The following is a 115343-nucleotide window of genomic DNA, read 5'->3' on the forward strand; positions in this document are numbered from 1 at the left end:
TGCCGTTTGGGGAGGACGGCAACCACCCCATCTCCTTGGTCAGTCCAAGGTGTCCGGTCGAAATGGGGGCCAGTTCACGCGGGCCATAGATCGGCGCTTCAAGGCCGCGTTTCAAACGTTTGCGCACTGTTTTGCGGTCACAGCCAACCTTCCACGCGATCGCAGAAATGCTGAGACCCTGTTTCTTCATCCCACATTTCCAAAGTAAGGCGCTGATTTCGCTGTCCTGACCATTATATTTCCTATATAAAACATGGTGTTGAAGGCTGCGAGGGGCGCGTTTCATGGATCACCCAGAGGGTGCGGGCTTGCAACGGGCAGATCGGGTGGATTTCGACCCTCGCGTGCGGCTGGAATTTCGCGGCACGCAGCTCAGTTCCGACGGCGGCCTTCTGGTGATGCGCGAGCTTGATGACGCGCTCGGGTTGTCCGATTTGGCGTCAGCGGCGCTGCGCGATACTCGCTCTGGCAAGAACACGGTCCATCGGCTCGACGGCCTGTCCCGGCAATCAGTCTTTGGGCGGCTGGCCGGATACGAGGATGTCAACGACGCCAACCGTCTCGCCTGCGATCCGGTCATGCGCCAAGTTGTCGGCGGCAGAGCGGTCGATGCACAAGCGGCCTCGGCATCGCAGATGGGACGGTTCGAGACCGAGACGCTGGCTCTGGCCGGGAACCGTGCCGCGCTGGCCGACCTGAACGGGCAATGGATCGACCGGTTCCATGACCGTAACGGGCTGAAGTACATCGTTCTGGACATGGACAGCTCGGTCAGCCCGACCCATGGCGACCAGGAAGGGTCCGCCTGGAATGGCCATTTCGACTGTAGCTGCTATCACCCCAACTTTCTGTTCAACCAGTTCGGGATGCTGGAACGCTGCGCCCTGCGCCATGGCAACGTCCACAGCGCCGATGGCTGGCGTGATGTTCTCGACCCCGTCATTGCGCGCTACGCGGAGCGCGACCTTGGTGACAGGTTCTTCCGGGCCGATGCTGCCTACGCGATCCCGGCGATCTATGAGCGATTGGAAGAAGCGCGGTTCTTCTACGCCATCCGGCTGCCCGCAAACGCGGTCCTCAAGGACAAGATCGCGCATCGGCTAACGCGCCCTGTCGGGCGGCCGTCACTGACCAAGGTCAAGCGGTTCTTCGAGGAATTCGAGTATCAGGCGGCGTCCTGGGACAAGGAACGCCGGGTGATCGCCAAGATCGAATGGCATCCGGGCGAACTGTTCCCGCGTGTCGGCTTCATCGTCACCAACCTGCCGATGGAGCCGGACTGGGTGGTGCGGTTCTACAACCAGCGCGGCACCGCCGAGCAGCACATCAAAGAGGGCAAATACGCCTTTCGCTGGACGCGGCTGTCGTGCCGGAAGTTCCGCGACAATGAGGTGCGGCTGCAACTGCACGCCCTGGCGTACAACCTGGCCACCTTCTTGCGCTGCATCGAGCTGCCCGAGGCCATGGCCGACTGGTCGTTGACCAGCCTGCAACTGAAGCTGATCAAGATCGGGGCACGTGTGGTCCGTCACGCCCGCACCATCACCTTCCAGCTGGCCGAGGTCGCTGTCACCGGCACGATGGTACGCGCCATCCTCGCCGCTATCCGCCGATTGCGAGCGCCACCGCTATGCGCATGATCGCGATCCACGCTCAAACTGAACGAAAGCGGCTGGACAGATCTGTCCGCTGCGCTGAAAAACGCCGCCCCTGGGCAAGGAAACAGCGGCTTCGCGGTCTGATCCGTCCAGATCCAGCAGTCTGCGCGACCGCAGGTGCCGCTTGCGGCAGAAAATCCTTGTCTAGCGCTCGGATACAGGCGATCTTCACCTCAAACGACACGCCACTTGGGGAATGCAGGAAGAAACGTGGTGACATGACCTTTCCGAGACGCTGGACCGCAGCGATGCTGTTCCTCGTGGCGCTTGCTTGCAGCGCCATCCTTCCACACCCGATGCTGGCACAGGAGGCCACGGCCTCCGAGCCCGCCCCAAGCAATCTCGACCTGCTCCTCGACGTCATCGAGAACGACGACAGCCGGGCGGCCCTCATCGACGAACTCCGCGCCGCGCAGAGCGAGGCCGACGCACCGGTCGACGACCAGATCGTCGAGACCCTCGCCGCCGATGGGGCCACCCCGCCCGAGGCGCTTTCGTTCAGCCGGCGCATCGCGCTGATCACTCAGGAGGCCGCGCAGGACATCGCCTCGGGCCTCGAAACCGCCTGGACCCAGATCATTCGCGCCCCGATGGTCTTCGAGGGCCTGAGCGGCGGCGAGGCCGGCGTGCTGCTCGAAGCCGCAAAGCAACTGGCCCTGATCATCGTCGTGACGGTGGCGGTGTTCCTCGCGCTGCGCTGGATGGGCAAATCGCTCTATGCCCGGATGGACGCCAAGGCCGAGGCCAGCGGCGCCCTGCGCACGACGCTGCTGTTCATCGCCTCCGCCCTGATCGACGCGCTGATCGTGATCGTCGCCTGGGCTGCCGGCTATCTCATCGCGACGCTGTTCCTTGGCAATTTCGGCGAGATCGGAATTCGCCAGACGCTCTATCTCAACGCCTTCCTGCTGGTCGAGCTGGCCAAGGTGGGCGTGCGCCTGATCGTGTCGCCGGCCTCGAGCAGCCTGCGTCCGCTGCCGATCTCCGACGGCTCCGCGAAATACCTCGGGTCGCGGCTCAATTTCATGGTCGGGATCGTGGGCTACGGCCAGTTGCTGATCGTGCCGATCCTCAACGCCAGCATCTCGGCCTCCGCGGGCCGCGCCGTCTCGGCGCTGATCGCGGTGATCGTGGTGGGGCTTGCGATCTGGATGGTGCTGCGCAACCGCCGACCGGTGGCCGACTGGCTCGAGCGCGGTGGCCGCAGCAAAGCCGACATGGTGCGCGAATCCCATCTCGAGGAACAGGGCGAACCGGTCGAGACCCCGGCCAGCGAAGAGTTCCCGATGGGCACGCCCGAAACGCCCAAGAAGAAGCGTGGCGGGCTTCAGGTGCTGGCGCGCAACTGGCACATCCCGGCCCTGATCTACCTGCTGGTGATGCTGGTGCTGGTGCTGGTCCAGCCCGGCGACGCCGCCTTCCTGTCGCTGATCAACTCCGGTCAGGTGCTTCTGTTGGCGATCCTCGGTGTGGCGGTCGCGGGGGTGATGACCCGGACCATGGTCAACGGCGTGCAGCTTCCCGACACCGTCAACGCCCGCCTGCCGGCGCTGCAGCGGCGGCTGAACACCTTCGTGCCGAAGGCGCTCTTCGTGCTGCGGCTGGTGATCTTCGCCCTCGTGGTGATCTTCGCCCTCAACGCCATCAGCGTGATCGACCTGAGGGCGTGGATGGCCGGCCAGTTCGGGCGCGAGTTCACCGCGACGGTGTTTTCGGTCGTGGCGGTCCTGCTCGTGTCCTTCGCGATCTGGGTCGGCATGACCTCGTGGGTCGATTATCGCCTGAACCCGGAATACGGCACCGTGGCGACCTCGCGCGAGCAGACGCTGCTGACGCTGCTGCGCAATGCCGCAACCATCGCGCTGGTCGTCATCACGCTGATGTTCGTGCTCTCCGAGATCGGTCTCGACATCGCGCCGTTGCTCGCCTCGGCCGGGGTGCTGGGCCTTGCCATCGGCTTCGGTGCGCAAAAACTGGTGCAGGACATCATCACCGGCATCTTCATCCAGTTCGAGAACGCGATGAACGTGGGCGACGTGGTCACCGCCGGCAGCACCACCGGCGTAGTCGAGAAGCTGACCATCCGCTCGGTGAGCCTGCGCGACGTCAGCGGCGCCTACCACCTGATCCCGTTCTCGTCGGTGGACATGGTCACGAACTTCATGCGCGAGTTCGGCTACTTCGTCTGCGACATGGGCGTGGCCTACCGCGAGAACATCGACGAGGTGAAGCAGGCCATGCTCGACGCCTTCGAGCAGCTGCGCGCCGATCCCGAGCAGGCGGCCAACATCATGGGCGATCTGGAGTGGTTCGGCATCAATGCCTTCGGCGACAGCGCCGTGGTGGTGCGGGCGCGGATCAAGTGCGTGCCGGGCACCCAGTGGGGGGTTGGACGGGCCTATAACGGTGTGCTGAAAGAGGTGTTCGACGCCCGCAACATCGAGATCCCCTTCCCGCACCAGACGATCTATCTGGGCGAGTCGAAATCGGGCGCGACCCAGTCCTTCCATGTCGTCGCGGAGGGCAGCGAGACCCCCGGCGACAACTGAGGACCTTCACAGGACAAGAAAAGGGGCCGCGCGGCGATGCTGCGCGGCCCTTTCTCATTGATCACGACCGACGCCCCGCCGCATGGCAGCGCGGCAGCCGCGCTTACTGGATCGAGATCTCGACCCGCTGGCTTTCGCCGGTGCTGCCGGGGATCCGCAGGAAGTAGCGCCCGGGCTTGATGGCCAGGAAGTCGATCTCCATCGTGCCGGCCTCGTCGAACTCGACGCTCTCGAGCCCGAAGGGCCGGATCTCGAGCCCGTTCACCACGACCTCGTTGACCCAGATCGCCCGGAAGAAGCCCGTAAAGGTGTTTGGTTAATGTCGGTTCATATCATGGATCAAAACGATCTCCCTCAGTCTCTTCACCTGTCTGTCCCCCTGTCGGTCTCCATTGGGAGCATCAGGCCTGTGTCCCGCGACAGCGCCAATTCCGAATATTTAAGGTTCGGAATTAGCCCTCCCGCTTATGGCTGGGGATTTTTCAAACGGCGGTTTAGGGTAGATTACGTCCGGCGGTTGCATCCCGAAGTCAGCGCTGGAGGGAAGTCGCCTCACGACATTCGGATTACCTTACTGTGATACCAATCGAACCCGTTCGATTTGAGGCCAAGGGGAGAGCCCGCGTACAGGCACCAGCGATCTACACCTACCTTGCCGTACTTCTTTAGATAGGTAGCGTAGGCGTATGCCATGTCGAGATCCACGTTGTCTACCAGCCAAGTTTTCAACTTCCGATTCCCACGTTTCGTTAAGTACGCGCGTCTTCCATCAAAAGCGGCGGATGGGCTATGTTTTATAACTATGAGACCACGCTTTTTCGCAATGGTTCCCTGCTCTCTCGAAAGCCAGCCGTACCAAATAAGCAAAAACGGCAAAACAAGGTCATTGCTTAAACCGCGTGCGGTAAGTTCTCCGTTCAGAGGGGGCATGAATTACTCCTATTTTGGGAGCGTCCTGCTAACCGATGTAGAGCAGCTTGTCGAGCATGATCGGAGCAAAACATTGGCAGGCGCTGCGCATACGGAAACATACTTGCTTTTTCGCAGGAATTTGGTTGAGGTTCGGAAGGCTGCGGCTCTGTCGCAGGCAGGACTTGCGAAAATGCTAGGAAAGCCGCCCTCCTACGTAGCGAAATATGAGCTAGGAGAACGTCGCTTAGATGTGGTTGAAATGTGTGTCATACTTAAGTGTATCGGCATGGAGCCGCATCAGTTTCTACAGCCGATTTTTGAAGACGCCCCTACAACCTTACGCTGAAGCAATTTTAAGTTCGTCCAAAGCGTGCAAATTTGTGTTTCGCCACGGCGTGAGCTTGTGCCGACCTCTGCAAGACGTCTTCCCGGCCTAGATTTGAACATTCAATTGCAAAGTTTTCCAAGGACGAACCTTGCAATTGGCGCCACTTCACATTGTTCTTGACGGTGAAAGTATATGCTATTGTAGCGACCCTGCACCCAGTAGTAGTATGCGGATGCGATCTTTCTATCTTTCCACCCCTTTCAGTCGAATGGCCACTAGAGCAACCCCTTCTTTTGCATAAGGGCTACGAACTTACGAGAGTTAGTAGGTCTGTTGCCTTTCACGATCTCGCCGTCTTCCAAGTTGAATCCGTAATCGACCAGGACTTCGAAGAACTCGCGAACTATCTCTATTTCTTCATTAGAATTGTGTCCTATCGTGACGATAGCATTTCCTTCGCTCCCGTCGATAGCACCGTTAGTTTTCTTCATTTTAGTTACGAAGCTATCCAGCAAACGCATCTGCGTAAGCGCTTTGCTACGATCTGCCACAATGTCCCGGAACATGCTTTTGAGGCGCGGGGTAAGCAAGGCCGCCATTATTTCTTCCTCATCAGAGGAAAATGAAGCGTTAGCGCTCCGTGTAACCTCTTTTGGGGCCGCTTCCTCGGCGAATGCCCTGATGAGCGCTTTCAGGTCATCGGTGTTGTAGATAGATTGGGCCTTCGGTCCGCCCTGCAATCCGAGGAGCTCGATCCTTTCTGCAACCGAAGCGAAAGTTACAGAACCATTTTCTTCGATGATCTTCTTACAGGCGGCCACGATATTCTTAACGGCTCTGACCCGACGGGGCGATTTTCCGTTGCTGATCTCTGAAGCAATGGCGTGCGCTTTGACGAAATCACCCATGTGCAATAATCCCAGACTGTCGTTGGTTGGCGGCAGTTTCTGAGCGAACAGCTTGCTCGTAGGCGTCGTAGTCACCGACAATAACTACCTGTCTCGCCGCACGGGTGATGGCCGTGTAGATCAAGCTGCGCTCGACGAAGGAAGTCCGTGTCGAGCTGAAAAGCGGAACAATCACTCGATCCCATTGACTGCCCTGGCTTTTGTGAACCGTCAGACAATAGGCTAAGTCGATATTCTCGATATCATCAGCACCCAAAGAGACAATATTACCTTCAAAGTTAGCCAAGTCTGGCTTCAAAAGACGTCCCAGGGAGCCGTTCCTAAGATCTCTACCCTGATCAGTGCTCAAGTAAACGATGGGGTCTCCGACCCTGATGGTTACGCTCCCGGTCATTAATTCTCTGGCAGATCGTAGCGATGACATGAACCTGTTGATGTTGTTGACGCCTCCCTCGCCGCCTTTGACCGGTGCGATGATCTGCATATCGTCTTTGCTGCAGCCAGCCTTGACGAAATCCTTACCAATCTCCAAGATAGCTTCCGGTGCTTGGTTCTGGTTTACTTGCAAATGCTGAACACCGTCCTTCACGCCAGTGTAGCGCTCCAGATCATCCAAGACGCCATATCGAATGTTCTTCGCAATCGCTGGGATGCCGGTCATTTCGTCCTGACGATGGACCTTATCGAGTACTACTTTTTGAATCCCGGGATATTCAAACAGATCGCAAAAAGGGGCTCCGAAGCCGATTGGGGGCAGTTGAGCGGGATCACCAATGAGGCAAACTCGCGCCTTTGCTCCAATTCTCAATATTCTATAGAGGTCCGGCAAATCGACCATGCTGGCTTCGTCGATTAGGATAAGGTTGGCCTCCTCAAGTTCCCTACCCGCGTGATTTCTTGTGAAGCTTGCAATAGTGCTCGATGGGTAGCCGGTGGCTTCGGTAATGCGTTTCGCAGCGCGACCGGAGAGAGCCATCAAATGGATCTTCAAGCCACACGCCTCGGCAAGCTCACAGACGGCTCTTAGGACACTGGTTTTGCCACTGCCAGCATATCCTGCGAAAACGTTGAATCGATGCTTCAGTGCGCTTCTGACGGCCTTGAGTTGCATTTGTGTGAACCCGAAGCCCTGCTGGCACTCGATCTTTCGAATATGCCGGCTAAAATATTCTTTCGGCATTATAACGCTGTCAAAGAGATTTTCCTGGGCGACCTGCAAGGTGCGGGCTTGGCAAAGGATATACTGTTCCATGACCGCAGCACCGAAGGGTTGCAGCCCATCATCGTTGTAAATGGCACCGTGATTATCGACACAAGCAGTTATTGCTTCAGCACCGAGCTGTTGCCCCAGAAACGCTACTAAGCGTTCTCCTGCATATTCCACAGATGTCCATGTATGACCTTGGTTCAGCCGACCATACAAAAAGTACTCGCAGGCAGCGCAAAGGCGTTTCGGATCGCTTGGGCTAATACCCATGCTCTGGCCAATGGCATCGACCTTTTTCCAGTCCAGCCAGCTAATCAGAAGATAGGGGTTCGCCTGTAGGCTCTTGGCTCCCAGCTGGCCCCAGGCTTTGACGACTTTACTGCCAAGCCATTTATCCACACCGAGGGCATCGAGATACATCGCGAGCTCGGCACCTGCCGCTGCATCACTGAAACTTTCGAAAAGGGCAATTGCGGTATCCGCCGGTATCAGATCGAGTATACCAGCATCACGATTTACAATCGCATCACGAAGTCCAACTCCAAACCTTTCAACCAGTTTGGAAGCGCGAACGTATCCGATGCCGTGGAACATCTGCTCCTCTGCAAGGAAGCGAATAATGTTGGCCTTGGAGCTTTGCTCAAACAAATGTTCACCAAACACAAATTCGTTTTGCGCGTTGGTCCGCCTCCCTGCTTCTGAACCTAGCTGGGACAGCGCGGGCCAATTATCAATGGGACTGTTTTCTCGCTTCGTTACGAGCCGATCCCCCTCCATCGAATGACCCCCCCCACCATTTCCATCAACTGATGCGAAGGCAACGTCGCTCCGGACACAAAACTTCGTGCCCACTCGGATCATAGCTTCACCCTACGACCAGTCGGGACAACTACATCCAAGATTGTATTACTCGCCAGCAACTTCCGTTTAAGCTCTTCATTCTCAGCGGTCTTGTTCGCAAGGCGCTCCCGAAGTGCATTTATTTCTCGGTCTTTTCTTGCCAATTTGGATTCGAGCGCAGTGGGATCACCCTGGCTTTCGTCGCTGTCAGAATGTTGGTAGATATTCCTTGATTTCAATAGCACATTCTCGATCAGCGCTAGCTCAGCCTTTAATTGATTGTTGCTACTGAATAATGACCGAGAAAATCCACACTCCAGTGCGATCTCACTTCTATTCAACATCCCTCGTCGCACGTAGCGGTCAAGGGTTCCTTCTCTAACCTTTTCCTCTACCCACGACTGGAAGTTTCGGACTGCCTCAATCGATATCTGTGCAGTACTTTTTCTTTTAGCGGCCATAGTCAATTCCGATAGAATCACTTTGGTCTGAAACAGCATCGATATCGTCTCCAACGAGTTGGATAGCTCGGCCTACCAGGGTTTCAAATGAACTTAGGCCACCGATCTCTTCGAGCATCAGCCTGCCGGACATAAGGTCATCCGTTTCTTTTGCCCCATATAATTCGGTCATCATGATCGTTAGCCGGTTGCCGGCCCTGAGCAACTCATCGTCTGACAGCTTAAGGAGCAATCGTTTCAGGCCATTTTTCTCCGCCATCCGCTCAAGCAATATGCCCTTCCGAAATCTCGCGTTGGAATCAGGAAGTTGCGGGAAAAATTCAAGAGCTTGCGATGCCCACTCAACGCTCTCGAAAATCGATGATTCAGACACGCGCGCCTCAAGCTCACGAGGATCCAGCTTAGTGACGAGCGCTGTTTTTTCAAAGCCTCTTTCATCTTGTTCGTTCATCAAATCAAGACTCGAATAGATGTTTGCAATGCGTGTCCCCAAAGAAGCTATGCGTTCTTCGAGTTCGATAGTAACTTTATCGAGAAAGTCCTGCTCTTTGCGAGCCGCTCTATTATTTCCCCGCGCACGTGCATCTTTCACACGCCGGTAGATTTCTTCTTGCTGCTCACTTCGCTGCCGGATCGAATAGAGTAGTGTGTTCGCGAGGGTCACTTGTCCTGCGAGGAATGCGGGTCCCGTAATATAAAATCGGCAAAGTGCGCAGTTAAACCCGTCAGGGCGAATCCTCTCATAAGAGACGACCCCGGTTTCGAGGTCCTTACGCTCAAACCCCTGTTCGCACAAAGTTTTTCCGGAGGTGCAGATGCCGTCAATGTCGATATGCCATAGGCCTGGATCACCGCTCGGGAACTTGTCGTGTCCGTCGCCCATTCCTACGAGGTTCTCGCTGAGCAGCTCATCCGAAGTTTCGCAAAGCCTGTCGAAGAACTCGTCCTCATCAGATTCGGCGAGATTCTTAGAAGCTTCCGCGATTACCTCATGAATCTTTCTCGGACCAAGCTTAGTATAGTAAAGGGTCATTACCAGAGTTTGGTGGCCGGAAAGAAACTCAGCCAGTACATGAAGTGGCACACCAGCCTCAATGAAATGCGTGATATTGCTTACGCGGAGGGAATGAAGCGTGAACTCCGTCCTGAGGTTCTCTTTGCCGTCAATCCAGACAAGCTGAACAGGTGTTCCTTCACACTCGAGGCGCGACTGAACTTCCTGTAACAATCTAAGCCAAAGACGGTTAATTTCGGGCCTCGTAGGAAGGTCCCATCGGCGCGACCCCTTCCGGATATCACGAAACATGAACGTGTAGGATTCGAGCTGATCAACTTGCGAACCCTGGTACTTCCAGTCCTTCCCGGACAATTGACTTCTGTTGATTAATACATCAACTGGATTATACTTTTCCTGAAAAAGCCGCTGAGCAGCAAGAATTTCCATCAGTTTAGAATCGTGGAAAGGTATCTCATACCCTTTTTGTGCATGAATTTGTTCTTTGTTCGTGTTCACGAACACGCCGCAGAACTCTGTGCCAGGCGTCGCTCCCACGAACCGTCGAGCGTATCCCAACTTTCTTCCCTTCTGAGCGAGGGGATGCTTGTTCTTTGAAAGTTTCCCTTCCAGCGAAACGACACAATCATCGGCTTCTCCGCTGTCCAGCATGACTGCTTGTGCAGTTCGAATGGGCAGAGACAAGATCAGAAACAGAAGATTACTGATTGTGGGGACGAATAAGTTCTCTTCGGCTCCACGGTATCCGATTTTTACGTATTGATCCTCAAGCTTCCTAGCGAAGGAGTAATCATCTTCGACAATGATTTTTTTGGCCATTTCAATTATACGGCGAGGTAAAACTGGCTTATTCGACTTTCCTCGCTCCCGGGCATACTTATCAGGAAACCTTTTTTTATCGCTTTCGTTCAGGGGGGAAATCAAAGTTTGCCCAGTTTCATCGAGCCATGCATCACTACAATGCGCAAAAAAATCAACCAGATTTCGGACAATCCTTGATTTCGCATGCGGCATACATCCATGCCCCTTTAGGTACCCAAAGAAGGCGTCAGGAACGCCTCTCTGCTTCGGTTGCACAAAGTGCCGGCGATTGAGCTCCTGAGGCTTATTATCGGCTAAACCATTCGATGCCATCCATTCGCATAGGAATACGATATCATTATAAAGCGTCGAAATTTTTGCCGCGGTGCTTGAAGTGATCCAATCTTCAATGGCTCCTACCCATTCGCTTCTTACCGAATCCTGAAGCACCGCTAGCTTCACATTAAGGTGGGACTTCATTGTTTGAATAGGGTCAACGAGTTGTGTCACTTCGACACTAGCGTTAAATACGCCAGTCCTTGGAGCGCTACGGATGTTACTGCTAACGCTCAGATGGTTTGCAAAAGGCTCATTCCCGTCTTCAGCCGGGCATTTTGACGCAAGCAACTGTAGAAAACGCGCGGTGTCATAAAACGCATCTCTATAGAGACCGGCGTCCAAGATACCCTTTGATATGTACTTATCGACAGCTTTTGTATAGGATGCGCAATCAGGGACACGCACGCTTGAAAAGATAAACCTATATCTAGCGCCAGCCCCCTTCATTCGATTTCTTACAGCGCTACAATCCTCACGATACCATCGATAAAACTTTTCGTAGGGTTGGCCATAGATGTTAGCCTTTTCTTGCGCGTGCCAACTAGGAGTTTCTTTCGATCTCGGTGCCACCATAGGCAGGAGAACGCAATCAGCGTTCAGGTAATGCTCGATGACCTCCAACAGCGTCTTTCGAATGACTGCCTTGACCTCAGTATGGACGTCGAGTTCATCTCTATTCGATACCTCTTCCAGAACCTCCTCCCAAAATCCAAGAGTCTTAACCTTACTCGAATTTTTAAAATATCTATTCCATAGGAAGGTTCTGGAACTAACTTTGTAGAACGACTTATCGCCATCCTTCGCGAGTTCCTGTCTCACCAGTTCGTTTGCGCGCGCCCAGCCTTTAGCGCTCTCGTCTACAAAAAGCCGACTTTTGCTGAGGTTTATTTTTGCTATGCCAATAACTTTAACAGACGCAGTTACATGCCTATATTCGGTCACGATTCGCCCCCAAGACTTGCGGCGTAAATATGCCGGCCGGATCACTTTTATATCTTCCACCAATCAAGTCAGGGATCTCGAGAGCTGGGAGGTCTGAATATTTACCGTCTTTCTGAATGCGCATACGCTTCGCAGCGTCTTGCAGTTCTGCGTTTACCACATCGTCACTTGGCCGAGTATATACCTTCTGGCTTTCAATGCTTAAATGATGCATTGCCTCCTGTATATGGAGCGGTGATAACTTCATCGATACAAGCGTTTGGCCGTAGCTGTGCCTAAAAGCATGCAGGTTGGTATCATTGGACTTGGACTGTTCGATACCCGCCTTCTTCATTGCGACTTTGAAGGAATCCTTTAGACCCTGTATTGTCCAGGGCTCCCCGTAATAGCGGGCATCAGTGGATACGAACAAATACGGATGTGCTGGGTTCGAAGGGTAAATATGGCGTCTATATTCCCAGAATGCCTTGTAGAACAGTTCATGAAAGTAGGGTAGGAGGAACAGCGGTGACCGATTTCTTGCAGCATCTGTAATTAGGAACGTCTTCCAACCTGCGCGCTGAGTTCCCGTAATCATATTCCTGGGAAGAAGAGCGTATTGGTCCCTAAGAATATCAACCCTCCTAGCCCCCTTTCGATCTAAGCCGTGCTCAGGATGGTACATCCAAATTCTATCGGGATGGATGTCTTCAAAGAATATATGAAAAAGCTCTGATTGCCTTAGCCCACCTCCAGCCATTAAGATAATCGCCATCAACAAATTTAAATTGAATTCGCTTGCCAGTGTAGGGTTCCCGAGTTTGTCGTAAAAATCTGGTATTGACCTGCTTCGGCGACATCCGACCTGCAGAAGGTTCAACAAAGCCTGAGGGTCAAATCCTGCACATTTACGGATGACACCGATGGATCGGCCACCATAGCTGCGCTCGCCGGACCTTTGCCTAGGCGTTCCAACATGAAATAGAATCGACCTTATTTTTCTATTCTCGAGGGCCCGCGAATCGATAGAGGCTTGAATAAAACGGGTTGGAATAATGGTTTCTTCGGCGGTCAGGTCTGTGAGGGCGTTAAGAAACACCCGCAGGTGGGCTTTCCGGACGGCATACACCTCGGGACTGCAAGGCTGCCAACGTAGCCCTGTAAGGTCAGAGCCGTCCTGAAGCACTGTTCCCCTTAGGAGGGCAAGAAGAAAGTTTCGGACAAGCTTGTGCTTACTTATACCTTCTTTGAAATCGTCGACTTCCGAGGCTTTGAAAAAATCGTAAAAAAGACCGATCGTTTTCGCGACCGCCATTCGCCAACTGTGACTTAGTGAGCTATAGCGATCATCATGAAAGAACTCGTAGGCTTCTCTTAGAAAAAAGCCTTCTTCTTCTGATACGATGATAACAGGGACATGCTCCGAAGCCAAACGTGGCGAAGGCAATGATCGTATGAGGTGGTAGGTGACTGAACGCGGCATTTCATCCCACCTTCCCCTCGTGTTCGAGTAAGAAAGTAGGCTACCCCATACATGTTGTCCATCAATATCTTTGCTTTGTTCTCAAGTCGGTGAAGGGCAGTTAGCATTGCGGTATAAAAAAAGCTCAGAGAATGGCCAGTCGCAGCAAAAGCGGTTCGTGCCGCGATTACCGACTCGAACCTAAAAAAGTGCCTAAAATCTAAGTTTTGGTGGGGGCAGAGAGACTCGAACTCTCACTGGTGTTATCCAACTGGAACCTAAATCCAGCGCGTCTACCAATTCCGCCATGCCCCCAAACTGATGTGGTATAAAAAGTAGCTACCTATAGCCCCCTATATGAACCCCCACGCCATAGGCGCCAGAACCTAAATCTGGTGCGTCTACCAATTCCGCCACACCCGCACTGCACCAACTGGTGCCCGCGCTGATTAGCAAACCCGCGCGGCAGATGCGAGAGCAAAAAAGCACAAGACATTAACCGGATGTTTGCATATGGTTGGTGATACCTGAGGCAGGTACAATAGAAAGAGACGCCCATGAAACCGAATACGGTCGGGTGCGTAGGCGGCAATGATCGCCATGGGGGGCAGTTTTCCCCATTCGCTGCGCTGGACACCGGTCTTGTGCAGGGCGCCCTTATTTTGACGCTGGATGGTGAAATCCCGGTCGAGTATCTCTCGGTCGGGGATCGGGTCATCACGCGCGACAGTGGCTTTGCGAAAATCCTTCATATTCAACGCACAACCCGCAGCGTGCGGCGCATCGCGCTGGCGGCGGGTTCACTGGGCCACACGCGGCCCGAGCGCGACGTTGCGCTCGCCGGGGATCAGATGGTGCTGGTGCGCGATTGGCGCGCGCGGGCGCTTTTCAATTCCGAACGCGCCTTGGTCGCGGCGCGGGCCTTGGTCGACGATGAATTCATCACCGATCTGGGAGAGGAAGAGACAACCCTGATCCAGATATTCTGCGACGGCCCGCATGTGATCTATGCCGATGGGCTGGAGCTTGGCACCGCCGATGCCGCCCGCGCCCGCGGCGCGGTGTTGCACGCGGCCTAAACCCCCAAGTCCCGCAGCACCTGTGGCATCAGGTCGGGCAGGTCTTCGGCAATCAGCCCCGGCCCATGCAGGAGCGCTGCCTCGGCATGTATCCATGCCGCGGTGGCGGCCGCTTCGACAGGCGCGATCCCCCGCGCGAGAAGCCCGGTGATAAGCCCTGCCAAGACATCGCCCGCCCCAGCGGTGGCCAGCCAAGGGGTCGCGCGGTCTTGGGTCGCGCTATGGCGCCGCAGCTCCCCCTCGGGCGTGGCGATGATCGTTTTCGGGCCTTTCAACAGGATCACGCAGCCGAACCGTGCGGCGGCCTCTCGCGCGGCCTGCGCCTTGGCCCCCTCCTCATCGGCCTTTGCCGCCTCGGCCAAATCCGGGGCCAGCCGCGCGAACTCCCCCATATGGGGTGTCAAAACGCAGTTGTCGTGCAGAGCGTCGCGTAGATCGGCATCTTGCGACAGCAGGGTGATCGCATCGGCGTCCAAGACGACAGGCGACGCGGCGAGGGCGGCTTTGACAAGCCCTGCCGCGCGCGCGCCAAGGCCCAAAGCGGGCCCGAGGCAGAGCGCCTTGATCCGGCGGTCTTCAAGCGCTTCGGACAAGGCCGCGCCATCCGCTATCCGTTGCAGCATGACCGCCGTGAGCTGCGTCGCCGCTTCAAGCTGCGCGGCGGGTGGCACGCCCAAGGTCACGGCCCCTGCCCCGATCCGCAGCGCCCCGCGCGCCGCCATACGCGCGGCACCGGTCTGACCCGGCCCGCCGGATAGGACGAGCGCATGGCCGTGGTCATACTTATGCCCCGGCTCTTTGCGCAGCACATCGAGGTTCAGGTTCTCGCGGGTGATCTCGGAAATACGCATGCAAAGGGATTTAGCAACTGCCGCCCAAAGGTACAGCCCGGAGGCGATTCACGAATGCTTATTTATTAGGCGCATTGCGCAAATTTTCAGCGCCTCTTGGCAAATGCATCCGCCGCGCCATGTTACCCCCTGCCCGGCGCTGGACGTTACGCGGGCGGGATGCTCTGTCGAAACCAGAGCATAAATGCGCGGGAATTGTCAGGGGATTACCATGAAAAAGATCGAAGCCATCATCAAGCCGTTCAAACTCGACGAAGTCAAAGAAGCCCTCCAAGATGTGGGCGTTCAAGGCCTCAGCGTGATTGAAGTGAAAGGCTTCGGCCGCCAGAAAGGCCATACCGAGCTCTATCGCGGTGCGGAATATGTGGTAGATTTCCTTCCCAAAGTGAAGGTTGAAGTGGTATTGGATGACGATCAGGTCGATGCCGCTATCGAGGCCATCGTCGACGCCGCCAAGACGGAGAAAATCGGTGACGGCAAAATCTTCGTTTCCCCTGTTGAACAAACAATTCGCATCCGTACCGGTGAATCCGGTTCAGACGCGCTTTGACAACGGCCCTCGGGCCTAGACTACGAATAGACCATAAAGGACCTACACGATGGATACCCAGGAATTCCTGAGCAAAATCAAAGATGAAGGCATCGAATATGTCGACATCCGCTTTACCGACACCCGCGGCGCCTTGCAGCACGTTACCATCGTGAGCGATCTGGTCGACGAAGACTTCCTTGAAGAAGGCTTCATGTTCGACGGCTCCTCCATCGCAGGTTGGAAAAGCATCGAAGCCTCCGACATGAAGCTGATGCCCGATGTCAGCACCGCCTATGTCGACCCCTTCTATGCCGAAACCACGATCTGCCTCCATTGCTCCATCGTTGAGCCCGACACCGGCGAAAGCTATGAGCGTGACCCCCGCGGCACCGCTGAGAAGGCCGAGGCCTATCTGCGGTCTTCGGGCATCGGCGACAACGCCTACTTTGGCCCCGAGGCCGAGTTCTTCCTCTTCGACAACGTCAAGTTCTCGAACGAAGTCAACAAGGTATCCTACGAAGTTGACGCATCCGACGGTTCGTGGAACACCGACACCGACTATGAAATGGGCAACATGGGCCACCGCCCGGGCCTCAAAGGCGGCTACTTCCCGGTGAACCCCGTGGACGAAGCGCAAGACCTGCGCGCCGAGATGCTTTCGACCATGAAGCGCCTTGGCATGAAGGTCGACAAGCACCACCATGAGGTTGCCTCCTGCCAGCACGAGCTGGGCCTGATCTTCGGTGAGCTGACCAAACAGGCGGATGAAATCCAGAAATACAAATACGTGATCCACAACGTGGCCCACGCCTATGGCAAATCGGCGACCTTCATGCCCAAGCCGATCTTTGGCGACAACGGCTCTGGCATGCACGTCAACATGTCAATCTGGAAAGACGGCAAGCCGTTGTTTGCGGGCGACAAATACGCCGACCTCAGCCAAGAAGCGCTGTGGTTCATCGGCGGCATTCTGGCCCACGCCAAATCGCTCAACGCATTCACCAACCCGACGACCAACAGCTACAAGCGTCTGATCCCGGGTTTCGAAGCGCCGGTCCTGCGCGCCTACTCTGCGCGTAACCGTTCGGGCTGCGTGCGTATCCCATGGACCGAAAGCCCCAAGGCCAAGCGCGTCGAGGCCCGTTTCCCCGATCCGGCGGCGAACCCCTATCTGGCGTTCTCGGCGCTCTTGATGGCTGGCCTTGACGGCATCAAGAACAAGATCGACCCGGGCGAGGCGATGGACAAGAACCTTTATGACCTGCCCGCGGAAGAGCTGGCGGACATCCCGACAGTGGCCGGTTCGCTGCGCGAAGCGCTCGACGAGCTGTCCAAGGACATGGACTACCTGCTGGCCGGTGACGTGTTCACCCGTGACCAGATCGAAGGCTACATCGGGCTGAAGATGGAAGAGGTTCTGAAATTCGAACAGACCCCGCATCCGATCGAATTCGGCATGTACTACAGCTGCTGATCGGCCATCCGCCCCCCGGGGCGTGAGAGGAAATCGAAAGGGCGCGGCGCATTCCGCGCCCTTTTGCATGGCACCCCCCGGAACGGAGCCAGACTTGCCGCGTTTGCTTGGCAGAGCGGTAAGTAAGGGGTGCGCATCATGGCCAATGATTCAACGGCGCTGACAGATGTTGTTGATGAATTGAAAGACGCCTCCGAAGGGAAAGACACCGTCGACGTTGGCCAGTTGATCGACGCGCTTGACCAGCGCGGCTATGGCCCCGCCCTTGCCGTTTTGCCGTTGATAGAGCTTACCCCCCTTGGCGGCATTCCTGGCTTTCCAACCGCGCTGGCCCTTTTGGTGGGGACCATCGCGCTGCGGATGCTGCTGGGGTATGAGCATTTCTGGGCGCCGAGCTGGCTGCGCAAACGCAGCATGGATTCCGACAAGGTACTGAAGTCTGTCGAATGGCTGCGGCCCGTCTCGCAATGGATCGACGACAAACTCCAAGCTCGGCTCTCGCGTATCGCAGGCCCCGCCGGTCAGAAGGTCGCCTGCGTCGTCATCCTTGCCCTGTGCTTTGCCGTTCCCCCGCTTGAAGTGGTGCCCTTCGCCACCTCCGCGCCGATGATCGTGATATCCATCTTCGGGCTGGCGCTGCTCTATCGTGACGGGCTGCTGATGCTGCTGGGCTTCATCGGCGCCGGTATCGCGGCTTTTGCCGGGGTGTCTTATTTTCTGGGCGGCTGACCGCCCCGCGCCGCACCATCGCCATAAAAGAGCCACAGCGCTTAAGCAATCTTTACCATGACCCTGCGAAGGAAGCGGATAGATGGCGATGTCCACGACGACCTTTAACGAGCGGCTGCACCGCATCGAACAGCGCGCCAAACAGGCGCGCGGCAAGCAGCGCCGTGCCAAGCGCAGCCGGAAAGGGCTGATGTTTCTGGTAACCGTCGGCCTGCTGTTCGGCGGGGCAAGCTTTGCCCAAGACAGCGCCCCGCAGGTCAATCTCTGGGCCGGCACCGCCTTTGAATATCTCCGCGCCCTTCTGCCGCGCTAAGGGACAAAGTTTTTCCCTTTCCGTCGCCAAGTGAGTTGAACCGTTGCCCATATGGGCTAACCTTTGCTCGGCACACAGACGCAGAGGGTCAATCTCATGTTCAAAACACTTTTCACCACCACCGCGGCCATCTGCACCTTCATGGCCGCGCCCACTCTGGCCGCCCAATGCGGCAACACGGCCAATGGCTTTGACGCGTGGAAAGGTGCCTTCGCCCAAGAGGCCCGCGCCGCAGGCGTCGGCCAGCGCGGTTTGGATGCCTTGGCAAGCGCACGCTACGCCAATGGCACCATATCCGCCGACCGGAACCAAAAGTCCTTCAAATACTCCCTGTCTAAATTCATGCAGGTGCGCGGCGCGGATACGATTGTGGCCCAAGGCCGCAAGCGCAAAGCGCGCAATGCCGGGCTTTATAACGCGCTTGAGCAGCGCTACGGCGTGCCTGCGGGTGTTTTGCTGGCGATCCACGGGATGGAGACAGGCTTTGGCGGGTTCATGGGCAATAGCGGTGTTGTCTCGGCCATCACCACGCTGGCCTACGACTGCCGCCGCTCGGACTTTTTCGTGCCCCATGCCATCGGCGCGTTGAAACTGGTCGACCGCGGCGCCATCACCTCGAACACCCAAGGGGCCAAACATGGGGAGTTGGGCCATACGCAATTCCTGCCGGGCAATGCGCTGACATATGGCGTAGACGGCAACGGTGACGGCCGGGTGGACTTCTATAACGAAGTCGACGCGCTGGCCTCGACCGCCAATTTCCTGCGCCAGAAAGGCTGGCAGCCGGGGGCGGGCTATCAAGAGGGTCAGCCGAACTTCCGCGTCATTCAGGCGTGGAACGCGGCGGGCGTATACCAAAAGGCAATCGCCATCATGGCGAGCCGCATCGACGGCTAAGATCACACTTAAACTTTGTTAAGCGGCGGCGCGTCCCAATCGGGGCGCGCCGCTTGCTTTTGTGCAAGGGGCACGCCTTTGCGCCCCATTTTACCCCCGCAAGCCAAGGGGTTCCCAGCAATCTTTTACCCCGCCCGGGGAACCGCGCGCGGCGTCAGTCGTTGGACCGTAGATAAGCAAATTGCTGCACACGAATGGAGGGACCCATGCACGGAATTTTCTACCTCATCGGCCTGATCGTGGTCGTTCTCGCGATCCTGAATCTCGTATTTTAAAGGAGGTCACCATGCCCGACAACAACACCACACAGTCTCAAAGCGCCGCCGCCAAAGAGCAGGCTGCCGCTGCGAAAGACAAGGCAGCCGCTGCCGCAAGCAGCGCTGCTGACACCGCCAAGGCGCACGCCCGCGACGTGGCTGATACCGTCTCTGCCGAAGCGACAAACTACGCCTACCAAGCGCGCGACACTGCCGCTGACGAGGTGAAAGGCGTGGCTTCCGCACTGCGCACCGCGGCCGATGAGCTGCGCAGCGGCTCCCCGCAGGAACGCAGCTTTAGCCAGTTGGCCGACGGTCTTGCCGATGTCTCTGACACCATGCGCGACAAAGACTTGGGCGAAATGATGAGCGACCTGAACGGTTTCGCCAAGCGTAACCCGCTGGTCTTTCTCGGTGGCGCGGCCCTGTTGGGCTTCGTGGCGACCCGTTTCGCCAAAGCCTCCAGCGATCGGCCACAGGGCGGCTATGCCGGCTCCGGCGTCGAATATGACGATGACGACCGCATTGATCGCCCGATGACCGGCACGCCGCCCACAGGTGCTGCCAGCACCGTGCCGGGCCGCACCGCCGCTCAGCCGACAACACAGCCTGCCGCGCCCAACGTCGTAACAGGAGAGAAAGCATGACCACCGAAAGCAATAAATCCGCCGGGAGCCTGCTGACCGAAGCACTCTCCCACGTCAGTTCGCTGATGCGCAAAGAGGTCGATCTGGCCCGCGCCGAGGTGAACGAGAACCTGAAACATGCGGGCGTGGCCATTGGCCTGATCGTCGGCGCCGTGGTTGTGGCCCTGACCGCTCTCAATGTGCTGAGCGCCGCTCTGGTTGCTGCCCTGACCGAAGCTGGCATTGCCGCTGGTTGGTCTGCCGTGATCGTCGGCGTTCTGCTGGCCATCGTCGCCTATGTGATGGTCCAGAAAGGCACCAACGATCTGAAGCTTAACAGCCTTGCGCCGACCCGCACCGTTAAAAACGTCAAGCGTGACGCAGAGACCATGAAGGAGGTCTACGATGACAAATGACTCCAGAAACCCCGAAGAAATTGAACGCGAAATCGAACGGGAGCGCGCCGGTCTGGCCAATACGCTGGACGATTTGCAAGACCGCTTTTCGGTCGAAGGCATCGCGCGCCAGTTTTCCGACCAGTTCCGCGAACATGGCGGCGACTGGGGGCGCTCCATCTCTGACGCGGCCAAGCGCAACCCGGTTGCGCTGGCGCTGACCGGCGCGGGTCTTGCGTGGATGATGTTCGGCAGCGGCAACAGCCGTGACCGCCGGGGCTACGAAGGGCTGGACCGCGACCGCGCACATCCCGTGCCGGTGCCGGTCACCGATATTGAAAACCGCCCCGCCCTGCGCGACGCCCGCCGTTCCTCGGCCCCGGCGAGCCCCTATGCGTCCAGCTATGGCTCCGAACGTGGCGCGGGTGACAATGTGCCCGCATGGGCCCGTGACGTGCATCATGACGACGATGAGGGTCGCGGCCTTGGTGACCGTGCCCGTTCGGCCGCAAGCAGCGTGAAAGGGGCCGCAGGCTCCGCCGCAAGCGGCGTGTCCGGGGCCGCAGGCTCTGCCGCCGGGAGCGTCAAAGGCGCTGCAAGCTCGGCTGCCGGTCGTGCCCGCTCTGCCGGGTCGTCGGTCGCCAGTGGTGCCCGCTATGCCCGGGACCGCGCGTCCTATGGCACACGCTCTGCCGTCGACAGCATCCGCAGCACCGCCAGCGGCGCCGCCCATAGCGTGCGTGACAGCGCCAATGCCGCCAACGAGCGTGCCCATGCGCTGCGGGACCGCCTGTCGGAAGGCACCGAGAACATGACCGCCGAAGCGCGTGAACGTATCGTGATGGCCCGTGCCCGCGCTGTGGACGCGTGGAATGCCGGTGGCCGCTATGCCCGCCAGGGCGGTGAGCGTGCGGCGGATATGTTTGACGAGCATCCGATGGTCGCCGGTGCGCTGGCCCTCGCCGTGGGTGCCGCGATCGGTGCCGCCCTGCCCCGCAGCCGCACCGAGGACGCCTATCTGGGCGAGCATAGCGACGCGCTCTTTAACGAAGCCGAGCGTATCTACGCGGAAGAGCGTGACAAGCTCAGCAAGGTCGCCAAGGCCGCGACGGATGAAGCGAGCAAGGTCTTGAAAGAGACCAAGGCCAATGCCGATGCCGCCGCCGACGAAGAGACCGCTGCCGATGCCGCCGTCAAGAAGGCGAAGGAGAGCGGTCAGCGCGTGGCGGATGCCGCAAAAAAGGAAGCCGACAAGCAAAAGCTCGGTGACGTGAAGAACTAAGCCAAGCCTAGGCCCGCTCCCGACCTCGGGGGCGGGCATATTTTACGCCTCAAGTTAAAATTCGAAGGACCAGATATGGCGCGCGGACGGAAAGCGGAAACGCCGATGGAAATACCGGCCCCCGGATGGAAAGACATCCTATTACGGGTCAAGGATGAGATCGCCGCCGATCACGTGTCGCTTGTCGCCGCCGGTGTCGCTTTTTACGCGCTGCTGGCGATTTTCCCTGCCGTGACCGCCCTGATGGCCCTCGCCGGGCTGGTGATGGAGCCCGCGCAGGTTACCGCGCAGCTTGAATCCCTCACCAACCTCATTCCCGAAGAAGCCGCCACGATCATCCTTGACCAAGCCGTCGCCGTGACCGGGTCGGAAGAGACAGGTCTCGGCTGGGCCTTCCTGATTGGTCTGGCACTCGCGCTCTACTCCGCCTCAAAGGGTGTGGGCAGTCTGATGGAGGGGCTGAACGTCGCCTATGACGAAGATGAGACACGCGGTTTCATTTCCAAACTCATCTGGACGCTGGGCCTCACCCTTATGTTGATTGGGGTGCTGCTTTTGGGTCTTTCGGCCACACTGGCCGTGCCTGCCGTGGTCGCCTTCTTCGCCCTGCCGGATTGGTTTGAGACGCTGCTCACCTATGGCAGTTGGGTGCTGCTCGCAGCACTCACCACGCTCGCGCTGGCGGTGCTCTACCGTTATGGCCCCGCCCGTGACGATGCGGAATGGAAATGGCTCACCCCCGGTTCCATCATCGCCTGTATCCTGTGGATCGTAGCCTCCGTCGGCTTCTCGATCTACGTCAGCAATTTCGGCAGCTACAACGAGAGTTTCGGCAGCATGGCCGGGGCGATCATCTTGCTCATGTGGCTGTGGATCTCAGCTTTCATCGTGCTTTTGGGGGCTGAGTTCAACTCCGAGATGGAGGCCCAGACCCGCAAGGACAGCACCACCGGTCCGGATGAGCCGATGGGCCAACGCGACGCGGTCAAGGCCGACAGGCTGGGCCGCGCGAAGGGAAAGTAGGAGAGGTCTCATGGCACCGCGCGCACTTTGGAAAGGTCAACTTCGCCTCTCGCTGGTGTCGATTCCGGTCGAAATATTCTCGGCCACCAAGACCAATTCCAAAGTCTCCTTCCGGCAAATTCACAAACCCTCGGGCAAGCGGGTGCGCTATGAGAAATCCGTGCCCGGCATCGGCCCGGTCAAGGCTGAGGATATCGTCAAAGGCTATGAGGTCGGCAGCGACGAATATATCCTGCTCGACCCCGATGAGGTGGATGAGATCAAGCTGGAGACGAAAAAGACCTTCGAGTTGGTGCAATTTGTCGATGCCTGCGAAATCTCTCCGCTCTATTTCGACAAACCCTATTACATCACCGCCTCCGACGATCTGGCCCAAGACGCCTACCGCGTGGTGCGCGACGCGCTGCGCCAAGCGGGCAAGGTCGGTCTGGGGCAAGTGACCATGCGGGGCAAGGAATATCTGGCCTGCGTCAAACCCTGCGGCGACGGGCTGTTGATGGAGACGCTGCACTATGCCGATGAGTTGCGCGAGGCGGATGAGATTTTCACCGATATCGAGGACGACAAGACCGACAAGGAACTGCTGGAGGTTGCGACCTCGCTGATCGACAAGAAAACCGCGCCCTTCGACGCCTCCGCCTATACCGACAAATACGCCGAAGCGATGCAAAAGCTGTTGGATGCGAAGGTGAAGAACAAAAAGACCCCGCGCGTGCAGACCGGGGATGACAGCGCCGCCGAGGGCGAGAATGTGATCGACCTTATGGGCGCGCTGAAAGAGAGCCTGAAAGAAGCGGGGGGTGGGAAATCCAGCGCCAAGAAAAAGGCGCCGCGTAAGAAAGCATCGTGATGGCCAAATCCCCCGACAGGCTGGCCAGCTACAACGCCAAACGCGATTTCGACGCGACAGCCGAGCCGCGCGGCCAGATCGGCAGCGGTGCGGGGCAAAGTTTTGTCGTTCAGAAACACGATGCCACCCGCCTACACTATGATTTCCGCCTTGAATGGGAAGGGGTGCTGCTGAGTTGGGCCGTGACCAAAGGCCCCTCCCCCGACCCGTCGGAAAAGCGCCTTGCCGTGCGGACCGAGGACCACCCGCTCGACTACGGCGGGTTCGAGGGGACGATCCCCAAGGGGCAATATGGAGGCGGTACGGTGATGCTCTGGGACCGGGGTACATGGATGCCGCAGGTCGATGTGGCCAAGGGGCTGAAAGACGGCAAACTCAAGTTCACGCTGCAGGGCCAGCACATGCAGGGCGGTTGGACGCTGGTGCGGATGCGGGGCCGGGAAAAGCGAGAGAACTGGCTTCTGATCAAGGAACGTGACGACTATGCCCGCGATCTGCCCGATGGGCTGACCAAAGGCACCGCCCGGTCGATCACCACGGGCCGCACCATGGCCGAGATCGCCAAGGACGCCCCCGCCAAAAAGGTCGCCGACCCGCGCCCCAAACGCAAAGGCAAGAACCCCGCTTTCGTCAAACCCCAGCTTGCCACCCTCGTCGCCGACGCGCCCGAGGGGGACGGCTGGATGCATGAGACGAAGTTCGACGGCTACCGCTGTCTGGTGTCCCTCGGCAAGGACGGCACGCGGCTATTTACCCGCTCAGGCAAGGATTGGACCGTTAAGTTCGGCGCGCTTCGGGCCGCCTTCGATCTGCTGCCCTGCGACCGGGCGCTGTTGGACGGAGAGGTCATGGCGGCCAAGATCAACGGCTCGGCCTTCTCCTCGTTGCAAAAGGCGCTGAAAGAGGGGCATCCGCTGGTCTTTTACGCCTTCGATCTGCTGGCGCTCGACGGGGAGGATTTTCGCGCCGCGCCGCAGATGGACCGCCGCGCCCGTCTGGCGCAGTTGCTATCCGGCGTCCCCGCAGGCGGGCCGCTGCGGCTGAGCGAACATGTCGTCGGCCATGGCCCCGAAGTCTTCGACCGCGCCTGCAAAGCCGGGGCCGAGGGGATCATCTCCAAACGCATCGACGCGCCCTATGCTGGCAGGCGCAGCAAAAGCTGGCTCAAGGTCAAATGCACCCGGCGACAGGAATTCGTCATCATCGGCTATTCCCCCTCCGACAAAAAGGGCCGGGCCTTTGCCTCGCTCCTGCTGGGCAGCCATGAGGGCGGGGAATTGCGCTACAAGGGCCGCGTCGGCACGGGGTTTTCCGAGGCGGTGATGGCCGACCTCGCCCGCGCCATGACCGCCCGCAAGACCCCGCCCGCGAGCGATGTGCCAACGGAGGTGGCGCGCGATGCCAAATGGGTCCGCGCCGATCTGGTGGCCGAGGTCGATTTTGCCGAATTTACCGCCGATGGCGTGATCCGCCACGGCAGTTTTCTGGGCCTGCGCGAGGATAAGAACGCGAGCAACGTGACCATGGAGGAACCGCAGGAGGAGCCGGAAATGGGCGATGGCAGCAAGATCGGCGGCGTGCAGATCAGCAACGCCGACCGCAGAGTCTTCCCCGATGCGGGCTGCACCAAAGGCGATGTGGCGCGGCATTACCAACGCGTTGGCGAGCGAATGATCGACCTCATGGGCCACCGCCCGCTGTCGCTCTTCCGCTGCCCCTCGGGGATCGACGGGCAATGTTTCTTTCAGAAGCACGACAGCGGCGGGATGCCCGACGCGCTGTCACGAGTCTCAATCAAGGAAAGCGATGGCGAGGCGGCGGATTACCTCTATGCCACGCGCCCCGACAGCCTGATCGCGGCGGCGCAGATGGGCAGTCTGGAATATCACATCTGGGGCGCGCGAGTAGATCGGTTGGACCGCCCCGACCGGCTGGTTTTTGACCTCGACCCCGATGAAGGGCTGGATTGGGCCGATGTCCGCGCGGCGGCCTTTGAGCTGCGCGATGCGCTGGCGGGCCTCGGCCTGCGATCGGGGGTGATCGTCACCGGCGGCAAGGGCGTGCATGTCTGGCTGGCCCTGCGCCGGACGCGCGGTTGGGAAACGGTCAAACTTTTCGCCAAGACCTTTGCCCATGTCATGGCCGCGCAAGACCCCGACCGCTATATCGCGACCATGTCCAAGGCCAAGCGCAAGGGCCGGATTTTCATCGACTGGCTGCGCAATGAACGCGGCGCCACGGCCATCGCGCCCTATTCCCTGCGCGCGCGTCCCGCTGCGCCGGTCGCCGTGCCGGTGACATGGGAGGAGTTGGAAACGCTCGACAGCGCGAATGGCTTTCACATGGGCGATATGGCCGCGCGGCTAGATCAGCCCTGCCCGGCGCTGGCGGTGCAGGAGGATCTGCAATCGCTGACCGATGGGGTGATCGACAGGTTGCAGGAATGGTCTGAAAGGTGATGCAAGATTGGCCGCGAGGGTGCGCGGCCAATCCGGTTTCCCTGCACTTACTGCCCGAGCGCTTGGCCCAGATCGGCGCCAAGGTCTTCGACATCCTCGATCCCGACCGACAGGCGCAACAGCCCCTCGGGGATCCCGGTATGCGGCTCGATCGTGTGGCGATGCTCGACCAGGCTTTCCACCCCCCCGAGCGAGGTCGCACGGTGGAACAGCTGCAACCGCCCCGCCGCTTTCAACGCCGCCTCGGCCCCGCCTTTGACGACAAAGGACAACAGCCCGCCATAGCCGCCGCGCATCTGCTGCGCGGCCAGCGCATGGCCGGGATGGTCCGGCAGGCCGGGGTACATCACCTGTTCCACCTGCGGATGATCCGACAGGAACTCGGCCAAGGTCATGGCATTGCGAGACATTTCGCGCATTCTGAGCGGCAGGGTGCGCATCCCACGCGCCAGCAGCCACGCCTCCATCGGGCCAATGACCCCGCCCGCCTCGTTGCGGTCATCGCGGATCATCTGCCAGCGCGGCGTCCCGGCGTCTTTGGTGGCGAGCGATCCGGCCAGAACGTCGGAATGGCCGTTGATCCCCTTGGTCGCCGAATGCATCACGATATCCGCGCCAAGCTCCAACGGGTGGCTCAGCACCGGTGTGGCCGCGGTGCTGTCGACCACCAGCGTCGCGCCCACTTCATGGGCGGCGGCGGCGGCCCCGGCGATATCGGTGATCCGCAGCCATGGGTTCGACGGCGTCTCGATCAGGCACAGATCGGGCTTTTCGGCGCGGCACAGGGCGGCGAAGGCATCCAGATCGCTTGCGTCCACCTCATGCAGCGCGATCTGCCGCCGGGCGCAGAAATCGCGGATCCATTTCGTCGTGCCCCAGTAAATCTGGCTTTGCACCACCACGCTCGCCCCATTGGGAACGGTGCGAAAGACCGCCGCGATGGCCGCCATGCCCGAGGGGAAGATCAGCGTCTCGTCGGCCCCTTCCAGCGCGTTCAGCAGACGCTCCGCCACGCGGGTATTTTCGTTATGCGAGCGCAGATAGACGTTGTCAGGATTGACCAGATCGTAATTCTCATCCCGCAGATAGGTGGTGGCGAATTGCACCGGCGGCACCACCCCGCCCGACGCAGGATCGACGGCGCCCGCGGCTTGGGCCGCGATGGTGGCAGGGTGCAGGTTCGGTTTGGGGGGCTGGGCCAAGATATGTCTCCGACAGGGGTTTTGCACAAGTCGTATACAAAGCAACAAGCCGGGGCAAATGCGATCACGCGCAGTGCTTTCGCGTCACGCTTGGGTGAGCGCGCGGCCCCGGCCCTTGATCCGACCGCTACAGATGTCACCTTTAGCCCAAGCAAACTGGAGAGCCTCATGGCCATCGAACGCATCACCTTTCCCGGCTCGGGCGGCACGGAACTCTCCGCCCGGTTGGACATGCCGGAGGGGCCGCATCTGGCGACCGCGCTTTTCGCGCATTGTTTCACCTGCGGCAAAGACAGCCCCGCCGCGCGGCGCATTGCGGGCCGTCTGGCGGCGATGGGGATTGCGGTGCTGCGCTTTGACTTCACCGGACTGGGCCACTCGAAAGGCGCTTTCGAGGAGACGTCGTTCTCGTCCAACGTCGATGATCTGCTCGCCGCTTGCCGCTATCTGTCGGGCCGTGACATGGCCCCCGCACTTTTGATCGGCCATTCACTGGGCGGCGCGGCCGTTCTCAAAGCCGCTGCACAACTGCCTCATGTCAGCGCCGTCGCCACGCTCGGCGCGCCGTTCGATCCCGCCCATGTGACCCATAACTTCGCCGAAAGCCTGCCCGAGATTTCGGCCAATGGCAGTGCCGAGGTCAATCTTGGCGGGCGGCCCTTTACCATTAGCCAAGGGTTCATCGACGATGTGCAGGGCGCCACGCTGGCCCCCGATATCGCCGGGCTGAAAGCCGCCCTGTTGGTGATGCACGCGCCGCGCGATGAGATCGTCAGCATCGACAACGCCGGACAGATTTTCATGGCCGCGAAACACCCCAAAAGTTTTGTCACCCTTGACGATGCCGACCACCTGATCACCCGCCCGCGCGACGCGGAATATGCGGCAGAGATCATCGCCACATGGGCGGATCGCTACATGGCGCTGAAATCCCCCGCCCCGCCCCCCGGCGCGCCCGAAGGCATCGTGCGCGTGACCGAAGCGGATGCCGATGGGTTCTTACAAGACGTGACCGCAGGCCCGCATCACCACGCGCTGGCGGATGAGCCGCGGGCCTATGGCGGCACCAACCGCGGCATGTCGCCCTATGGGTTTCTCTCCGCCGGATTGGGCGCTTGCACCTCGATGACCATCCGCATGTATGCCCGGCGCAAAGGCTGGCCGCTCGACGGCGTGAGCGTGGATGTCTGCCACGACAAGGTGCACGCGCAGGACGCAGGCACCGGCGCGGCGGAGAAGATCGACACATGGCGGCGGCGTATCCGACTAGAGGGGGATTTGACCGAAGAGCAGCGCCAACGGCTCTTGCAGATTGCGGATAAATGCCCCGTGCATCGGACGTTGGAGCGGAGTTCGACGGTGGTGACAGAGCTTCTGTAACGACGGTGACCTTACCACCCCGGCCCGGAATCACGCCGCAGACGCCGGGCCATCGCCTGACCGCCCGCCGTATTAAAGGCGTGCCGGTATATCTGGCGCACCTTTGATGCGACCGGGCAGGTGCTGGCCCTCCCGCCTCAGACTTGTCCTTACCCCCAAGTCAGTCTATGCCGCCCTTGACCCATCCCCTGTCCCAAAAAGGTGCGCGCATGATCCCCCGCTATTCCCGTCCCGATATGGTTGCCGTCTGGTCGCCGGAAACGAAATTCCGCATCTGGTTCGAGATCGAGGCCCATGCCTGCGACGCCATGGCCGATCTGGGCACCATCCCGCGCGAGAATGCCGAAGCCGTCTGGAAAGCCAAGGACGTCGAATTCGACGTGGCTCGCATCGACGAGATCGAAGCCGTGACCAAACATGATGTCATCGCCTTCCTCACGCATCTGGCCGAACATGTCGGCAGCGATGAGGCGCGGTTCGTGCATCAGGGGATGACCTCCTCCGACGTGCTCGACACCTGTTTCAACGTGCAACTGACCCGTGCCGCCGACCTGCTGCTCGACGGTATGGACAAGCTGCTTGCCGCGCTGAAGAAACGCGCGCTTGAGCATAAAGACACCGTGCGCGTGGGCCGCAGCCACGGCATCCACGCCGAGCCGACCACCATGGGCCTCACCTTTGCCCGCTTCTATGCCGAGATGGACCGCAACCGCGCCCGTCTCGTCGCCGCGCGTGAGGAGATTGCCACCGGCGCGATCTCGGGCGCGGTCGGCACTTTCGCCAATATCGATCCGCGCGTCGAAGAGCATGTCTGTGAGAAATTGGGCCTCAACCCCGAGCCGATTTCGACCCAAGTCATCCCGCGCGACCGTCATGCGATGTTCTTTGCCACGCTCGGCGTCATCGCCAGCAGCATCGAAAACGTCGCCATCGAGATTCGCCACATGCAGCGGACCGAGGTGCTGGAAGGGGCGGAATTCTTCTCCATGGGGCAAAAAGGCTCCTCGGCCATGCCGCATAAGAAGAACCCGGTGCTGACCGAGAACCTGACCGGCCTGGCCCGCCTCGTGCGCATGTCGGTGATCCCGGCGATGGAGAACGTGGCGCTTTGGCATGAGCGCGACATCTCGCATTCCTCCGTCGAGCGCGGCATCGGCCCCGATGCCACCGTGACGCTGGACTTCGCCCTGCACCGTCTGGCGGGCGTCGTCGACAAGATGCTGATCTTCCCCGACAACATGCTGGAGAACATGAACAAATTCCCCGGCCTCGTGATGAGCCAGCGGGTGCTTCTGGCCCTGACCCAAGCGGGCGTCAGCCGCGAAGATGCCTATTCCATGGTGCAGCGCAACGCGCTGAAGGTCTGGGAAGAACGGCTCGATTTCCGCGAATTGCTGCTGGCCGATGAAGAGGTCGTCGCGGCGCTCGGCGAAGAGGGCATCAACGAGAAATTCGACATGGGCTACCACACCAAACATGTCGACACGATCTTCAAGCGCGTCTTCGGCGCGTAAGGCGTTCATCCTATTGCTTTGAGATTGGCGCGGGTGGGTGTACCCTGTCCGCGCCTGTCAAAGGAGCAAACGACATGAAACTCGCACTGACACTCGGCGCCCTCATGGCGCTCACGGCCCCCTCCCTCGCCCTCGCCTCGGGCTGTGTTCATGACAAACAGGTCATGACCTGCGCGGAGGGTATGAAACTCGACATCAAGAGCGGCACCTGCGTGCCGGACGCCACCGCCTGAGATTGCCACCGGCGGCCAAGTACAATGCACGCGCTGCCCGGGCCTCTGACGGCTGACCCCGGCCTATGGCGCTCGGCACGGCTTGTTGCGCGCGTCGGCGCAGGCTATGTCAGGACAAGTTTAACAGCCTGTCAGAGCCCATGTCGGACCCAGCCCCCCAAGCCAAAAAGCCCTATCCCTTCGGCCGCCGGGCCCGGCATTACCTAAGCAACCTGCTGATCGTCGGCATCATCCGCACGGCCTTGGCCCTGCCCTATAAGACGCGGGTCGGCTTTGTCGGCGGATTGGTGCAGCATGTTCTGGCCCCACTCGCAGGCTACCGCCGCCGGGCGTTGGACAATCTTGAGCATGTCTGGCCCGAGATGCCGCTTGCCCGGCGTGAGGAGATTGCCACCCGCTGCCTCAACAATCTCGGGCGGTCTTTTATCGAGAATTACTCCGCCGAGGACTTTCCCAAACGCATGGCCGAGGTGGCCCCACAGGGGCCGGGCATGGCCGCGCTGGAAGAGGCCAACCGCACGGGCCAGCCGGTGATCCTCGTGACCGGTCATTACGGCAATTACGAAGCGGCGCGGGCCTCCCTCGTGGCGCGGGGCTATGACATCGGCGGGCTCTACCGCGAGATGAAAAACCCTTATTTCAACGCGCATTACGTCAAAACGCTCGAAGCTTTCGGCGGGCCGGTGTTCCCCCAAGGGCGGCGCGGCACGGCGGGCTTCGTGCGGCATCTGAAACAAGGCGGGCGGCTGGTGCTGCTGTTCGACCAACATGTCATCCGCGCGCCGATCCTCGATTTCATCGGCAAGCCTGCCCGCACCGCCATCTCGGCGGCGGAACTGGCGCTGCGCTATGACGCGCTGCTGATCCCCTTTTATGGCATTCGACAGGACGATGGCGTCAGCTTTGACGTGGTGCTCGAAGCGCCGGTGCCGCATAGCGATCCGATGACCATGACGCAGGCGCTGAACGACAGTCTGACTGCGCAGGTCACCAAGACGCCGGAACAGTGGTTCTGGGTGCACCGCCGCTGGCGGCCCCACGAAACCTGACGGCGGGTCTTACTTGGCACGCGCGGCGGCGAGGATCGCCCCCGGCCCGCCCTGCTCATTGCGCTGAACGATGACCACGACGGGCAGATCGCCCTCAGCATCGGCACGCAGTGACAGCGGTGCCGCCCCGTCCCACTCCGTCAAGGCCTGCCAGCCCTGCACCACGTTGCTGTGCTCCATGACATGGCCCGCGTTTTCCCCCCGGGTGACCTTGGTCCGCTCCATCGGGGAATAGCGCAGCATGTGGACCTGCATCGGCCCCACGCCTTCGGCCAAAGGGTCTGCCGTGATCTCAACCGCTGCACCGGACCGCGCGACCGTCAGCGCCACCTGCGGCGCGGCCTCTGCATGACGTTCGACCGCGTCCATCAGTTTCATCGGTTTCGCGCCGACGATATCGGTCTGCCCCTGCACGATCAGCTCGGGCGTATAGACGCTGCGCCGCCCGCCGACAGCCGCATAGCCGCGCTGCCGCTCGGCATGGGCCGGATCGCCGAAAGGATCCTCCCAGCCGATGTAATCCCAGTAATCCACATGCAGCGCGAGGGCGATGATATCCTCCCGCTCGGCCAATTCGGCGAGCATCGCATCGGCATCGGGACAAGAGGAACAGCCCTGAGAGGTAAAGAGTTCGACCACCACAGGCTGCTCCTGCTGAGCCTGCAAAGGCGCGGCCAGCAGCGAAAATGCGGCAAGGATGGGAAAAATCAGGGGCTTCATAAAATTCCAGACGGATCAATATCGCGGTGATGGCTTTGGTCTAACGGCTGGGCGCGTGAAATACCAATCAACCTTTGTTGAAACGGCCGTTAGCGCCCACAGCCTGAAATGCGCATGATGCCCCCTTTAAGGTCGGTACACAATGGTATACAAAATCGCGCGAAACCGCCTGATAACAGTTGAACCGCCGCGCCCGTAGTGGCATTGAGACGGCAATCTAGCCACCCATCAGACCCCGAAGGGAGCCCGCCATGACAATCCAAGTCGGTCACGACAGTGCCAAGACACGGAAAACCCTCTCCGTTGGCAGCCAGAACGTCGCCTATTACTCCATCCCCGCCGCCGAAGCGGCTGGTCTGGGCGATTTCTCTAAACTGCCAGCGGCGCTGAAAGTCGTTCTGGAAAACATGCTGCGTTTTGAAGACGGCAAGACCGTCACCCAAGACGACATCAAGGCTTTCGCCGAATGGGCGACCAAGGGCGGCAAGAACCCGCGTGAGATCGCCTACCGCCCGGCCCGCGTGCTGATGCAGGACTTCACCGGCGTGCCGGCGGTGGTCGACCTTGCCGCGATGCGCGACGGTCTGGTGGCGCTTGGTGGCGACGCGGACAAGATCAACCCGCTGAACCCCGTCGACCTCGTCATCGACCACTCCGTCATGATCGACGAGTTTGGCAACCCGCGCGCCTTCCAGATGAACGTGGACCGCGAGTATGAGCGCAACATCGAGCGTTACACCTTCCTCAAGTGGGGTCAGAAGGCGTTCAACAACTTCCGCGTTGTGCCCCCCGGCACCGGCATCTGCCACCAGGTGAACCTTGAGTATCTGTCGCAGACCGTCTGGACCGACAAGGACCAGAACGGCGAGGAAGTGGCCTACCCCGACACGCTGGTCGGCACCGACAGCCACACAACCATGGTCAACGGCGCCGCCGTTCTGGGCTGGGGCGTCGGCGGGATCGAGGCCGAGGCCGCGATGCTGGGCCAGCCGATCTCCATGCTGATCCCCGAGGTCGTGGGCTTTGAGCTGACGGGCCGCATGATGGAAGGCACCACCGGCACCGACCTCGTGCTGAAAGTGGTCGAGATGCTGCGCGAAAAAGGCGTGGTCGGCAAATTCGTGGAATTCTACGGTGACGGCCTTGACCACCTGCCGCTGGCGGACCGTGCGACAATCGCCAACATGGCGCCTGAGTACGGCGCGACCTGTGGCTTCTTCCCGATCGACGACGAGACGCTGCGCTATCTGACCAACACCGGCCGCGACAAGGATCGCGTGGCGCTGGTCAAAGCCTATGCGCAGGAAAACGGCATGTGGCGCGATGCGGATTACGCGCCGGTCTACACCGACACGCTGAGCCTCGACATGGGCACCATCGTGCCCGCCATCTCGGGTCCGAAACGTCCGCAGGACTACATCGCACTCGACAAGGCGCACACGGCATTCGCCGAATACGTCAAGGGCATCCGCGAAGGCAAAGACACCTCCGCGAACTCTGAAATCCGTTGGGAAGGCGAAGGCGGCCAGCCCGAGCCGCAGGACATTCCCGGCGACGAGGGCCACCACAACCGCGGCTATGTGATGACCGACGACGGCCATTACCAGCTGCATGACGGCTCCATCGTGATCGCCTCGATCACCTCCTGCACCAACACCTCGAACCCCTATGTGATGATCGGCGCGGGCCTTGTGGCGCGCAAGGCGCGTGAGCTGGGTCTGACCCGCAAGCCTTGGGTCAAGACATCGCTGGCGCCGGGCTCGCAGGTCGTGTCGCATTACCTTGAGGCCGCGGGCCTGCAAGACGATCTCGACGCCATTGGCTTCAACCTCGTCGGCTACGGCTGCACTACCTGCATCGGCAACTCCGGCCCGCTGGAAGCGCCGATCAGCAAGGCGATCAACGACTATGACTTGATCGGCACCTCGGTGCTCTCGGGCAACCGTAACTTCGAGGGCCGGATCAGCCCCGACGTGCGCGCCAACTACCTCGCCTCCCCGCCGCTGGTGGTGGCCTATGCGCTGGTGGGTGACATGAACCACGACCTGACCAACAGCCCGCTGGGTCAGGACAAGAACGGCAATGACGTCTACCTGAAAGACATCTGGCCCTCGACGCAGGAAGTCGCCGAACTGGTCGAACAGACCGTGACGCGCGAAGCCTTCCAAGAGAAATACGCCGATGTCTTCAAAGGCGACGAAAAGTGGCAAGCGGTCGAGACCACCGACAGCAAGACCTACGATTGGCCGCCGCAGTCGACCTACGTGCAAAATCCGCCCTACTTCCAAGGCATGTCGCCTGAGCCGGGCACGATTTCGAACATCGAAGGCGCGAAAGTGCTGGCCGTGCTGGGTGACATGATCACCACCGACCACATCTCGCCCGCCGGGTCGTTCAAGGAAACCACGCCTGCGGGCCAGTATCTGACCGAACGTCAGGTGCCGGTGCGTGAGTTCAACTCCTATGGTTCGCGTCGCGGTAACCACGAAGTCATGATGCGCGGCACCTTCGCCAACATCCGCATCAAGAACGAGATGCTGGATGGCGTCGAAGGTGGCTACACCAAGGGCCCCGATGGCGCGCAGACCTCGATCTTCGATGCCGCCATGGCGCATCAGGAGAACGGCACCCCGCTGGTGATCTTCGGTGGCGAACAGTACGGCGCGGGCTCCTCGCGCGACTGGGCCGCGAAGGGCACCGCCCTTCTGGGTGTGAAGGCCGTGATCGCCGAAAGCTTTGAGCGTATCCACCGCTCCAACCTCGTTGGCATGGGCGTAATTCCCTTTGAGTTCACCGGCGGCGACACCCGCAAATCGCTGGGACTCACCGGGGATGAGACCGTCTCAATCGAAGGGCTGGACACAATCAAGCCGTTGCAGGAAGTGCCCTGCAAGATCACCATGGCGGATGGCAGCACCAAGGAAATCACCCTCAAGTGCCGCATCGATACCGCGATCGAGATCGAATACATTGAGCACGGCGGCGTGCTGCACTACGTGCTGCGCAATCTGGCGAAATCGGCCTAAACGCCCATCGTCACAGCCAAACAATTCCAAGGAGCGGCCCCCGTGGGCCGCTCCTTTTCTTTGCCCCAACGCCCTAGGCGGGAACCTGCCGCCTCATCACGGGTTGCCTTCGTAAGACGATTGTTTTCGAGGAAGGCACAGCAATGTTAGCAAGTTACGCACTAGGCGCTTTGGGCGCGGTGATCCTTGTTATCGTGCTGCTGGATTTTCTCTATACCGCCATTGGCGCGGCCCCTGTGGCCCCCCTGTCGGAGCGGGTGGCACGGGCGGCGTTTTTCCTTTTCACCAAACTCATGCCACAGGGAAATGCCCGGCACCGGCTTTCCGGCCCGGTGGTGATGACAGCCATCGCGGTGACTTGGATCGTGCTCGTCTCCCTCGGCTGGACTTTGGTGTTTCAGCTGAGCCGCGATGCCGTGGTCATGTCGGACAGTACAGAGCCTGCGGGTTTTGTCCGCGACTCCGCCTTTGTGGGTCATCTGCTTTCGACCCTCGGCGGCGGGCCGCTGCAGACGCAAAGCCCCTTCTGGATGGTGATGTCGGTGCTCGTCGGGGTCAATGGGATGGTGATCCTCACGCTCTCGGTCAGCTTCGTGCTGTCGACCACCACCACCGTTGCGCAAGCGCGGGGGCTTTTGAGCAAGGCGTCGATGTTCGCGGCGGACAGCGATGAGATGAACACGGTCATCATGCCCGCCCTCGCCGATCTGGTGTCGAACCTCAATGCGATGCAATTCGCGCTTTACTACAGCGCCGAACACCCCGCCCGCCGGGTGCCCGCAGGGATGGTGGAACTGGCCGAGCGGGTGGCCCCCTACCCCGAACAAATGCGCCGCCTGCGCATCGCGCTCGAGCCGCTGCCCGGTTTCACCGCGCCCGAGGGCCGCTTGGACCAACTGACCAACGCCCAATTTATCGACCGTCTGCGCGAATGGGCGCGGCCCTATTCGCTCTGACCCCGGGGAACAGAAGACCCAAGCATTCCGTTAATCCCGAAGCACCTCGTGAAAGGAGATACCATGAGCCCGAAAATCACCGTTCTGTTCTACTCCACCTATGGGACAAACCACGCCATCGCCAAAGAAGCCGCCCGCGCCGCCGAAGAGGCAGGCGCCGAGGTGCGCCTGCGTCGCTGCGCCGAGACCGCCCCGCAGGCCGTCGTCGATGGGCAAGACGCGTGGCGCGCGCAGTTGGACAAGATGCAGGACATCCCCGAGGCCAAACCCGAGGACATGGAATGGGCGGATGGCTATTTCATCTCTGCCCCCACCCGCTTTGGCGTCGCCGCCAGCCAATTCCGCGCCTTCATCGACACGTTGGGGCCGCTCTGGCAGTCGGGGGCGCTTGCCAATAAGGCGATCACGGCGACCACCTCGGCCCAGAACCCGCACGGCGGGCAGGAGACGACGCTTCAGTCGATCTATGTCACTGCGATGCACTGGGGGGCAATCATCGTGCCGCCGGGCTATGCCGATGGCATCAAATTCGAAGATGGCGGTAACCCCTACGGATACTCCTGCGAACCCGGCCCGCTGAGCGACACTGGCAAGAAATCCGTTACATATCAGGCGAAACGTCTGGTCGAATACGCCGCCAAGATCAGCGGGTGATCGCATCCCGTAGAGCCGGGAGGAACCGCTGTTCGTAATCACTGCCGACCAGCGGCCCGGCAAAGCGGAACAATACCGTGCCGTCCCCGTCGACGATGAAAGTCTCTGGCGGGGCGGTCACACCCCAATCAATCGCCACCCGGCCCTGCGGGTCGAAACCGACCCCGGCGAAAGGGCTTTCTGCATCTCTCAGATAGGCGGTGGCGTTCTTCTCGGTATCCTTGAAATTGACGCCGATGATGTTCATCCCCTCGGCCTGCATCTCAAGCAGTTTGGGGTGTTCGGCGCGGCAAGGCGGGCACCAACTGGCCCAGAAGTTCACCAAGCTCACTTGGCCCGCGCGCAGCATGTCATCCGTGGCCTGCGGATAGCCGGGCAGCGTGGCCTCGGGCATGGCAGGCGCCTGTTGCCCCACCAGCGTCGAGGGCAGCCCCTGGGGATCGTCGCGGTACATGCCAACGGCGGCCAGTGCGACGAAAGCGGCAAAGATCACCGGCGGCGCGATCATCATGGGCGAGAGTTTAGCCACGGCGTCCGGCCTCCTGCTCTGTCTCTTCCAAGGCCCTGCGCGCTGTACGGCCACGCCAGAGGGTCAAGCCGATCAGCGCTGCCAGTAGCAGCAGAGACACGGCATAGGCCGAGAGCACCTCGCCCGCGTATTTTCCAAGCTCCGGCATCACGCCCCCCTGTTCATCCGCGCCCTGAGCGCCGCCGTCCGGCGCAGGCGAATTTCGGTGCCCGTGCGATAGACCACCAACGCCAGAAACAGCAGGCCAAAGCCCAGCATCGCCAGAACCAGCGGGTAAAAGAAAACATCTGCCACACTGCGGTTGCCTGTCGCGACGGGGATCGAGGTGCCCTGGTGCAACCCTTGGTTCCAGAACTGCACGGCATAGCGTGACAGGACCGCAAAGACCGAGCCGACAAGGCAAAGAACCGAGGTCAGATCGGCGGCGGTGTCGGGGTCTTCGACCGCCTGCCACAGCGCGATGTAGCCGAGGTAGAAAAGGAACAGGATCAGGAAGGACGTGAGCCGCGGATCCCAGGCCCACCATGTGCCCCACATCGGTTGGCCCCAGATCGCCCCCGTCACCAGCGCGATCAGCGTCATCACCAGCCCCACGGGGGCCGCGGCCTTGGCCGCCAATGCGCTGACGTGATGCCGACGGATCAACCAGATGAGCGAGGCCACCAGCATCATGAACCACGCATTGATCGCCATCAGGGCGGCGGGCACATGCAGGTAGATGATCTTGACCGTGCTGCCCTGCCGCGCGTCATCAGGCGTGCCGAAAAAGCCCCAGAGCAAGCCCACGCTCACAAACGCCGCTGCCAGCACCCAAAGCGCAGGCTGCACGCGCTGCGAAAGCGCAAGGAATTTGACCGGGTTTGCGTATTGCCAAAGGGACATGCAGACTACCTATCGCGCGGTTGGGTGGTGCTCAATGCACGATTTTTCGGGGTCATCGCAACCCCATCCGTAGCACGGCGGCTGCGGCAAATGGCATCAAGGCCACCACGGCCAGCGTCAACCCCGCCAGCATCGAAAGCGGCGTCGTGACCTCCAATCCCGCCGCCCCGCGCCGGGCGACCTCGGCCCCGAAAATCAGCGTTGGAATATAGAGCGGCAGCACCAGCAGCGACAGCAGCAGCCCACCGCGTTTGATCCCCACCGTCAGCGCCGCGCCAAACATGCCAATCACCGAGAGCGCAGGCGTGCCGAGCGCCAGCGAAAGCAGCAGCCACAGATGCCCCGGCGCCGCGAGTTGCAGCATCACCCCCAAAAAGGGTGCCGCCAGCACCAGCGGCAGCCCGGTCGTCAGCCAATGTGCCAAAGCCTTGATCGCAAGCGCCCCTTCCAGCGGCAGCGGGGCGGTCAGCAGCAGCTCCAACGAGCCGTCTTCGAGGTCGAGCGCCAGCAGACGGTCGAGCGACAGAAGACAGGCCAAAAGCGCCCCGAGCCAAAGCACACCGGGCGCAATCGCGCGCAGCAGCGTGGCCTCCGGCCCGACGCTGAAGGGCACCAGCATTGTCACGATCAGGAAGAACGCCAAGCCAAGGCCAAAGCCCCCGCCTGCCCGCAGCGCCAAGCGCAGGTCTCGTAGCAACAACGCCTTCATAGAAAGGCCGCATCGCTGGCGCCGAGATCGGCATCGGGGGCCGCGCGATAGGCGCTGATGTCGAGCATGCGTGCCTCAACCCCCAGATCGATATGCGTGGCCATGAGGGCCGATCCACCGGTCGCCAAATGCCCGCGCAGGACAGAACCGAACAGCGCCACCGCATCCGCGTCAAGCGAGACGGTCGGCTCATCCAAGACCCAGATCGGCCGCCCCGTCACCAAGAGCCGCGCCAAGCCCAAACGGCGCTTTTGCCCGGCAGAGAGGGTCGCAGCCAAACGGTCCGCCAAAGGGTGCAGCGCATAGCCGTCGAGGGCGGCGGAAATGTCAGTGTTGCCAAAGACCTGCGACCAAAAGCTCAGGTTCTCGCGTACGGTCAGCATGGATTTCAGCCCATCCGCATGGGCGGCATAGGCGACCCGATCCTCCGCCCCCTCGATCTGTCCCGCGAGGGGCGCTTGCAGCCCCGCGATACAGCGCAGCAGCGTCGTCTTCCCGGCCCCGTTCGGCCCGCGCAGCACCAAGGCCTCCCCCGCCGCCAATCCGAAGGAGAGACCCGAGAGCACCGGCACCCCGCCGCGTGCGACGCTAAGGTTGCTGACTTGCACTGGCCGCGCCGCTCCGCCCTTAGACCGGCAAGAGGGCCAGCGCGATGCGCCGCCCCTCGCTCAGCAGAATGTTGTAGGTGCGGCAAGCGGCGGGAGAGGACATGACCTCGACCCCCAGCCCGGCCTCTTCCAAGGTCTCGCGCAGGTCATCGGGGATATGCGCCACCTCCGCCCCGGTGCCGAGAAAGACGACATCTACTTTGCCCGCCAGCGCCAGCACCGGCGCGGGATCGGCCAGACCGCCCCAGCCGGTGATGCCTTCGGGCCCGATCACCTGCGCGCCCTCGACGACTTCGCCGGCGATGCGAAAAAAGCCGGGGCCGTAGCCGTCGATCGGTTTGGCGTCGGTATAGGTGATCTCGTTCAATCGCATGTCGCGTCCCTCACAGGCTCAGATATTCCACAACGGCAGGCCGAGGATAGCCGATGCGGCGATGACGATATAGGCCACCGCGCGAAAAAGCCGCTCTCGCTTTGGGTCAAATAGCCGCGCCCCGATGATATTGGCGATGACATTCGGCACCCCGGCCAAGAGGCCCAGCCACAACACCGGCCAGACCACCTGCCCCGTTACGCTGAGCATGGCAAAAAGCATCAGGTCGAGCCCCAGAAGATAGAGCAGGAAATTCGCCCGGATCACCGCAGCGGGCTTCCGGCTCGCCATATAGAGCAGGATCACCGGCGGCCCGGCAATGCCCGCGAAACCGGTCATAAAGCCCCCCAGAGCGCCGATGGCCGTCACCAGCTTCGCGCCCAGCGGCCCATGATAGCGCCAGCCCGCGAGCAGCAGCACCAGAAGGCCCAGCACCACCCCCGAGACGATCCAGCCGAACCCTTCGGGTGAGACCAACGACAGCCCCCAGAGCCCAAGCGGCATCCCGATCAGCACGCCGAAGAGCAGCCGCCCCACTTCGCGGGGCGCGCCCTCGCGCAGGGCATCGGGGAGATTTGGCAGGGGGCCGATCACCTCGGCCGCGGTGAGAAAGAGTATCGCTTCGACCGGAGACAGGACAGAGGCCGCGACAGGCATGATGATCATGGCAGAGCCGAACCCGGCAAAGCCGCGCACCAGCCCCGCCACGATCACGGCCAGCGCAAGCCACGCCACCCCGGGGGTGGCCATGGCCTGCGCCAGCAGGTCAGGCATCAATATTGGCGAATTGCGTGCCCGCGCCCGCGTCGGGCTTGGACCAATCGCGCTTGACGCCAAGGTAGAGCACCATGTTCTTAGCCACATAGACCGAAGAATAGGTGCCCACGATCACGCCCCATGTGATGGCAAAGACGAAGGCCCGGATCACGTCACCGCCCAAGATCAGCAGGGCGATGAGCGCCAGCAAGGTGGTGCCTGAGGTCATCAGCGTACGGCTCAGCGTCTCGTTCACGCTGAGGTTCATCACATCGCGCAGAGGACGCTTTTTGTATTTGCGCAGGTTCTCCCGCAGACGGTCAAAGATCACAACGGTGTCATTGATCGAATAGCCAATGATGGTCAGGATCGCGGCCACGACCGGCAGGTCGAAACGGATCTGAAGGAGCGAGAACAACCCGATGGTCAGCACAACGTCGTGGAACAGCGCCACCACCGCACCGACCGAGAACTGCCATTCGAAGCGCAGCCAGATGTAGATCAGAATCGCCGCCAGCGCCCCGCCCACGGCAAGGAAAGCGGTCTGGATCAGCTCGCCCGAGACTTTGGGGCCCACGGATTCGACGGAGGTGAACTTGATATCGGGGGCGACGCCTTGCAGTGCCGCTTCGATGGTCTCGATCGTGTCGGAGGTCGCCGCCTGCTGCCCTTCTTGAGCCTGCACGCGGATCATCGCCACATGGCGGTCTGCACCGAAACCGGGGTCAAAAACCTCGGAGATGGTCACGTCGCCCAGCTCCAGCGGGGTCAGCGCATCGCGGTAGGCGCCCACATCGACGGCTTGGGTGCTTTCGGTCCGCAGGGTGGTGCCGCCGCGGAAGTCGATGCCGAAGTTCAGCCCCATCACGCCCCAGGCGATCAGGGACAGCACCATCAGCACCACCGAGGCGCCGAAGGTAATCTTGGCATAGCCGAAGAAATCGAAGTTCGTATTGTCGGGTACCAGCTTCAGTCGCATGTCAAACCTCGATTGTCTTGGGACGGCGGCGTTCAAACCAGATCACCACCAGCAAGCGGGTGACGAAATAGGCGGTGAAGACCGATGTGACGATGCCCAGCCCCAGCGTCACGGCAAAGCCGCGCACCGGGCCAGAGCCGAGAGCGAAGAGGATGACCGCCACAATGAAAGTGGTGATATTGGCATCCAGAATGGCGCTGAGCGCACGTTCATACCCCAGTGAGATCGCCCGCGCGGCCCCCTTGGCGTTGCGCTGCTCTTCGCGGATACGCTCGAAAATCAGCACGTTGGCGTCGACCGCCATGCCGACGGTCAGCACGATCCCGGCGATGCCCGGCAGCGTCAGCGTGGCTCCGATCAGGCTCAATAGGCCAAAGATCAGCCCGACGTTGATGATCAGCGCGAGATTGGCGAAGAAGCCGAAAAGCCCGTAGGACGCCCACATGAAGAACAGCACGGCGACGAAGGCGACCACGGTCGCGATCTTGCCCGCGTCGATGCTGTCTTGGCCCAGTTCCGGCCCGATGGTGCGCTCTTCGACAAAGCTAAGCCCCGCAGGCAGGGCGCCGGCGCGCAGCAGCACAGCAAGGTTGGTGCTTTCCTCGACCGAAAAGCGCCCGGTGATGATGCCCGACCCGCCGGGAATATGGCTTTGGATCGTGGGCGCGCTGATGACTTCGTTGTCAAGCACGATGGCAAAGGGCGCGCCGATGTTCTCGGCGGTGTAATCGCCGAACTTGCGCGCACCGGAAGTGTCAAAGCGGAAAGACACGGCAGGCGCGCCGTTCTGGTCAAAGCTCGGCTGTGCGTCGACCAGTTGCTCGCCGGTGACGACGGGGGCGGTCTCAATCGTGTAGAAGACGCCTTCTTCGTCGGCGGCGGGCAGGATCGCGTTGCCGATGCCGGGGTTGTCGTTCTCGCTCGAGCCGCGATTGACCACCGGGTTGAAGGTCAGCTGCGCCGTGGTGCCGATGATGGCTTTCAACTCAGCCGCCGAGCCGATGCCCGGCACCTGAATCAGGATTCGGTCCGCGCCCTGACGCTGGATCGTCGGCTCGCGGGTGCCGACCTCGTCGATGCGGCGCCGCACGATTTCGAGGCTCTGCTGCATGGTGCGTTCGTCGGTCGCCTGTTTTTCGGCATCCGACAGGGTGATGGTGATGACACCATCGGCCCCGCTTACGTTGATGTCGCTGCCGCCTGCGCCGGTCACGGTGGTGACGGGCCGGGCCAGATCACGGGTGATCTGCAACGCCTCGGCCATCTTCGATGGATCGTTCAGACGGACCCGCAACTCCCCCGCTGGCGCTTCTTGGCGGCGCACCGGGGTGAGGCTGCGCAGAGCGTCGCGTACCTCGGGCCATTGGGCTTCCATGCGCGAGGCATAGACATCGGCCAGTTGCACTTCGGCCAGCAGATGCGCACCGCCGCGCAGGTCAAGGCCAAGGTTCACCAGCCCCGAGGGCATCCATTCGGGCCAAAGCGCGCGCTGCGCTTCCAGTTCGGGCGTGCTGCCCTGAACCTCGATGGCCGCGACGGCGTCATTGTGCTTTTCGACAGGAGCGTAAAAGGCATTGGGAAGCGCCAGCCAAAGCCCTGCCAGACAGGTCAGGACAATGACAATCCGCTTCCACAGATCAATCTGTAGCATAGTTCCGCCTTTGGGTTGCGGCCTCGGGGTAGGGTTTATTTCGCCGGTTCGGTCTTGGAGACCACGGTGGCGATGGTGGCCTGCACCACGCGAATTTTCACGCCTTCGGCGATTTCCACCTCAAGCTCGCCATCGTCTTTGACCTTGGAGACCTTGCCGATGATGCCGCCTTGGGTCACGACCTGATCGCCCCGACGCAGACCGGCCACCATGGCCTGATGTTCCTTCGCCTTCTTCTGCTGCGGGCGGATGAGCAGAAAATACATGATCGCGAAGATCAGGATCAGCGGCACGAATTGCTGGATGCCTTCCATGGGGGTCGTCCTTTTCGATGGGTATTGGGCCGCAAAACGGGCCTTGAGAATTTGGCCAGAACCTATGCGCGGTGGCAGCGGGGTGCAAGGTGGAAAGCCGATGCCGCCTGCCCGCCCGCGCGGGGCCAATCGCCGCATGGTTGCGGCCCCTACCCCCGCACCGCACATTAAGGCATAAGGCAGCAAAACCGACTCACCCGATCTTGAGGACAAACCCATGCACGACATCCGCGCCATCCGCGACAATCCCGAAGGTTTCGACGCCGCTCTTGCCCGCCGGGGCGAGGCTCCGATGTCGCAGGCGGTGCTGTCCCTCGATGCCGCGCGCCGCGCCAAGATCGCCGCCGCCGAGACTGCCAAGGCCGAGCAGAACAAGGCCAGCAAGGAAGTCGGCGCCGCCAAAGGCCGTGGGGATGAGGCCGAATTCGAGCGTCTGCGCGCGCTGGTCAGCGACAAGAAGGCCGAAGTCGCCGCAATGAACGCCGAGGCGCAGGAGTTGGACGCGAAGCTGACCGACATGCTCGCCCGCATCCCCAACAACCCGGCCGATGACGTGCCGCAAGGCGATGATGAGAACGACAATGTCGAGGTCAAAAGCTGGGGCGAGAAGCCTGCCTTTGATTTCAAGCCGGTCGAGCATTACGAGATTGCGGGCGTCAAACCCGGCATGGATTTCGAGACCGCGGCCAAGACCTCGGGCGCACGTTTCGTCATGCTGAAGGGCGCCGTGGCGCGGGTGCACCGCGCGCTGGCGCAGTTCATGATCGACACCCATGTCGACGAGAACGGTCTGACGGAGGTAAACTCCCCCGTACTGGTGCGCGACGAGGCGATGTATGGCACCGACAAACTGCCGAAATTCGGCGAGGACAGCTATCAAACGACGGATGGCTGGTGGCTGGTGCCGACCTCCGAAGTGCCGCTGACCTATTCGGTGGGTGGCGACACGCTGGAGCAAAGCGCCCTGCCGATCCGTCTCACCGCCCATACGCTCTGCTTCCGGTCCGAGGCCGGCAGCGCGGGCCGCGACACCGCCGGAATGCTGCGCCAGCACCAGTTTGAAAAGGTCGAGATGGTCTCGATCACCCATCCGGATGAAAGCGACGCCGAACAGCAGCGCATGGTGGGCTGCGCCGAGGGCATCCTCGAGAAGCTGGGCGTGCCCTACCGGACGGTGATCCTCTGCACCGGCGACATGGGGTTTGGCGCGCGGCGGACCTATGACATCGAGGCTTGGGTGCCGGGGCAGGATTGCTACCGCGAGATCTCTTCGGTCTCCACCACCGGCGATTTCCAGGCGCGGCGCATGAACGCGCGGTTCAAGCCCGAAGGCGGTGGCAAGCCGCAGTTCGTGCATACGCTGAATGGCTCGGGTCTGGCCGTGGGGCGCTGCCTGATCGCAGTGCTGGAAAATGGCCAGCAGGCGGATGGATCGGTGAAACTGCCCGAGGCGCTTGCGCCCTATCTCGGCGGGAAGACCACGCTGACGGCAAAGGGTGTGCTCGCCTAAGGGTGAGCCGCCGCGTGGCCCGATCCGCGCCGCAGGCGCCGGGCCATCGCCTGCCGCCCCGTCACGCCCGGGGGGCGGGCCAGATCATCTTGGGTGCACCTTTTGTGCGACCGGGCAGGCGATTTGGTGAGCCGTTGCGCAACTCGGAGAAGTGGCACGCAAGCTGGTATATAACGTGGCATGGTTCAGTGGCTCAATCGCCACCCCACGGGCAGGCGCGGGCCCTTGGTTGCCGTGGCGCGCGGGCGCTCTAGAATTAGCTGTACCGCAACAGCTAATCCCGCGAGGCCGACCTTGCCCAAATCCTCCCGCACCCTGATCGCCGTGCTTGCCTTGCTGCTCAGCATCGCCTTCGCGATATCGCCCTTTTTAGTGCCCAGCTTCTCGGGCTTTGATCCGAACCAATTCCCCATTCCGCAGGACAACCCGCCCGCGCAGCCGGCGGGCTATGCCTTTTCCATCTGGGGGGTGATTTACCTGTGGCTGATCGCGGGGCTTGGCTATGGCCTGCTGCGCGCGCCGCGGGACGGGCAGTGGCACGATATGCGCGTGCCGCTCTGCCTGTCGCTCGCTGTGGGGACCACATGGCTTGCCGTGGCCACCATGAGCCCGGTCTGGGCCGCGATACTGATCTGGATCATGCTGGTCACCGCCCTCGTCGCCCTATTCCTCGCCCCGGTCGAAGACCCGCTCTGGGCTGCCGCCCCGGTGGGGCTCTACGCGGGCTGGCTCTCTGCCGCCTCCTGCGTGTCGCTGGCGCTGCTGGCGGCGGGATACGGCTATTTGGAAGAGCAGACGGCGGCGGTTGTTTTTGTCGGTTTGGCGATCGTGATCGGCGCCATCGTGCAGACCGCTCTGGGGCGGACACCGACCTATGGCATCGCGGTGATCTGGGGGCTGGTGGGCGTGGTGGTAGCCAATTGGGGCGAGACGCCCTTGGTGGCCTATCTGGCGCTTGGGGGCAGCATCGTCGTGGCGCTGCCCACCCTCAGGGCGTTCCGGCGCGGCTGAGCGCGCTCAGTCCTTGCGGCGACCGTCGGTGTGCTTGCGCAGCTTCGACGGCGCCGCTTTCTTGCGGTTCTTATAGGGGTTGGCGTCGGACTGGCCGCGCATCCACAGCCGGATCGGCGTGCCGGGCATGTCGAAATCCAACCGCAACCCATTGACCAGATAGCGCGTGTAGCTGTCCGGCACCTTGTCGGGGTGGCTGCACATCACCACGAAGCCCGGCGGACGGGTCTTGGCTTGGGTCATGTAGCGCAGCTTGATGCGCTTGCCCTGAGGCGCGGGGGGCGGATGCGCCTCCATCATGCCCGAGAGCCAGCGGTTGAGCTGCGCGGTGGTGACGCGGCGGTTCCAGACCTCATAGGCGCGCATGATCGCGGCCTGCAGCCGGTCGAGGCCGCGGCCGGTCTTGGCCGACACGGTAATCAACGGCGCACCGCGCAATTGCGGCAAGAGCCGCTCGAAGCTTTCCTTGAGATCGCGCAGTTTCTCCTGCCGGTTCTCTTCGATGTCCCACTTGTTAACGGCGACGACCACGGCACGGCCCTCACGCTCGGCCAGATCGGCGATGCGCAGGTCTTGCTGCTCGAAGGGGATTTCGGCGTCGAGCAAAAGCACCACAACCTCGGCGAACTTCACCGCGCGCAGACCGTCGCTGACACTGAGTTTCTCTAGCTTTTCCTGAACCTTGGCCTTCTTGCGCATCCCGGCGGTGTCGAAAATGCGCATCGGCACCGGCTCACCATCCGGCCCGGCCCATTCGGTGGTCAGGGAGATCGCATCGCGGGTGATCCCGGCCTCTGGCCCGGTCAGCAGACGGTCCTCGCCCAAAATTTGGTTGATCAGCGTCGACTTGCCCGCGTTGGGGCGGCCCACCACGGCGACCTGCAGCGGCTTGGCGCGGGTCGGCATCGGCAGGGATTCGGCTTCGAGATCGGCGTCATCCTCGGGCAGGTCCACATCCGTCTCGGGCGCGTCTTCTTGCGCGCGTTCGGCATACTCATCCGCCAGCGGCATCAGCGCGGTGTAAAGATCGGTCAGACCCTCGCCATGTTCGGCGGACATGCGAATGGGCTCACCCAGACCCAGCGAATAGGCCTCAATCATCCCGGCGTCGGCGGCTTTGCCCTCGCCCTTATTGCCTGCCAGAATCACATGGGCGGATTTCTTGCGCAGGATCTCGGCAAAGACCATGTCGGAGGGGGTCACGCCCACGCGGGCGTCGATCATGAAGAGACAGACATCAGCCATGTCTACCGCCCGTTCGGTCAGGCGGCGCATCCGGCCTTGCAGGCTGTCGTCGGTGACCTCTTCCAGCCCCGCGGTGTCGATCACGGTAAAGCGCAGGTCGGCCAGTTTGGCCGCGCCTTCGCGCAGGTCGCGGGTTACGCCGGGCTGGTCATCGACCAGCGCGAGGCGTTTGCCGACAAGGCGGTTGAACAGCGTGGATTTCCCGACATTGGGGCGGCCCACGATGGCAAGGGTAAAGGACATAATTCAGGCTCCGGGCCCCGGTTGGGCCAGTTCAGACACGCGCCTTAGCCTATTTGCGGCCTAACGGAAAGCGTGCAATTGCCCCTTGGTGGAGACGACATAAAGCGTGCCGCCCGCCACGACCGGGGCGGTGGTTGCCCCGCCGGGGATTTGCGTGGTGCCGGTCAGCCCGCCGCTCACAGGGTCAAAGCTACGCAGCACCCCGTCGTTGGAGGCCACGATCACGCGCCCCCCGGCGATGATCGGGCCGTAATGGGCTACCACTTCGGATTGCTTCTTGGGCTTGTCCTTGACGAAATTCGGCAGCGGCGTGCCCCAGATGCGGCGGCCTGTGCTGGCGTCGAGCCGGACCAGTTCGTTCAGATCCGTGACCGCAAAGACAGAATCGCCTGCAGGCCAAACCGGGCCAATGGCCCCGTCGCGCGCGACCCACTTACGGTCGCCGCTGTTGACGTCGAGTGCGGCCAGACGGCCCGAATGATTGCCCACATAGACGGTCCCATTCGAGACCACAGGCGCACTTGTCACATCGCCCACAAAGCTCAGCGCGCGGCCCGGACGTTTGCCCAGAACAGAGGTCGACCACCGCTCAAGCCCGCCTTGGCGGAACAACCCCTGGACCTCGCCTGAGCCGAAGGCGAAGATCGCCAGATCGCTGGTGACGGCAGGCGCAGGCGCGCCCAGCACGTTGCTGAGGCTGGTGACAGCGCCGGTCTGCCACTGGATGCGACCATTGGTTTTGTCGAGCGCCCAGCCGGTATCGTCGCCCGCCGTGAGATAGACCAGATCGCCCGAGACGGTCGGCGTGCCCGAACCGGTGGCGTCAAGGTCTTGGGTCCAGCGCAGGCCGCCCGTTGTCACGTCGAGCGCGGCCAGAACGCCAAAGCCCACGGAGACATAGAGCGTTTCCCCATCCACGGCGAGGCCGCCACCGGTGGCTTGGCCTTCGCGGTCGGACGCGGGAGTGAGGTCACGGGTCCAGAGCGTTTGGCCCGAGGTCGAGGTCGCGGTGACCTGCGCCCCGGCATCGAGCGTGAAGACACGCCCGCCCGCCACCACCGGATCGGCGGTAATACGTTGTTTGCGGCTGTCGCCCGCGCCGATCTTGGCGCTCCACACCGGCTGCAAAGCCGTGCGCAGCGCGGGATGGCTGATGCGGGTCGCGGCGGTGCCGATGCTATGGGTCCAGTTGGCGTTGTTCACCGTGCCGCCCAGAGCGATGGCGCGGCTGGTGTTCGCGGGCACGGGGCCGGTGGCGGCGTCAAAGGCAGGGTCTTGCACGCCGGGGTTTTGCAGCACCGCGCGCACGTCTTCGCGTTTGCCGGGCAGATAGGTCTGCTCATCCGCGCAGGCCGCGAGCAACAGCGCGGCACCGATGGCCCCCGCCACGCCCAGACCCCGCAGACCCGCTTGCCCGGGTTCGGTTTCGCGATGCTTCGTCATGGACCTGCTCACTTTCTGTCTTTCCTCAACCTTCACGCCCCCGCCGTTTTTGGCAGATGGATATGTGTCAGTCACCCGTTGCTTCGGGAATCTCCAGCGCGGCCTCTGCGGCGGCGCCCTCATCACCCGGTTCTTCACCCAAGGCCACAATCACCTGAAGGGCGCGTTGTTGCAAGTCCGGGGTGGTTTCCGCATCGGAAAGAATGGCTTGGTAACGCGCCACGGCCTTGTCGGTCTCACCCTCTTGGATGTCGATCAGGGCCAGTTGCTCTTCGGCAAGCAGGCGCAGCGGGGCACCGGGCTGAGCCAGCGCTTCGAGCGCCTGACGCCGCTCGGCCACGGGCACCGATTGGCCCTGAAGGGTCACGATCTTGAACTGCGCCAATGCCCGGTAGATCGGCGCGAGGTCACCGTCGAGCGCCACGGCATCAAGCTGCTCCACAGCGGCATCGGTCTCACCCGCTTCGGCCAGCGCATCGGCGCGCATGAAATTCAGCACGGCGCGGGCACCGGGGCCATCGGCCTCGATCGGGGCGAGCGCTTCGGCGCGGGCGTTGCTGGCATCCGCTTCGAGCGCGGCAAGCATCGCATCCCCCAGAGCTTCGGCCTCGGCCCGCTCCTGTGCTTTGCTGTATTCGTTCCACGCCGCCCCGCCGACGATGGCCACCACGGCCAGCACGGCGATCCAACCATAGCGGCGCAGGTAGCCATATAGCCGGTCGCGGCGGACCTCTTCGTTCACTTCGTCAATAAAACTGTCGGTATCGCTCATCGCGCCCTGCCCCCGGCCTGATTTTGCCCCTCTTACCGCGCGTGGCCAGCCAAGCCAAGACCCAGCGAACCGCAGCGCCTTTTCGCCGAGCGCTTGGCCCGGGGGCGCGTCACGCTAGGTCAGGGGCAGAATGCAGCGAAAGGAGACGGATGATGAAAGCGATTGCACTGGCGGCAGGTGTCGTGATGGCGGCCATGCCCGCTTTGGCGCAGGATTTGGTGGCCAAAGTCTCACCCCATGACGTGCCCACGACGATGGACCGGCTGGAAAGCGCGGTTGAGGCAGCGGGGGCCGAGGTCTTTGCCCGGGTCGATCACGCCGCCGGGGCCGAAAAGGCCGAGATGGAATTGCGCCCGACGCAGCTTTTAATCTTTGGCAACCCAAAGCTCGGCACCCCCGCGTTGCAGGATGCCCAGACCGCCGGGTTGGACCTGCCGATGCGGGTGCTGGTCTACGCCGATGGCGAGGGTGCGGTGCATGTGACCTATGCCGCGCCTGAAACGCTGGTCACCGCCCACGGCCTGCCGGAAGGGGCGGAATATATCATCAAGATGACCGAGGCGCTGGACAAGCTGACCGCCAAGGCGATCGGGGAGGAGTAACGCCCCCTCCTTGCCCGGCCTCTTAGCGTTTGGGCGGGGTGTTCTGCGCCTTGATCAGGTTTTCCAGATCGGTCAGCCGCGACATGACCTCATCGCGGTAGGTGTTGGTCTGCTCGTTGCTTTCCTCATGATGCGCGTCTTGCATCGAGTTCACGATCAGACCGACCAAAAGGTTCACCACCGCGAAGGTGGTGACCATGATGAAGGGCACGAAGAACATCCACGCATAGGGATAGACCTCCATCACCGGGCGCACGATGCCCATGGACCACGACTCGAGCGTCATGATCTGGAACAGCGAATAGCCCGAACGGCCAAGCGTGCCGAACCACTGCGGGAAATCCGCGCCAAAGAGTTTGGTGGCCATGACGGAGGCGATGTAAAAGATCACCCCCATCAGCAAGAAGACCGAGCCCATGCCGGGCAGCGCGTTGACCAGCCCCTCGACCACGCGGCGCAGCGAGGGGGCGACGGAGACCACGCGCAGCAGGCGCAGGATACGCAGGGCGCGCAGCACGCTGAGCCCTTGGGTCGCCGGAATCAGCGAGATGGCGACGATGACGAAGTCAAAGATGCTCCAGCCGCGTTTGAAGAATTCCATCCCCCGACCGTAGAGTTTTATCGCGATCTCAATGACAAAGATGCCAAGGCAGATCTTGTCGAGCAGCAGGATCAGCGGCCCCGCCTGCGCCATCACCTCATCCGAGGTTTCCAGCCCCAAGATCACGGCGTTGAACAGAATCACGCCCAGAATGAAGTTCTGAAACGATGCGCGGTCAGCCAGTCGCGCCGCGCGGGCGCGCAGCGACTGGGGCGAGGGAGGGGAGAGATCGGTCATGGCGGTAGATATCGTGTGCCGCTTGGCACAACACAAGAGCAGATCAGCACCGTTTGCACCATCGGCGGCAATGCCCCGCCTGCCGAAACAGAAGGCGGGGCCAGCTTCTCCGTCTACTCTTCTTCCGCCTGCTGGCGCTGCCAAAGCTGGGCATAGCGCCCCCCTTGGGCGAGCAGCATCTCATGGCTGCCCTGTTCGATGATCTTGCCCTTTTCCAAAACGACGATGCGGTCGGCCTCGGCGATGGTGGAAAGGCGGTGGGCGATGGTCAGCACCGTGCGCCCTTGGCCCGCGCGGCGCAGGGCGTCTTGGATCTCATGCTCCGTTTCGCTGTCGAGCGCGCTTGTCGCCTCATCCAACAGCAGGATCGGCGGGTCTTTCAGCAGGGTCCGCGCGATGCCGACGCGCTGTTTCTCGCCGCCTGAAAGCTTCAGCCCCCGCTCGCCGACCATGGTCTCATAGCCCTGCGGCAGCGCCATGATGAAATCGTGGATCTGTGCTGCGCGGGCGGCGTCCTCGACCTCTGCCTGGGTGGCCCCATCGCGGCCATAGGCGATGTTGTAGCCAATGGTGTCGTTAAACAGCACCGTGTCCTGTGGCACCACGCCGATGGCCATATGCAGCGAATGCTGGGTCACGTCGCGCAGGTCTTGCCCGTCGATTTTCAGCGCCCCGCCCGCGACATCGTAGAAGCGGAACAACAGCCGCCCGATGGTGGATTTGCCCGAGCCGGTCGAGCCGACGATCGCCACCGTCTCCCCCGGGCGGGCCTCAAGCGAGATGCCTTTGAGGATTTCGCGGTCGGTGTCATAGGCGAAACGCACGTTCTCCAGCGTCACATGGCCGCCGGTGACCTTGAGGTCCGGCGCGTTGGGCTTGTCGTCAATCTCGGCGGGTTGTTCGAGCAGGCCGAACATCTGGCCCATATCCACCAGCGCCTGACGAATCTCACGGTAAACGGTGCCAAGGAAGTTCAGCGGAACGGTCAGTTGGATCATGTAGGAGTTTACCATGACGAAGTCGCCGACGCTCAGCTCGCCGCTTTGCACGCCCATCGCCGCCATGACCATGACCCCCACGAGACCCGCGGTGATGATCAAGGCTTGGCCGAAGTTCAGGAAGGCGAGCGAATAGTTCGTCTTGATCGCCGCGTTCTCATAATCGGCCATCGCGGCGTCATAACGCGCCGCCTCGCGCCCCTCTGCGCCGAAGTATTTCACCGTTTCATAGTTCAGCAGGCTGTCGATCGCCTTTTGGTTGGCGTCGGTGTCGCTGTCGTTCATCTGCCGCCGCAGGCGCACGCGCCATTCGGTGACGGCAAAGGTGAACCAGACATAGAGCGCGATGGTCACCGCCACGACCGCGAGATACCAAATGTCGAAGAGCACGGCGAGGATCACGCCCACGAGGATCAGCTCAAGGATCAACGGCCCGATGGAGAAAAGCAGGAAGCGCAGCAGAAAGTCGACGCCCTTGACCCCCCGCTCGATGATCCGGCTAAGGCCCCCGGTCTTGCGGGTGATGTGATAGCGCATCGACAGTTTGTGAATGTGCTGGAAGGTCTCAAGCGCCAGCATCCGCAGGGCGCGCTGCCCGACGCGCGCGAAGACCGCATCGCGGACCTGTTGGAAGCCCACCCCCATCAGCCGCGCCATGCCGTAAGCCACGGTCAGGCCAATCGCGCCAAGCGCCAGCATCGGCGCCCCCTCGCCCGCCAGCGCATCCACCGCGTCGCGGTAGAAGAACGGCGTGGCGACGATGATCAGCTTCGACACCAGCAGCGCCAGCATGGCCAGAACCACCCGGCGTTTCACCCATGGCATATCCTTGGGCCAGAGGTAGGGCGCCACTTTGCGCAGCACGAGAAAGCCCGACTGCCGCTCGGCGGCGTCGATCATCTCGGCCTCTGTGGGGATGCGTTCGGGCTTGGGCGTCTTACGGTCGCGCCGCCGCGCGGCACTCGATTGGTCTGTATCGGCTGGCATGGGAATTCCTGAAGTGATTACAGGCTACATAGGCCCCATGGCCGTGGGTTGCCAGTACCGGGCGGCGCACAGCCGCTCTGCGCACGGCGAATGCCGCCCCGGTTTTGGCCGTTCAAATCACTCCGATGCCGGGTCTTCGGGCAGGTCGAAGACCTGTCCGGGGTAGATCAGATCGGGGTCGCGGATATTGGCGCTATTTGCCTCGAAAACCTTCACATAGAGCAGAGGATCGCCGTAACGCGTGCGCGAGATCGCCCAGAGCGTATCGCCTTTTTGCACCGTCACCGCGCTGAGCGGTCCGGTCAGCCCCTCGGTGGCGGCGGCCAGCACCTCGGGGGATTCGCGCTTGAAGGGGGTTTCTACCCGGCTGGTCACATCGCCGCCGCGGGAAAGCTCATCCACGCGCAGGGTATAGACGCCCTCGTCGATATTGGGCAGATCGCCCCGCCATCGGCCCTCTTGATCGACCGGCAGGCTGATCACGGCGTTGTTGTTCAGATAGACCCGCACCTCGCGGGTGTCCGGCTGGGCCCGGCCCGCCAGTTGCACATCGCCCTGATCGGAGTAGCCGATGGTGTCGAGCGCCACATTGGTCATCACCTGCGGCGGCGCGGTGTCGAGCCGTTCGACCCCTTCGGCGGTGGATTTCAACACCGGAGCGGGCGCGGGCGGCATTGTCGGGGCGGCTTCGGTGTCGGGCACCTCCGCAAGCGCGGGGGTGGTGGTCTCAGGCGGCGATGAGCTGCGGCCCGCGAGGTTCGGAGCCTCGGTCACGGCGGCGGGCGGTGTTTGTGCGGGGGTGGGATCGCTCTCGGCGGTGCCTGTCTCCGCCAGAGGGGTGGCTTGAGATGGTGCCTCACCGTCCGCATTTGGCGCGGCAGTGTCGCCCTCATCGGTGCCGGTTTCCGCCAACGGCGTCGCTTGGGAAGGCGTGGCGCTGATCTCTGCCCCCTGCTCGGCGGGCCCGTCTTGTTCCGACGGCGCGGCGTTCACCTCTTCAGCCGTACCCGTTCCCGCCATCGGCGTGGTTTGGGCCGGAGTTGTGCTGATCTCTTCGCTCAGCCCGGTGACCCCGTCTTGCTCCACCGTCGCGGCACTCATGTCTTCAGCGCTGCCCGTTCCGGCCATTGGCGTCGCTTGGGACGGCGCGGTGTTGCGATCCGCGCGCTGACCGGCGGCAGCGGTTTGATCCAAGGCCGCCGCGTTCTCGTCCTCCGCGGTGCCTGTTCCAGCCATTGACGTCGCTTGGGAGGGTTGCTCCGACGTTGCGCTCTGCAGGTCGGCGGTCGCGGTATCCGAAAGCGGCGTGGCCTGAGCGGGGGCGGAGGCAACCTCCTCTTCGGCGATAGCTGGGTCTTGCTCTGTCGATGCGATGCCTTCGTCCCTGTCAGCCTCGGCTTGCGTTGACTGTTCTCGGTCTGCACTGTCGGTCGCCGCGCGCGCCGTCTCGGCAGTGGCCGTTCCTGCCAGAGGGATCGCCTGCTCCGTCTGCGCAGCGGCTGGTTCTGGACCCGTTGCTGCCGCGCTCTGCTCTTCAGCGTCATTTGTTGGTGCCGGCGTCGGCTCTTCCGTGGTGGCCTCAGAGGTTTCAGGCGCCGCCGCCGCGACTGGCTGTGTGGCCCCCTCCTCAACCGACGCAACCGGGCTTTCCTCCGGCGCGATATCCGCCTCCGCCAACTGCACCGGCGCTGCGGTCGGGGTGAGGATGATCTCCTCTTCCGACGCAAGCTCCGCCGCGCCGTCCTGCCCCAAAAGCGTCAGCACATGACCCTTGCCATCGGGCGGGATCATGGCGAGGGTCGCGAATTTACCGGCCCCATCGGCGGTGGCGCGGGCCACCTCCTCGCCATCCTTCAACACGGCGACGGTGCTGCCGGGGGCCGCGCGGCCTGCGATCACCGTCATGCCGTCGCTTTCGCGGCGCACTTCGTCAAAAGCAGGGGCCTGCGGTGCCGCCTCAGGCTCTGTCGCTGCCTCTCCCTCAGGGCCGACGGAGACGCCCTTCACCGCATCTGGCACCAGCGTGGCATTCTCAGGGGTGGCATCGCGTTCGGGAAGCACGGCCACCGTCTCAGAGGCTGCCTCATCCAGCGCGCCGCGCTTGCTGCCGATCCAAGCGCCAAGCGCCAGCACCGCCGCCGCAAAGGCGCCCGCCGCCATCGCCCCCATGCCGCCAAGCCGGCCAAATCCCTTGAACATTCTCAACTTCCCCTGTGGTTGAGCCTTTTTAGCAAGCAGGCTAACAGGGGTCAAAAGCGCAGACGATCCGCGCCGAATTTTCCTAATCATCAGGACGCTTTACCATGCAACATTCTGTCTGTGTCTATTGCGGCTCCCGCCCCGGCGACGACGAAGCCTTCACCCAAGACGCCGAAACATTGGGCCGCGGTCTGGCCGAGGCCGGGCTGCGGCTGGTCTATGGCGCGGGGGATGTCGGGCTGATGGGCAGCGTCGCCCGCGCCGCCCAAACGGCGGACGGCGATACCTTCGGCGTGATCCCCGCGCATCTTGTCGCATGGGAAGTCGGCAAGACCGACCTGACCCGCTACATCGTGACCGAAACGATGCATGAGCGCAAAAAGGTGATGTTCATGAACTGCGATGCCGTGGCGGTTCTGCCCGGCGGCGCGGGGTCGTTGGATGAGCTTTTCGAGGTTCTGACCTGGCGCCAGCTGGGCCTGCATGAAAAGCCTATTTTCCTTGTGAACACAAACGGATACTGGGATCCCTTCATGTCACTGATGAACCATGTGGTGGCGCATGGCTTTGCCGATGCGACGCTGCTGGATTACGTCACCGTGGTGCCTGATGCCGATGCCGCCCTCAGCGCCCTGCGCCGCGCCTTGTCCTGACGGAAGGTGCTGACGGAATAGACCGCCAGCGCGCACCAGATCAGCACGAAAGCCTGCACATGCCAGCCCGTGAAGGGCTCGCGAAACAGGACCACGGCGCAGAAGAACTGCAAGGTCGGGTTGATGTAGCTTAGCAATCCGGCCGTCGCCATCGACAGCCGCCGCGCCGCATAGCTGAACAGGATCAGCGGCGTTGCGGTGATCGGTCCGGCGAGGATCAGCAGCACCGTATCGCGAGGGGAGGCCCCGAAGGCCCCCGCCCCATTGTCACCCGTTTGCCACAGCACGAGCACCGCAAGGGGCGACAAAAGCAGCACCTCAGCGGTAACGGAGACGACCGGCCCCACCGCCAGCCGCTTCTTCGTCAGCCCGTAAAGCCCGAAAGACGCCGCCAGCGCCATCGCCAGCCAAGGCGCAGTGCCCAAGCCATAGGTGAGCAGCGAGACCGCGACCGTCACCAACCCCACCGCGCAAAGCTGCACGGGGCTCAGCCGTTCGGCATAGACCAAGCGGCCCAGTAGCACGGAGACCAGCGGAAAGATGTAATAGCCCAAGGCCGCCTCCGTTGCCTGCCCACTCTGAACCGCCCAGATGAAAAGATACCAGTTCGTCGCGATCATCACTGCTGCGAAAGCGAGCAGGCAGAAGGCGCGCGGTCCTGCCATCGCGTCGAGGATGGCGCGCAGGCGGCGCTGCGCCGCCAACACGATTACGAAGAACACCAGCGACCAGAGGGTGCGATGGGCCAGCACCTCGGCGGCGGGCACATGCGACAGCAATTTGTAGAAGATAGACGACAGCCCCCATATGCAGCAGGCCGCGATCACGGCGGCGAAACCCTTGGTGGTGTCGGTCATGGAATATCCTTGGCGCGGTAGACTGCTTTCTTGTGAAGGCAATCAATTCCCGCGCCAAGGGAAAAGTCAGGCTTGGGCCAGTTCCCCGGCCACAATCTTTTCGATCTCGTCGATGGGGTGGTTGGTCAGGGTTTTGGGGATTTCCCCTATCACCTTGCTCTGCACCTCTTTGTGGAGGTCATCGCGCAGGTCGCCCAAGACAGCCGGAGGGGCCACCAAAACGAGCCGATCAAAGCGGCCTTTGTGAGCCAGTTTGTAAAGGATGTCTGACAAGTCCTTGGCAAAACGCTCTTTTTCCAGCTCGTGCCAGTCTGTGTCGTCAAAGGCAGAGCGGTGCCCGCTTGGACCATCGCTCATCCGCCCGGGGCGGTTGGCGGCTTGCTCCCGCGCCGGTGGGTTCTCCTGCTCCTCCTTACGCACGACCTGAAGATAGGGGTCTTCGCCGTCCGTGTGATTTTGCAGGAAAAGGGCCTTTTCGCCATCCGCGATCAGCACCCATGTGTCTTGGCTGAGTTTGGTCATGAAGGCTCTCCGTGGTTGCGTTTGTCTTCGCCGGTCACGCGGGTCACGCCATCTTCGCCCTTCTCGGCGCGGCGCATGGCGTCTTGGGTGCCGACGTCCTTTTGCAGATCACCCCCGGCGCGGCCGCCGTGATCGGGTGTGTCGGTGTCAGAGAGGAACTTTTCCGTCTCCTTCTCGCCGTCGTTAGATCGCTTCCGCTCGGCCATGTTGTCCTCCTTTTTTGACGTGAAGTCTCAGGAGAAAAACCTTTGCGAAGGGTCTTGGGTTCCAACGAAAAAACCCCGCAGCAGGCTGCGGGGTTTCTGTCTTGTGCGGGCTGCCCGCACCTTCACATGCGCGAGGCGACGTTGTCCCAGTTCACCCAGCCTGCGGCGCAGCCGCGGGCGTCGGTGACTGGGAGTGCGACGAACGCTTCAAAAGCAATCCTTGCGCGAACACGTCGCCGCTTGATTACAGGCGCGAGGCAACGTTGTCCCAGTTCACAAGGTTGTCGAGGAAGTTCGACAGGTAGTCGGGGCGCGCGTTGCGGAAGTCGATGTAGTAGGAGTGCTCCCACACGTCACAGCCAAGCAGCGCGGTTTGGTCAAAGCAAAGCGGGTTCACGCCGTTCTCGGTCTTGGTGACCTTCAGGCTGCCGTCCTTGTCTTTCACTAGCCACGCCCAGCCGGAACCGAACTGGCCTGCGCCTGCGGCCTTGAACTCGTCCTTGAACTTGTCGACGGAGCCAAAGCTCTCGGTGATGGCCTTTTCCAGCTCACCGGGCATCTTGTTGTCTTCGGGGCTCATCATTTCCCAGAACTGGTTGTGGTTCCACAGCTGGGAGATGTTGTTGAAGATGCCGGACTGGGCCACGGCGTTCGGGTCGTAGGTGCCCTTGATGATCTCTTCGAGGGTCTTGCCCTCCCACTCGGTGCCCTCAATCGCCTTGTTGCCGTTGGTGACATAGGCGTTGTGGTGCTTGTCGTGGTGGTATTCCAGCGTTTCCTTGGACATGCCTTTGGATGCAAGCGCGTCGTGGGCATAGGGGAGATCGGGAAGTTCAAAAGCCATTTCTGGGCCTCCTCGTTTGGAAATTTCGCTGTGGCCACTTGATGGGGATCAAGCGGCAACGTCAAGGTCAACGTCTGCAAATCACATCCGTTCCGAGTGAAATAGTCAGTTTTTCTCCCGACTTAGGCCGTTCGGAAATGGCCGACCGCGCTGCCGGGCTGGGCGGCTACGCAAAGTTGGTCAAACATATACTGCGCGACTGAGCGAAAGCAGATCACCTCGAAGGTGCCATCGTCACGCAGCCAGAAGGCGGCGGGCACCTGCCCCATCCGCGTGCGGCGGAACATGCCGGGGGTGAATTGATCGGGGGCGAGGTCGACGGGGGCGAGCTTGGCTAACACCTCTCGCGCATGCGGGCCTTCGACATGAAACGCCGCCCGCGCGCCAGAGACATCCATGGCGGTGGTATGGGTATCCTCGAAGGCCGCGTTCAGCCGCGCCAGCACCTCGGGCACCTGCGGGTGACGGCAGAAGAGCAGCAATTCGTCGGGCGACATCCAAGCCACCCCGGCTTCCCCGGCGAAGCGGCATTGCCCGCGTTCGGGGCGCTCTACCCCGGTAAGTTTCTTGGTCACCTTGCGCAGATAGGGCGCATCAAGGTCGCCGCGAATTGCAATCATGCCCGAGGGTGACACTTCGGAAATCATAGCGATACCAGCGTCATAGCGGGCGTTCTTCAATGCGCTTACGGGTTCAGACATTCTGTTTCTCCCCCTTGGGATCATAAAACACCGGATCGACGATCCGCGCCTCATAGGTCTTGCCATCGGTGCCGGGAAAGGTCAGCACCTCGCCCATCCGGTCCGGTCCGTGCAGCACCAGCCCCATGGCGATGCCCCGGTCCAGCGTCGGCGAGTGATAGGAGGAGGTCACCCGCCCCTGCACTACCTTCTGGCCGTTCTCATTCTCCCCTTCGCCAAGCGCATAGGCCCCATCCGGCAGGGTACTGCCATCTGTCGTCTCAAGGCCCACGAGTTTCCAGCGGCTGGGATCCTGCATATGGCTACGCTGTTGCGCGCGTTTGCCGAGGTAGTCGTCCTTCTTTTTCGAGATCGCCCAGTTCAGGCCAAGGTCTTGCGGGATCACCGTACCGTCGGTCTCATCCCCGATCATGATGAAGCCCTTTTCGGCGCGCAGGATGTGCAGACATTCCGTGCCATAGGGCATCACACCCAGATCATGCCCGGCGATCAGCAGCGCGTCCCAGAAGGCCTGCCCCTGCCCGGCTTCGACCGCGATCTCATAGCTCAGCTCACCCGAGAAAGAGATGCGGAAGACCCGGACCTTGAAGCCGCCCAATGTGCCCTCGGTCCACTCCATGAAGCCAAGCGCCTCGCGGCTGAGGTCCATCCCGCCGAGTTTCTCCAGACATTTGCGCGCATTGGGGCCGACCACGGCCACTTGCGCGTAATGTTCGGTGGCGTTGACCACATGCACTTTCCAGTCCCACCACTCGGTCTGGAGCCATTCCTCCATATGGGCATGGATGCTGTCCGCGCCGCCGGTGGTCGTGTGGCAGAGGAAGGTCTGGTCATCCAGACGCGCCACCACACCATCGTCGATCAGGAAACCGTTTTCGTTGCACATCAGCCCATAGCGGCATTTGGCGGGTTTCAGCGTCGACATCATATTGGTGTACATCATGTCGAGGAACCGCGCCGCATCCGGGCCGCGCACGATCAGCTTGCCCAGGGTCGAGGCATCCAGCAGGCCGAGGTTCTGGCGTGTGTTCGTCACCTCGCGCATCACGGCGTCATGGGTGCTTTCGCCGTCTCGCTCATAGGCATAGGGCCGCCGCCATTGGCCGACCGGTTCCCAGATCGCGCCGTTGGCCGCGTGCCAGTCATGCAGCGGAGTGCGGCGGATCGGCTGGAAGGTATCGCCCCGCGCCGCCCCCGCAATCGCGCCCATCGAAATTGGGTGGTACGGCGGGCGGAAAGTGGTGGTGCCGACGCTGGGGATCTCCGCATCCAGCGCCCCGGCGAGCGTGGCCAGCCCGTTGATATTGCTCAGCTTCCCCTGATCCGTCGCCATGCCGAGCGTGGTATAGCGTTTGGCGTGTTCGACAGAAACAAAGCCCTCTTGCGCCGCCAGCCGCACGTCCGAAACCTTCACGTCGTTCTGGTAGTCGAGAAACGTCTTTTCGCGCAGTTTGACGCTGGCGCCCTGCGGCATCTGCCAGACCGGCATCATCGGCGCTTCCTCGCGCCGGGCCGCCGTTGGTGCGGTCAGGTCGCGCGGCAATTTGAAGCCGAGCGATGTCGCCACCCCATCGGCAGCAGCATGGGCGTCATGCAACACGTCGTCGAGGGCAAAGACCCCGGCCGCAGCCCCCGCGGGCGTCACGAAACCATGGCCGTCTGCCCCGGTGGGCGGGTGGTCCTGATCGGGGCGGAAACAGGCTTTCGCCCCGTCCCACGTCAGTTTGCCGCCGCAATGGGACCACAGATGCACCACGGGCGACCATCCGCCCGACATCGCCACCGCATCGCAGTCGATCTCTTCCAAGACGGCCCCTTCGCCCGCCTGCGAACAGACGGCCACACCGGTCACCCGCTTGCCCCCCTGAACCGAGGAGACCGCATGGCCCATCACCACCCGAATGCCAAGCGCGCGGGCCAGAGCGACCAATTCACTGTCTTGCGGCAAGACGCGGGCATCCAGCACGGCGGGCACCTCTAGCCCCGCCTGTTTCAACGCAATCGCCGTGAGATAGGCGTTGTCGTTATTTGTCACCACCACGGTACGATCGCCCGGTGAGACCCCGTAATTCGCCACATAGTCGCGCATGGCCGAGGCGAGCATCACGCCCGGCACGTCATTGCCCGCAAAGCTAAGCGGCCGCTCGATCGCGCCGGTCGCGGTGATCACATGGGCCGCCCGCACGCGCCAAAGCCGATGGCGCGGACCTGCGCTCTCGGGGGCATGATCCCGCAGCCGTTCATAGCCCAGCACGTAGCCGTGATCGTAAACCCCTGCCCCCATGGTTCGGTCGCGCAGCTCCACATTCTCCAGCCCGCGCAGCCGGTCGAGGGTTTGCGCGATCCAGTCCGCCACCGGCGCACCGTCCACTGTGCCACCGTCAACCGGCGCCCGCCCGCCCCAATGGGCCGACTGCTCCATCACGATGACACGCACGCCGCTTCGGCCCGCAGACAAAGCGGCCTGAAGCCCCGCGACACCGCCACCAACGACCAGCACGTCGCAGAAGGCGTGGAAATGTTCATAGGTGTCGGCATCCGCTGCCTTCGGCGCTTTGCCCAGACCGGCAGAATGGCGGATGATCGGCTCATAGAGATGCTTCCACAGCGGGCGCGGGTGCATGAACATTTTGTAGTAAAAACCCGCGGGCAGAAAACGGCTGAGGTGTTTGTTGATCGCGCCCACGTCGAACTCAAGGCTCGGCCAGTGGTTCTGGCTTTCCGCCGCGAGCCCTTCGTAAAGCTCGGTCGTGGTGACGCGGGCATTGGGCTCGAACCGCCCCTCTTGGCCGAGACCGACCAGACCGTTGGGCTCTTCCGGGCCGGAGGTCACGATGCCGCGCGGACGGTGGTATTTGAACGAACGCCCGACCAGCACCTGATCATTGGCCAACAGCGCCGAGGCCAGCGTGTCCCCCTCATAGCCGCGCATCTGCTTGCCGTTGAAGGTAAAGCTCAGCGGTTTGCTTTTGTTCAGCAGGCGGCCGCCTGTGGCCAGTCTTGTGCTCATCGTGGAAAACCTTGGGGGCTGAGGATGGGGGTAAATGCCGGGGCGGGACGAACAGGGGCGGGGCTAGCTGGCGCGCTGCCACTGCCACTCGGGATGGCGTTTGCGGATCGCCTCAAGGATGTGATCCGGCGGGACGAGGGTCTGCGCGGGATAGCTGCCAAAGACTTCGAGCGTGGCGGTATCGCGGGCCATATGGAACCACTTGCCGCAGCCATAGACATGCCGCCACCGTTCAAGATGCACGCCCTTGGGGTTCTCGCGCATGAAGAGATAGCGCTCGAAATCCTCTTCGGACCCGCCGGGGCCAATGCGTTTCAAATGCGCCTCCCCGCCGCTGTGAAACTCTGTCTCTTCGGCGGTGACATGGCAGCATGGACAGGTAAGGATCAACATGGGCAGGCTCCTGCGCGGGGAGAGAACGGCAAAACGCCGCCCCGGCGCAAAAGCGCGGAGCGGCGTGGATCGTGCAAGGGCAACGCAAAGCGCGTGGCCGTGGTTAGTTTACTCGGTCGGGGTTGCGGCCTCGTCCACGGCATCCGCCGTGCCTTCGATGGCATCGCCTGTGCTTTCGGCAGCGCCTTCGATGTTGACGTTGACGTCATTCGCGCCGTCGATGTCGCCGCCTGCAAAGAGGAAGTAGGCCAGCAGGGCCACGACAACCACAACCGCGCCGACGATAAAGGCAAGGCCGCTGTTGCCGCCACGATCCGTCGTGGTCGTGGTCGTGGTGGTGTTGGTGTGATCGACGTGATCGGTGCGGTTGTGATCCGGGGTTGCCATTGTTCAGCTCCGTTATTTCCAATGTCTGAACGGGCAACTCCGGCGCGGGTGAATTCGTTCCGCGCAATACAACGAGGCAGCGACTTGTGGCCGATCCGCAACATCAATGGGCCACCCCGGCGGCTACGGATTCGTCGATGAAGCGGCCTTCGGCGAACCGCTCCAGCCCGAAGGCATCGGTTAGCGGCGAATGTCCCTTGGCCATCAATTCGGCGAAGCCCCAGCCCGAGCCGGGGATCGCCTTGAAGCCGCCCGTGCCCCAGCCACCATTGATAAAGACCCCCTCCACCGGGGTTTTGCTGAGGATCGGAGAGCGGTCGCCGGTGACATCCACGATGCCGCCCCATTGCCGCAGCATCTTGAGCCGCGAGATCATCGGAAAGGTTTCGACCAGCGCGCGCACCGTCTCTTCAATATGGTGAAAGCTGCCGCGTTGGGTGTAATTGTTATGCCCGTCCGTGCCCCCGCCGATGACCATCTCGCCCTTGTCGGACTGGCTCATATAGCCGTGCACCGTATTGGCCATGACGACGACATCCATACAGGGTTTGACCGGTTCTGAGACCAGCGCCTGCAAGGCCACGCTTTCGATCGGCAGACGAAAGCCCGCCATATTCGCCAGCTGCCCCGAATGCCCCGCCACGACGATGCCCAGCTTGTCGCAGTCGATATCGCCGCGGGTGGTGCTGACGCCGGTGACCTTGCCGCCCGTCTGGCGCACGCCGGTAACCTCGCATTTCTGGATGATGTCCATGCCCATATCCGAGCAAGCCCGCGCATAGCCCCAAGCCACCGCATCGTGCCGCGCGGTGCCGCCGCGGGCTTGCCAAAGCCCCCCCAGCACCGGGTAGCGCGGCCCGTCGATGTTGATGATCGGCACCAGTTGTTTGACCCGATCCGGGCCGATAAACTCGGTCTGCACGCCTTGCAGGGCGTTGGCGTGGGCCGTGCGTTTGTAGCCGCGCACCTCATGTTCGGTCTGCGCCAGCATGATGACACCACGGGGGCTAAACATGACGTTGTAGTTCAGGTCTTGGCTCATCGTCTCGTAAAGACTGCGCGCCTTTTCGTAGATCGCAGCCGAGGGGTCTTGCAGGTAGTTCGAGCGGATGATCGTCGTGTTGCGCCCGGTGTTGCCGCCGCCGAGCCAGCCTTTCTCCAGCACCGCGACATTGGTGATGCCGAAGTTCTTGCCCAGATAATAGGCCGTCGCCAGCCCATGGCCGCCCGCGCCCACGATGATCACGTCATAGCGCTTTTTCGGCTGCGCATCGCGCCATGCGCGGGTCCATCCCGTATGATGGCGCATCGCCTCTCGGGCCACTGCGAAAACGGAGTATTTCTTCATCACGTCACTTCCCGGCAAGGATTCGGGCCGCGCGGGCGGCTGTGCTCAGTTCTGAGCCTAGGCGCAGATATGCGAAATGACCACCACGGCATTTGGACGCGGTTTTGCGACATGCGGCGCGATTGGTGAAAAATGCCGCAGGGCACGCGGCATTTGCGGGCTTTTGTCGGGGCCGGTCAAAGGTTAGGTAGAGGCCATGATATTCTGGTTTCTCTCTGGCGCGATGGCGCTTGTCGTGGGCGGTCTTTTGGCGCGGGCCGCTTGGCGCGGCGCGGATACGCCCCTGCCCGCTCAGGCGGACTATGATCTCAAGGTGTACCGCGACCAATTGGATGAGGTTGAGCGCGATGTGGCGCGCGGGATCGTCCCCGAGGCCGACGCCGCCCGCATCCGGACCGAGATTTCGCGCCGCATCCTTGCCGCCGATGCCGCCGCCCGCGACAGGGGGCCGCAAAACGCCACCCGCCCCGCGCCCGCGGTGCTGATCGCCGGGGTCGTGGCCTTGGGCGCCGGGTCTTTGGCGCTCTATTGGCATCTGGGCCAGCCCGGCTATGGCGATCTTGCCCTCGCCGACCGCATCGCCTTTGCCGAGGATATGCGCCGCAACCGTCCCAGCCAGCAAAGCGCGGTGGAGAGCCTGCCTGCCAGCCCTGCCACCGACGGGCTGAGCGCCGATTACCTCGCCCTGATGCAGCAGCTGCGTGCCACGGTCAAAGACCGGCCCGAAGACCTGCAAGGGCAAACCCTTCTGGCGCAGAACGAAGCCCGCATCGGCAATTTCGCCGCTGCCGCCGACGCGCAGGCCGATGTGTTGCGTCTCAAAGGGGCTGACCGCACGGCCAAGGACATCGCCGATTATGCCGAACTCTTGGTGCTGGCAGCGGGCGGTTATGTCTCTCCCGAGGCGGAAACCGCCCTGCGCGAAGTGTTGAACCGCGATGAGCAGGATGGCCGGGCGCGCTATTACCTCGGCCTGATGATGGTGCAGACCGGACGGCCCGATGTGGGCTTTCGCATCTGGGATGCACTGCTGCGGCGCGGGCCTGCCGATGCCCCGTGGATCGAGCCGATCCGCGCGCAAATCGCCCAAGTGGCCGCCCTAGCCGGGGTGAATTACGAGTTGCCGCAGATTGGCAGCGGCACGCCCGCGCGCGGCCCTTCGGCCGAAGACATCGAAGCCGCCTCGGAGATGAGCGCGGATGACCGGATGGAGATGATCGGCGGCATGGTTGCGGGCCTGTCGGACCGTCTGGCCAGCGAAGGCGGCCCGCCGCAGGACTGGGCGCGGCTGATCACCTCGCTGGGGGTCTTGGGCGATACCGATCAGGCCCGGGCGGTCTATGACAATGCGCTTGAGGTCTTCTCGGGCGATAATGCGGCGCTGGACATGATCCGCAGCGCCGGGGAACGTGCAGGGGTGGCAGGATGATTTACGACGAAACCGCAGATTTCATCGCCGCCCTGCCCCCGATGCAGGCGCTGATCGGGCTGGACTTGGGCGAGAAAACCATCGGCGTGGCGGTGAGCGACAGTTTCCAATCCGTCGCCACCCCGCTGGAAACCGTGCGCCGCAAGAAGTTCGGCGTCGATGCCGCCCGCCTGACCGAGATCATCGCGGAGCGTCGCATCGGCGGGCTTGTTCTGGGGCTGCCGCGCAATATGGATGGCACCGAGGGGCCGCGCTGCCAGTCGACCCGCGCCTTTGCGCGCAACTTCGACCGGCTCAGCCCGCTGCCGATCACCTATTGGGACGAACGCCTGTCGACCGTGGCCGCCGAACGCGCGCTGCTCGAGGCCGATACCACACGCAAACGCCGCGCCGAGGTGATTGACCATGTGGCGGCGGGCTATATCCTTCAGGGGCTTCTGGATCGTTTGCAGGTGATGCGCCGTGACTAAGAAAAGGGTCTGGCAACGTGATGAGGTCGAAAGCCCCTGCATCAACATCTGCGTGGTGCATCCCGAAAGCCGTCTTTGCACCGGCTGTCTGCGGTCGATCGACGAGATTGGCCGCTGGTCCGCGATGAGCGCCGAGGAACGCCGCGCCATCATGGCGGAACTGCCCGCACGCGAAAGCGCCCATGCGAAACGGCGCGGGGGCCGCGCGGCAAAGTTGGCCCGACGGCGCGACTAGCGCGGCCTCAGGCGCCGCGGCGCTGGACGATCTGGTTCAGGAAAATAAGAGCCGCTTCGCCATTGCTCGCGTCCTGATGCCCCATCGGGGCCGCGTTGTAGTTGGCGGCAGGCACAGAGGCACGGGCGAAGGTCAGGCAGGTCTCACGGGTGAACATCCCATCGAAACGAAACGCCCGGCGGCCCCGGCGCGCAGGTCTCCAATAGGCGAGGTCGCTGCCCTGCCCTTTGAGGATGATCGCTTTGGTCCCGCTTCGGCGCATCTCGTCACGTCCCTTGGTTCGGATGATTCTGCGTTTGTTATGGCATTTAGCCCGCAGTTTGTGTCGAGATTACGGCAATTTAGTGAACATTGTCCGAAATTGGGCAAAAAGAGCCGCATTCCGGCAGGAGTAAGGTCAAAAACGGGACGCCTCAGCCCCAAAGCGCCTTTCTCAGCATGTTCAGCGCCACCAGCACGAGGAAGACGGCAAAGACCCTCCGCAGCGGCTTGGGGTCCATCGCATGGGCCAGCCGCACGCCCCAGGGCGCGGTAATCACTGTCATCGCCACGACGATCCCAAAGGCCGCAAGGTTGACCGCGCCAAGGGTCAGCGGCGGGCGGTTCTGGCCGATGTCGACAAAGAGAAAGGCAATCACCGAAGGCACAGCGATCAAAAGGCCAAAGCCCGCCGCCGTGGCCACGGCCTTGTGAATCGGCCGCCCGTGCAATGTCATCAGCGGTACGCCAAAGCTGCCGCCGCCGATCCCCATGAGCACCGACAGAAAGCCCACCATCGGCGACAGGAGCGCGCGTTTAAGGCCGTGCGGCATGGTCTCCCCCAAACGCCACTCGCTGCGCCCGAAGCCATGGTAGAGGCCCACGCAAAGCGCCAGCCCGCCAAAGATCACCTGTAGTGTTTGTGTCCGCAGTTGCGACACCAGCAACACGCCCAGAATGGCCCCCAGCATGATCCCCGGCGCCCAAGTGCGCAGAATTTCCCAATCCACCGCGCCCTTTTTGTTATGGGCATGAACCGAACGCGCAGAGGTGACGATGATCGTCGCCAAAGAGGTCGCAAGGCAAATCTGCATCAACTGCGGCCCGCCATAGCCCAGCGATTGCAGCACATAAAAGAACGCCGGGACCAAGACGATCCCCCCGCCGACACCCAAAAGCCCCGCCAGAATTCCGGCAAAACCGCCGATCAGGGCGAGCAGCACCAGCATCGGCAATAGATCGTTCAATTCTGGCATGGGCCCCTCCCCGGCTGTCTTTGGCTCTATCAAGCCGTTTCGCGCAGAGGGTTCAAGGCGATAACGCCGGGGTTGCACTTTGGCCAAGGCCGGTTAGGTTGCCCGCAACCGTGGGCCCCAAGCGCACCGACCGTTTGCCGCCTGCCCCATATGGCCCCGGCCATTCCATCCGAAAGGACATCTCGTGCTACGTTCAGCGCTCATTCTCGGGTTGCTGGGGCTGGTCGGCCCCTTCGCCATCGACATGTATCTGCCTGCCATGCCCGCCATCGCCGCCAGCTATGGCGCCTCTGAGACGGCGGTTCAGGGGACAATCACCGCCTATTTCATCGCCTTCGGACTGGGGCAGCTTTTCTATGGCCCTTGGGCCGATCAGGCGGGGCGCAAGCTGCCGATCATGGTCGGGCTCGCGCTGTTTCTGATCGCCTCTTTCGGGGCGGCCTTCGCCCCGTCGATGGCGGCGCTGACCGGCTGGCGCGCGCTGCAAGGGCTGGGCGGCGCGGTGCTGATGGTGGTGCCCCGCGCGATCATCCGCGATCAATATACCGGGACACAGGCGACGCGCTTGATGGCGATGTTGATGCTGGTGATCTCGATCTCGCCGATGCTGGCCCCGCTGGCCGGCAGCGCGGTTCTGGCCTTGGCAGATTGGCGCGCGATTTTCATAGCCCTCGGCGTGCTGGCGGTTGCCGCGCTGGCCCTTACCGCATTCGTCCAGCCCGAAACGCTGCCCGTCAAACGCCGCGTTCGGATCAATCCGCGCAGCCTCTGGCGCGGGGCGAAAGTGCTGCTGAACGATCCGATCTTCATGGGGCTGACCTTTATCGGCGGCTTCGCCATGGGGTCTTTCTTTGTCTTCATCGCCTTCGCGCCCTTTGTCTATACCGGGCAATACGGGCTGGGGCCGACCGGGTTCTCGCTGGCTTTCGCGGTCAATGCGGTTGGCTTTTTCTCGGCTTCGCAACTGGCGGGATGGCTGGGGGAACGCTGGGGCATGCGCAGCCTCGTGCGGCGCGGGGTGGCGGGCTTTGTCTTCTTCTCTGCCGCAATCTTTATCATCGCGCTCACAACCGATCCGGGCCTCTATCTGGTAATGGCGGGGCTGTTCTGCGCCAATGCCTGCCTCGGCGTAGTGGTGCCGACGGTGATGGTCGTGGCGCTGGACGACCACGGCGATATCGCGGGACTGGCCTCGTCCTTGGGCGGCACCCTGCAGATGGTGGCCGGGGGCCTTTCCATCGCGCTGGCCGGGCCGTTTTTCGACGGCAGCGTCACGCCCATGCTGGGGGCCATCGCGGCCTGCGGTCTGGTGGCGGCCCTGCTCACATCGGCGCTGCTGCGGCCCCGCCCAGTGGCAGAGCCCAGCGTCTGACCCTACCCCGCCGCGGCCACATCCTGCGCCGCGGCGACTTCGGCCAAAGCAGCCTCGACCAGTTCCGGGCCCGCGCCGGGCTTATGTGCCCCTTCGGAGAGGATACGCCGCCACTGCCGCACACCGGGCCGCCCGGCGAAAAGCCCCAGCATATGCCGGGTGATCTGCCCGAGCCGCCCTCCGTCCGCCAAATGCGCCTCGATATAGGGCAACATCCCCTGCACCGCCGCCTCAGCACTGTTGTCGCTGCCCTGCCCATAGATGCGCCGGTCTGCCGTGGCGAGGATATCCGCAGGCGCGTGATAAGCGCTGCGCCCCACCATAACGCCATCGAGCCCCGCATCGAGAAAGGCTTCGGCCTGATCGAGCGAGGTGATCCCACCATTGACCGAGATATGCAGGTTCGGGAACAGCCCCTTCATCCGATGGACGAGGTCATAATCCAGCGGCGGAATATCGCGGTTTTCCTTGGGGCTTAGCCCCTGCAACCACGCCTTGCGCGCATGGATCGTCACACGGGTGCAGCCCGCCGCCACGATCCGCGACAGGAACTCGGGGAGGATCTCTTCGGGGTTCTGCTCGTCCACCCCGATGCGGCATTTCACCGTCACCTCGACATCGCAGGCCGCGCGCATCGCGTCGACGCATTCGGCCACCAGCCCCGGCTGCTGCATCAAGACGGCCCCGAACGCGCCCGACTGCACCCGGTCAGAGGGGCAGCCGCAATTGAGGTTGATCTCATCGTAGCCCGCCGCGGCCCCCAACCGCGCCGCCTGCGCCAACTCCTGCGGGTCGGACCCGCCCAATTGCAATGCAACGGGATGTTCGGCAGGGTCGTGATCCAGCAGATGCAGCGCGCCGCCGCGCACCAAGGCGGGGGCGGTGACCATCTCGGTATAAAGCAGGGTCTCGCGGCTGAGCAGCCGGTGGAGGTAGCGGCAGTGGCGGTCGGTCCAGTCCATCATGGGTGCCACCGAGAGACGCGCGGCGCGGTAAACCTCGGCGTGGGTGAGTTTTTGGTCGCGCATGCGGCAGGCTCCGTCTTTGGGTCACGGCCTTCTGCACGGCTTTACGGGGGTGGCGCAAGCTGTTCTTATGCCGCATCCGCCCCCGCGCGGGATGTCGCGGGGGCGGGCGCGCCGCGTTACATCGCTGTCGCCGTTTCCGTCTGCGCCAGAATGCCCAACCGCGTGAAGGCCCGTTCGAGGTCGCGGTCGCCGAAGGGTTTTTGAACCACGGCGCAGCGGCCCAGTGCTTCGGCGGCGGGGACTTCCGCTTGGCCAGTGGCAAAGATGATAGGCATATCGGGATGTTCAGCCCGGACCCGGATGGCGACCTCTTCGCCCGAAATATCCGGCAGGCCCACGTCGATCAGCAGCGCGTCATACGCCCCGGTTTGCAGCCTGTCCAAGGTTTCCTGCCCCGATGCGGTTTCCGTGACTTCGGTCCCAAGCCCGCTGAGGATATCCGCCAGATCAAGCCGGATCAGCGCGTCGTCTTCGCACAGCAGCACGTGACGGGGCCGCGCGGAATGCTCTTGTGGCGGGGTCTCGGTCTTGGTCGTGGCGGCAGGGGCCGAGGAGAGCGCTTCGCGCACCTTGATCGCCAAGGCGTCTTTGGTGAAGGGTTTGGCAAGGAACTGCACCCCGGCGTCGACCCGGCCATCGCGCACAATCGCATCGCGCGAATAGCCCGAGATGAAAAGGATCGGCAGATCGGGCCGCTCGGCCTGAAGGGTTTCGGCCATGTCGCGGCTGCTGAGTTCGCCAGGCATGACCACGTCCGATATCACGAGGTCGAATTCAGGCGCTTGCCGCGCCGCCTTGAGCGCTGCCGTGGGGTGTTCCGCGGTGCGCACGCTATAGCCCAAATCGGTCAGCAAAGCGGCGGTGGCATCGCGCACCTCGGCGTCGTCTTCGACCAGCAAAAGCGTCTCAGTCCCGCCCACGATCTCGGAGGGGTCATGCCACTGCAAAGGCTCCGCCTCCGTCTCGGCCCGTGGCAGCAGCAGCGTCACCGTCGTGCCTGCGCCGGGGCGGCTGGCGATGGTCACCCGCCCGCCTGATTGCCGCGCAAAGCCATAGACGGTGGAGAGGCCCAGCCCGGTGCCCTTGCCCACGGGTTTGGTGGTAAAGAAGGGGTCAAAGACCTTGGCCAGCGTCTCGGCCGGGATGCCCGGCCCGTGGTCGATGACTTTGACTTCGACGTAATCGCCCGCCACCATGTCGGGCTCACCAAGCAGTTCCTTGGGCCCGATATGCCGGTTTTCGACCGCGATCTTCAGCTTGCCGCGCCCCTCCATCGCGTCGCGCGAATTGATCACGAGGTTCAGCACCGCGTTTTGGGTGCTCGCGGCATCGGCATAGGCGGGCCATAGGGCCTCGGGCGTGTCGATCTCGACCGCCATCCCCTCGCCCAAGGCGCTGCGCATGATGTCGTCGATATCCCGCAGCAGATCGCGTAGGTCGATCGAGCGGGGCTGCAGCGGCTGGCGGCGGCTGAAGGCAAGCAGTTGCGAAGAGAGCGACGCACCGCGCTCTACCGCGCGCATCGCCGCATCGAGCCGCAGCCTTGCGGGCGAATCCGCGGCGATCTCACGCGCGGCCATGGTCAGGCTGCCCGTCATCACCTGCAACAGGTTGTTGAAGTCATGCGCGATGCCACCGGCGAGATTGCCCACCGCCTCGACCCGCTGGCTCTGCGCCAATCGGTCATGCAGCTCTTCCAACTCGCGGTTGCGTTTCTCGACACGCTCTTCCAACGTCGTGTTGAGATCGGCCAACTGGCGCGACAGTTCTTTCTGCTCGTGAATGTCGGAATTGGTGCCGACCCAACGCATCAAGGCGCCTCGGTCATCCCGGATCGGCGCGGCGCGCACCAGATGCCAGCAATAGGCTCCATCGGCCCGCCGCAGGCGAAACTCGGTCGCATAGACCGTTCCGGTCTCCACCGCATGGGCCCAAGCCGCAATCGTCTCGGCGCGGTCATCGGGGTGAATGATCGTCGGCCAAGCGTCGCCCACCAAACTGCCCGGTTCCACCCCCGCAAAGGCATAGACCTGATCGCTGATCCAATCGAGCTGCCCATCGGCGGTGGCGGTCCAGACATGGACCGGCATGGTATGAGCCATGGTGCGGAACCGCTCCTCGGCCTCGCGCAGCCGGGTTTCGGCAAGCTTATGGGCGGTCACGTCATTGCCTTGGATCACGATCCCAATCGTCTCGCCCCGCACGTTGTCGAGCGGTTGGAAAACGAAATCCACCACGACACGTTCCGCCGGACCATCGGCGCGGCGGCGCACCCAGGCCTCGGCCCCCTGTTCACTGACGGCCTCTCCGGTCCGATAGACTTCGTCCAGCATTTCGAAAAAGCCCTGGCCTGCGATCTCGGGCAGGGCTTCGCGGACGGGCTTGCCGATAAGATCCCGTTGGCCCACCAGCTGCATATAGGCGGCGTTGACCGTGCGGAAGACGTGGTTCGGCCCCATGAGGGTGACCATGAAGTTCGGCGCCTGTTCGAAGATCATTTTGAAAAGATTGATCCCGGTATCAAGCTCAAGATTCTGCTGGGTCACCTCATGGGCGCGGCGCAGCACGGCGGCTTGGGCCGGGATTGGCCCCTCGTCAACCGTCGTTTCGGCGGTGTAAATCTCGGTGATGTCCTGCGTGTGCTGCAAAACGAACTCGACCTCACCCTCGGGGTCCAAGATCGGCGTATGGGTCGCACTCCAATAGCGGTCTTCGGTTGTCCCATCGGCGGTGTCGATCGGATAGGGAATGACCGGCAGGTGATCGGTGGTGCCGTCGCGAAACACCCGCTCAAAAGACGCCCGCAACATCCGCCCCGACTCGCTTTCAGGGTCCGAGGGGAACTCTTCGAAGAGGTTTTTCCCAATAAGCCCCTCCATCTTGCGGTCCGTCACCTGCAGATAGGCGTCGTTGGCCCAGACGACCCGAAGCGCACTGTCCAACAACACGAAGGGGGACGGCGCGGCTTGGAGGATTCTTTCAAAGTCGTGATTCATCTTTGGGGGTCTTCTATTCAATGAAAAGTGCTGATCGGCAGGCCGAAGGGCGCAAGGACGGTGCCCGCGGCTGACAAGCGGTGCCCGCCACGCCGGGGCGGATTTCGAATGCGGGTCTACATGTCATCCTATCTTGGAACTGTCGGTTTTGGGCAATGGCGCCGCTGCGTTTCAAACGCGTTTCGGGCATAGTTAGCGCGCAATCTGCCGAACGCCAGAATTTCGCGCATATTTTGCATGGCCTTGCACTCCGCGCTGAGTTTGCGATGAATGGAGTGGCAGCGATGGGCTGGCCCGGCTGGCCGCGCAGCCGATTGACCATTGCCCTTTGCCCATTTCACCCCCGCCCTTACCAAAGCCATTCAGGACCCCCGCATGACATTCCGCTTCATCCACGCGTCTGACCTGCATATCGGGCGCAAATTCGCGAATATTCCGCAAGCGCCCGATGGCAACATCCGCGGGCGTCTGATGGAAGCGCGGCATGGCGCCATTGCCAAACTGGCCCAAGCCGCGCGGGATCACGGGGCGGCGCATGTTCTTTTGGCGGGCGATACATTCGACACCGCCACGCCCTCGGCCAGCGTGCTGCGGCAGGCGCTCGGCGCCATGGGCGAGGCGGCAGAGGTGACATGGTGGCTCCTGCCCGGCAATCACGACAACCTGCGCGATGCCGAACCCCTGTGGGAGACGATCGCCCGCGATGCGCCCCCCAATCTGCGCGCCCTTGCCAAGGCCGCCCCGGTCGAAATGGCCGAGGGTGTCAGCCTCTTGCCCTGCCCCGTCGCCTTTCGCGCGGGCGCCAGTGATTTAAGCGCCCCGCTGGACCGGATGCAAAGCCCCGAAGGCCATCTGCGCATCGGCCTTGCCCATGGCGGGGTGACCGATTTCACCGACAGCGGAGAGGCCATTGCGCCGGATAGGGACCAGCGCGCGCGGCTCGACTACCTCGCCCTTGGCGATTGGCACGGGCGGATGGCCGTCTCGGACCGGGTGCACTACTGCGGCACGCCCGAGCAGGACCGTTTCAAACACGGGCGCCGTGGCGTCTGCCTTGCGGTCGAACTCGCAGGCCCCGGCGCGCGGCCCAAGGTCGCAGAGGTCGAGATCGGCAGTTTCCTGTGGTCGGAGGCCGAGGTCACGCTGCACCCCCGGCAAGATGTCGCGGCGGCTTTGCAAGCGCTTTTACCCGCCACAGGGCGCCGGGACCACCTTTTGCGCGTCAAGGCGGGGGGCTGGGCGCGCCTTCCCGATCACGCAGCGCTTGACCGCGCGGCCCAGGCCTGCGCCCCCGATTTCGCCCATTTCGAACTGCTGACCGACAGCTTGGGCACGCAATATGAGACCGCGGACCTCGATGAGATCGACCGCGGCGGCGCGCTGCGCATGGCGGCGGACATCTTGGTGAGTGAAGCTCAGTCCGACAGCCTTCCTCAATCCGACCGAGACGTGGCCGCCGACGCGCTGGCCCGGTTGCACGCCTATGTGCAGGGGGCCAAAACATGAAAATCCGCGCCATCACCCTCAACAACGTGCGCCGTTTCACCGACCCCGCGCAGGTCACCGGAATTGGCGATGGGATCAACGTGCTGAGCGAGCCAAATGAACACGGCAAATCCACCCTCTTCGACGCGATACAGGCGCTGTTTTTCAAACCCTTCGGTTCGCGCGACAAAGAGGTTTCGGCCCTGCGCCCCCATGCGGGCGGCGCGCCCGAGGTCACCATCGAGGTCGAGACCGAGGCGGGCCATTTCGTTCTGCACAAACGCTGGTTTCAAAAGCCCCTCGCCACCGTGCAGCGCGACGGCAAGTTGATCGCGCAGGCGGATGAGGCCGAAGCCTGGATCGCGCAGCTATTGGGCGGCGATGCGGGTGGCCCCTCGGGGTTGATCTGGGTGCGGCAGGGGATGACCGCGCTGACCGGCGGCACGACCAAGGAAGAGAAACTGGCGCTGGAGGCGCGGCGCGATCTGATGACCTCGGTCGGGGCCGAGGTTGAGGCGATGACCGGCGGGCGGCGCATGGACAAGGCGCTGGCGCAATGCCGCGAAGAGCTGGCCCAATACGCCACCAGTACCGGACGCCCACGCACCGGCGGGCCGTGGAAAGAGGCGCAGGATCAGGTCGAGACGCTGACGGCCACGCGCGATCAACTGGCCGCCACCGCACGCGAGTTGCAGGACGCTTTGGCCGAACGCCAGCGCGCGCGGCGCGCCTTGGCCGAGCTTGAAGCGCCCGAGGTGGTCGCCGAACGCCGCGAAAAGCTTGAGGCCGCCCGCGCCGCCCATGCCGCCGCGACCCGCCACGCAGAAGAGATGGAGGCGCTGGACCGGGCCGTGGAACTGGCCCGCCTCAATGCCGAAAGCGCCACTTCGCGCCTCGACAGCTACCGCGCCGGAGAGGCCGAGCAAAAGGCCGCCCGCCGCGCCGAAGCCGCAGCCCGCCAAGCGGCGGAGGCGGCCCGCGCCGCCCTGTCAGACCGCCGCGCCACGTTGGAGGCCGCAGAGGCCGCCGCCGACGCTGCCCGAACGGCGCTGAAAAAAGCCGAGGATGACCACCGTCACGCGCTCCGCGCCCGTGCCGCGCGCGATGGTGCTGACCGACGCCATGCGCTCGAAGCGCGCATCAAAGAAGCCGAAGATGCCCGCCGCCGGATGGAGACCGCCAGTGCCGCTGCCAAATCCGGCCCGGACGCCCCGGCGCTGCAACGGTTGGAACGGCTATCCGCCGAACTCTCTGCCAGCCGCGCCGCCCGCGATGCCGCGGCCCCGCAGGTGACGGTCCGCTACGCCCCCAATCAATCGGGCGCCATCCACGGCGATGATGGCCCCTTGGCCGATGGCACCCCCCTGCCCCTGCCCCGCCGCACCATCCTGAAGATCGACGGAATTGGCGAATTGGAAGTCGAGCCCGGCGCGGGGGGCGGTGAGGATGGCTCGGTCGACGCCGCCGCGGCCCGGTTGCAGACCGCCCTTGACGAGATCGGCGCGGCGGATTTGATGCAGGCCCGTGCCGCCGGGGCGGCGCGGGTCGAGGCCGCCGCGCGGCAGGGAGAGGCGAAAGCCGTGCTCGCCAGCCTCGCCCCCGATGGGATCGACGCGCTGCACCAAGCGCTCGCCGCCATTCCTGCGCCGGAAGAGGTCTCGGGCGCGCCCGATCTGGCGCAGGCCGAAGACGCGCTGCAAACGGCGCAGGCCGCACATGAACGCTGCCGCATCGCGCGCGAGACCGCCGCCGAGGCGTTGGCCGATGCCAAGGCCGATGCCGCGGGCAAGGAGGCGCAGCTTGCCTCGCTCACCGACCGGTTGCAGCGCGCCGAGGCGCGGCAGGCGAAGCTGGGCGATGCCACCGAAGAGAACCTCGCCGCCCAAACCGTCACCACTGCCGCCGCGCTGGAGGCTGCCCGCCTCGCCTATGCCGAGAAGGCCAAGGACGCGCCGGATGCGGCCAGCCTTCAGGCCGCGCTCACCCGCGCGGAATCGGTCGAGACGCAGGCCCGAGAAGAGATCGCCCGCCTGCACCCCCTGCTCGCCCGGCTGAGCGAACGCATCACCCGCGCCTCGGGCGATGCGGTGGAGGAACGGCTGGCCGAGACCGAAGACCAGTTGCAAGCCGCCGAAGCGGCCCTTGCCCGCATCGCCCATGAGGTCGCGGTGCTGACCCGGCTGCAAGAGGCCTTGCAACAGGCCAGGAACGAGGCGCGCGAGCGCTATTTCACCCCCATCGTCAAGGAACTCAAACCGCTGCTGCAACTGCTTTGGCCCGATGCGGAACTGACATGGGGTGAGGAATCGCTTTTGCCCCATGCGCTGATCCGCGAGGGCCGGGAAGAGCCGATCGAGGTGCTTTCGGGCGGCACGCAGGAACAGGTGGCCCTGCTGGTGCGGCTGGCCTTTGCGCGGATGCTGGCCCGCGCGGGGCGTATCGCGCCGGTGATCTTGGACGACGCGCTGGTCTTTACCGATGACGACCGGATCGAGCGGATGTTCGACGCGCTGCACCGGCAGGCGGGGGATATGCAGATCATCGTCCTAACCTGCCGCCAACGCGCCTTTCGCGCCCTTGGCGGACAGGCTTTGCGGTTGCAGGCAGTGACCCCCTGACCCCATGCACCGGGGGCAGTATGCGCGAATGAACTTTTCCCCCCGTTCTGCGTTGGCCCCCTAGCATGGGCGATGCGCAGGGCATTCGGGGGGAAGACATTGAACGATATCACCGCGATTAGACGGCTGTTGGAGGTGCTGGTTCTGATCGCCCTCTTCGTGACTGCCTATTTCGCCAAGGATCTGCTGCTGCCGATCCTACTGGGGTTCCTCCTCGCGCTGACACTGAGCCCGCTGATCCGCTCTTTGGAGAAGTTCGGTATTGCCCCGCCGCTGGGTGCCGTGCTGCTGATTGGCTGTGTCGGGCTGATTATCTTTGTGCTGGCCGGCCTGTCAGCGGGCACAGTCGCCAGCTGGTCCGACGAAATCCCCACCATGGGCAACGAGATACGGCGCAAGTTGCAAGGTTGGGCGCAAACGGTGGAGAACGTCCGCTCGGCCACTGAACAGGTCGAACAGATCGGCACCGAGAATGGCAGCGGCAAGCCCGAAGAGGTGGTGGTCAAACAGCCCGGCCTGCTGGACAACGCCATGAACACCGGCGCGCGGATCGGCGGCACCGTGGCAGTTGCCTTGGTCTTGGCGCTGTTCCTGCTGGCCTCAGGCGATCTGTTCTACCTCAAGCTCGTGCAGTCATTCCAGACTTTCACCGGCAAGAAACGCGCGTTGAAGGCGGTTTATGACGTAGAGCGCCGCGTGTCGCGCTACCTGCTGACCATCACCATCATCAACGCAGGTCTGGGCATTTCGGTGGGGCTCTACCTCTTCGCGCTTGGACTGCCGGTGCCTTACGTTTGGGGCTTGGCGGCGTTCTTGCTGAACTTCCTGCCCTATATCGGTGGGGTGATCGGCGCGGTGCTCGTCGGGGCCTATGCCATCGCGACCTTCGACAGTGTCGGCTATGCCATCCTCGCTCCGGTTGGCTATCAAATCCTCACCGGGATCGAGGGGCAGTTCATCACCCCCTACCTTGTGGGGCGGCGGTTGGAGTTGAACACCGTGGCGGTGTTCCTCACCGTGGTCTTTTGGGGCTGGCTTTGGGGGATTGCGGGCGCGCTGGTGGCGGTGCCCTTCCTCGTCGTCTTCAAGGTGGTCTGCGAGAACGTGACTGCACTCAACATGATCGGGCATTTTCTGGATAAATCCGCGCCCGATGTGGCGGCAACCGCGGCGGATGAACCCGCCGCGGAAAAGCCCGGTGGCTAGGGCCGCCTATCCCGCGAGGGACGGCAGCCAAAGCACGATCTGCGGGAAGGCGACCAAGAGGCCGATGGTGACCGCGTCGGCGACGAAGAAGGGCATCACGCCGCGGAACACGTCCTGCACACTGAGGTCGGGGCGCACACCAGCGACGACAAAGCAGTTCAGGCCGATGGGCGGGGTGATCAAACAGAACTCCGCCATCTTCACCACCAGAATGCCAAACCAGATTGCGCACATCGGACCCGACATGCCAAAGGCGCTGTCGGCGGCCGAGACCATCTCGCCCCCGTTGAGCGCCATGACCGCCGGATAAACCACCGGCAGTGTCAGCAAGAGCATCCCGATGGCGTCCATGAACATGCCCAGCACCGCATAGGCCAAGAGGATGCAGATCAGGATCAGCATCGGCGAGGTTTCGAGCGAGGAGATCCAATCGGCAAAGGCACCCGGCAGATCAGCAAAGCCAAGGAAACGCACATAGATCAGCACGCCCCAGATGATGGTGAAGATCATCACCGTCAGCTTCGCGGTCTCCAAAAGCGCGTCCTTCAACTCGGCCAGCCGCATGCCGCGAAACACCGCCATGCAGAAGACGATGAAGGCGCCCACGGCCCCGCCCTCGGTCGGGGTGCCCCAAGCGTCACCGAAGGGGTTGTAGACGAAGAAGATGATGATCACGACCACGGCAACGATCGGCATCGCAGCGGGGAGTGAGGCAAAACGCTCGCCCCACGTAAAGCCGCGCACCGGCGGGCCGACGCTTTTCCAGATCATCGCGATGCCGATGATCAACACCGCATAGACCACCGCCGAGAAGGCACCGGGCACGAAGCCCGCCAGCAGCAGCTTGCCCACGTCCTGCTCAACGATGATGGCATAGATCACAAGGATCGCCGAGGGCGGGATCAATGAGGCGAGCGTGCCCCCTGCCGCCACGACACCGGCTGCGAATTGCTTGTTGTAGCCGATCTTGAGCATTTCGGGGATGGCGATACGGGCGAAAACCGCCGCCGTCGCGACCGATGCGCCCGACACCGCGGCAAAGCCTGCCGTGGCGAAAACGGTCGAGACCGCCAGACCGCCCGGCACCCAAGCGAACCAACGTTTCGCCGCCTCGAAGATCGCCTTGGTCAGACCCGCGTAATAGGCAAGAAAGCCGATCAGGATGAAGGTCGGGATGAGCGAGAGTGTCTGGCTCGACACTTTGGAATGCGGCACCTGCCCCGCCGTCTTGACCGCCACGGTCAGCGCCCAGCCGAACTGGTCCCATTCCATGCCCTTTTTGGCCCAAAAAATCCAGATCAGGCCGACAAGACCCGCCATGGCCGCGGCAAAGGCCACCCGCATGCCAAGCACTACCATAACGAGCATACCGCCCGAGACCCAAAGGCCGATTTCAATAGGCTCCATCAGTCACGTCCATCCAGTTGTTCGGCCTCGGCCATTGCTTGTTCCGCCGCCGATTGCACCAGCGGCACGGCCACAGGGCGTTCCAGCCCCAGCACCAAGGCCCGGCCATAGCCCCAAATTTGCAGGCAAAGCCGCAAAGAGATCACGACGAACGCCAGCGGCACCACGAGCTTGCTGGGCCAGATCGGCAGGCCGATGTCGATCGAACTGTCGCGGCTCCACAGCGGGGCGTTCAGGTCAAAGCTGCGGTCGAAATGTGCCCAGGCACCCCATGTGAGCGCCAGCATCAGCAAAAGGATCAACACCACCGACAGCAGTTCCGCCGCCCAAAGCGCGCGGCCCCTAAGCTGGCCAATCAGGATGTCCATGCGCACATGGCCGCCCATGCGTTGGGTATAGGCGATGCCCATGATGGCGATGAAAGGCATCGCCGCTTCGATCCAGTCGACATAGCCCGCCAGCGGCGTGGAAAAGAACTTGCGCCCCCCCACCGACCAGACGGCCAGTACCATCAGTGAGAAAACGGCAAGCCCCGAGATCAGGGCAAAGAAGGTTTCCAGCTTCAGCAAGCCCCGGTCGAGGCGGCTGAGGAGGCTGCTGTCCTCCAGCACGGCGGATGATCCGGCCATCGGCTCTCCTTTTCAGAAAGTCTGTTTGTTGCGTTTTAGAAGTCGAAAGGGCCGCGCGGTCAATCCGCACGGCCCTCACAGTCATGCCCGGCTGGGCTTAGTTCGAAGCACGCTCTTTTTCCAGCGTCTCCATCACGAGGTCATAGAGTTCCTGACCCGGGATGCCCTGCGCTTCCATGCTTTCGATCCATGCTTCGCGCGCGGGATCGGCGGCTTTCTCTTTGAACTCGGCGATCACTTCGGGAGAATACTCAACCTTTTCAACGCCCTTTTCTTCGAGGATGGCGTCCCATTTCTTGAGCAGTTCGGCGTAGTTGGCAAGGTAGTGATCCAGCGCCTCATCGACCGAACTGTCCAGCGCTTCGCGCTCTTTGTCGCTCAGCATTTCATAGGCGTCGATGTTCACCACCACGGGGCAGTTCACGGTGCCGGGGTTGAGGTTCGCGGTCCACCATTCAGCCTTGTTGATGGTGCCAAAGGACAGATGCGCGTGCTGGGCGAAGGCCACGGTATCGACGACACCCGATTCCATCGCGTTATAGGCTTCCGAAGAGGTCACCGAGGTGGGCACGGCGCCGACGGCTTCAAAGGCTTTGCCCAGACCGCCGGTGGCGCGGACGCGCATGCCGTCGAAATCTTCGAGCGTGGTGCGCGGATCGCCGGTGCCGACAAGGTTGTACTGCGGCATGGGCGAGGTCATCAGCATTTTCGCGTTCCACTGCGCCATCTCCTCGGCGACGGCGGGGTGGTCATAGACCGCTTTGGAAACGGCAACTTCCTCTTCAAGGTTGCTCACCCCCAGAAACGGCAGTTCCAGCACGGTGATCGCGCGATTCTTGTCGGCGTGGTAGCCGGCACAGAACTGCGCCATCTCGAAAGCGCCGATGGAGATACCATCGAGGTTTTCGCGGTTCTTGGACAGGCCGCCGTAGCTGACATTGATGGTGAATTCGCCGTCGGTCTTTTCAGAGACCAGTTCGGCAATTTTTTCCACATGTTCGGTGAAGGCGCGGCGCTTGCCCCAGACCGAGGCGTTCCATTCGGTCGCAGCAGCTTCGCTTACAAAAGCGACACTCAGCGCACAGGCGGCGGCACCGCTCAGCAGATTTTTCATGATGGCTCTCTCCCATAGTTGCCGCCCTTGGATGGGCGGATTGGCGCACAGGCTACCCCGCGGGGGCTGGCCTGCCAACCCCGTCATGCCGCGCAAATACGACAGCCGCAAGACAGTAGCGCCAAGTTTGACTGGCAAGGCTTTGAAAAACCGCGCCAATCACCGGGCAAGAGCGAAAAATTTACAGGAATCGCCCCGATCGGGAAAAACCTTTACAGGCAAGCCCTTGTAATCCAGTTGCTTATTCCCTTCTTTTCACGGGCCGCTATGATCCGGCTGAGGAGGACGCCACGGCCACCGGGTTAGACCCGCGCCCCGTGGTGATGCGAACATCAAGGGAGGAACCACCATGTCCGACGCCACCGCCAAGACCTATCCGCCATCCGCCGACATGGCCGCCCGGGCCCATGTGGACGCGCAGACCTATGACAAGATGTACCAAGCCTCGGTCACCGACACCGATGTGTTCTGGCGCGAACAGGCGCAGCGGATCGACTGGATCAAACCCTTCACCCAAGTGCGCGACGTGAACTTCGACCTCGGGTCGGTCAGCATCAATTGGTTCGCGGATGGAGAGCTGAACGTCAGCGCCAATTGCATTGACCGCCACCTTGAGACGCGCGGCGATCAGACCGCGATCATCTGGGAGCCCGACAGCCCCGAAGATGAGGCCAAACATATCAGCTACCGCGAGTTGCATAGCGCTACCTGCCGCATGGCCAATGTGCTGCGCGATCTCGGCGTGGGCAAAGGCGACCGCGTGATCATCTATATGCCGATGATCCCCGAAGCCGCCTATGCCATGCTGGCCTGTGCGCGGATCGGGGCAATCCACTCCATCGTCTTTGCCGGGTTCTCGCCTGATGCGCTGGCCGCCCGCGTCAACGGCTGCGAAGCCAAGGTGGTGATCACCGCGGATGAGGCCCCGCGCGGCGGCAAGGCCACACCGCTCAAGGCCAATGCAGACAAGGCGCTGGCGCAATGCGATGCTTCCGTGCAATGCCTCGTGGTGCGCCGCACGGGCGGTGACGTGGCATGGGATAATGCGCGCGACCGCGATTACAACGCACTGATCAAGGATGCCGCCGAGACCTGCGAAGCGGAGGCGATGGGCGCCGAAGACCCCCTTTTCATCCTCTACACCTCAGGCTCCACCGGTCAGCCCAAGGGTGTGGTCCATACCACCGGCGGCTATATCACCTATGCGGCGCTGACCCATGAGGTGACCTTCGATTACCACGAGGGTGACATCTACTGGTGCACGGCGGATGTCGGCTGGGTCACCGGGCACAGCTATATCGTCTATGGCCCGCTCGCCAATGGCGCCACCACGCTGATGTTCGAGGGCGTGCCGACCTACCCCGATGCCAGCCGGTTCTGGCAGGTCTGCGAAAAGCATAAAGTCACGCAGTTCTACACCGCCCCCACCGCGATCCGCGCATTGATGGGGCAAGGCAAGGACTATGTGACCAAAAGCGATCTGTCCTCACTGCGCATCCTCGGCACCGTGGGCGAGCCGATCAACCCAGAGGCGTGGAACTGGTATCACGAGGTCGTCGGCCAGAACCGCTGCCCCATCGTCGACACGTGGTGGCAGACCGAGACCGGCGGCCATCTGATGACCCCCCTGCCCGGCGCGCATGACATGAAACCGGGGGCCGCGATGAAGCCCTTCTTCGGCGTTAAACCGGTGGTGCTGGACCCGACATCGGGTCAAGAGATCGAGGGCAACCCCGCCGAGGGCGTGCTGTGCATCGCCGACAGCTGGCCGGGGCAGATGCGCACCGTCTGGGGCGATCACGAAAGGTTCGAAAAGACCTATTTTGCCGATTACCCGGGCTATTACTTCACCGGCGACGGCTGCAAACGCGATGCCGATGGCGACTATTGGATCACGGGCCGCGTCGACGATGTGATCAATGTCTCGGGCCACCGCATGGGCACCGCCGAGGTGGAAAGCGCCCTCGTCGCCCATGACAAAGTGGCCGAAGCCGCCGTCGTCGGCTACCCGCATGACGTCAAGGGCCAAGGCATCTATTGCTATGTCACCCTGATGAGCGGTGAGGCGCCTTCCGAAGAGTTGCGGGCCGAGTTGCGAAACTGGGTCCGGCAAGAGATCGGCCCCATCGCCTCGCCCGATCTGATCCAATGGGCGCCGGGCCTGCCGAAAACACGTTCGGGCAAGATCATGCGCCGCATCCTGCGCAAGATCGCCGAGGATGATTACGGCGCTTTGGGCGACACCTCGACATTGGCGGATCCCGGCGTGGTGGACGATCTGATCGACAACCGCATGAACCGCTGACACGCTGCGCGGCGCGGGTGGCTGCCTGCCCCCCGCGCCGCGTTGCATGAGAAAGAGAGACATGGACCAAACCGCCCCCCAAGTACCGCCTCCCGCTTCCGCGGCGGAATGCGACGCCGCCCTGCCGGATATCCTCGCCGCGCCCAAGGATGGCGCCGTGATCGAAGAGCTTTGCTTTCGCCCCGATTACGGGGAGCGGGATTTCCGTGATAAGCTGGAGCTGACCGTCGCCCAAGGCATCCTTGGCGAACGGTGGACCAAGAAACCTTGGCTGACCCTGCCCGATGGCAGCCCCGATCCGCGGATACAGGTTTCCATCCTGCCCAAACGCGTGATGGACCTTTGCTGGCGCGACCGCGCAAACACGCCCCACCCCGGCGATACGATGGTGGTGGACATGGACTTGGGCCAAGAGAACCTGCCCGTCGGCACGCGGCTGCAGGCTGGCTCGGCAGTGTTGGAGGTAAGCGACAAGTTCAACAACGGCTGCATCAAATGGCGCGACCGCTACGGGCAAGACAGCCTGCGGTGGATCAATGAGCAGGAAAACCGCCCGTATCGGTTGCGCGGTGTCCTTTGCAGGATCGTGCAGGACGGCACCGTTCGGCGCGGGGACCGGTTGATCAAGCTCTGAGGTCTCTCAAGTACGAAAGGGCCGCCCCCGAGGGACGGCCCAGATCATCACTAGAAATGCGCTCGCGCGGCTCAACCTTCGACGCGCTGCAGGTTGATCTCACCCACACCCACGGCAAAGTTCACGCCGGTTTGCGCATTCACACTCAGCGGCTGAAGCGCCAATGTGTTCTCGGAGCCGCCCGTCATCAGGTTGGCCCCTGCGCCAACACCGACGGTCGCCTCGGCAGACACACCTTTGTAGCTGCCGTTCAAACCACCTTCGGCATATTCCTGTTCGGTCGGGGCGAGCACCAGCCAGGACATCTGCCCGTTCTGGGTCTTGCCGATATCGACGCCCCAGCGGTTGATTTCGCCCACATAGGTCTCATCTTCGAGACCTTCCTGAACGGGGTTGAAGGTGCAGGTCAACTCGCGGGTGGAGCCGAACACGAAGCCGGTGCCATCGCCAACGTCGCAAGACAGGGAGCCGACCTCGACGTGGTCGACGGTCTCATTGTCATCGGCCATCGCGGTGGAGCCGAAAGCGGTGGCGCTCAGAAGGGCCGCGCCGAGGGTGAGTTTGCTTGCATTCATCATCTTTATCACTTTCCGGCGCGACGAGACGCGCCTTTTCTGCTGTGAACGGCATTCGGGTGCCTCGGACAGGCGGTGCAGGTCACCTGCCCCGCCCCTTTCAGACAGCCAGCATCGGCACCGCTTGGCGCCGATGATGCCTCTCATCGCAGGCACAACGCCCGGTCTTGGCAGCGGTTCCAGCCATGATTGCGGGGGCGAAATTTCGCCCAGCCGGGCCGCCGCGCAACGCCCCGGCACCGCTGGACAAATCAGCCGCCACATGGCACCGCTTGTCGCTATGAGTGATGACCTGATCCCCTTCGCGCCCGACAGCGGCGATGCCCCGGCGCTGCGCCGTGCCTTCGGGCGTTTCGGCACCGGCGTGACCGTGGTGACCGTGAAAACCGCCCATGGCCCTTTGGGGATGACTGCGAATTCCTTCGCCTCGGTTTCGCTCGACCCGCCCTTGGTGCTGTGGTCGCCTGCGATCTCTTCCAAACGGCACGACAGTTTCACCTCGGCGGCGTCCTTTTGCATTCACGTTTTGGGCGCGGATCAAGAGGATTTGGCCCAGCGTTTCGCAAGCCAAGGCCATGACTTCTCTGGTTTCGACTGGGCGGAGGATGCCGCCGGTGTGCCCACTTTCGCAGGCTGCCTCGCCCGGTTTCACTGCGCGACCTATGCCGTGCATCCGGCGGGCGATCATTCGCTGATCTTGGGCCATGTGCAACAGGTCGCTTTGCGCGAGGATGGCGCGGCGGGCTTGATGTTCGACCAAGGCCGCTATGGCCACTTCACCCCCCGCGACGAGGGCTAAGAAAAAGGGCGCCCCGGAGGGCGCCCCTTTCACTCAATAGTCCCGTTCAAAGAAGATGCCGATGCTGCTCTCGCCGTCCGAGCCCAAGGTGCCCTTGGCCGTCAGGCTTTCGGTGATATCGAGGTTGAGCGACACCTCTCCCGTGCCATCCGAGGCCGCCGTCACATCGGTATAGATATTGTCGGTCAGGTATTTCCCCAGCCGCAGCGCCGTGGCGCCGTCGTCGGTGGTGGTCACATCCAGATCGTCGAGGCCAAAGCCCTCCCGCAGGTTGCCGATCACCCCCTCACCGCCGCGCCCTGCAAGGGTTGCCACGGCACTGGCCAATTGCAACGCCTGAAAGGCCGAGATTTCCGAGATGTTGCGCCCGAAGAGGAGCTGCGACAGCACCTCGTCCTGCGGCGCGGCGGGGGTGGATTCGAACGTCACCTCTGGCTCATTCGCCGGGCCGCTCACGATGACACGTACCTCCCCCGCTTCGGTATCGGTCGAGGTGACGAAGCGGATATAGGGGATGAAATCACCCTGAAACTGGACCGACCCTTCGTCGAGCAAGAAGCGCTTGCCCAAGATATCGAGCCGCCCGCGGATCAACTCGAACCGCCCGGCCGAGATGATGCGGTTGGTGGTGCCGCTGAGGTTCAGCGCCCCGCCCAGTTCCGCATCCAGCCCGCGGCCCCGGACGTAAATCCGGTTCGGCGCGTTGAGTTGCAGGTTCAGCCCGAACCCGGGGCCGGACGCCTCCGCCGCGGGATCATCCCCGGCCTCGGCCCCCTCCAACCCGGCCTTCCGGCGGGTTGCCAGCACATCGGCGGGCGCGTTGACATGGGTGATCTGCGGGATGTCCCCGATCGAGGTCAGACCGGTGGCTGGCACTTGAATATTCGTCTCGCCCGCATTGATCACCCCGGTGATCTGCGCCCCTCCGCTCAAAGGTCCAGCAAGCCGCAGATCGCCGTTCAGTGTGGTGCTGTAAAGGCTCGGGTCCGCATAGACGAGATTGCGCAGGGTCACGCTAATATCCGCAGGCAAGGCCGGTGTCAGGGTGATCGCCCCCGCCACGCGCAGCGCTCCGCCATCGACGGCCTGACCGGTCACATTAAGCTGCGCCCGGTTGTTGCCAAGCTGGATATCCGCGTCGATCCCCCGCAGCGCCACCCGCAGGTTCGGCGCAGTGAAGGTCGCGCCGCTGGTGGTGATGCGCCCGCTGACCGAGGAGAGTTCCGCCGGGCCGTTGATCTGCAAATCAAAGCGCGCCTGCCCCTGCAAATTGCGCGGAGCCAGGAAGGGGCGCGACAGACCAAGCGGCGCATTGCCCGCGATATCGAGGTTCAGCGTGCCATCGGGGTTCACCAGCCCAGCCACCGTCGCCTGCGTGCCCGCGGGGCCGTTGGCGTTTGTGTCGATGCGCCACGCCTCCCCCTCGCGCCGGGCCGACCCTGCAACGCTGAGCGGGCCGTTCACCTGTTCCACCAAGGCGCCGATGTCGGGCATGTTCAACTGGAAATCGACCGCCGCATTGGGGCCGGTGACCAAGCCTTCGACCGTCGCCCGCGCGCCGTAAGGGCCGCTGGCGCTGGCATCGAGGACCACGCCGTTTTCGGTCTGACGCGCCACGCCATTGGCCGCGAAAGAGCCCGTGACGCTTGGCACCAGCGGGTTCACATTGGGCACCGAGACATCGAACCGAAGTGAGACCTCACCGGTCACCAGCCCTTCGACCATAGCGCGGCTGCCATAGGGGCCATCGGCGCTGACATCCACGGCGATGCCGTCATCGGTCTGGCGGATGTCGCCCGAGGCCGAAAGCGGGCCGTTCACGCCGGGGGCGATGGGGCTGAGGTCCGGCACGGACAAATCAAAGCTGAGCGCCATATTCGGGCCGGTGGCCAGCCCTTCGACCACGGCACTGCTACCGTAGGGGCCGCTCGCGGCGACATCCACGGCTATGCCACTCTCCTGCTGTCGCACGGTGCCTTGGGCCGCCAGCGGCCCGTTCACCCCAGGGGCCAGCGGGCTGACATCCGGCAAAGTCAGGTCAAAGCGCAGCGCCATGTCCGGCCCCGTCGCCAAGCCTTCGATCGCGATGCGGCTGTCATAGGGGCCATTGGCGATGGTATCGACGACAAACCCCTGTTCGGCCTGCTCCAGCGTGCCGCTGGCCGAAACCCCGCCGTTGATCTGCGGGACGAGGGGTTGGATATCAGGCAGCGACAGGTCAAAGGCCACATCGACGCGCGGCGTGACCAGCCCTTTGACCGAGGCCTGCGCTTCCAACGGGCCGCTGGCATCGGTGTCGATCTCCCACCCCTCCGGCGTCTGGCGCAGGGCGCCCTTGGCGGTGACGGGGCCGGTGATATCCGCCTCGGGCAGGAAATCCTCGATCCGGGGGATATCGGCGGTAAAGTCGATCTGCGCATCCGCGCCCGTGGCCAGGCCCGAGACGGTCAGCGCCGCGTCATAGGGGCCATCGGTGACCGCGTCGACAACCCAGCCGCGCGGCTCTTGCACCGCTGTCGCCTTGACGGCGATGGGGCCTTCGTATTGCGGCAGCACCAGCCCGACATCGGCGAGCGTGAAATCCAAGGCGGCGCGGCTGTCTTCGCTGCGTAGCGCGACATCGCCCGTGAGGTTCAGCGCATCGTTCTTCAATTCAAGATCGCGCAGGAAAGTCCCCGTTTCGTTGCGTTTCGCCACCATGCTGAGGCTGGTCCTTCCTGTCAGCACCGCATCGGCCTGTTCGATCCCGATCTCAAGGTCATCGGTGCCCCCGGCAATGGCCAGATCGAACATGCCGCCCAAGGGCGTCACCGTCCCGTTTAGCGCCAGCGCCGTGGCGCCCGCGATATCGCGGCCCGCCAGCGCGGAAAAGCGGCTGATATCCTGCGCTTCGAGCGTCATCTTCAACTGAGTGAGCAGCCCGCTATCCACCCCGTCGATCGCGGCTTCGCCGGTCAGGCCATAGTCTTCGCCCGATAGGGTCAGCCCGTTGATTTCAATCGGTTCACCTTCGACAAAACGGATCTCGGCACTGCCGGTGATCGCATCGCCGATGGCCTCGGCGCTTGCCGGGTCGGTCAGCGTCAGACCCTCGGTGGCAAAGGTCACATCGCCGAGGAATTGCCCCAGACTGCCAAGGTTGCCTTCAAGAATACCGTCGAGCGCCAGTTGCGTCCGCGCGATTTGCAGCGCGCCCGTGTCCAGCCCGGTGATGTCGAAGGCGCCGTCAAAACGGTCGCCATCGGCGGCATCGTAATCCACCCGCAGGGTCACGGCCTCGACCCGCGTGCCCTCACCCGAGACCGGCAAAAGGGTCGAGGTGCCATCGGGGTTCGCGATCCGGCCCGAGATGTCGATCAGCGTCGGCCATTTCTCTTGATTCAATGTGACCTGCCCCTGCAGATCGACGGAATTCGCGGCAAGGGCAAAGCTGCTGACTTCTACCGCACCGTTGCTTTCCAGCAGCGCATCCAGTGCCAGCCGCACGTCCTCGCCGAAAAAGTCACGGTAGCGCGGGGCGAGCAGCGCAGTAATGTCGCCGCCGATATCGGCCTGAATGCGGCGGTCCGGTGTATCGCTGGCGCGGCGCGGGGCCTGCGTGCCAAGGGTCACCTGCCCGGCCAAACGCTCTTGTCCATCGGTGGCGATGGTCACATCGGTCGCGAAATCATCCAGCGGTCCTGCGCCTTTGACGGTCATCTGCACCGAAGGCTGCCCCGGCAGGTTCAACAGTTTCGCGGCAATGCCTTCGGGGTCTTCGCTAAGGTTCAACAGTAGGTCCAGCACGCTTTCGGTACGGTCGAAATCCGCCTGAATGTCGAACTCACCCTTCTTGCCATCGGTGCGGCGGGCCTGAAAATCGACGATGCCCACCGTATCGGTCAGCCGCGCATTGGCGCTCACCGAAAGCTGCGCCGCCTCGCCCAGGATCGGCTCGCCCAGGTTGATCTCATCCACCGAGAAATCCGCGATTTCGATGGAAACGGGCAGATCGGGCAAGGCAAAGGGTTTGGCCTCTGCATCGGGCAGATCGACTTCGTTGCTGACCGGCAAGCGCTCGACATCCAGCCGCCCGGCGGTGAGTTGCTCGACCTCCAGCCGTCCGCGCAGCAGGGCCGAACGGTTCCAATCCAGCACCACCTCTTCCAGCGTCAGCCAGACGCCATCGTCATCCGCAATCGTCATCCGGTCAAAGGAGGCCGCCGAACTCAGCGCCCCTGCGAATCCGTCGATGCTGACGGTGCGGCCCGCGCCGCTTAGCGCATCCTGAATGGTCCGGGTGAGAAAGCCCTTGTCATCATCCTGTGCCATCGCCGGTGTGAGGCAGGCCAAATAGACAAAGCTGGCGGTGAAAATCTGCAAAAACTGTCGCATTAAAACGCCTGTCCAATCCCGATATAGACTTGGAAATCTTCGTCAACGTCCGGCCCCGATGTGGGCACGGCCACGTCCAGCCGGATTGGCCCGATGCCCGTGGCATAGCGCAGACCTAGACCCGCGCCTGAGTGCCAAGTGCCTGATCCGTCGTAGAGTTCTTCCGACCCGATATAGCCCGCATCGGCAAAGCCCACGACGCCGATCTTCTCGGTCAGGGCCACGCGCGCCTCTGCGGAAAGCCCGACAAAGCTGCGCCCGCCCACGGTGTCGCCGCTTGGCAGATCAACACCGAGCGACTGATAGGGCTGCCCGCGCACGGTGCCGCCCCCGCCGGAGTAAAAGAGGTAATCCGCCGGCGCTTCGGACAGATCCGGCCCCGCGACCGAGCCAAGCTGCCCCCGGAAAGCCAGCGTCACCGGGCGCTCCGTCCCGAAGCTGCGGTAGTAGCGCGCATCCAGATAAGTGCGCAGACCGCTTTCAGAGCCCGACAGAGCAACGAAAGGCGTGATGTTGGCATCGATGTAATAGCCTTCGGTCGCGTCCAACTCCTTGTCGCGATAGTCGAACTCGGCTCCCAGCGGCAGGGTCAGCAGGGTGTATTGGTTGGTGCCGAAGGCGTCTTCGGTCTCGGCCACACGCAGGCCGAGGCCCGCGGAATAGGTGCGGTTTTGATTGGCGATCCGCTCGATCCCCGCTTCTAAATCCAGCTGGCGCGAGAAATAGTTCACCTCGTCAAGCTGTTCCAATGTGGCCAGCGCGTAGAAATTGGTATCTTCATTAAAGGTCGCCGGGCGTTCGAACCGGGCGGAGAGCGTATAGTCCTCGCCCCCCGAATTGCCGCCGATCCCTTCGATCTCAGCCGAGAGGCGCAGCCGTTCGGCCCCGCCCAGCAGATTGCGGTGCAGCCAGAAGGTGCTTAGCGTCAGCCCTTCGAGCGAGGACAGTTCCGCGCCAAAGCCAAAGCGGTGCTTGGGCGCTTCGGTCACCTGCGCGGTGATGGGCAGCGTGTCGTTGGGGCCGATCCGATCCGCCTCGATCAGGGACACGGCATCGAACGCGCCGGTGCGGCGCAGCCTCTCGGTGGCCAGTTCCAACTCTTCGGGAGAGAAGACCTCCCCCTCCGGCAGGCCCGCGATCTCGATCAGCCGCGCGGTGCGCACGTCTTGGTTGCCAGTCACGGTCAGCGCGCCAAAGCGCAGCTTTGGCCCCGGTGCCAGCCGCAGGGCAGCGTCGATCTGGCGGAGGCGGTGTTTGGCGACAAGATCTTGATCCGCCAATGCCGCCTTCGCGTGGCCCACATCACGCCAGCCGCTCACCCCGGCCGAGACGGTTTCCTTCAGGACGCCAAGGCTCGCGGTCTGCCCGGTGGCGAAGCCCTCAGGCAATTCGGTGCCCGGCGCGATGGGCGCGATGCGGGCCGCGCCAAAGCGGAACTTCGGCCCCGGGTCCACCGTGATCACGGCCCGGTCGATGCGGCGCGGCGGTTGCACAGGGGGAATCGCCGCGGCATCGACGCCATCCAATGTGATCTTGAGCGTCGGCCCGAAATACCCGTTGTCGTAGAGCAGCGCCAAAAGCCGCCCATAATCGGCCTGTGCCGCGGCAACCAATTCCTGCGGCGTGGCAGGCTCGGCATCCTCGTCAGTCTGTTCGGCCAACAAGGACCCATCGCGTAGCGTGGCATAGAGGTCCGAATCCGCCGCGATGCCCGTGATGGCCAGTTCGGCGGCCTGTGCCGCCGCCCCCCCGCCAAGAAGTAGTCCAAGAGCGAGACAAAGCGCCGCCCCTTGAGTCTGCCCTTGTTGCGCCACGCGCTACCCTCCTTGCGTTTCGTCACCCCGGTTTTCGCGCCGGTTCTCCTTTGCCCGCCCAAACGGGCCTTATTCTCAGCCACCGTTAAACGGCATTGCCGCCTTGGCTGCAAACACTCTGCCGGGGGAATCGCGCGATGAGAACGGCCTGCCCCGCCCCGCGCAGGTATGACGCGCGAAATCGGCAAGATACCGCGCAGCAGGAGTGTAGGCTGACCACGGCAAGAGACGAGGGCAAAATCAATTTTTCTTTCAGGGGGTCCGACCATCGCTTTGCATGGCAAAGCATGGTGGTGCGGTCGGAGAGACTCGAACTCTCACGGGTGTTACCCCACAGCGACCTCAACGCTGCGCGTCTACCATTCCGCCACGACCGCACGCCATGGTTGGTGGGCGGGGTTTAGCCAAAGACCAAGGGCTTGTGAAGAGGCAATCTGCAAATTTTTTCAAAGCGTTTCAGAAAGCGGGTTTAGCCCCCGATTTTCCGCAAGCGCCACCCTGATCACAATCCCCTTACCGCCATGCAATCTAACGGCTCAACCGTTGAAAGCGCGCGTTCGGCAGGTCATCTGTGAGGCAAGCAACAAGGATCACGCCATGCCCGCAGACACCGCCACCCCCACAGATACCCCCACCGTACAGATCGACATCGTATCGGATGTGATGTGCCCTTGGTGTATCGTGGGCTACAAGCAACTTGAGCAAGCGCTCGGCACGGTTGGCGTTGGCGCTTTTGTGCGTTGGCACCCCTTTGAGTTGAACCCGCAGATGGCCGCCGAGGGTCAGAACATGGCCGAACATCTGGCCGAGAAATACGGCTCCACCCCTGCCCAATCGGTCGAGAATCGCAAGCGGCTGACCCAGCTGGGCCAAGACTTGGGCTTTACCTTCAACTTTTCCGACTACACGCGGATGCAAAACACCTTTGCCGCACATCAACTGCTGACATGGGCGCAGGTTCAAGGGCTGCAACACCCGCTGAAGATGGCCCTTTTTGACGCGCATTTCACCCAAGGGCGCAATGTGAACGATACCGATGTCCTTGCCGATATCGCAGCATCCGTCGGGTTGGACCGGGATGAGGCGCGCGAGGTGCTCCGCAGCGGCAGCTTTGCCGAGCAGACCCGCGAAGCGCAGCAATTCTGGACATCGCGCGGCATCTCCGGCGTGCCGTCGATGATTTTCGAGGGCAAATACCTGATCACCGGGGCGCAGGGGGCTGAAAACTACGCCCAACTCCTGCGCAAGGTCTTGGAGGAACGCAACGCCCCCGCCTAACCGGTGCCTCTGGCGGCGCGGCGCGAGTCTTGCTAAAGCATCCCCATGGTTGAATGGATCATCACCGACGGCTTGACCGATTACCGCAGCGCCGAGGCGTGGATGGAGGCACGTGCCACCGCCATCGCCGCCGGCGAGGCCGAGGAATGCATCTGGCTGGTCGAGCATCCCCCGCTCTATACCGCCGGCACCTCGGCGCGGTCCGAAGACCTGACAGAGCCCGACCGCTTTCCCGTCTACCCCACCCGGCGCGGCGGGCAGTATACCTACCACGGGCCGGGGCAACGTGTGGCCTATGTCATGCTCAACGTCGCCGCCCGGGGCCGCGACGTGCGCTGTTTTGTGCGTCAGCTCGAAAATTGGGTCATCGCCACTTTGGATCAGTTCAACCTGCGCGGCGAAATTCGCCCCGGTCGCGTGGGCGTTTGGGTGCAACGGCCCGAGAAACCCGCCCAGCCCGATGGCAGCCCCGCCGAAGACAAGATCGCCGCCATTGGAATCAGGCTGCGCAAATGGGTCAGCTTCCACGGCATCAGCATCAATGTGGAGCCGGACCTCAGCCATTTTGGCGGCATCGTTCCCTGCGGCATCACGAACCACGGGGTGACCTCACTGGTTGATCTGGGCCTGCCCGTCACGATGGACGATGTCGATCTCGCCCTGCGCGCCACCTTTGATGAGGTCTTTGCCAGCGACCCCACAGGCAGCTGCGACATCACCCCCTAACAGCGGCAAAGCACGCACCAAGCGCCCCAAAGGCCGGATTTTACGGCGACAGCCACAGCGCAAAAAATACCCACCCTGCGACCATCGCGCCCATTGCCCCCGCGAGACGGTCGCTCTAAAACGGGCGCGACACCGCATGTGCCGCCTATGGCGCCATGTGTCCAATTCATTTGCAGGAGGCACCGCATGGCAGACGCAGCCATTCACGGCCAAGATCATCACGACGACCGGGGGTTCTTTACCCGGTGGTTCATGTCCACCAACCACAAAGATATCGGTATTCTGTACCTTATCGTCTCGGCCTTGGTCGGTCTTATTTCGGTGGCATTCACCGTCTACATGCGCCTTGAGCTCATGGATCCGGGCGTTCAATACATGTGTATGGAAGGTGCGCGTTTCATCGCGGATAGCTCTGCCGCCTGTACGCCAAACGGTCACCTGTGGAACGTGCTGATCACCGGCCACGGCATCCTAATGATGTTCTTCGTCGTGATTCCCGCGCTCTTCGGCGGTTTCGGCAACTACTTCATGCCGCTGCAAATCGGCGCGCCGGACATGGCCTTCCCGCGGATGAACAACCTCAGCTTCTGGCTCTATGTCGCGGGCACCACCCTCGCGGTCTGCTCGCTGCTGACACCCGGCGGCAACGGTCAGCTCGGCTCCGGCGTGGGCTGGGTGCTCTACCCGCCGCTTTCGGTCCGCGAAGCGGGCATGTCGATGGACTTCGCGATCTTCGCGGTGCACGTCTCCGGTGCCTCCTCGATCCTCGGCGCGATCAATATGATCACCACCTTCCTGAACATGCGTGCCCCCGGCATGACCCTGTTCAAAGTGCCGCTCTTCGCATGGTCGATCTTCGTCACAAGCTGGCTGATCCTCCTGTCCCTGCCGGTTCTGGCGGGCGCGATCACCATGCTCTTGATGGACCGCAACTTCGGCTTCGCCTTCTTTGACCCCGCAGGCGGTGGTGATCCGATCCTCTACCAGCACATCCTGTGGTTCTTCGGCCACCCCGAAGTCTACATCATCATCCTGCCGGGCTTCGGCATCATCTCCCACGTCATCGCGACCTTCTCGCGCAAACCGGTCTTCGGCTACCTGCCGATGGTCTGGGCAATCATCGCGATCGGCGCTCTGGGCTTCGTCGTCTGGGCGCACCACATGTACACCGTGGGCATGACCCTGAACCAGCAGGCCTACTTCATGCTGGCCACCATGGTCATCGCGGTGCCAACGGGGGTAAAGGTCTTCAGCTGGATCGCCACCATGTGGGGCGGCTCGATCGAGTTCAAAACACCGATGCTCTGGGCCTTCGGCTTCCTGTTCCTCTTCACCGTCGGTGGCGTCACCGGCATCGTGCTGAGCCAGGCCGCCGTGGACCGCGCCTATCACGACACCTACTACGTCGTGGCACACTTCCACTACGTGATGTCGCTCGGCGCCGTCTTCGCCATCTTCGCGGGCATCTACTTCTACCTGCCCAAGATGACAGGCCGTATGTACCCCGAATGGGCAGGCAAGCTGCACTTCTGGGCAATGTTCATCGGTGCCAACCTGACCTTCTTCCCGCAGCACTTCCTGGGCCGCCAGGGCATGCCACGCCGCTACATCGACTATCCTGAGGCATTCGCCTACTGGAACCAGTGGTCCTCGATCGGCGCCTTCCTCAGCTTCGCCTCCTTCCTCTTCTTCTTCGGGGTGATGGCCTACACGCTGACCCGCGGCGCACGCTCCACCGCGAACAACCCGTGGAACGAATTCGCGGATACCCTGGAATGGACCCTGCCCAGTCCGCCGCCCGAACACACGTTCGAGCAGCTCCCGAAACAGGAAGACTGGGACAAGCAGCACAGCCACTAAGCTGACCCAACCCAACAAAGGCCCCGTTTCCGCGGGGCCTTTTCTTTTTCCGCCACAGGCCCTCCGCGATCGCCACCACCCCCTTATCTTCATCCTTTCTCAAATACCCTCGGGGGTCCGGGGGCAGAGCCCCCGCCTTGCGCAAATTTTTCTACCAAAAACCGCATTTCCCTCTTGAAGCCCCCCGCCCCAATAGGTATCTCGCCCTCACCAGACGGTAAGCGGGCGTAGCTCAGGGGTAGAGCATAACCTTGCCAAGGTTAGGGTCGGGCGTTCGAATCGCCTCGCCCGCTCCATCTGGACTTCACAGGGTCGCATCTTCGGATGCGGCCCTTTGTGTTTTCCGCCCCCAAAACCTTCCCAAAAAAACTGCCGCGCGACGCTCAGATCGCTTCATTTCCCTCTTGCAGCCCCCAGCGGGAATGGGTATTCCCCCCTCACCAACCGGATGCGGGCGTAGCTCAGGGGTAGAGCATAACCTTGCCAAGGTTAGGGTCGGGCGTTCGAATCGCCTCGCCCGCTCCAGGTTGATCCTACCACCCCGTAGGAAACGCAAAGCCGCCCTTCGTGGCGGCTTTTGTGTATCGAAAACCCGCATAAAAAAACGCCCCATGGCGAACACGGGGCGTAAGGTACGGAACGAGGGACAGTAGGTGGCCGGCAGGCGTTCCGAGCCTGCGGTCACCTTTAAATTTAGGAAGCCTTGGCTGTTTTCAAAGGGGCCGCGCCCTGCGGTGCCGCCCCCTGCCCGGTTCTAAGCCAGTTCTTGCCGATTCTCAGCCGCCCACGCGGCTTGCATAAAGTGCTATGGCCGCAGCGTTGGAGACGTTGAGCGAGCCGAATCCGCCCGCCGCATCGATCCGCACCAGCGCATCCACGGTCTCGCGCGTCTTCTCCCGCAGCCCCGGCCCCTCGGCCCCCAAAACAAGCGCCACGGGGCGGTCACGGCGGCCCTCGACGGCCTCCTCGATGGTCTGCTTGGCCTCGCCATCGAGCCCGAGCACCAGATAGCCCATCTCCTGCAAAGCACGGATCGCGTCTGCAAGGTTGCGGACCCTCAAATAGGGCTGCCGCTCCAGCGCGCCGCTGGCGGTTTTGGCCAGCGCCCCGGTCTCGGGCGCGGAATGATGTTTGGTGCCGATGACCGCCGAGGCGCCCAGAACCTCGGCAGAGCGTAGAATCGCGCCGACGTTATGCGGATCGGTCACCCGGTCGAGCAGCAAAAGCCGCGGCGCGGAATCACCGATGGCCACATCCTCCAACCGGCCCCAATTCAGCGGCTTCACCTCCAACACCGCGCCTTGGTGCACCGAATTCGGATCGAGCGGCGGGCGGAACTTGCGCGGGTCCACGATCTGCGGCGTGATTCCCGCCTCGGCAATGGCCTCTTCCAGCTTCGCCTGCGCGTTCGGCGTGACCATCAACTGCAATTTTTCACGCCGTGGGTTCATTAGCGCATCGCGCACCGCATGCAGACCGAACAGCCAGACCGTCTGCGCCGCTTCGGCCTTCTTGTCCTGCTCTTTTTGCACGACCCATTTGGGTTTTTTCATCTCTTTATCCTTTCGTGCGATTTCCCCAAGATTTCTCAGGAATTCGCCTTGACGCTTCTTTGGCTCGCTTGTAATCACGCCCCCACGTCAGGTGCAATGCACCGGGACAAAGTGGGCGACAGGCCGCAAGGTGTGGCAGGGGACTGTAACTCCCTCGCGGAGACGCACGCCTGGTTCGATTCCAGGGTCGCCCACCACTTTCTCCCCCCCCCGCGATAATTCCTGTGCGCAGCCAAGCGCGTGCCCGTGGCGACCGATCAATGGCGCGCCCGATGGCTATCAAGGGAGCAAGACTTCGCTCCGCAAAAACCCCTCAAGCGCCATCTCCAAATCGTCGTAAACGAGCTGAACCCGAACCCTTTGAACCGATCCAAGGTCGAACGTGAGGTAAGGCTGCGGATCCCCCTCCAGAATCGCATTCGGCGTCGGCAATGAATCGTGGCAGGGCGGCATCGGCAGATTCCGCATCGGTGCGTCGTTCACCGCAATTGCCATGGCGGCCAGCCCGCAGCGCCAGCTCCACAGATGGGTGACATAAAGGAAGTCTCGCCCATCATACTGCCGCAGGGCGATCCAATTGCCGCGGGTGGCGTTCAGAATCGGCCGCACCTCTGCAGCGGTGGTAAAACGGCCCGTAGGCGTCTGGTCTTCGGCAATCAATCCGGGGGGCACGGCATCCATATAGAATGCAGGTGGCGGGGCCGCCGGTGCCGGGGGCGCTGCCGGTCTCGCGGGGGCCGCGGGGCGTGGCGGCGCCTGCACCGTCATCGGCGCATCCGGTCGGCCAACCCCGTCCGATGGGCCAGAGGGGCCGCCCAGGCTGATCGCGATTACGGCAAAAACAAAATCGAACATCCTGAACCCCTTTCGCAGGCCGCAAAAATTGCTGGCTTTTGCCCACAGAGCCCTGCCCCTATACTGGCCGAAAACCAAAGGCCGCAGCTCAGTATGACACGCAATTCGCGTATCCCGCAAATTTTCAACGTCGTCATCGTGGGCCAAGAGGGGCGGCTAGCCTATGAGGCGCTGCTCTTCGCCGCCTCCCTGCGCCATTCCTGCCCGGACTTTCAAGGCCGCCTGCTGATCGCCGAACCGCAGCCCGGCCCGCTTTGGGACAGTGACCCGCGCATCACCGACAGCGCGCTGCGCGAGGCGCTAAGCGCGTTTGGGGCGGAGTTCGTCCCCTTCGAAAACCAACATTTCGGCAGCACCTATCCCAATGGCAATAAGATCGAGATGCTCAGCGCCCTGCCCGCGGGCGAACCCTTTGTTTTCTTTGACACCGATACGCTGATCACCGGCGATCTGGCGGCGGTGCCCTTCGACTTCGACCGCCCCTCGGCCTCTCTCAAATGCGAGGGCACATGGCCCGAGCCGCAGCTATACGGGCCGGGCTATAGCGCATTATGGAAGTCTCTTTACGACAAGTTCGGCCTCGACTTCGCCAGCAGTCTCGACCTGAGCCAACCGGATGAACATTGGCGGCGTTATCTCTATTTTAACGCCGGGTACTTCTACTACCGCTGCCCGAAGGAATTCGGCGATCTCTTTCTGCGCTACGCGCTGGCGGTACGCGACGACCCTCCGGTCGCGCTTTGCGCGCAGAGCTTCGACCCTTGGCTCGACCAAATCGTGCTGCCTCTGGTGATCCACGCCCTTGGCGGCGGGCGAAACGCTCTGCCCGCTGGCCTGTTGGATGGTACGGTCTCCTGCCACTATCGCTTTCTGCCCCTGCTCTACGCCCGCGAGAGCGATCAGGCGATCGAGGTGCTGGAGATGATCACGGCCCCCAACCGGATGAAAAAGCTGCTCAAGCAGCGCGATGCGATCAAGCGGATGGTCTATCAGGGACGCGGGGCCAAGGTGCGCGCGCTTTTCGATCAAGACAACCTGCCGCGCCGCGAACAGGCGATCCGCATCCGGATCAAATCAAACGGATTCTGGATGCGCTGAGCCCCGCCTGCCCCGTTGTCTGAAGAAATCTTTGCGCCTAGGCTGCGCGAGATCCATTTTCTGAGAGGACAGACCAATGGCCGACAGCCCCACCCCACGTTTCGACACGCTGCAAATTCACGCAGGCGCGAGCCCCGACCCGGCCACCGGCGCGCGGCAGACACCGATCTACCAGACCACGGCCTATGTCTTTCGCGATGCCGACCACGCGGCGGCTTTGTTTAACCTTCAGGAAGTCGGCTATATCTACTCGCGCCTGACCAACCCCACCAACGCGGTCCTACAAGAGCGGATCGCCACGCTCGAAGGCGGTGTCGGGGCGGTCTGCTGCTCATCGGGCCATGCCGCGCAGATCATGGCGCTGTTCCCGCTGATGGGGCCGGGCAAGAATATCGTCGCCTCTACCCGTCTCTATGGCGGCACGGTCACGCAGTTCAGCCATACGATCAAACGCTTTGGCTGGTCCTGCAAATTCGTCGACTTCGACGATCCGCAGGCCGTGGCCGACGCCATCGACGACGACACCCGCGCGGTCTTTGGTGAGGCCATTGCCAACCCCGGCGGCTATATCATGGATGTGCGCGCCATTGCGGATGTGGCCGATGCGGCGGGCATTCCGCTGATCATCGACAACACCAGCGCCACCCCCTACCTCTGCCGCCCGATTGAGCATGGGGCGACGCTGGTGGTGCATTCCACCACCAAATACCTCACCGGCAATGGCACCGTCATGGGCGGCTGCGTGGTGGATTCAGGCAAGTTCGACTGGTCTGCCAATGACAAATTCCCCTCCCTCAGCCAGCCCGAGGAAGCCTATCACGGCATGAAGTTCCACGAGACCTTCGGCCCGATGGCCTTTACCTTCCATGGCATCGCCATCGGGCTGCGGGATCTGGGGATGACGATGAACCCGCAGGCGGCGCATTACACGCTGATGGGGATCGAGACCCTGTCGCTGCGCATGGAGCGGCATGTGCAGAACGCGGTAAAGGTGGCCGAATGGCTCGAACAGGACGGCCGGGTCGACTATGTGACCTACGCCGGGCTGAAATCCTCGCCCTATCACGAACGCATGCAAAAGGTTTGCCCCAAGGGCGCGGGCGGGCTTTTCACCTTTGCGGTCAAGGGCGGCTATGACGCCTGCGTGAAACTGGTCAACAGCCTTGAGATCTTTAGCCATGTGGCGAACTTGGGCGATACGCGCTCGCTGATCATTCACTCCGCCTCCACCACCCACCGCCAGCTGACGGCAGAGCAGCAGGAAGCGGCGGGGGCCGGTCCGGGCGTCGTGCGCATCTCCATCGGGACCGAGGATGCCGACGATCTGATCGCCGATCTGGATCAGGCGCTGGCCAAGGCGACCAGCTAAAACATCTCCCCCGCCGATCACCCCGGCGGGGGTTTGTCCCTCTGCGGTCGCTTACTGCCCCGGGGCAATCGCAAAGGTCATGGAAACCTGCGCCTGCACCTCGACCTCACCTTCGGCCACGGCACTGTCCATCGCCATCCCCATACGGGCGGCTTCGAACATCTTGGGCTGCGCGTGCGAGTTTTCGGTCATGCGGATCAATGTGCCAAGCTTCACGCCTGCTGCCTCGGCCAATTGCCGCGCGCGTTCGGTGGCATCGGCAACGGCGGCTTTGCGCGCCTCGGCCAGCGCGTCTTTCGGGTCTTGCAGACCGAAGTCCAAGCCGTTGAAATCATTCGCACCCTCGTCAATCACCGCATCCATCATCGCGCCCAGACGGTCGAGATCGCGCACCTTGACGGTGACGGAGTTACCCGCCTGATAGCCAGTGATCCGCGGCGGCTGGCCGTCCTCATGCGCGCGGTTGTCATGCACCGGGCGCAGGTAGAACCGGCTGGTCTGACGGTCCTTCGCCGCGACGCCCTGCGCGTCGAGCTCGGTCAGGATCGCGCTTACGGCGACGTTCACCTTGTCCATCGCGGCCTTGGCGGTTTCGGCCTCTTCGGTCACGCCCAAAGTGATCGTCGCCATGTCGGGGGCCGCGGCGATGCTGCCTTGGCCGGTGACGATAATTCCCTCTTCCGGTCCCTGCTGGGCCGAGACCATTCCGGCCCCCGCCATCCACGCCAGCGCCACCCAATTCATCAGTCGCATGTTCGTTCCTTTCCGTGCATCAATGCCCCGCCATTTGCCCATCGTGAGCCGGCTCTGACAAGCACCTGCGCGGTGCGCACCCTTTCCTTGGGCGAACTCCTGCTCTATCCTTCGCGATGACTGCGGCGCGTCTGTAAGTGCGCCCGACCCCATGCTAAAGTCGACCGCGATGAAGCCGAATTTTACCCTCTCCCTGTCGTTCGACGGCATTCGTTTGCTCCACCGCACCTCGGGCGGATGGCAGCTTGTTGGTGAAGTGGCGCTCGACAGCGCCGACCTGGCAGCGGAACTGGCGGTCTTGCGCAAAACCGCCACGGCGTTGGAGCCGGGCGGGCTGCGCAGCCTGCTGTTGATCCCCGACGCGCAGATCAAATACCTCACCCTCGACACGCCGGATGTGGACCCCGCCGCCCGCCGTGCCGCAGCGGCAGAGGCGCTGGAGGGGGCCACGCCCTATCCGGTGTCCGATCTGGTGTTCGATGTGCATTCCGATGGCGGGCAAAGCCATGTTGCCGCCGTGGCGCGTGAGACGCTGGAAGAGGCCGAAGCCTTCGCCGTGGAGCACCGTTTCCACCCGGTTAGCTTTGCCGCCGCACCGGCCAGTGAGAGGTTCGGTGGCGCGCCGCATTTCGGCACAACGAAAGCCGCATCCGACCTGCTGGAACCCGGCGAAACCGTGGCGCCCGAAACGGCCCCCATCGCGGTTTCCGGCGTAATGAGCGCGCCTGAAGGCCCGGTCGTGGACACGGAAGAGACGACCCCCGTGGCCGAGCCTGAGCTTGCCCGGACCCCGGAAGAGACCCCGCCACCGGTTGAGGAAAACCTGCCGAAGTTGGGGCCGACCAAGGGTGCCTCAGAAACCTCCCCAGCGTTGGCGCCACCCCCCGAAGAGACACCACCGCCGCTGAACGAAGACCTGCCCGCCTTGGATGCGGCAGCGGAAGCGGAGGAGACGGCAGAGGCTGAACTGGTCCCCACTCCAGAGCAAACCCCACCGTCGCTGGCGGAAGACCTGCCCGCGCTGGAGACCCCCGCGCCAAGCGAGGAACCGGCAGAGACGGAGGCGGACGAGCCGCCCGCCCCCACGGGCAGCGTTGCGGCATCCGCAGCCCCCCTCGCGGCAGCAGCAGCGGCAAGCACGCAGGCTGCACCGCGGCCCGCGCCTTCGCGCAAGGTCGATTTCTCCGCGCCGCCCTCGCGCAGCGCCCCTGCCGCCGGTTTTGCAAGCCGCCGTGGCGGGTCAGACAACGCGCCCAGCCTTGGCGGCGCGAGCCGGGAAGCCCCCCCGCCTCCGCCTGCCCCTGCCGCCCAAGCGGAACCGACGCCCGCGCCCGCCCCCAGCACGCCGTCCCTGCCCATTGGCGCACCTTCGCCCGCCGCGGCCCCGCTTGCGCCGCAGATGCCCGTCGAACCGGCCACCGCCGCCGCCGCGACAGAGGCCGCAGCCCCCCAGCCCGACAGCAGTTCGCTGACGCCTGAGGCGACCACCGCGAGCGGCACCTTCCTCAGCCGCCGTAAAGCGAAAGCGCCGAAAGACCGCCGAGCCGCCCCCGCCCGCCCGGCGGCGGCCACCCCGGCATCAGAGGCCGAGCGGATGACCGTCTTTGGCGCGCGCCGCCGGAACGAAGTCGGCGGCAAGCCGCGCTTCCTCGGCCTGATCCTGACGGCGGCGCTTTTGGTCTTCTTGGCGGGGGTCGCGGCTTGGGCCTCGATCTTCCTCGACGAGGGCAGCGCGCTCTCGCGGCTCTTTGGCGACCGCAGCCCGCGCAGCACCGCCGAAGCCTTGGCCCCTGCGGAAACTCCTGAAATCGAGAATGACATCGCCGTGCTGCCCCCCGAACCGGCAGCGCCTGACGCCATCGAAACCGCCGCCTTGGACGCGGGTCTGACGGACGAAGACGGTGCCGTCCTCGACGCCCTGCGCGACCCCGAGCCGCGCCCCCTGTCTGAGATGACCGAGGCCGAGATCGACGCCAAATATGCCACCACCGGCATCTGGGCCCGCGCACCCGATGTGCCCCCCGCCCCGGCGGCGGCGATTGATATCGACGATCTCTACCTCACCAGCATCGACCCGATCAGCAGCACGACAGATGCCGTGGCCCTGCCGCCGGTCAGCGGCTTCGGCACCGACAGCGCCCCCGGCGCGGTCAGCTCTCCGGCGGCGGCGGGCACGCGCTTTGCGCTGGACGCGCGCGGCTTGGTCAAACCCACGGCTCAGGGGGCGCTCAGCCCCGATGGCCATCTGGTCTACCTCGGTCGCCCCGCCGTTCAGCCCCCCGCCACGCTGACCCGACCTGACGCCGAACCGGCTGAGCCTGAGGTCGACAGCGCTTTGGTCGAGGCCCGCCCCCGTCCGCGCCCCGACGATCTGGCAGAGACAACCGAACGCGCGCAGCTTGGCGGGCTGACACGTTCAGAATTGGCCGATCTGCGCCCGGAACTGCGGCCCAAATCCGTTCAGGAAGTTGCGGAGGAGGCGCTTGCCGCCGCCACCCCTGAGCCCGAGGTTGCCCCCATCGACACCAGTGGCGCGGTCGCCGCTGCCCTCGCCACGCCGCCAGCGATCCAGAACGCGACGAAACAGGCCACCACCCAGTCGCGCCGCCCCGATACGCGCCCGCGCAATTTCGACCGGATCGTGAAGCGCGCCGCCCGCAGCGCCGCGCCTGCGCAGGTGGCGAGTGTGGCACCCAAGGCGGTGCAGCCGCGTTTTCCATCAAAGACCTCCGTGGCGAAACAGGCCACGGTGAAGAATGCGATCAACCTGCGCGACGTCAATCTGATCGGCGTCTATGGCAAGCCCTCGAACCGCCGTGCTCTGGTTCGGCTCAGCAATGGGCGGTATCAAAAGGTTGAAGTAGGTGACCGGATCGATGGGGGCCGCGTCTCTGCGATTGGCGACAGCGAGTTGCGCTATGTCCGCCGGGGCCGCAATGTCGTGCTGAAGATGCCGAACTAGGTCTCACCACAAAAAAGGGACGCCGCAGCGCCCCTTTCCCCCTCCCCGGGATGTTATATTGATCAGCTGGTCTCAAGCTCACCATTGTCGATCTGTTCCTGCTCGATCGATTCGAAAAGCGCCTTGAAGTTACCTTCACCGAAACCGTCGTCCCCCTTGCGTTCGATGAACTCAAAGAAGATCGGCCCGATCACGGTTTTCGAGAAAATCTGCAATAGAATCCGCGTCTCGCCCCCGTCAACGACGCCTTCGCCGTCGATCAGGATGCCGTGTTTTTGCATCCGGTCAAGCGGCTCCTCGTGGCCGGTCACGCGCTCCTTCGACATCTTGTAATAGGTCTCGGGCGGCCCAGGCATGAACTTCAGCCCATTGTCGGCAATCGCATCGGTCGCGTCATAGATGTTACGCGCACCGACGGCGATATGCTGGATGCCCTCACCGTTGTATTTCTTGAGATAGGCCACGATCTGCCCCGTCTCGCCCCGGTCCTCGTTGATCGGGATACGGATGCGCCCGCAGGGCGAAGTCAGCGCGCGGCTGGTAAGGCCGGTGTATTTGCCTTCGATGTCGAAGAATCGGATCTCGCGGAAGTTGAACAGGTCGCCGTAGAACTTAAACCAGACGTCCATATTGCCCTTGTGAACATTGTGCGTCAGGTGGTCGAGGTAGTAGAACCCCACGCCCTCGGGTTTCGACTTGGCGATCCAGTCGTATTCCCAATTGTAGGGCGAGGTGTCGTAATACTGGTCGACGAAATAGATCAGCGAACCGCCGATGCCCATGATCGCGGGCACGTCGAGCACCTTGCCATCGCCCGTGTATTCCTCGGCACCATTCGCGACCGCGTGCTTTAGTGCCTTTTGCGCATCCACGACGCGCCAGCCCATCGACGGCGCGCAGGGGCCGTGCTCTTCGACGAAGCGCGCGGCAAAGCTTTCGGGGTCGTGGTTCAGGACGTAGGTGATGTCGCCCTGCTGCCAAAGCTCGATCTTCCTGGTCTTATGGTTGGCGACATGGGCATAGCCCATCTTGGTGAAAACATCGCGCAGCGCCTGCGGGTCGGGGCTGGCAAATTCGACAAACTCGAAACCATCGGTGCCGGCGGGGTTCTCTGCCGTGATCTGCGATTTCGGGGCGTCATGCGGGAAAGGGCCCATGTCAGTCTCCTCTGCTTTTGGATTTGTCGTATTTTAAGCGCCGATCCCCGCGTAAGTTGCGCATATTAAAGCATTCAACTGGTCAATATCGCGCAACTACCGCATACTACGTCCACACCATGCGGAGATCGCGCATCATGCTCGATGAGATCGACAGGCGGCTGCTGACGGCGCTGCAAAAGAACGCCCACCTCACGGCGCAGGAGTTGAGCCAAAAGCTGAACCTTTCCCCCAGCCAAGCCGGGCGCAGGCGTCAGCGGTTGGAGGCGGAGGGCTACATTCGCGGCTATCACGCGCGGCTCGATCCGGTGCGGATGGGGCTGAACGTGCAGGGCTTCGTGCAGGTCCATCTGGGCACCCACGGGCCGGAACATTCGGCAAGCTTTGCCCGGCTCATGGCCACCCGTCCCGAGATTGTGAGCGCATGGACGATGACGGGGGATGCGGACTACCTTCTGAGGGTCTATTGTGATGATCTGCCGAGCCTCAACAGGCTCATCCACGACGTTCTTCTGCCCCATCAGGCCGTAAGCCGGGTGCATAGCCAGATTGTCATGGATCAACTGAAACAGGACGGGCCGCTGCCCACCTGACGCTGAGAGAGGACCGCAATGGAAGGTTTCCTGTTCCAAGCCTCCGTCTATCTGGCCGCTGCGGTGATCGCCGTGCCAATCGCCGCGCGATTGGGGCTGGGGTCGGTGCTGGGCTATCTGGCGGCGGGTATTCTGATCGGGCCGGTGCTGGGCCTCGTCGGGTCCGAGACGAAAGACGTGCAGCATTTCGCGGAATTCGGCGTTGTTATGATGCTCTTCCTGATCGGTCTGGAGTTGGAGCCGCGCGCGCTCTGGGACATGCGCCACCGTCTGCTGGGTCTGGGCGGCTTGCAGGTGCTGCTGTCGACGGCGGCGCTCATGGCCATTGCCATGGCTTACGACCAGCCGTGGCGCGTGGCGCTGGCGATCGGGCTGACACTGGCCCTCTCTTCGACGGCCATCGTGTTGCAAACCTTATCGGAAAAGGGGCTGATGCGAACCCAAGGCGGGCGCTCCGTCTTCTCTGTTCTGCTGACCCAAGATATCGCGGTGATCCCCATCCTCGCCTTTCTGCCGCTGCTGGCCACGGGCATCCCGGGCGGGCTTTTGCCCGATGGGTCGATCTCGCTCGACCCAGAAGCGGTGGAGAATGCACATCGTGGGGCCGAGGGCAGCCACGCGGGCGACGTCGCCCATACCGCACAGACCTTCGTGCAAAGCCTGCCGGGCTGGGGCGTTACGCTGGTCACCATCGGCGCGGTCGCCGCGATCATCCTTGTGGGCGTTTACCTGACCCGCCCGGTGTTCCGCTACATCCACCTCGCCAAACTGCGCGAGATGTATACCGCGCTGGCACTGCTGATCGTGGTGGGGATCTCTTCGCTGATGACCGTGGTCGGCCTGTCGCCCGCGCTCGGCGCCTTTCTGGCGGGCGTGGTATTGGCCAGCAGCGAGTTCCGCCATGAGTTGGAAACCGACCTCGAACCCTTCAAGGGGCTGCTTTTGGGGCTGTTTTTCATCACCGTGGGCGCGGGCATCAACTTTGTCCTGCTGTTCGAAAAACCGCTGATCCTGATCTGCATGGCGCTTTTGGTCATCATCGTCAAAGCGCTGATCCTGATGGTGTTGGGGCGTCTTTTTCGCCTCAAGGGCCGCGACGGTTGGCTTTTCACGCTGGCGCTGGCGCAGGCGGGCGAATTCGGCTTCGTGCTGGTCAGCTTTTCCCTCGCCACCGGCGTCATGCCCGACCCGATTGGCGAGACGCTTTTGCTGGTCGTGGCCCTAACCATGCTGATAACGCCGCTGCTTTTCATCCTGCACGACCTGATCAGCCGACGCCTTGACGACGGCGGCCCCGTCATCGCCGATGAGATCGACAGCAGCGGCCCGGTGATTATCGCCGGTGTCGGGCGTTTTGGCCAGATGGTGAACCGGATGGTCCAAGCCAGCGGTTTTCAAACCGTCGTGCTGGACCACAACCCCGAAACCATTGCCGTCATGCGGCGCTTCGGCTTCAAAGGGTTTCTAGGCGATCCCACGCGGCCCGACATCCTGCGCAAGGCGGGGCTGCAAGAAGCCAGCGTCTTGGTGGTGGCCCTCGATGATCCGAAATCCGCAGTCTCTTTGATCTCTTACGCGCGCAAAGAGAACCCGAACCTGCATATCGTCAGCCGCGCGCGCGACCGCGAGGAAGTCTACCGCCACTATCAAGCCGGGTCGAATGACATCGTGCGCGAAATGTTCGACAGCTCCCTCCGCGCCGGGCGCTATGTCTTGGAAAACATGGGGCTTTCGGATTTCGAGGCGAATGAGGCGCAAAAGCTCTTCTACGCCCACGACCGGGTCTCGGTCCGCGAATTGGCGGCGCTTTGGCGGCCCGATGTGCCGCCTTCGCAGAACGCCGCCTATGTGGCCCGCGCCAAGGAATTGCAAAAGGAGTTGGAGACCGCCTTTCTCAACCTTGGCGAAGACAGGGGCAAGGACAGCGCCTGAACCGGGCCGCCCCCTTCTTTTTTTGGGGGCCGCCCGCAACGCCCTATGCGTCGCTGACGCCCGCTTCGGCGAAGGTGGCCATACCCGCATGACAGGCAAGCGCGGTCTTGAGGATGCCAATCGCCAAGCCCGCGCCAGAGCCTTCCCCCAGACGCAGGTTCAACTCCAGCAGCGGCTCCTTGTCCAACGCGCCCAAGAGCCGTCGGTGCCCGCTTTCCGCGCTGAGGTGCCCCGCGACACAGTGATCCAGCGCACCGGGAGCGGTCCGCGCGAGGCTGAGCGCGGCGGCACAACAGATGAAACCGTCGAGGATCACCGGGATGCGCAAGCCCCGCGCCCGCGCCAAAGCACCGGCCATCGCGGCCAGTTCCCGGCCCCCGAGGCGGCGCAGGGCTTCTAGCCCATCGCCCTTGTCCGCGTGCAGGGCGACACCCTCGGCCACGACTTCGGTTTTCAGCGACAGGCCCGCGTCATCCACCCCGGTGCCGCGCCCGGTCCAGAACTCCGCCCCGCCGCCCAGAAGCGCCGTGGCAAGTGCTGCCGCCGAGGTGGTGTTGGCGATGCCCATCTCGCCGACCACGAGCAGGTCGGCTTCGGCGTTCACCGCCTCCCAGCCCGTCCGCAGGGCGTCGACGAATTCGTCTTCCTCCATCGCGGGCGCGACGGTGAAATCCTGGGTCGGCTTGTCTAGGGACAGCGGCACCACGTCGAGGCTGGCCCCATTGACCCGCGCGATTTGGTTGATCGCCGCCCCGCCGTGCTGAAAATTCGCCACCATCTGCGCTGTCACTTCTGCCGGAAACGCCGAGACACCCCGCGCGGCGACCCCGTGGTTGCCTGCAAACACGATGATCTGGGGCGCGGCGATCTCGGCGCGCGCGCCGCCCCGCCAACCGCGATACCAGACCGCGAGGTCTTCCAACCGGCCAAGCGCGCCGGGGGGTTTGGTGAGGATGGCGTCATGGTCCCGCGCCTCTGCCATCGCCGCGTCGTCGCAGGCGGGCATCGCACGCAGCAGGCTGCGAAATTCGGTAAGACTGGCGAAAGACGTGTTCATATGCGGCCCTTTGCGGATTGATATTCAATCGTTTCTAGCCTTAGCCTGTCGGCGCTGAAAGTGCCGAAGGGGCGAAATTATGGCCATTCCCGACATCACCGCCCTGAGGCAGGCCATCCGCCCCCGCGACATCGCCGTGGCCTTTGCCCTGCTGACCCGCCTACCCCTGCCGCATTTCCATTTCCCGACTGACGCGCACCGCCCCCCGGCCCGCAGCGCTTGGGCCTATCCGCTGGTCGGGATCGTGTTGGCGCTGATTGCCGGGACCGTCGGTGTGGCGCTGACACGCATGGGGGCGACGCCCCCGCTGGTTGCCGCCTTCGTACTGCTGACGCTGGTGATGCTGAGCGGGGCGATGCATGAAGACGGCCTTGCCGATTGCGCCGATGGCTTCTGGGGCGGCTGGACCCGCGAGAAACGTCTGAAAATCATGAAAGACAGTGTGATCGGCACCTATGGCGTCGTGGCGCTGGTGCTGTCTCTTTTGCCGCGTTGGTATCTCATCAGCGAATTGATCACGGACGAGGCTCTGATCTGGGCGCTGGTCGTCGCCTCCTGCGCATCGCGGGCGGCGATGGTCTGGGTGATGGACAGCCTGCCCCCCGCGCGCCGCGACGGGCTGTCTGACCGCACGGGCCGCCCCGGCGAATCGGCGACGGCGGTGGCGGTGCTGATCGGGGTGGTGGTGATCGTTCTGGCGCCGGGTTATTCCGCATGGCGCCTGACGCTTTTGGGGCTGTTTGCGGCGCTGGTGGTCCGCCAGATCGCCAAACGCAAGATCGGTGGGCAGACCGGCGATGTCTTGGGCGCGACCCAACAGGTGACCGAAATCGCCCTGCTGACCGGCTGCCAGATGATGGCCTATGGCTGGCAGGCCATTCCATAAAAAAACCGCGCCCCCGGAAGGGGCGCGGCCTGATCCTAAATTGTGCACCGCTTAAGCGGCCACACGGCTTTCCAGCACGTCGCCGACCTGCTTTGCGGCGGCGAGTTCATCGCCGCCCGACACAGCGGCCACTTCACGGGTCAGGCGCTCAAGTGCTGCTTCGTAAAGCTGACGCTCGGAATAGCTCTGCTCGCGCTGGTCGTCGGTGCGGTGCAGGTCGCGCACGACCTCAGCAATGGCGATGAGATCGCCGGAGTTGATCTTTTGCTCATACTCCTGCGCACGGCGGGACCACATGGCGCGTTTGACCTTCGCCTTGCCCTTGAGCGTTTTCATCGCGTGGTTGATCACATCGGGCGTCGACAGGGCGCGCATGCCGATCTCGGTCGCCTTATGGGTCGGGACCCGCAGGGTCATCTTGTCTTTCTCAAAGGAAATCACGAAGAGCTCCAGCGCGATGCCGGCAACTTCCTGCTCCTCAATCGAGACGATCTGCCCGACGCCATGCGCGGGGTAGACGACGAATTCATTGGGGCGGAAATCAAGCTTTTTCGATTTGGTCATATAGATCGCTCCTTGGCGCGCGGGGGAAGCCCCGCCATTAACTCGGACACCTGAACAGCACGTAAAACGCATGCGAAGCGCAGCCTGAGCGGTCTGCGTTCGGGTGCGTTTGAGTTAGAAATGTGAGGTCAACCTTGGCAGCAGGGTCGAAACATTATCAGGCTCGTGTGTTACAGCTTGAAGAAATCATAGCACAGAATCACGCCTTTCGGAAGCGCCCCCAAGCCGCCCTCGGCGGTTTCCCGGTCAATTCAGCGGGTTAACACACATACTTGAGGTCACAAAGGCGCAACGAAAGGCGAATCGCCGTGCCTTAGCCACCCTCGCCCGGTTTTTCCGAGAAGAGTTCCATCTTACCCTCTTTGCCATCCATCTCTTCCGCTTCGGGCAGCGGGTCTTTCTTGGTGATGATGACGGGCCAAAGTTCGGAATACTTGCGGTTGAACTCCACCCATTTCTCCATATCCGGCTCGGTATCCGGGCGGATTGCATCGGCGGGGCATTCAGGTTCACAGACACCGCAGTCGATACATTCATCGGGGTGGATCACCAGCATGTTCTCGCCTTCATAGAAGCAGTCCACCGGGCACACTTCGACGCAGTCGGTGTATTTGCAAGCGATGCAGGCGTCATTCACGATATAGGTCATGCGGAAACTCTGGCTGGGTATCTGGAGGACTAGCTAAACCGGGGCGCGGGATCATTCAAGGTGGCGCGCCTTAGAAAGATCAAGCTGCCTGCGGTCACGCTTGGTCGGGCGGCCCTTTCCCTCGAAACCGGGATTTTCGGGCTGTCTGTCCTTTGATTTGGGCTGTGGCGGGGACAGATCGGTGTAGAGCGTCTGCGCCTCAGGGGCCGGGCCACGCCGCTGGCCGATCGCCTCGATGCGGATCACCCGTACATGGTCGCCTTGGGAAAAGGTCAGAACATCGCCGGGGCCGACATTGCTGGCGCGTTTCTGCGTCGGCGTGCCGTTGATCCGAACCGCGCCGCCCGCCACCTGCGCGGCAGCGAGCGAACGGGTTTTGAAAAAGCGGGCGTGCCACAGCCATTTGTCCAGCCGCAGTTTCGCGCCCGTCTCCACTTACTTGTCGTCCTTCAGCCCCATCAGCGCGGCGGCAAAGGGGTTGTCAGGGTCGATCTGCTTTTCCTTGCGCGGCGGCCGGGCAGAGAAATTCTGCGACTTGCCGCCTTTGTCACCGCCGGGCTTGCGCCCCTTGCCCTTGGCAGGTTTGCCACGCGGCTTGCCCTGCCCTTGGTTGCGATCCCCGCCACGACGGTTGCCACCGCCATTGCCGCGCGGGCTGCGCGCCCATGTGAAGATGTAATAGGTCTCCATCTCAGGCCCGGCGACATCGGCATCGGGGGCGGTGCCCTGCGGGATTTCTTCCGCCGGCACTTCGGGAATGTTGCTGTCGACCTCGGGGTCTTCGGCGGCCACATCGGCGATGGGGGCGATGCCATCGTCGGGTAGCTGCGCCACATCCGCGGGGCGGTCGTCTGGGTTCGTCTCATCCGAAGGGGTTTCGATGATACCGCCTGCAGGTTCCTCGGCGGCGACATCCATGATCGGCTTGTCGGCTGCATCGTCCCCGGGCAGATCGCTGTCGAGTTTCTCGGGCACCACGGTATCGGCAGAGGGGTCCATCGCGTCATGGCTGCCGTCTTTGGGCATCACCACATCGACGGGTTTCACCTTGGTCCGCTCATCCTTCTCGGCCTTGTAGCCCAGACCTTCCATCAGGTCGGCGAATTGCTCCAGCGTCATGCCGGTGATCGAAAGCATGTCAGGCTTGGCCTCGAACCCGCCGCGCGAATCTTCGGCACGCAGCATGTCGGCAAGACGTTCCAGCATATCGATGCGGATCGCGCGCCTGCCTGCGTTGCGGTAGCCCGACATGGTGTCGGCCCCGGCGGGCGCTTCGGCTTCGACCGGGATGGTCACCAGACCGGGAGGGGGGGATTCAGGGAATTCGTTCAACCCTTTGGACAGAGACCAGAGCACCAAACGCAAACGGGTCGGCGCGGGTTTGAGCATCAAGGGCATGAAAATGGTGAACTGGCCGAAACGAATGCCATGTTTGCGCAGCGCACCGCGGGCGTCTTGATCCAGCGCCTTCACATCCTCGGCCACTTGGGCGCGGGGCAGAATGCCGAAATTCTCAACCAGTTGGAAAGCAAAGCCGCGGGCCAGACCGGTCAGCGTGTCATCCTTGCTCAGCCCCAGCAGCGGCTCGAACAGGGCCGCGACCTTGCGGTCGATGAAGTGCTGAAGGCGGCGTTTTACCTTTTCGGCCACTTCGGGACCAGCGATATCGTCGACGAAAACCTCGACCTGCGGCTTCAGCGCGTCACTGCCAGCGGTCAGTTTGCCTACCGCGGCGCTGCCCCACATGAGGCCGCCCTGCTCGGTGAAATCAATCTCGGTGTCCGGGGCGTTGTAGAACCGGTCGGCGCGCAGATGGAACTGCGGAGCCAAGGCCTGCAATGCGGCGGTTTTCACCGTCTTGTCTTCAGCCGCACCCGCGCCCTTGTCCACCCGAAAGCGGAACCCGTCCAGCTTGCCTACAAATTCACCTTCAACGGTGACTTCACCGGTCTCGTTTACATCGGCCACCATGGCTTCCTTCTGTCCAAGCCGGCGCAGCAATACACTCGTGCGCCGATCTACAAATCTTTGCGTCAAACGCTCGTGCAGAGCGTCCGACAAGCGGTCTTCTACGACACGCGTCGTGTCGCGCCAATGGCTTTCGTCCTTTGTCCAGCCCTTGCGCTGCGCAACGTAGGTCCATGTGCGGATAAACGCGAGTCGTTTGGACAACGCATCAATGTCGCCATCGGTTCGATCAATTCGTTTGATTTGTCGTGCGAGCCAATCGTCGGGGATATATCCGCGCTGGTGCAGATCGTTGAAAATGGTTTCGAGCAGACCGGCATGTTCCGCATGGCTGATGCCGCGGAAATCAGGAATGCGGCAGACATCCCAAAGAAGCCGCACCGAGGCGCCATCCGTGGCCCGGGCGAACACCTCATCCACCTGCGCCAGTGCCTTGAGCGCGCGCAGGTCGTCGGATTCCCGCGCCCTGACCAGCCGCTCGTCTTCGGGGGGCATTTCAAGTGTCTTGATCAGACGATCGATACTCCCGAATTGCAAAGCGTGGTTGCGCCAGTTGATCTTGTTCTGCGGGGTAAAGTTGTGATCCATGATCGCGCGGGCAACGTGATCGTCGAGCGCAGGCGCGTCCCCGGTGGTGCCAAAGGTGCCGGATTTGAACCCGCGCCCTGCCCGCCCCGCGATCTGGGCCAGTTCATTCGGGGCCAAAGGCCGCATCCGCCGCCCGTCAAACTTACTGAGCGCCGAGAAGGCCACATGATCAACGTCGAGGTTCAGCCCCATGCCGATGGCATCGGTCGCAACCAGATAGTCGACCTCTCCGTTCTGATACATCGCCACCTGCGCATTGCGCGTGCGCGGAGAGAGTGCGCCCATCACCACCGCCGCCCCGCCCTTTTGGCGGCGGATCAGCTCGGCGATGGCATATACATTCTCAACCGAAAAACCGACAATTGCGCTGCGCGGCTTCATTCGGCTTATCTTTTTCTGACCAGCATAGATCAATTCGCTCATCCGGTCGCGGCGCATAAAATCGACCCCCGGCACCAGCGCCGCGATGGTGCCGCGCATGGTATCGGCCCCCATGAACAGCGTCTCATGCAGGCCGCGCGCGCGCAGCAGACGGTCGGTAAAGACATGGCCACGCTCGGGATCGGCGCAAAGCTGGATCTCATCAATGGCCACGAAGTCCGCGCCCATCTCCTGCGGCATCGCCTCGACAGTGCACACCCAATACTGCGTGCGCGGCGGCACGATCCGCTCTTCGCCCGTGACCAACGCGACCACCGAGGGGCCGCGCGCCTTGACGATCCGGTCATAGACCTCGCGCGCCAAAAGCCGCAGCGGCAGGCCGATCACCCCGGTCCGATGGGCCAGCATCCGTTCGATTGCATAGGTCGTCTTGCCGGTATTTGTCGGGCCGAGAACGGCCACGACGCGCTTGTTGCCTGCCACCTGTCTATCCTTGAATTAAAGCTCGTGCCCGATGCCATCCCGACGCAGCCCTTCAAGGGCCGCGCGGGCGTCTTCGTGATGCGGGTTGAGGGCGAGCGTCTTGCGGTAAAGTGCGGCCGCGCGGCCCAGATCTCCGAACTCCTGTATCATCACAGCAAGTCCAAAGATCGCGTTGTAATTGTCGGGGTTCAGCGCCAGCGTCCGCTCCAGATCATCCAGCGCGGGACCATAGAGATCGGCCCCGTAATAGGCCTGCGCCCGGGCATGGAACCCTTCGGCGAAACCGGGGGCGTGATCGGTCAGCGCGGTCAAATGCTCGATCGCCAAACGCGCATCGCCATCCGCCATCGCCTCCCGCCCCCGCGACAGCAGCAAATCCATCGCAGCCGAACCGGAGCGCTGCCAATGCGCTTCGATCTCATGGGCAATTCTGG

98 protein-coding genes, 5 tRNA genes and 2 pseudogenes (1 of these 105 running past the window's edge) are annotated in these 115343 nt (G+C 62.7%); 48 read left to right on the forward strand and 57 right to left on the reverse strand.

What is annotated here, in order from left to right:
• A pseudogene (locus ACGYLC_RS13615) lies at window positions 1-190 on the reverse strand (hypothetical protein); the annotation flags it as partial.
• A 94-nt stretch (window positions 191-284) separates the two neighbouring features.
• Here ACGYLC_RS13615 and ACGYLC_RS13620 point away from each other — a divergent pair.
• Both ACGYLC_RS13620 and ACGYLC_RS13625 read left to right on the forward strand, forming a co-directional pair.
• Window positions 285-1640, forward strand: coding sequence for an IS1380-like element IS1247 family transposase (locus ACGYLC_RS13620; RefSeq protein WP_394423350.1), 1356 nt, complete (start codon window positions 285-287; stop codon window positions 1638-1640).
• A gap of 236 nt (window positions 1641-1876) precedes the next feature.
• Entirely contained in the window at window positions 1877-4207 is a 2331-nt protein-coding gene (locus ACGYLC_RS13625; RefSeq protein WP_394423351.1) for a mechanosensitive ion channel domain-containing protein, read from the forward strand.
• A 103-nt stretch (window positions 4208-4310) separates the two neighbouring features.
• Here ACGYLC_RS13625 and ACGYLC_RS13630 read toward each other — a convergent pair.
• Window positions 4311-4505: pseudogene (locus tag ACGYLC_RS13630) on the reverse strand (hypothetical protein); the annotation flags it as partial.
• 630 nt (window positions 4506-5135) lie between these two features.
• Here ACGYLC_RS13630 and ACGYLC_RS13635 point away from each other — a divergent pair.
• Window positions 5136-5465: a helix-turn-helix domain-containing protein gene (locus ACGYLC_RS13635; protein ID WP_394423352.1), complete on the forward strand. Its 330-nt coding sequence runs from the start codon at window positions 5136-5138 to the stop codon at window positions 5463-5465.
• A 257-nt stretch (window positions 5466-5722) separates the two neighbouring features.
• Here ACGYLC_RS13635 and gmtX read toward each other — a convergent pair whose 3' ends face one another.
• The 6 genes from gmtX to ACGYLC_RS13665 form a co-directional block, all read right to left on the reverse strand.
• Complete coding sequence (gmtX, locus tag ACGYLC_RS13640; protein WP_394423353.1) at window positions 5723-6355, reverse strand: gamma-mobile-trio protein GmtX; 633 nt, start codon at window positions 6353-6355, stop codon at window positions 5723-5725.
• Window positions 6348-8339 carry an AAA family ATPase gene (locus ACGYLC_RS13645; RefSeq protein ID WP_394423354.1) on the reverse strand — a complete coding sequence of 664 codons (1992 nt, stop codon included), beginning with the start codon at window positions 8337-8339 and terminating at the stop codon, window positions 6348-6350. Before ACGYLC_RS13645 ends, gmtX begins: the two co-directional genes overlap by 8 nt.
• A gap of 80 nt (window positions 8340-8419) precedes the next feature.
• Window positions 8420-8863 carry a hypothetical protein gene (locus ACGYLC_RS13650; protein WP_394423355.1) on the reverse strand — a complete coding sequence of 148 codons (444 nt, stop codon included), beginning with the start codon at window positions 8861-8863 and terminating at the stop codon, window positions 8420-8422.
• The gene (locus tag ACGYLC_RS13655; protein ID WP_394423356.1) at window positions 8853-11960 is read right to left on the reverse strand and encodes a VPA1269 family protein; all 3108 of its coding nucleotides are present in this window, start codon (window positions 11958-11960) and stop codon (window positions 8853-8855) included. The genes ACGYLC_RS13650 and ACGYLC_RS13655 overlap by 11 nt, the downstream gene beginning before the upstream one ends.
• Window positions 11947-13422, reverse strand: a complete 1476-nt coding sequence (locus tag ACGYLC_RS13660; RefSeq protein WP_394423357.1) for a tyrosine-type recombinase/integrase — start codon at window positions 13420-13422, stop codon at window positions 11947-11949. Before ACGYLC_RS13660 ends, ACGYLC_RS13655 begins: the two co-directional genes overlap by 14 nt.
• Window positions 13423-13629: 207 nt before the next feature.
• A tRNA-Leu gene (locus tag ACGYLC_RS13665) sits at window positions 13630-13716 on the reverse strand.
• A 242-nt stretch (window positions 13717-13958) separates the two neighbouring features.
• On the opposite strand from ACGYLC_RS13665, the gene ACGYLC_RS13670 reads away from it, so the two are divergent.
• Complete coding sequence (locus ACGYLC_RS13670; protein WP_394400606.1) at window positions 13959-14480, forward strand: Hint domain-containing protein; 522 nt, start codon at window positions 13959-13961, stop codon at window positions 14478-14480.
• Here the strand turns inward: ACGYLC_RS13670 and ACGYLC_RS13675 are convergent.
• Window positions 14477-15331, reverse strand: coding sequence for an NAD(P)H-hydrate dehydratase (locus ACGYLC_RS13675; RefSeq protein WP_394423358.1), 855 nt, complete (start codon window positions 15329-15331; stop codon window positions 14477-14479). The two genes, ACGYLC_RS13670 and ACGYLC_RS13675, sit on opposite strands and share 4 nt — an antisense overlap.
• A gap of 211 nt (window positions 15332-15542) precedes the next feature.
• Here ACGYLC_RS13675 and ACGYLC_RS13680 point away from each other — a divergent pair, with 211 nt between their 5' ends.
• The 11 genes from ACGYLC_RS13680 (at window position 15543) to ligD (ending at window position 26168) form a co-directional block, all read left to right on the forward strand.
• Window positions 15543-15881, forward strand: coding sequence for a P-II family nitrogen regulator (locus ACGYLC_RS13680; protein ID WP_067266338.1), 339 nt, complete (start codon window positions 15543-15545; stop codon window positions 15879-15881).
• 49 nt (window positions 15882-15930) lie between these two features.
• Window positions 15931-17337, forward strand: coding sequence for a type I glutamate--ammonia ligase (gene glnA / locus ACGYLC_RS13685; protein ID WP_394400602.1), 1407 nt, complete (start codon window positions 15931-15933; stop codon window positions 17335-17337).
• A 138-nt stretch (window positions 17338-17475) separates the two neighbouring features.
• Window positions 17476-18066, forward strand: coding sequence for an exopolysaccharide biosynthesis protein (locus ACGYLC_RS13690; protein WP_394423359.1), 591 nt, complete (start codon window positions 17476-17478; stop codon window positions 18064-18066).
• Between the two features lie 82 nt (window positions 18067-18148).
• On the forward strand, window positions 18149-18379 hold the full coding sequence (locus ACGYLC_RS13695; protein WP_394423360.1) for a hypothetical protein: 231 nt from the start codon (window positions 18149-18151) through the stop codon (window positions 18377-18379).
• Between the two features lie 96 nt (window positions 18380-18475).
• Window positions 18476-19276: a lytic transglycosylase domain-containing protein gene (locus ACGYLC_RS13700; protein WP_394423361.1), complete on the forward strand. Its 801-nt coding sequence runs from the start codon at window positions 18476-18478 to the stop codon at window positions 19274-19276.
• A gap of 286 nt (window positions 19277-19562) precedes the next feature.
• Entirely contained in the window at window positions 19563-20180 is a 618-nt protein-coding gene (locus ACGYLC_RS13705; protein WP_394423362.1) for a hypothetical protein, read from the forward strand.
• A complete protein-coding gene (locus ACGYLC_RS13710) occupies window positions 20177-20575 on the forward strand; it encodes a phage holin family protein (RefSeq protein ID WP_394400587.1) in 399 nt (132 codons plus the stop codon). The genes ACGYLC_RS13705 and ACGYLC_RS13710 overlap by 4 nt, the downstream gene beginning before the upstream one ends.
• Window positions 20565-21836 (forward strand): DUF3618 domain-containing protein, encoded by a 1272-nt coding sequence (locus ACGYLC_RS13715; protein ID WP_394423363.1) that lies wholly within the window; start codon window positions 20565-20567, stop codon window positions 21834-21836. Before ACGYLC_RS13710 ends, ACGYLC_RS13715 begins: the two co-directional genes overlap by 11 nt.
• A gap of 75 nt (window positions 21837-21911) precedes the next feature.
• Window positions 21912-22859: a YihY/virulence factor BrkB family protein gene (locus ACGYLC_RS13720; RefSeq protein WP_394423364.1), complete on the forward strand. Its 948-nt coding sequence runs from the start codon at window positions 21912-21914 to the stop codon at window positions 22857-22859.
• A gap of 10 nt (window positions 22860-22869) precedes the next feature.
• On the forward strand, window positions 22870-23709 hold the full coding sequence (locus tag ACGYLC_RS13725; RefSeq protein WP_394423365.1) for a Ku protein: 840 nt from the start codon (window positions 22870-22872) through the stop codon (window positions 23707-23709).
• Window positions 23709-26168, forward strand: a complete 2460-nt coding sequence (gene ligD, locus ACGYLC_RS13730; protein ID WP_394423366.1) for a DNA ligase D — start codon at window positions 23709-23711, stop codon at window positions 26166-26168. Before ACGYLC_RS13725 ends, ligD begins: the two co-directional genes overlap by 1 nt.
• Window positions 26169-26215: 47 nt before the next feature.
• Here the strand turns inward: ligD and ACGYLC_RS13735 are convergent, their stop codons facing one another.
• Entirely contained in the window at window positions 26216-27370 is a 1155-nt protein-coding gene (locus ACGYLC_RS13735) for a trans-sulfuration enzyme family protein (RefSeq protein WP_394423367.1), read from the reverse strand.
• 168 nt (window positions 27371-27538) lie between these two features.
• Here ACGYLC_RS13735 and ACGYLC_RS13740 point away from each other — a divergent pair, with 168 nt between their 5' ends.
• The 4 genes from ACGYLC_RS13740 (at window position 27539) to ACGYLC_RS13755 (ending at window position 31546) form a co-directional block, all read left to right on the forward strand.
• Window positions 27539-28750 carry an alpha/beta fold hydrolase gene (locus ACGYLC_RS13740; RefSeq protein ID WP_394400570.1) on the forward strand — a complete coding sequence of 404 codons (1212 nt, stop codon included), beginning with the start codon at window positions 27539-27541 and terminating at the stop codon, window positions 28748-28750.
• Window positions 28751-28959: 209 nt separating this feature from the next.
• Window positions 28960-30264 (forward strand): adenylosuccinate lyase, encoded by a 1305-nt coding sequence (purB, locus tag ACGYLC_RS13745; protein ID WP_394400567.1) that lies wholly within the window; start codon window positions 28960-28962, stop codon window positions 30262-30264.
• A gap of 74 nt (window positions 30265-30338) precedes the next feature.
• Entirely contained in the window at window positions 30339-30497 is a 159-nt protein-coding gene (locus ACGYLC_RS13750) for a hypothetical protein (protein ID WP_394400565.1), read from the forward strand.
• 140 nt (window positions 30498-30637) lie between these two features.
• Entirely contained in the window at window positions 30638-31546 is a 909-nt protein-coding gene (locus ACGYLC_RS13755) for a lysophospholipid acyltransferase family protein (protein WP_394423368.1), read from the forward strand.
• Between the two features lie 9 nt (window positions 31547-31555).
• Here ACGYLC_RS13755 and ACGYLC_RS13760 read toward each other — a convergent pair whose 3' ends face one another.
• Complete coding sequence (locus ACGYLC_RS13760; protein ID WP_394423369.1) at window positions 31556-32266, reverse strand: DUF1223 domain-containing protein; 711 nt, start codon at window positions 32264-32266, stop codon at window positions 31556-31558.
• Between the two features lie 251 nt (window positions 32267-32517).
• Between ACGYLC_RS13760 and acnA the strand changes: the two genes are divergently transcribed.
• From acnA to ACGYLC_RS13775, 3 genes are all read left to right on the forward strand, one after another.
• On the forward strand, window positions 32518-35292 hold the full coding sequence (acnA, locus tag ACGYLC_RS13765) for an aconitate hydratase AcnA (protein ID WP_394400556.1): 2775 nt from the start codon (window positions 32518-32520) through the stop codon (window positions 35290-35292).
• A 143-nt stretch (window positions 35293-35435) separates the two neighbouring features.
• Window positions 35436-36248, forward strand: coding sequence for a hypothetical protein (locus ACGYLC_RS13770; protein WP_394423370.1), 813 nt, complete (start codon window positions 35436-35438; stop codon window positions 36246-36248).
• A gap of 63 nt (window positions 36249-36311) precedes the next feature.
• Window positions 36312-36902: an NAD(P)H-dependent oxidoreductase gene (locus ACGYLC_RS13775; RefSeq protein WP_394423371.1), complete on the forward strand. Its 591-nt coding sequence runs from the start codon at window positions 36312-36314 to the stop codon at window positions 36900-36902.
• Here the strand turns inward: ACGYLC_RS13775 and ACGYLC_RS13780 are convergent.
• From ACGYLC_RS13780 to yajC, 10 genes are read right to left on the reverse strand one after another with little or no spacing between them, the layout of a single operon-like run.
• Window positions 36892-37410, reverse strand: coding sequence for a DsbE family thiol:disulfide interchange protein (locus ACGYLC_RS13780; RefSeq protein ID WP_394423519.1), 519 nt, complete (start codon window positions 37408-37410; stop codon window positions 36892-36894). The two genes, ACGYLC_RS13775 and ACGYLC_RS13780, sit on opposite strands and share 11 nt — an antisense overlap.
• Before the next feature lie 13 nt (window positions 37411-37423).
• The gene (gene ccmD, locus ACGYLC_RS13785) at window positions 37424-37579 is read right to left on the reverse strand and encodes a heme exporter protein CcmD (protein ID WP_394400550.1); all 156 of its coding nucleotides are present in this window, start codon (window positions 37577-37579) and stop codon (window positions 37424-37426) included.
• Entirely contained in the window at window positions 37579-38313 is a 735-nt protein-coding gene (gene ccmC / locus ACGYLC_RS13790) for a heme ABC transporter permease CcmC (RefSeq protein WP_067266389.1), read from the reverse strand. The genes ccmD and ccmC overlap by 1 nt, the downstream gene beginning before the upstream one ends.
• Window positions 38314-38365: 52 nt before the next feature.
• Window positions 38366-39022, reverse strand: a complete 657-nt coding sequence (ccmB, locus tag ACGYLC_RS13795; RefSeq protein ID WP_394423372.1) for a heme exporter protein CcmB — start codon at window positions 39020-39022, stop codon at window positions 38366-38368.
• On the reverse strand, window positions 39019-39630 hold the full coding sequence (gene ccmA, locus ACGYLC_RS13800; protein WP_394423373.1) for a heme ABC exporter ATP-binding protein CcmA: 612 nt from the start codon (window positions 39628-39630) through the stop codon (window positions 39019-39021). The genes ccmB and ccmA overlap by 4 nt, the downstream gene beginning before the upstream one ends.
• 19 nt (window positions 39631-39649) lie before the next feature.
• Window positions 39650-40003: an Mth938-like domain-containing protein gene (locus ACGYLC_RS13805; protein ID WP_394400541.1), complete on the reverse strand. Its 354-nt coding sequence runs from the start codon at window positions 40001-40003 to the stop codon at window positions 39650-39652.
• 18 nt (window positions 40004-40021) lie between these two features.
• Window positions 40022-40777 carry a sulfite exporter TauE/SafE family protein gene (locus ACGYLC_RS13810; RefSeq protein ID WP_394423374.1) on the reverse strand — a complete coding sequence of 252 codons (756 nt, stop codon included), beginning with the start codon at window positions 40775-40777 and terminating at the stop codon, window positions 40022-40024.
• Window positions 40770-41738 (reverse strand): protein translocase subunit SecF, encoded by a 969-nt coding sequence (gene secF, locus ACGYLC_RS13815; RefSeq protein ID WP_394423375.1) that lies wholly within the window; start codon window positions 41736-41738, stop codon window positions 40770-40772. Before secF ends, ACGYLC_RS13810 begins: the two co-directional genes overlap by 8 nt.
• A 1-nt stretch (window position 41739) precedes the next feature.
• Window positions 41740-43389: a protein translocase subunit SecD gene (secD, locus tag ACGYLC_RS13820; protein WP_394423376.1), complete on the reverse strand. Its 1650-nt coding sequence runs from the start codon at window positions 43387-43389 to the stop codon at window positions 41740-41742.
• 35 nt (window positions 43390-43424) lie between these two features.
• The gene (gene yajC, locus ACGYLC_RS13825) at window positions 43425-43703 is read right to left on the reverse strand and encodes a preprotein translocase subunit YajC (RefSeq protein WP_067627241.1); all 279 of its coding nucleotides are present in this window, start codon (window positions 43701-43703) and stop codon (window positions 43425-43427) included.
• 217 nt (window positions 43704-43920) lie between these two features.
• Here yajC and serS point away from each other — a divergent pair, with 217 nt between their 5' ends.
• Window positions 43921-45213, forward strand: a complete 1293-nt coding sequence (serS, locus tag ACGYLC_RS13830) for a serine--tRNA ligase (protein WP_394423377.1) — start codon at window positions 43921-43923, stop codon at window positions 45211-45213.
• A gap of 294 nt (window positions 45214-45507) precedes the next feature.
• The gene (locus ACGYLC_RS13835; RefSeq protein ID WP_394423378.1) at window positions 45508-46224 is read left to right on the forward strand and encodes a hypothetical protein; all 717 of its coding nucleotides are present in this window, start codon (window positions 45508-45510) and stop codon (window positions 46222-46224) included.
• A 6-nt stretch (window positions 46225-46230) separates the two neighbouring features.
• On the opposite strand, the gene der is transcribed toward ACGYLC_RS13835, so the two are convergent.
• The 3 genes from der to ACGYLC_RS13850 all read right to left on the reverse strand — a co-directional run bounded on the left by der (window position 46231) and on the right by ACGYLC_RS13850 (window position 49927).
• Window positions 46231-47712 (reverse strand): ribosome biogenesis GTPase Der, encoded by a 1482-nt coding sequence (gene der, locus ACGYLC_RS13840; protein WP_394423379.1) that lies wholly within the window; start codon window positions 47710-47712, stop codon window positions 46231-46233.
• A gap of 60 nt (window positions 47713-47772) precedes the next feature.
• Window positions 47773-49155 carry a PQQ-binding-like beta-propeller repeat protein gene (locus tag ACGYLC_RS13845; RefSeq protein WP_394423380.1) on the reverse strand — a complete coding sequence of 461 codons (1383 nt, stop codon included), beginning with the start codon at window positions 49153-49155 and terminating at the stop codon, window positions 47773-47775.
• Between the two features lie 67 nt (window positions 49156-49222).
• Window positions 49223-49927, reverse strand: coding sequence for a hypothetical protein (locus ACGYLC_RS13850; RefSeq protein WP_394423381.1), 705 nt, complete (start codon window positions 49925-49927; stop codon window positions 49223-49225).
• Window positions 49928-50079: 152 nt separating this feature from the next.
• Between ACGYLC_RS13850 and ACGYLC_RS13855 the strand changes: the two genes are divergently transcribed.
• Window positions 50080-50529: a DUF302 domain-containing protein gene (locus ACGYLC_RS13855; protein WP_394423382.1), complete on the forward strand. Its 450-nt coding sequence runs from the start codon at window positions 50080-50082 to the stop codon at window positions 50527-50529.
• A 22-nt stretch (window positions 50530-50551) separates the two neighbouring features.
• On the opposite strand, the gene ACGYLC_RS13860 is transcribed toward ACGYLC_RS13855, so the two are convergent.
• From ACGYLC_RS13860 to ACGYLC_RS13870, 3 genes are all read right to left on the reverse strand, one after another.
• A complete protein-coding gene (locus ACGYLC_RS13860; protein ID WP_394423383.1) occupies window positions 50552-51367 on the reverse strand; it encodes an ion transporter in 816 nt (271 codons plus the stop codon).
• A gap of 113 nt (window positions 51368-51480) precedes the next feature.
• A complete protein-coding gene (locus ACGYLC_RS13865; protein ID WP_394423384.1) occupies window positions 51481-53352 on the reverse strand; it encodes an ABCB family ABC transporter ATP-binding protein/permease in 1872 nt (623 codons plus the stop codon).
• A 117-nt stretch (window positions 53353-53469) separates the two neighbouring features.
• Window positions 53470-55551 (reverse strand): LysM peptidoglycan-binding domain-containing protein, encoded by a 2082-nt coding sequence (locus ACGYLC_RS13870; RefSeq protein WP_394423385.1) that lies wholly within the window; start codon window positions 55549-55551, stop codon window positions 53470-53472.
• Between the two features lie 104 nt (window positions 55552-55655).
• On the opposite strand from ACGYLC_RS13870, the gene ACGYLC_RS13875 reads away from it, so the two are divergent.
• On the forward strand, window positions 55656-56204 hold the full coding sequence (locus ACGYLC_RS13875; protein ID WP_394423386.1) for a TIGR00730 family Rossman fold protein: 549 nt from the start codon (window positions 55656-55658) through the stop codon (window positions 56202-56204).
• Here ACGYLC_RS13875 and rarD read toward each other — a convergent pair.
• The 9 genes from rarD to ACGYLC_RS13920 all read right to left on the reverse strand — a co-directional run bounded on the left by rarD (window position 56141) and on the right by ACGYLC_RS13920 (window position 64472).
• Window positions 56141-57061 carry an EamA family transporter RarD gene (rarD, locus tag ACGYLC_RS13880; protein WP_394423387.1) on the reverse strand — a complete coding sequence of 307 codons (921 nt, stop codon included), beginning with the start codon at window positions 57059-57061 and terminating at the stop codon, window positions 56141-56143. The two genes, ACGYLC_RS13875 and rarD, sit on opposite strands and share 64 nt — an antisense overlap.
• Window positions 57062-57127: 66 nt before the next feature.
• Entirely contained in the window at window positions 57128-57583 is a 456-nt protein-coding gene (locus ACGYLC_RS13885) for a host attachment family protein (protein WP_394400505.1), read from the reverse strand.
• Entirely contained in the window at window positions 57580-57789 is a 210-nt protein-coding gene (locus ACGYLC_RS13890) for a hypothetical protein (RefSeq protein WP_394423388.1), read from the reverse strand. Before ACGYLC_RS13890 ends, ACGYLC_RS13885 begins: the two co-directional genes overlap by 4 nt.
• Before the next feature lie 244 nt (window positions 57790-58033).
• Entirely contained in the window at window positions 58034-58633 is a 600-nt protein-coding gene (locus ACGYLC_RS13895; protein WP_067266441.1) for a superoxide dismutase, read from the reverse strand.
• A 122-nt stretch (window positions 58634-58755) separates the two neighbouring features.
• The gene (locus tag ACGYLC_RS13900) at window positions 58756-59334 is read right to left on the reverse strand and encodes a sarcosine oxidase subunit gamma (RefSeq protein WP_394423389.1); all 579 of its coding nucleotides are present in this window, start codon (window positions 59332-59334) and stop codon (window positions 58756-58758) included.
• A complete protein-coding gene (locus tag ACGYLC_RS13905) occupies window positions 59327-62344 on the reverse strand; it encodes a sarcosine oxidase subunit alpha family protein (RefSeq protein ID WP_394423390.1) in 3018 nt (1005 codons plus the stop codon). Before ACGYLC_RS13905 ends, ACGYLC_RS13900 begins: the two co-directional genes overlap by 8 nt.
• A 63-nt stretch (window positions 62345-62407) precedes the next feature.
• Entirely contained in the window at window positions 62408-62737 is a 330-nt protein-coding gene (locus tag ACGYLC_RS13910) for a sarcosine oxidase subunit delta (RefSeq protein WP_394423391.1), read from the reverse strand.
• Between the two features lie 108 nt (window positions 62738-62845).
• A complete protein-coding gene (locus ACGYLC_RS13915; protein ID WP_394423392.1) occupies window positions 62846-63124 on the reverse strand; it encodes a hypothetical protein in 279 nt (92 codons plus the stop codon).
• Window positions 63125-63227: 103 nt separating this feature from the next.
• Window positions 63228-64472: a sarcosine oxidase subunit beta family protein gene (locus tag ACGYLC_RS13920; RefSeq protein WP_322329468.1), complete on the reverse strand. Its 1245-nt coding sequence runs from the start codon at window positions 64470-64472 to the stop codon at window positions 63228-63230.
• 196 nt (window positions 64473-64668) lie between these two features.
• On the opposite strand from ACGYLC_RS13920, the gene ccmI reads away from it, so the two are divergent.
• From ccmI to ACGYLC_RS13935, 3 genes are read left to right on the forward strand one after another with little or no spacing between them, the layout of a single operon-like run.
• Window positions 64669-65901, forward strand: a complete 1233-nt coding sequence (gene ccmI / locus ACGYLC_RS13925) for a c-type cytochrome biogenesis protein CcmI (RefSeq protein WP_394423393.1) — start codon at window positions 64669-64671, stop codon at window positions 65899-65901.
• The gene (gene ruvX / locus ACGYLC_RS13930; RefSeq protein ID WP_067264722.1) at window positions 65898-66371 is read left to right on the forward strand and encodes a Holliday junction resolvase RuvX; all 474 of its coding nucleotides are present in this window, start codon (window positions 65898-65900) and stop codon (window positions 66369-66371) included. The genes ccmI and ruvX overlap by 4 nt, the downstream gene beginning before the upstream one ends.
• The gene (locus ACGYLC_RS13935; RefSeq protein ID WP_394423394.1) at window positions 66364-66606 is read left to right on the forward strand and encodes a DUF1289 domain-containing protein; all 243 of its coding nucleotides are present in this window, start codon (window positions 66364-66366) and stop codon (window positions 66604-66606) included. The genes ruvX and ACGYLC_RS13935 overlap by 8 nt, the downstream gene beginning before the upstream one ends.
• A 7-nt stretch (window positions 66607-66613) precedes the next feature.
• On the opposite strand, the gene ACGYLC_RS13940 is transcribed toward ACGYLC_RS13935, so the two are convergent.
• Window positions 66614-66868, reverse strand: a complete 255-nt coding sequence (locus ACGYLC_RS13940) for a hypothetical protein (RefSeq protein ID WP_394423395.1) — start codon at window positions 66866-66868, stop codon at window positions 66614-66616.
• Window positions 66869-67019: 151 nt separating this feature from the next.
• Window positions 67020-67841, reverse strand: coding sequence for a sulfite exporter TauE/SafE family protein (locus ACGYLC_RS13945; protein ID WP_394423396.1), 822 nt, complete (start codon window positions 67839-67841; stop codon window positions 67020-67022).
• A gap of 184 nt (window positions 67842-68025) precedes the next feature.
• Here ACGYLC_RS13945 and ACGYLC_RS13950 point away from each other — a divergent pair, with 184 nt between their 5' ends.
• On the forward strand, window positions 68026-69213 hold the full coding sequence (locus tag ACGYLC_RS13950; protein WP_394423397.1) for a multidrug effflux MFS transporter: 1188 nt from the start codon (window positions 68026-68028) through the stop codon (window positions 69211-69213).
• Window positions 69214-69215: 2 nt separating this feature from the next.
• Here ACGYLC_RS13950 and dusA read toward each other — a convergent pair whose 3' ends face one another.
• Both dusA and ACGYLC_RS13960 read right to left on the reverse strand, forming a co-directional pair.
• Window positions 69216-70241, reverse strand: a complete 1026-nt coding sequence (gene dusA, locus ACGYLC_RS13955; protein WP_394423398.1) for a tRNA dihydrouridine(20/20a) synthase DusA — start codon at window positions 70239-70241, stop codon at window positions 69216-69218.
• Window positions 70242-70357: 116 nt separating this feature from the next.
• On the reverse strand, window positions 70358-73237 hold the full coding sequence (locus ACGYLC_RS13960; RefSeq protein ID WP_394423399.1) for a response regulator: 2880 nt from the start codon (window positions 73235-73237) through the stop codon (window positions 70358-70360).
• A 375-nt stretch (window positions 73238-73612) separates the two neighbouring features.
• Here ACGYLC_RS13960 and ACGYLC_RS13965 point away from each other — a divergent pair, with 375 nt between their 5' ends.
• The 3 genes from ACGYLC_RS13965 to ACGYLC_RS13975 all read left to right on the forward strand — a co-directional run bounded on the left by ACGYLC_RS13965 (window position 73613) and on the right by ACGYLC_RS13975 (window position 78546).
• Window positions 73613-74743, forward strand: a complete 1131-nt coding sequence (locus tag ACGYLC_RS13965) for an exonuclease SbcCD subunit D (protein WP_394423400.1) — start codon at window positions 73613-73615, stop codon at window positions 74741-74743.
• Window positions 74740-77340, forward strand: coding sequence for a chromosome segregation protein SMC (locus ACGYLC_RS13970; protein ID WP_394423401.1), 2601 nt, complete (start codon window positions 74740-74742; stop codon window positions 77338-77340). The genes ACGYLC_RS13965 and ACGYLC_RS13970 overlap by 4 nt, the downstream gene beginning before the upstream one ends.
• Window positions 77341-77439: 99 nt before the next feature.
• Window positions 77440-78546, forward strand: a complete 1107-nt coding sequence (locus ACGYLC_RS13975; protein ID WP_394403384.1) for an AI-2E family transporter — start codon at window positions 77440-77442, stop codon at window positions 78544-78546.
• Window positions 78547-78552: 6 nt separating this feature from the next.
• Here ACGYLC_RS13975 and ACGYLC_RS13980 read toward each other — a convergent pair whose 3' ends face one another.
• The 3 genes from ACGYLC_RS13980 to ACGYLC_RS13990 form a co-directional block, all read right to left on the reverse strand.
• Window positions 78553-79953, reverse strand: coding sequence for a TRAP transporter large permease (locus tag ACGYLC_RS13980; RefSeq protein WP_394403383.1), 1401 nt, complete (start codon window positions 79951-79953; stop codon window positions 78553-78555).
• Window positions 79953-80582, reverse strand: coding sequence for a TRAP transporter small permease subunit (locus ACGYLC_RS13985; protein WP_394403382.1), 630 nt, complete (start codon window positions 80580-80582; stop codon window positions 79953-79955). Before ACGYLC_RS13985 ends, ACGYLC_RS13980 begins: the two co-directional genes overlap by 1 nt.
• Window positions 80583-80679: 97 nt before the next feature.
• Complete coding sequence (locus ACGYLC_RS13990) at window positions 80680-81696, reverse strand: C4-dicarboxylate TRAP transporter substrate-binding protein (protein WP_394423402.1); 1017 nt, start codon at window positions 81694-81696, stop codon at window positions 80680-80682.
• A gap of 349 nt (window positions 81697-82045) precedes the next feature.
• Between ACGYLC_RS13990 and acs the strand changes: the two genes are divergently transcribed.
• The gene (acs, locus tag ACGYLC_RS13995) at window positions 82046-84001 is read left to right on the forward strand and encodes an acetate--CoA ligase (protein ID WP_394423403.1); all 1956 of its coding nucleotides are present in this window, start codon (window positions 82046-82048) and stop codon (window positions 83999-84001) included.
• A 61-nt stretch (window positions 84002-84062) separates the two neighbouring features.
• Window positions 84063-84635 carry an MOSC domain-containing protein gene (locus ACGYLC_RS14000; RefSeq protein ID WP_394423404.1) on the forward strand — a complete coding sequence of 191 codons (573 nt, stop codon included), beginning with the start codon at window positions 84063-84065 and terminating at the stop codon, window positions 84633-84635.
• A gap of 71 nt (window positions 84636-84706) precedes the next feature.
• Here the strand turns inward: ACGYLC_RS14000 and ACGYLC_RS14005 are convergent, their stop codons facing one another.
• Window positions 84707-85213, reverse strand: coding sequence for a DUF992 domain-containing protein (locus tag ACGYLC_RS14005; RefSeq protein WP_394423405.1), 507 nt, complete (start codon window positions 85211-85213; stop codon window positions 84707-84709).
• A gap of 277 nt (window positions 85214-85490) precedes the next feature.
• Here ACGYLC_RS14005 and ACGYLC_RS14010 point away from each other — a divergent pair, with 277 nt between their 5' ends.
• Window positions 85491-86009, forward strand: a complete 519-nt coding sequence (locus tag ACGYLC_RS14010) for a flavin reductase family protein (protein WP_394423406.1) — start codon at window positions 85491-85493, stop codon at window positions 86007-86009.
• A 33-nt stretch (window positions 86010-86042) separates the two neighbouring features.
• Here the strand turns inward: ACGYLC_RS14010 and ACGYLC_RS14015 are convergent, their stop codons facing one another.
• The 3 genes from ACGYLC_RS14015 to ACGYLC_RS14025 form a co-directional block, all read right to left on the reverse strand.
• The gene (locus ACGYLC_RS14015) at window positions 86043-90383 is read right to left on the reverse strand and encodes a translocation/assembly module TamB domain-containing protein (RefSeq protein ID WP_394423407.1); all 4341 of its coding nucleotides are present in this window, start codon (window positions 90381-90383) and stop codon (window positions 86043-86045) included.
• Window positions 90383-92197: an autotransporter assembly complex family protein gene (locus tag ACGYLC_RS14020; protein WP_394423408.1), complete on the reverse strand. Its 1815-nt coding sequence runs from the start codon at window positions 92195-92197 to the stop codon at window positions 90383-90385. The genes ACGYLC_RS14015 and ACGYLC_RS14020 overlap by 1 nt, the downstream gene beginning before the upstream one ends.
• Window positions 92198-92488: 291 nt before the next feature.
• Window positions 92489-92574: transfer RNA gene (locus tag ACGYLC_RS14025), tRNA-Leu, on the reverse strand.
• A gap of 220 nt (window positions 92575-92794) precedes the next feature.
• Between ACGYLC_RS14025 and ACGYLC_RS14030 the strand changes: the two genes are divergently transcribed.
• The 5 genes from ACGYLC_RS14030 to ACGYLC_RS14050 all read left to right on the forward strand — a co-directional run bounded on the left by ACGYLC_RS14030 (window position 92795) and on the right by ACGYLC_RS14050 (window position 96586).
• Window positions 92795-93475, forward strand: a complete 681-nt coding sequence (locus ACGYLC_RS14030) for a DsbA family oxidoreductase (protein WP_394423409.1) — start codon at window positions 92795-92797, stop codon at window positions 93473-93475.
• Window positions 93476-93520: 45 nt separating this feature from the next.
• On the forward strand, window positions 93521-94201 hold the full coding sequence (gene lipB / locus ACGYLC_RS14035) for a lipoyl(octanoyl) transferase LipB (protein ID WP_394423410.1): 681 nt from the start codon (window positions 93521-93523) through the stop codon (window positions 94199-94201).
• 186 nt (window positions 94202-94387) lie between these two features.
• Window positions 94388-96061, forward strand: a complete 1674-nt coding sequence (ctaD, locus tag ACGYLC_RS14040) for a cytochrome c oxidase subunit I (RefSeq protein WP_067261244.1) — start codon at window positions 94388-94390, stop codon at window positions 96059-96061.
• Between the two features lie 221 nt (window positions 96062-96282).
• Window positions 96283-96357 (forward strand) — tRNA-Gly (locus tag ACGYLC_RS14045).
• A 154-nt stretch (window positions 96358-96511) separates the two neighbouring features.
• A tRNA-Gly gene (locus tag ACGYLC_RS14050) sits at window positions 96512-96586 on the forward strand.
• Window positions 96587-96837: 251 nt separating this feature from the next.
• Here the strand turns inward: ACGYLC_RS14050 and rlmB are convergent.
• Window positions 96838-97614: a 23S rRNA (guanosine(2251)-2'-O)-methyltransferase RlmB gene (gene rlmB / locus ACGYLC_RS14055; RefSeq protein WP_394423411.1), complete on the reverse strand. Its 777-nt coding sequence runs from the start codon at window positions 97612-97614 to the stop codon at window positions 96838-96840.
• 113 nt (window positions 97615-97727) lie between these two features.
• Here rlmB and ACGYLC_RS14060 point away from each other — a divergent pair.
• Window positions 97728-97811 (forward strand) — tRNA-Tyr (locus ACGYLC_RS14060).
• An 82-nt stretch (window positions 97812-97893) separates the two neighbouring features.
• Here ACGYLC_RS14060 and ACGYLC_RS14065 read toward each other — a convergent pair.
• Complete coding sequence (locus ACGYLC_RS14065; RefSeq protein ID WP_394423412.1) at window positions 97894-98469, reverse strand: hypothetical protein; 576 nt, start codon at window positions 98467-98469, stop codon at window positions 97894-97896.
• A gap of 93 nt (window positions 98470-98562) precedes the next feature.
• Here ACGYLC_RS14065 and ACGYLC_RS14070 point away from each other — a divergent pair, with 93 nt between their 5' ends.
• Together ACGYLC_RS14070 and ACGYLC_RS14075 are read left to right on the forward strand one after the other, a co-directional pair.
• Window positions 98563-99567 carry a hypothetical protein gene (locus ACGYLC_RS14070; RefSeq protein WP_394423413.1) on the forward strand — a complete coding sequence of 335 codons (1005 nt, stop codon included), beginning with the start codon at window positions 98563-98565 and terminating at the stop codon, window positions 99565-99567.
• A gap of 76 nt (window positions 99568-99643) precedes the next feature.
• On the forward strand, window positions 99644-100936 hold the full coding sequence (locus ACGYLC_RS14075; RefSeq protein ID WP_394423414.1) for an O-acetylhomoserine aminocarboxypropyltransferase/cysteine synthase family protein: 1293 nt from the start codon (window positions 99644-99646) through the stop codon (window positions 100934-100936).
• 51 nt (window positions 100937-100987) lie between these two features.
• On the opposite strand, the gene ACGYLC_RS14080 is transcribed toward ACGYLC_RS14075, so the two are convergent.
• Window positions 100988-101689, reverse strand: a complete 702-nt coding sequence (locus tag ACGYLC_RS14080; RefSeq protein ID WP_394423415.1) for an SIMPL domain-containing protein — start codon at window positions 101687-101689, stop codon at window positions 100988-100990.
• Between the two features lie 151 nt (window positions 101690-101840).
• Here ACGYLC_RS14080 and ACGYLC_RS14085 point away from each other — a divergent pair, with 151 nt between their 5' ends.
• Window positions 101841-104651, forward strand: a complete 2811-nt coding sequence (locus ACGYLC_RS14085) for a hypothetical protein (protein ID WP_394423416.1) — start codon at window positions 101841-101843, stop codon at window positions 104649-104651.
• 62 nt (window positions 104652-104713) lie between these two features.
• On the opposite strand, the gene hppD is transcribed toward ACGYLC_RS14085, so the two are convergent.
• Window positions 104714-105808 (reverse strand): 4-hydroxyphenylpyruvate dioxygenase, encoded by a 1095-nt coding sequence (hppD, locus tag ACGYLC_RS14090; protein ID WP_394423417.1) that lies wholly within the window; start codon window positions 105806-105808, stop codon window positions 104714-104716.
• 137 nt (window positions 105809-105945) lie between these two features.
• Here hppD and ACGYLC_RS14095 point away from each other — a divergent pair, with 137 nt between their 5' ends.
• A complete protein-coding gene (locus ACGYLC_RS14095; protein WP_394423418.1) occupies window positions 105946-106401 on the forward strand; it encodes an Lrp/AsnC family transcriptional regulator in 456 nt (151 codons plus the stop codon).
• Between the two features lie 18 nt (window positions 106402-106419).
• A complete protein-coding gene (locus ACGYLC_RS14100; RefSeq protein ID WP_394423419.1) occupies window positions 106420-108333 on the forward strand; it encodes a monovalent cation:proton antiporter-2 (CPA2) family protein in 1914 nt (637 codons plus the stop codon).
• 43 nt (window positions 108334-108376) lie between these two features.
• On the opposite strand, the gene cobT is transcribed toward ACGYLC_RS14100, so the two are convergent.
• Complete coding sequence (cobT, locus tag ACGYLC_RS14105; protein ID WP_394423420.1) at window positions 108377-109390, reverse strand: nicotinate-nucleotide--dimethylbenzimidazole phosphoribosyltransferase; 1014 nt, start codon at window positions 109388-109390, stop codon at window positions 108377-108379.
• A gap of 79 nt (window positions 109391-109469) precedes the next feature.
• Between cobT and cobS the strand changes: the two genes are divergently transcribed.
• The gene (gene cobS / locus ACGYLC_RS14110; RefSeq protein WP_394423421.1) at window positions 109470-110276 is read left to right on the forward strand and encodes an adenosylcobinamide-GDP ribazoletransferase; all 807 of its coding nucleotides are present in this window, start codon (window positions 109470-109472) and stop codon (window positions 110274-110276) included.
• Window positions 110277-110327: 51 nt separating this feature from the next.
• Here the strand turns inward: cobS and ACGYLC_RS14115 are convergent, their stop codons facing one another.
• From ACGYLC_RS14115 to ACGYLC_RS14135, 5 genes are all read right to left on the reverse strand, one after another.
• Complete coding sequence (locus tag ACGYLC_RS14115; RefSeq protein ID WP_007120274.1) at window positions 110328-110840, reverse strand: CarD family transcriptional regulator; 513 nt, start codon at window positions 110838-110840, stop codon at window positions 110328-110330.
• A 313-nt stretch (window positions 110841-111153) separates the two neighbouring features.
• A complete protein-coding gene (gene fdxA, locus ACGYLC_RS14120; RefSeq protein WP_067262482.1) occupies window positions 111154-111489 on the reverse strand; it encodes a ferredoxin FdxA in 336 nt (111 codons plus the stop codon).
• Window positions 111490-111540: 51 nt separating this feature from the next.
• Window positions 111541-111924, reverse strand: coding sequence for an RNA-binding S4 domain-containing protein (locus ACGYLC_RS14125; protein ID WP_394423422.1), 384 nt, complete (start codon window positions 111922-111924; stop codon window positions 111541-111543).
• Window positions 111925-114909 carry a helicase-related protein gene (locus ACGYLC_RS14130; RefSeq protein WP_394423423.1) on the reverse strand — a complete coding sequence of 995 codons (2985 nt, stop codon included), beginning with the start codon at window positions 114907-114909 and terminating at the stop codon, window positions 111925-111927. It lies immediately after the preceding gene.
• A gap of 15 nt (window positions 114910-114924) precedes the next feature.
• Window positions 114925-115343 carry the 3' portion of a hypothetical protein gene (locus ACGYLC_RS14135; RefSeq protein WP_394423424.1) on the reverse strand. The gene runs 139 nt beyond the window's last position, so only the last 419 of its 558 coding nucleotides appear in the window; the start codon falls outside the window, past its right edge — the gene reads right to left on this strand; it ends in the stop codon at window positions 114925-114927.

The sequence above is a fragment of the Sulfitobacter sp. 1A12157 genome, from assembly GCF_043557345.1.
Lineage (GTDB): Bacteria > Pseudomonadota > Alphaproteobacteria > Rhodobacterales > Rhodobacteraceae > Sulfitobacter.

Coding starts and splice junctions, on each gene's coding strand:
- ACGYLC_RS13625 (WP_394423351.1), top strand. CDS start 1,877: ATGACCTTTCCGAGACGCTGGACCGCAGCGATGCTGTTCCTCGTGGCG.
- dusA (WP_394423398.1), bottom strand. CDS start 70,241: ATGCGCGACCAAAAACTCACCCACGCCGAGGTTTACCGCGCCGCGCGT.
- ACGYLC_RS13810 (WP_394423374.1), bottom strand. CDS start 40,777: ATGCCTGACCTGCTGGCGCAGGCCATGGCCACCCCCGGGGTGGCGTGG.
- ACGYLC_RS13915 (WP_394423392.1), bottom strand. CDS start 63,124: ATGGCAACCCCGGATCACAACCGCACCGATCACGTCGATCACACCAAC.
- ACGYLC_RS13980 (WP_394403383.1), bottom strand. CDS start 79,953: ATGGAGCCTATTGAAATCGGCCTTTGGGTCTCGGGCGGTATGCTCGTT.
- ACGYLC_RS13875 (WP_394423386.1), top strand. CDS start 55,656: ATGCAACATTCTGTCTGTGTCTATTGCGGCTCCCGCCCCGGCGACGAC.
- ACGYLC_RS13910 (WP_394423391.1), bottom strand. CDS start 62,737: ATGTTGATCCTTACCTGTCCATGCTGCCATGTCACCGCCGAAGAGACA.
- ACGYLC_RS14065 (WP_394423412.1), bottom strand. CDS start 98,469: ATGTTCGATTTTGTTTTTGCCGTAATCGCGATCAGCCTGGGCGGCCCC.
- ccmB (WP_394423372.1), bottom strand. CDS start 39,022: ATGAAGGCGTTGTTGCTACGAGACCTGCGCTTGGCGCTGCGGGCAGGC.
- ccmI (WP_394423393.1), top strand. CDS start 64,669: ATGATATTCTGGTTTCTCTCTGGCGCGATGGCGCTTGTCGTGGGCGGT.
- ACGYLC_RS13620 (WP_394423350.1), top strand. CDS start 285: ATGGATCACCCAGAGGGTGCGGGCTTGCAACGGGCAGATCGGGTGGAT.
- ctaD (WP_067261244.1), top strand. CDS start 94,388: ATGGCAGACGCAGCCATTCACGGCCAAGATCATCACGACGACCGGGGG.
- ACGYLC_RS13720 (WP_394423364.1), top strand. CDS start 21,912: ATGGCGCGCGGACGGAAAGCGGAAACGCCGATGGAAATACCGGCCCCC.
- fdxA (WP_067262482.1), bottom strand. CDS start 111,489: ATGACCTATATCGTGAATGACGCCTGCATCGCTTGCAAATACACCGAC.
- ACGYLC_RS13700 (WP_394423361.1), top strand. CDS start 18,476: ATGTTCAAAACACTTTTCACCACCACCGCGGCCATCTGCACCTTCATG.
- der (WP_394423379.1), bottom strand. CDS start 47,712: ATGTCCTTTACCCTTGCCATCGTGGGCCGCCCCAATGTCGGGAAATCC.
- ACGYLC_RS13760 (WP_394423369.1), bottom strand. CDS start 32,266: ATGAAGCCCCTGATTTTTCCCATCCTTGCCGCATTTTCGCTGCTGGCC.
- lipB (WP_394423410.1), top strand. CDS start 93,521: ATGGTTGAATGGATCATCACCGACGGCTTGACCGATTACCGCAGCGCC.
- ACGYLC_RS13905 (WP_394423390.1), bottom strand. CDS start 62,344: ATGAGCACAAGACTGGCCACAGGCGGCCGCCTGCTGAACAAAAGCAAA.
- ACGYLC_RS14100 (WP_394423419.1), top strand. CDS start 106,420: ATGGAAGGTTTCCTGTTCCAAGCCTCCGTCTATCTGGCCGCTGCGGTG.
- ACGYLC_RS13695 (WP_394423360.1), top strand. CDS start 18,149: ATGGCGATGTCCACGACGACCTTTAACGAGCGGCTGCACCGCATCGAA.
- ACGYLC_RS14005 (WP_394423405.1), bottom strand. CDS start 85,213: ATGATGAATGCAAGCAAACTCACCCTCGGCGCGGCCCTTCTGAGCGCC.
- ACGYLC_RS13675 (WP_394423358.1), bottom strand. CDS start 15,331: ATGCGTATTTCCGAGATCACCCGCGAGAACCTGAACCTCGATGTGCTG.
- ACGYLC_RS13725 (WP_394423365.1), top strand. CDS start 22,870: ATGGCACCGCGCGCACTTTGGAAAGGTCAACTTCGCCTCTCGCTGGTG.
- ACGYLC_RS14080 (WP_394423415.1), bottom strand. CDS start 101,689: ATGCGACTGATGAATTGGGTGGCGCTGGCGTGGATGGCGGGGGCCGGA.
- ccmC (WP_067266389.1), bottom strand. CDS start 38,313: ATGTCCCTTTGGCAATACGCAAACCCGGTCAAATTCCTTGCGCTTTCG.
- ACGYLC_RS13775 (WP_394423371.1), top strand. CDS start 36,312: ATGAGCCCGAAAATCACCGTTCTGTTCTACTCCACCTATGGGACAAAC.
- ACGYLC_RS13890 (WP_394423388.1), bottom strand. CDS start 57,789: ATGGCCGAGCGGAAGCGATCTAACGACGGCGAGAAGGAGACGGAAAAG.
- acnA (WP_394400556.1), top strand. CDS start 32,518: ATGACAATCCAAGTCGGTCACGACAGTGCCAAGACACGGAAAACCCTC.
- ACGYLC_RS14070 (WP_394423413.1), top strand. CDS start 98,563: ATGACACGCAATTCGCGTATCCCGCAAATTTTCAACGTCGTCATCGTG.
- ACGYLC_RS13740 (WP_394400570.1), top strand. CDS start 27,539: ATGGCCATCGAACGCATCACCTTTCCCGGCTCGGGCGGCACGGAACTC.
- ACGYLC_RS14095 (WP_394423418.1), top strand. CDS start 105,946: ATGCTCGATGAGATCGACAGGCGGCTGCTGACGGCGCTGCAAAAGAAC.
- ACGYLC_RS13755 (WP_394423368.1), top strand. CDS start 30,638: ATGTCGGACCCAGCCCCCCAAGCCAAAAAGCCCTATCCCTTCGGCCGC.
- ruvX (WP_067264722.1), top strand. CDS start 65,898: ATGATTTACGACGAAACCGCAGATTTCATCGCCGCCCTGCCCCCGATG.
- ACGYLC_RS13860 (WP_394423383.1), bottom strand. CDS start 51,367: ATGACCGATCTCTCCCCTCCCTCGCCCCAGTCGCTGCGCGCCCGCGCG.
- ACGYLC_RS13660 (WP_394423357.1), bottom strand. CDS start 13,422: ATGCCGCGTTCAGTCACCTACCACCTCATACGATCATTGCCTTCGCCA.
- ACGYLC_RS13690 (WP_394423359.1), top strand. CDS start 17,476: ATGGCCAATGATTCAACGGCGCTGACAGATGTTGTTGATGAATTGAAA.
- rlmB (WP_394423411.1), bottom strand. CDS start 97,614: ATGAAAAAACCCAAATGGGTCGTGCAAAAAGAGCAGGACAAGAAGGCC.
- acs (WP_394423403.1), top strand. CDS start 82,046: ATGTCCGACGCCACCGCCAAGACCTATCCGCCATCCGCCGACATGGCC.
- rarD (WP_394423387.1), bottom strand. CDS start 57,061: ATGACCGACACCACCAAGGGTTTCGCCGCCGTGATCGCGGCCTGCTGC.
- ACGYLC_RS13645 (WP_394423354.1), bottom strand. CDS start 8,339: ATGGAGGGGGATCGGCTCGTAACGAAGCGAGAAAACAGTCCCATTGAT.
- yajC (WP_067627241.1), bottom strand. CDS start 43,703: ATGGAAGGCATCCAGCAATTCGTGCCGCTGATCCTGATCTTCGCGATC.
- ACGYLC_RS13865 (WP_394423384.1), bottom strand. CDS start 53,352: ATGCCAGCCGATACAGACCAATCGAGTGCCGCGCGGCGGCGCGACCGT.
- ACGYLC_RS13650 (WP_394423355.1), bottom strand. CDS start 8,863: ATGGCCGCTAAAAGAAAAAGTACTGCACAGATATCGATTGAGGCAGTC.
- cobT (WP_394423420.1), bottom strand. CDS start 109,390: ATGAACACGTCTTTCGCCAGTCTTACCGAATTTCGCAGCCTGCTGCGT.
- ACGYLC_RS14010 (WP_394423406.1), top strand. CDS start 85,491: ATGAGTGATGACCTGATCCCCTTCGCGCCCGACAGCGGCGATGCCCCG.
- ACGYLC_RS13635 (WP_394423352.1), top strand. CDS start 5,136: ATGAATTACTCCTATTTTGGGAGCGTCCTGCTAACCGATGTAGAGCAG.
- ACGYLC_RS14115 (WP_007120274.1), bottom strand. CDS start 110,840: ATGACCAAATCGAAAAAGCTTGATTTCCGCCCCAATGAATTCGTCGTC.
- purB (WP_394400567.1), top strand. CDS start 28,960: ATGATCCCCCGCTATTCCCGTCCCGATATGGTTGCCGTCTGGTCGCCG.
- ACGYLC_RS13805 (WP_394400541.1), bottom strand. CDS start 40,003: ATGCGATTGAACGAGATCACCTATACCGACGCCAAACCGATCGACGGC.
- ACGYLC_RS14030 (WP_394423409.1), top strand. CDS start 92,795: ATGCCCGCAGACACCGCCACCCCCACAGATACCCCCACCGTACAGATC.
- ACGYLC_RS13680 (WP_067266338.1), top strand. CDS start 15,543: ATGAAAAAGATCGAAGCCATCATCAAGCCGTTCAAACTCGACGAAGTC.
- ligD (WP_394423366.1), top strand. CDS start 23,709: ATGGCCAAATCCCCCGACAGGCTGGCCAGCTACAACGCCAAACGCGAT.
- ACGYLC_RS13985 (WP_394403382.1), bottom strand. CDS start 80,582: ATGGCCGGATCATCCGCCGTGCTGGAGGACAGCAGCCTCCTCAGCCGC.
- ACGYLC_RS14015 (WP_394423407.1), bottom strand. CDS start 90,383: ATGCGACAGTTTTTGCAGATTTTCACCGCCAGCTTTGTCTATTTGGCC.
- gmtX (WP_394423353.1), bottom strand. CDS start 6,355: ATGGGTGATTTCGTCAAAGCGCACGCCATTGCTTCAGAGATCAGCAAC.
- ACGYLC_RS13870 (WP_394423385.1), bottom strand. CDS start 55,551: ATGTTCAAGGGATTTGGCCGGCTTGGCGGCATGGGGGCGATGGCGGCG.
- ACGYLC_RS13895 (WP_067266441.1), bottom strand. CDS start 58,633: ATGGCTTTTGAACTTCCCGATCTCCCCTATGCCCACGACGCGCTTGCA.
- ACGYLC_RS13960 (WP_394423399.1), bottom strand. CDS start 73,237: ATGAATCACGACTTTGAAAGAATCCTCCAAGCCGCGCCGTCCCCCTTC.
- ACGYLC_RS13940 (WP_394423395.1), bottom strand. CDS start 66,868: ATGCGCCGAAGCGGGACCAAAGCGATCATCCTCAAAGGGCAGGGCAGC.
- ACGYLC_RS13780 (WP_394423519.1), bottom strand. CDS start 37,410: ATGATCGCGCCGCCGGTGATCTTTGCCGCTTTCGTCGCACTGGCCGCC.
- ACGYLC_RS14085 (WP_394423416.1), top strand. CDS start 101,841: ATGCTAAAGTCGACCGCGATGAAGCCGAATTTTACCCTCTCCCTGTCG.
- ACGYLC_RS13715 (WP_394423363.1), top strand. CDS start 20,565: ATGACAAATGACTCCAGAAACCCCGAAGAAATTGAACGCGAAATCGAA.
- ACGYLC_RS13900 (WP_394423389.1), bottom strand. CDS start 59,334: ATGTCTGAACCCGTAAGCGCATTGAAGAACGCCCGCTATGACGCTGGT.
- ACGYLC_RS13885 (WP_394400505.1), bottom strand. CDS start 57,583: ATGACCAAACTCAGCCAAGACACATGGGTGCTGATCGCGGATGGCGAA.
- ACGYLC_RS13750 (WP_394400565.1), top strand. CDS start 30,339: ATGAAACTCGCACTGACACTCGGCGCCCTCATGGCGCTCACGGCCCCC.
- ACGYLC_RS13855 (WP_394423382.1), top strand. CDS start 50,080: ATGAAAGCGATTGCACTGGCGGCAGGTGTCGTGATGGCGGCCATGCCC.
- ACGYLC_RS13970 (WP_394423401.1), top strand. CDS start 74,740: ATGAAAATCCGCGCCATCACCCTCAACAACGTGCGCCGTTTCACCGAC.
- ACGYLC_RS13770 (WP_394423370.1), top strand. CDS start 35,436: ATGTTAGCAAGTTACGCACTAGGCGCTTTGGGCGCGGTGATCCTTGTT.
- cobS (WP_394423421.1), top strand. CDS start 109,470: ATGGCCATTCCCGACATCACCGCCCTGAGGCAGGCCATCCGCCCCCGC.
- ACGYLC_RS13990 (WP_394423402.1), bottom strand. CDS start 81,696: ATGAAAAATCTGCTGAGCGGTGCCGCCGCCTGTGCGCTGAGTGTCGCT.
- secD (WP_394423376.1), bottom strand. CDS start 43,389: ATGCTACAGATTGATCTGTGGAAGCGGATTGTCATTGTCCTGACCTGT.
- glnA (WP_394400602.1), top strand. CDS start 15,931: ATGGATACCCAGGAATTCCTGAGCAAAATCAAAGATGAAGGCATCGAA.
- ACGYLC_RS13670 (WP_394400606.1), top strand. CDS start 13,959: ATGAAACCGAATACGGTCGGGTGCGTAGGCGGCAATGATCGCCATGGG.
- ACGYLC_RS13710 (WP_394400587.1), top strand. CDS start 20,177: ATGACCACCGAAAGCAATAAATCCGCCGGGAGCCTGCTGACCGAAGCA.
- ACGYLC_RS14075 (WP_394423414.1), top strand. CDS start 99,644: ATGGCCGACAGCCCCACCCCACGTTTCGACACGCTGCAAATTCACGCA.
- ACGYLC_RS14000 (WP_394423404.1), top strand. CDS start 84,063: ATGGACCAAACCGCCCCCCAAGTACCGCCTCCCGCTTCCGCGGCGGAA.
- secF (WP_394423375.1), bottom strand. CDS start 41,738: ATGCGACTGAAGCTGGTACCCGACAATACGAACTTCGATTTCTTCGGC.
- hppD (WP_394423417.1), bottom strand. CDS start 105,808: ATGGGCCCTTTCCCGCATGACGCCCCGAAATCGCAGATCACGGCAGAG.
- ACGYLC_RS13965 (WP_394423400.1), top strand. CDS start 73,613: ATGACATTCCGCTTCATCCACGCGTCTGACCTGCATATCGGGCGCAAA.
- ACGYLC_RS13845 (WP_394423380.1), bottom strand. CDS start 49,155: ATGACGAAGCATCGCGAAACCGAACCCGGGCAAGCGGGTCTGCGGGGT.
- serS (WP_394423377.1), top strand. CDS start 43,921: ATGCACGACATCCGCGCCATCCGCGACAATCCCGAAGGTTTCGACGCC.
- ACGYLC_RS13850 (WP_394423381.1), bottom strand. CDS start 49,927: ATGAGCGATACCGACAGTTTTATTGACGAAGTGAACGAAGAGGTCCGC.
- ACGYLC_RS13945 (WP_394423396.1), bottom strand. CDS start 67,841: ATGCCAGAATTGAACGATCTATTGCCGATGCTGGTGCTGCTCGCCCTG.
- ACGYLC_RS13705 (WP_394423362.1), top strand. CDS start 19,563: ATGCCCGACAACAACACCACACAGTCTCAAAGCGCCGCCGCCAAAGAG.
- ccmD (WP_394400550.1), bottom strand. CDS start 37,579: ATGCCGGAGCTTGGAAAATACGCGGGCGAGGTGCTCTCGGCCTATGCC.
- ACGYLC_RS13920 (WP_322329468.1), bottom strand. CDS start 64,472: ATGAAGAAATACTCCGTTTTCGCAGTGGCCCGAGAGGCGATGCGCCAT.